Below are 113054 nucleotides of genomic sequence, written 5' to 3'. Positions count from 1 at the left end.
AGCGTCCACCCGTCGACCGCGTCGATCTTTTCCTGTAGCGTGCCCATCTCTTCGAGCAGCGCGTCGAAGTCGGTGTCGTCCTGGGGATCGCCCATCTCGGCCGAAATCGCGTTGAAACGGTCGACCATGTCCGCAACGCCGCGCGCGCCGTCCTTGACGTTCTCCAGCACGGTCTTCGAGGCGTCGAGCTGCGGCTCCTGCTCCAGATAGCCGACCGTGACGTTCTCGCCCGGCCATGCCTCGCCGGTATAATCCTTGTCGATGCCGGCCATGATCTTGATCAGCGTCGACTTGCCTGCACCGTTGGGGCCGACGATGCCGATCTTGGCGCCATGATAGAATTGCAGGTTGATGTTCGACAGCACCGGCTTGGGCGCGCCGGGGAAGGTCTTCGTCATGTCCTTCATGACATAGGCGTATTGGCCGGCCACGGGGGTCTCCGTTCGGGTGTTCGTGAGGGCGGGATTGATCTGCGCATGTAAGGGCAGGCGCGAAGGTTGGCAACGCACGCGCTCGGACCTAACGGTGGGTCGACACCAAGGGGAATAGCCGATGACGCGTATCGCACCATTTCTAGCGGCCTGTGCCGTCATCACCGCCGTTCCCGTCGTGGCGCAGCGCACCGCTGCCCCGGCGACCGCGGTCGACGCGAAGGTCGCAGCACTCCGCGACAAGGCGCTGACCGACGACACCGCGTACAAGATCGTCGAGGGGATCACGACCGAGGTCGGCCCACGGATGACCGGCACCGAAGCGGAAGCGCGCGCACGCGTCTGGTCGGTCGCCAAGCTGAAGGCGCTCGGGTTCAAGAACGTACGGATCGAGACCTACCAGCTGCCGGTCTGGCAGCGCGGCGCCGAGAGCGCCGAGATCGTCTCGCCCTATCCGCAGAAGCTGCGGCTGGTCGGGCTCGGCAATTCGGGCGCGACGCCGCCCGCCGGGCTGACGCTGCCGGTGACGTATTTCGCGAGCTACAACGATCTTGCGCTGGCGCCAGTGGGTAGCCTGAAGGGCCGGATCGCCTTCGTCTCGAATTCGATGCAGCCGACGCAGGACGGGTCGAGCTATGGCAGCCAGGGCACCGCGCGGTTCGTCGGTCCCAATGTCGCCTCGAAGAAGGGCGCGGCGGCGATCGTGATCCGTTCGATCGGCACGGACCAGGGCCGCGGGCCGCATGCCGGCACGACCAATTTCGAGCCCGGCGTCACGCCGATCCCGGCCGCGGCGCTGTCGGTCTCCGACGCAGCGAACCTCGAACGGATGATCAAGCTCGGCAAGCCGGTGACGATGCGGTTGATCCTCGACGATCACCAGGTCGGCATGCGCGAATCCGGCAACGTCGTCGCTGAAGTCCCCGGCACCGATCCCAAGGCCGGGATCGTGCTGGTCGGGGGCCATCTCGACAGCTGGGATCTCGGTACCGGCGCGATCGACGACGGCGCGGGTATCGCGATCACCGCGGCGGCTGCCAAGATCGTGATGGACGGCGGCCAGCGCCCACGCCGCACGATCCGCGTCGTCTGGTTCGGCGACGAGGAAAGCGGCGGCTTCGGCGGGCTGGCCTACGCCAAGGCACACGCGGGCGAGCGCCATGCGACCGCCGCCGAATCGGATTTCGGGGCCGATCGCGTCTGGCGGTTCGAAAGCAGCCTGCCCGCCGCCGCCAAGCCCATCGAGGATCGCCTGGCCGTCGCACTCGCCCCGCTCGGGATCATCCGCGGGGCCGATGCTCCGCATGGCGGCACCGATGTCGGCCCTACGATCGCGACCGGGGTGGCGGGGATCGATCTCAACCAGTCAGGCCAGCGGTACTTCGACTACCACCACACGCCCGAGGATACGCTGGAGCGGATCGACCCTGAGCAGCTTCGCCAGAACGTCGCGGCATGGACCGCGATGATCGCGACGGTAGCCAATGCGCCCGAGGAAATCGGTCCGATCGTGCCCGGAAAGTGACCAGTCGCTGCAACCGAAACGTCATCGTTCTGCCGCAAACCTTGCGGAGAGATGAATTTAGCGGATTGACCCCCCGCCGGGGGCCGCTATTTGACGTGACTTCGCGACGGCAATCGGGTCGGCCGCGAGTGAAACTATGCTTGGGAGCATTCGAATGAAGAAGATCGTTCTGATCGCTGCTGCCGCCGGCCTGATGTCCGTCGCAGCCTGCAGCAAGTCGCCAGAAGCCGCCGCCGTTGAGAACAACGCGGACATGCTGGCTGACAACATGGAAATGCAGGCTGACAACATGGACGCCATGGCGGACAACACCTCGAACGGCGTCGCTACCGACGTTCTCGAGAACGCAGCCGACAACATGAACGCTGCTGCCGACAACGTCCGTGACGCTGCCGACGCAAAGACCGACAACATGAACTAAGACCCTGTCGGGCGTTCGCGCTCGATAGAGTTTTGGTGTCGGAAAGGGCGTTCCTTCGGGAGCGCCCTTTTTCTTTGTGGTCGTTGCTTTGCGCTCTTTTGCGGGCTGGACGCTTGCGCTAACGCAGGCACCGGTGGGGCCTGTAGCTCAACGGTTAGAGCTGGCCGCTCATAACGGCTAGGTTGCGGGTTCGATTCCTGCCGGGCCCACCAATTTTCATTCGCATGCCGTACTCCGCCCGGTCGGGACATCCGGTTCGACGTCCCTCGCGGCGCGCGAGCCATAGGGTTGCAGCCAAGAGCCGCTCCTGCCCGTGCACTACAGCGCCGATGGCGAGTATGCGTAATGATCGCAGGTCTGACGCACGCGATCCGCGCGGCTGACCATCTGCCGTCGTGTCGGCTTCGCTCAGACGCGCTTCTTGGTACCGATCGCCACCCAGTACGGCACCCCGTCACGGAACCGTACATCCTCCAGGCCGGCAGCCTCCATCATCGCCTGGATCTGGGCTTTAGAGAATCGCTGCTCCAATCGTGTTCCGAAGCGATCGAGCGCATCGGTCCGCATGGTATAGAAGCTGTATTTTCGATAGGAACTCAGCGGAATCGCATCGACGTTCCCACCCAGCCGGTCGACGACGGTCGCGACTTTTGCGGCCGGCCAATACACGGTGGCGGCGATGATCGAGGTGATGGCTTTGCGCGGACCGATCGGCAGCTTCGATATGCCGCGCCGGACGGTATCCGACGCTTTCCAGGTCGCGCGAAACCACGCGGGCCGCTGATCGAACGCATAATATAGATAGGTGAGGAAAGGCGCTCCCGGCTTCAGCTTCGTGACCGCGTCCCTGAGGGCCTGTGCCGTATCGGGAATATGGTGCAGGACGCCCAGCGAGTACCCGAAATCCTGGCTGCCGTCGGCGAGCGGTATGGCTGCAGCATCCGCATGATGGAACTGGACGTTCGTGCTGTCTTTCAGGCGGCGGCGGGCGACATCGAGCGCGGCGGCGGCGGGGTCGATGCAGTGCAGCTTCCCGACTTTCGGCACGACTCCGGCCGCCCATCGGCCCGAGCCGCACCCGAGATCGAATCCCTCGGCCTCCGCGGGCAGTCGGCTAAAGTCGAGCAGCGAGAAATAGCCATCGAAATGGTGCTGCCATTCGTCGTTCGACATGGCCGTCTGATCGAACGCCGCCCACTCCTCGCCGAATCCCTCGACCGTCGCCTTGTCAATGTTCTGCACGCCCAGCCTCTCTCGTCCTTGGCACGATGGCCTGTCTGTCCTGTGTCCAGCTGCAACCGGGTCTTTTCGATCGCCGCAAAATATGTTCGAAGCCCGAGCCTGACGGAAGGTTCGCGCCTGTAGACAACGCGTTCCGGCGACAGCCGAAATCATCACCGATCGCACGATAAAACGCGCCGGATTATCTCCTGCCGGACGAACCGGCGAAGCATGCCGAACCGTCGCCTCCAATTTTTATGCCAAGTAGTTCTTCGTTTTTGACTGGTCGGCGCAGTATTCGCCCAAACCTGATAACGCAAGCCATAACAAGCACATACATGTTGTGCTGTGCCGTTATTACCGGTGATACGAATTTCTAGCCGTCGCTATCGATCGGGCGAGAGCACGTCTGCGCCGAGCGCGAGGCGATCGCATTCTACGGCCTCGCCGCATTCGGAAATACCGGTGACGGCTCATAGCCCACCCGTGCCGCGCGATCGTTTCGACCGCGTCATGCAGGACGCGGCGGGCGCGGCGCATGACGGCCATCCGACGCACTCGCCGTCTCATGACTGTCGATCCGCCGGACCAGACCGATCTACGGGCCATGCAAAGCCACATGCGCGACCGACCTTACGATGCGCGGACACCCGGCATCGTAGCGTCGGTCGGTAGGAGCTAGCTTAGAGCGTGACGACCGACAGCGGGCGCGGGGCGGCCTTGGTCAGCGTGTTGCGCAGCGGCAGCGTGAACGGCGCGGCCTCGATCTCGAAGACATCGCCCTCGCGCGTCGTCACGCCGTCCGCGAACGACAGCGTCGCGGTACCGAAGAAATGGACATGGACATCACCGGGCCGGCGGAACAGGTCGTATTTGAAATGATGCGCCTCGAGATTGGCGATGCTGTGCGACATGTTCGCCTCGCCCGACAGGAACGGCTTTTCCCACAGCAATGCGCCGTCGCGGTGGATGCGGCTCGCGCCCTCGATATGCTCGGGCGGCGTACCGACCAGCAGTTCGGGCCCGAGCGATGCCTGGCGCAGCTTCGAATGCGCCAGCCACAGATAATTGTGCCGCTCGGTCACATGGTCGCTGAACTCGTTGGCGAGGCACAGCCCGAGCCGGAACGGCGTACCGTCCGGTCCGATCAGGTAGATCCCGGCAAGCTCGGGCTCCTCGCCGCCATCTTCGGCGAAATCGGGCATCGTGAGCGCAGCCCCCGGCGCGACCAGCCCCGAACCGTCACCCTTGTAGAACCATTCGGGCTGCTGGCCACGCTGGCCGGGCGCGGGCTTGCCGCCCTCGACGCCTTCGAGGAACATCCGCATCGAATCGGTCTGCTTCGCCGTGTCGGCGGCGGCGCGGTGCATCTTGTCGCGCCCCTCGGCCGAGCCGAGATGCGTCAGGCCGGTGCCGGTCATGATCAGATGCGCCGGATCGACATGGTCGATCGGCGACATGATCCGTCCAGCCGCCAGTTCGGCCACGATGTCGACGCTCGCATCGGTCCCGCAAGATGCCACTGCCGCCGCGAGATCGCTGCCGTCGGCGATCGCCTTGGTGGCCAGCGCGCGGACGCTGTCGACGCCCTTCACGAACGCCGCCCCCTCGGCGGTCGCGGCGATCACCGAGCGCGTACCGTCGGCGCCGACATGCTGCAGCAAACGTAACGTCATCATTCTCTCCTAACGGACCCGGCGGTGACGGACTGCACCGACCCAGGGCGCGATTTCGTCGCCAGATACACCAACGCCTCGACCAGCCGGAAGCGCGATCGAGGCGTATATATCGTATAAGTGCATCCAGCAGAATAGTCCGACATGACAGCGACCAAAGGTTACCCCCTGCCCGCGTCGTCATGCGCCCGATTATGCGACGGTCTGATCGGGCAGCGGATCGGTCACCTTCGATCCCCACACCGCGTAGAACAACACATAGAGTTCGCACGCCGCGGTCAGCAGGAACGACGACTGCAGGCCGTAATTGTCCGCCAGCCAGCCCTGCACGATCACCAGCGCCCCACCGGCGATTGCCATGATCAGCAGTCCCGAGCCCTCCTCGGTCAGCGGCCCAAGACCCTTGATGCCGAGCGTGAAGATCGTCGGGAACATGATCGAATGGAACAGGCCGACCGAGATCAGCGCCCACATCGCGACATGGCCGGTGGTGAAGGTGGCGATCAGCATGACGACGCACGCGCCGATGCTGGCGATCGCGAGCACGCGTTCGGCGGGCACGGTACGCATGACATAGCTGCCGACGAGTCGACCCACCATCATCCCGCCCCACAGGATGAACAGGTAATGCGACGCCTGTTCGTGGCTGAGGTTGCCGATCTGCGGCTGGCTGACGAAGTTGATGAACAGGTTGGCGACGCCGATCTCGGCGATCAGGTAGATGAAGATCGCGGGAATGCCGAACACCAGGTTGCGGTGCGACCAGAGCGACAGACCCTTGCGCGCCTCCTTGGCGGAGCGCTGCGTCGACGCTCCCATCGCCGGCAACGGGAACCGCGCGATCACCACCGCGAGCACGACGAGGACGCCGGCGACGATCAGATACGGCAACACCACCGACTGCGCATCCGCGAGTCGCTCGGCGGCGGTCAGCGTCGCGGTCGATCCTGCCGCAGCGGTGCCCGAGGTCGAACGGCCAAGGATAAGATAGCCACCGAACAGCGGCGCGAGCGTCGCACCCGCCGAGTTGAACGCCTGGACCAGGTTCAACCGCGACGACGCGGTCTCGGGCGGACCGACGACCGCGACATACGGGTTCGCGGCGACCTGCAGCAGCGTGATCCCGCTGGCGATGATGAACAACGCCACCAGCGTAACGCCGTAGGACGGGATCCGCGCGGCCGGCACCATCAACAGCGCACCGCCCGCCATCAGCGCAAGGCCGAACACCATCGACTTCTGATACCCGATCCGCTCGATCAGCTTGGCCGACGGGATCGACGCGAAGAAATAGGCGATGAACCAGACGCTCTCGATCAGCGTCGTCTGCGTATAACTCAGGTCGAACACACTGCGCAGGTGCGGCAGCAGCGTGTTGTTGATGACCGTGATGAAGCCCCACATGAAGAACAGGCTGGCGAGCAACGTCAGCGCCGAGCGATAACTCGGCCCCGCGCCCTGCGCCCCCTGACTCAGGGGTCGTGTCGTCTGTGTAGGCTGTATCGGCATCGCCATGATCGTCCATCCTCCGTGCCATGTCGGCGACCGATCGACAGTCTTTTACCGCATGGCTTGCTCAGAAATATATTGTCGGACTATATACCCCGACAAGGCGCGTCAACGGCGTCGGACGATTAAGGATGGGAACCGAAATGCGCGCATTGGGGACGACGGGGATCATCGTGGCGACGTTACTGGCGATTATGCCGACACAGGCCGCGTTCGCCGCGGAGGCGAAGCGTTCGCCCGCGGGCACGCTGCAGGACGGCACCGCGATAGAGGCGATCACGCTCAGCAACGCGCACGGCGTCTCGGCGCGCGTCCTGTCCTACGGCGCGACGCTTCAATCGCTGATGGGCCCGGACCGCAACGGTAAGATCGCCGACGTGATGCTCGGCTATGACGACCTCGCCTCCTATGTCGACCATCCCAATTTCTTCGGCGTGACCGTCGGCCGTTTCGCCAACCGCATCGCCGGCGGCCGCTTCACGCTCGACGGCAAAGCCTATCAATTGCCGCTCAACGACAAGGTCAACTCGCTGCACGGGGGCGGCAAGGGGTTCGACAAGGTCGCATGGAAAGTACTCTCGCTGAAGAGCGGCCCGACCGCGACCCTGGTGCTCGGCTATCGCAGCCCGGATGGCGACTCCGGCTATCCGGGCAACCTCGACGTCACCGTCACCTACACGCTCGACGAAGCCGGCAACCTCGGCATCGCCTATGACGCGAAGACCGACAAGCCGACGATCGTCAACATGACCAACCACGGGATCTTCGATCTCGGCGGCGAAGGCTCGCGGATCGGCACTTACGGCCACCGCCTGACGATCCCCGCCAAGGCAATCACCCCGGTCGACGACAAGCTGATCCCGACCGGCGTCCTGCAACCCGTCGACGGCACGGTGTTCGACTTCCGCGCCGGCCGCATCGTCGGCGACGGTATCCGCGACGGCCGCGACCAGCAGATCCGCTACGGGCATGGCTACGATCACAATTTCGCGCTCGACAAGGGCCTGACCGCCAAGCCGGAACTGGCCGCGCGGCTCGAGGATCCGGCGTCGGGTCGCGTTCTCGAAGTGCTCACCACCGAGCCCGGCGTGCAGTTCTACACCGGCAATTTCCTTGACGGGACGTTCGTCGGCAAGCACGGCCATCTCTACCGGATGGGTGATGGGATCGCGCTCGAACCGCAGAAATTCCCTGATGCCCCGAACAAACCGAACTTCGTCTCCGCGCGCGTCGATCCGGGCAAGCCGTATCACCACGCGATGATCTACCGCCTTTCCGTCGCCCGCTGACACCCGATCTCCAGAAAGCCCCCGATGACCGACATGCCCAACCCTCTCCAGAAGCTCCGGAGCCGTGCGTGGTTCGACAACCCCGAGAACATCGACATGACCGCGCTCTATCTGGAGCGCTATCTGAACTTCGGGCTTAGCCTGGAGGAACTGCGTTCGGGCAAGCCGATCATCGGCATCGCGCAGACCGGCAGTGACCTGTCGCCGTGCAATCGCCACCATCTCGTGCTCGCCGAACGCCTGCGCGAGGGCATCCGTGAAGCCGGCGGGATCGCGCTCGAATTCCCGGTCCACCCGATCCAGGAAACCGGCAAGCGCCCGACCGCCGGTCTCGACCGCAACCTCGCGTACCTAGCGCTGGTCGAAGTGCTCTACGGCTATCCGCTCGACGGCGTCGTGCTGACGATCGGCTGCGACAAGACCACGCCGGCGTGCCTGATGGCCGCGGCGACAGTCAACATCCCGGCGATCGCGCTGTCGGTGGGGCCGATGCTCAACGGCTGGCACAAGGGCGAGCGGACCGGCTCGGGGACGATCGTGTGGAAGGCGCGCGAACTGCTCGCGACCGGCGCGATCGACGATGAGGGCTTCATCAAGCTCGTCGCCTCGTCGGCGCCATCGACCGGCTATTGCAACACGATGGGCACCGCGACGACGATGAATTCGCTCGCCGAGGCGCTCGGCATGCAGCTGCCCGGTTCGGCCGCGATCCCTGCACCGTACCGTGATCGCCAGGAGGTCGCGTATCGCACCGGCAAGCGGATCGTCGACATGGTTTCGGAGGATCTGAAGCCGTCCGACATCCTGACCAAGGAGGCGTTCCACAACGCGATCGTCGTCAATTCCGCGATCGGCGGCTCGACCAACGCACCGATCCATCTGGCCGCGATCGCGCGCCATATCGGCGTCGACCTGCCGATCGACGACTGGCAGACGCACGGCCACAAGGTGCCGCTGATGGTCAACCTCCAGCCCGCCGGCGAATATCTCGGCGAGGATTATTATCATGCCGGCGGCGTGCCCGCAGTGGTGGCCGAGCTGATGAAGCAGGGCCTGATCCACGAAGACGCGATGACCGCCAACGGCAAGACGATGGGCGACAATTGCCGCGACGCGACGATCGAGGACGAGCGCGTCATCCGCCCGTTCGCGACGCCGCTACTCCAGGACGCGGGCTTCATCGTGCTGCGCGGCAATCTGTTCGACAGCGCGATCATGAAGACCAGCGTGATCTCGCCCGAATTCCGCGCGCGCTACCTTTCGAACTCCGCCGATCCCGAGGCGTTCGAAGGTCCCGCGGTCGTGTTCGACGGGCCGGAGGATTATCACCACCGGATCGACGATCCCTCGCTCGGGATCACCACCGACACGTTGCTGTTCATGCGCGGCGCGGGCCCGATCGGCTATCCGGGTGCCGCCGAAGTCGTCAACATGCGACCGCCCGCGTATCTGATCCGCGAAGGAGTCCATGCGCTGCCGTGCATCGGCGACGGGCGCCAATCGGGCACGTCGGGATCGCCATCGATCCTCAACGCCAGCCCTGAAGCCGCGGCGATGGGCGGGCTCGCGCTGATCCGCACCGGCGACCGCGTCCGCATCGATCTCGGCAAGGGCACCGCCGACGTCCTGATCTCGGCCGACGAACTCGCCGAACGCCGTCGGACGCTGACCGCGGCGGGCGGCTATGCCTATCCCGGCTCGCAGACCCCGTGGCAGGAAATCCAGCGCGCCACCGTCGGCCAGCTGCAGACCGGCGCGATCCTCGAAGGCGCCGAGAAGTACCAGCGCATCGCGCAGACCATGGGCCTCCCCCGCGACAACCACTGATCGCGCTCGATCACTTCCCCCCTCCCTGAAAGGGAGGGGTCGGGGGTGGGTCGGCTTCCGCATTATCGAACGTTTGCGGCACAAGCGGGCCTACCCACCCGCAGCCCCTCCCTTCCAGGGAGGGGAGCCCGTATCTACCGGGGCGAGGCCAGCGGCATCTCCACCCGCTCGAATCCCGGCGAAAACGACAACCTAACCCATTGCCCAACGCAGTCGCCGATGCGAAACAATGCCATGACGCACGGACAGCATTCTCGGTGAAACGGGTCACGATACGCGACGTCGCCACCGCCAGCGGAACCTCGATCAAGACCGTCAGCCGCGTCCTCAACAAGGAACGCTATGTCGGCGCCGAAACCCGCGAGAAAGTCGAGCGTGCGGTCGCGGACCTGAACTTCCGCCCCAGTTTCGCCGCGCGGACGCTCGCCGGCAATCGGTCCTTCCAGGTCGCGCTGGTCTGCGACAACCCCAGCCCTGCCTATGTCTATGCGATGCAGCAGGGTATCCGCGACCGGTGCGAAGTCGATGGCGTCCGCGTCCTCACCCAGCCCTACGACCGGGGCTCGCCGCGTCTGCTCGCCGATCTCGACGCGCTGATCGCCACCAGCGGCCCCGACGGGATCATCCTAACGCCGCCGCTGTCGGATAACGACGACGTGCTGGCGCTGCTCGCCGCGCGCGCGATCCCCTTCGTCCGCGTGTCGCCCGGAACGCGGGCGGGCCTCGCGCCGGCGACGTTCATCGACAACGTAACCGCCGCGAAAGAACTGACCGCGCATCTGCTCGAGCGTGGTCACCGCCGGATCGCGCATATCGCCGGCCCCCGCGACTATGCGACGAGTGCGCAACGGCGTGCCGGCTACGAAGCCGCGCTGCTGGCGGTCGGCATCGTGCCCGAAACCGAACTGATCGTCGAGGGGCGCTACGACTTCGCCAGCGGCGCGGAGGCCGCGGAAGTGTTGCTCACACTCCCCTCCCCGCCGACCGCGATTTTCGCGGGCTCGGACGAGATGGCAGCGGGTGCGCTGATGGTCGCGCATCGCCGTGGCCTGCGCATTCCCACCGACATCGCGATCGCGGGGTTCGGCGACGATGCGCTGGCGAGCTATGTCTGGCCTCCGCTGACGACGGTCCGCCAACCGGTGCGCGACCTCGCCTGGCAGGCAGCGGACCTGCTGCTGAGCCGTGCCGCACCCGACGAACTCCGCGAGGTCGCGCACGCGCTCGTAGTCCGCGCCTCGACCTGACCGATCAGCCGCGGGGGCGCTTCGCATGCCGGGCGACGTTGCGGACTGACGCCGGGGGCGGCATGAGGGCGCATGCGACAAGGGTCGAGCGCGATCGAACGAGCTGTGACACCGCTATCGGACCGTTGAAACCAGGAGAGCCTATGTCCACCGATCGCCGGCGCTGGATCATCGTCGCGCTCGTCTTCGTGGCGATCATGCTGAACTATGTCGACCGCCAGATCCTCTCGCTGTTGAAGCCGACGCTGGAGGCCGAATTCCACTGGTCGGACCAGGATTACGCCAACATGCTGTCGGCGTTCCAGGTCGCGGCGGCGGTCGCGTTTCTCGGCACCGGCTGGTTCATCGACCGCGTCGGGCTGAAGCTCGGGTTCGCGCTCGGCGTCGCGGTGTGGAGCCTTGCGGGGATGGCACACGCGGTGGTCAGCAGCGTTGGCGGCTTCATCGCCGCGCGCGTCGTGCTCGGCGGCGCAGAGTCGATCGGCACGCCCGCCGCGGTCAAGTCGGCCGCGACCTATTTCACGCAACGCGAACGCTCGATCGCGCTCGGCATCGGCAACACCGCGCCCAATATCGGCGCGGTGATCACCCCGCTGGTCGTCCCAGCGCTGGCCGTCGCCTATGGTTGGCGCGCAGCGTTCCTCGCGGCCGGTGCACTTGGGCTCGTCTGGGTCGTGGTGTGGTTCGCGGTGCGGATTCCCGCGGTCGCCGAGAGCAGCGTGCGCCCCGCGCCGATCCGCTGGTCCGATCTGTTCAAGCGCCGCGAAACCGCCGCGATCGCGATCGCCAAAGTGCTGTCGGACCAGGTCTGGTTCTTCATGCTCGCCTGGCTGCCCGACCTGTTCCACCGGATGTTCGGGCTGCCGCAAGGGACCGTCGGGCTCCCCGTCGCGCTGGCCTACGCAATGGCGGCGGCGGGGGCGCTGACCGGTGGCTGGCTACCGACGCGGCTGATGGCGCGCGGCTGGAGCGTCGATCGCGCGCGCAAGGGCACGATGCTGCTCTACGCGCTGCTCGTCCTGCCGGTGACATTGGTGCTGGTGGTCGACGATGCCTGGTCGGCGGCGCTGCTGCTCGGCCTTGGGCTGTTCGCGCATCAGGGGTTTTCGACCAACGTCTTCGCGCTCGCCACCGATATCGTCCCCGCGCGCGCGGTCGGTTCGACGATCGGGATCGCGGCGTTCTGCGGCAACATGTGGTCGATCGTGCTGATCCAACTGGCCGCGGTGTCGCTCGCAGCGGGCTATGGCTATGGCCCGCTGCTTGGAGTCTGCTCGGTGTCCTACCTGTTGGCGCTGGGACTGGTACAGCTCATCATCCCGACCATCGTTGCGGTACCGGATGACGGGTCGGACGTCGTGGCGATGGCCCACTGACGTCCAACCATATGGTCAGAAGTTGATCCGGCCGGTCACCCCGTAATAGCGATCCGCCTCGCGCGGGATGATGTAGCGATAGGCGCCGCCTGGCCCGCCGCTCGTGATCGCCGAGGCGAAGCTCGTGTCGAACACGTTCTTGACCGCGAACGTGAGGCGGAACAGGTCATCGCGCTGGACGATCCCCGCCGACAGGTCGACCAGGCCGTAGCCCTTGATCGTCGTCGCGTCGCGGATCGCGGCGCTCGCGTCGAGCTGCGAGATCTGCTTTGACTGGTAGCTGCTCTGCGCCCCCAGCGCGAAGTCGATCGGCCCGCCGGTGCGATAGCGATAGTCCGCGCCGAGCGACCCCTTCCATTTCGGCGCATAGCCGAGCGGCGTGCCCGACGGCACCACGCCCGTCGTCACGCCGTTGGTCGGCACCTTGAATTGGTCGATATGCGCGTCGGTGTACGCGAGCCCACCCGAGAAGCTGAGGTCGCGGACCGGCTGAAACACCAGGTCGAGTTCGCCGCCGCGCGTCGAGATCTCGCCTGCATTGGTGAACCGCGTTACCAGCACGCCCGCGACGATGTCGGGATTGTTCGCCTGGAAATTATGATATTTCGCATAGAACGCCGCGAGGTTGACGACTAGCTTGCCGCCGAACAGCGTGTTCTTCAGGCCAAGCTCGTAGCTGTCGGCGGTCTCCGGCGCGATCACGTTGGTGCCGGTCGCGGTCAGGTTGTAGAAGATGTTGAACGCCGGGCCCTTATAGCCGCGCGAATAGGTGGCGTAGGCGGTCGACTGCCGGACGATGTCGAACTGCACGCCGCCCTTGCCCGACCAATTGTCGTTGGTGGTCTTGGCGGTGAACGGCACGCCGTTCGAGGACGCGACGGCCTGCGTCGCGGCGAGGTCCGGCCGGATGCCCTGCCCGACCAGCCGGACATAGGCGTCGTTGACGCCCTGATCGAAATTGGGGTTGATGCCGGGGCCGGTCAGCGTCGTGCGACGGATATGCGACACGTCGAGCTGATCGGTGGTGTAGCGGATCCCGCCGATCAGCCGCAGGCGATCGGTGAGCCGCAGAGTCCCCTGCCCGAACAGCGCGAAGTTCTTGAACACCGAACCGAAGTCCGCGGTACCGGTCGGCCGCGTCGTCACGGTCCCGGTCGTCCCACACGGGATCAGCACGGTGGTCGAGGTCGCCCCGGCGCAGGCGATGTCGTTGCGCGTGAAATTCCGCTCGGTCTCGGCACGCGAATAATAGGCCCCCAGGACATAACTGAAGACCTGGTTCGACGGCGATGTCAGCCGCAGTTCCTGCGTCAGCGTGTTGCTCACCTGCGGCCCGAAATCATGCAACTGGTTCAGCCCGACATAGGCCCGCGGCAGCCAGTCGCCATCGCGGATCTCCTCGTTGTCGTACTCGCGGTACGAACCGATATAGGTCAGCGTCTGGTTGCCGAGCGTCCAGTCGACCTGGCCCGAAGCACCCCAGCTCTTCTCGTTCGAGCGCGTGACCAGATCCTGGTTAATGACCCGCGACTTGTCGCCTCGCGGCGTCGGCAGGACGGTGGCGGACAGGTTGTTGGGCACGGTGCCGATCACCTCGGCGCAGCAATTGTCCTTGCTCCGGCGATAGTCCGCGATCAGCGTGATCGTCAGATCGGGTGTCGGATCGGCGACTACGATCCCGCGCACGCCGTAATGCTTGTAGCCGTTGACGCGATCATTGCCCTGCGCGAGGTTGCGGATGTTGCCGTCGTAATGCCCGTAAAAGCCCGTGATCCGGCTCTTGATGGTCCCCGAGATCGGCAGGTCGACCGCGCCGCGCACGCGATACTCGCTGCCGTTGCTGTAATACCCGCCCTCGACATAACCGCCAAAGTCGTTGCCGGGCCGCTTGGTGACGATGTTGATCACGCCCGCGCTGGTGTTCTTGCCGAACAGCGTGCCCTGCGGTCCGCGCAGCACCTCGATCCGGTCGACGTCGATCAGGTCGCTGAACGCTTCGCCGGCGCGGCTGTAGACCACGCCGTCGACCACCGTGGAGATCGACGGCTCGCCTGCGATCGAGAAGGTCGAGGTGCCGACCCCGCGCAGGAACAGCGACTGGTTGATCGCGGTGCCCGATTTCCGGAAATTGAGCGTCGGCACGAGATATTGCGCGCTTTCGAGGTTGGTGCCGCCTTTTGCGCTGATCGCATCGCCCGAGATCACCGACACCGCGACCGGCACGTCCTGGAGACGCTCGGATCGCTTCTGCGCGGTGACGACGATGTCGCCCGGCTGATTCTGCGCGCCAGCAGTCGGCGCCTCGGCAGCTGCAACCGGCGCAGGCTGAGATGCATCGGTCGGCGATGCCGCCGGCGCCTGTTGCGCGAATGCGGGGGCGGCAATCGCCAGCGCGGCCAGGGCGACGCCCGTCAACAATCCCGTGTTCAAATCGGCTCTCCCTTTTCCTACCTGACCGGTAGGTTATATTTCTAACGCCGCCTTGTCGTCGGCGGTTCGTCTTTGGTCCGGGCAAGGCCTGCTATCGTCGAACCCGGTATCAAACCGGGCGTCGAACCCGCCGTCAGAAACCCAGTTCGCGCATCTCCACGACGCGGTGCTCGCGTGCGCTGATCTCGGCCGCGGTGCCGATCGCGACCGCCATCAACCCGTCGCGCGCCGTCACTTCGACAGTCCCCTCGCCGCGCACCGCCGCAATGAATTTCTGGTGTTCGTAGAAGGTCGACCCGTGATGGCTGCCCGCGTCGAGGGCGACCGGATCGACCGCGACGACGCGGCGCGTTGCCCGCTTGGGGTTGCGAAAGCCGACACGCGGCGAGTGGATCAGCGCACCCTCGGGGATCAGCACCTCAAGCCGCGCTGTGTCACCGACCGCGGCGATCTCCTCCTGGTTCTCCGCGCCGTCGGCGAACATCGACAGGTCGAGCATTGCACGCACGCCATTGGCGAAATCGATCGTCGTGTAGCTGTTGTCGATGATGTCGGGCCGCGCGCCGTCGTACCGCTCGTCGAGGTGGTTCACGTCCATCGCCCCCGAGCAATAGACGCGCACCGCCTCCGACTGCGTGATCAATCGCATCAGATCGAAGAAATGGCAGCATTTCTCGACCATCGTGCCGCCGGTGTTGCGCGCGAACCGGTTCCAGTCGCCGACCTTGGGCAGGAAGGGAAAGCGGTGCTCGCGGATCGACAGCATCTTCAACGCACCGATCGCGCCACCGTGGATCTCGTCGATGAACGCGGCGGCGGGCGGCATGTAGCGATATTCCATCGCGGTCCAGAACGGCGCTTCGCTCGCCTCTGCCTGTTCGACGATCCAGCGCGCATCGTCGATCGTCGTCGCGAGCGGCTTCTCACACAGGATCGCGATGCCCTCGCCGAACAGCGGCGTCAGCACGTCGCGGTGCGTGTTGTTGGGGCTCGCGACGATCACCGCATCGACCAAGCCGCTTTTGGCCAGCGCGCTGGAGTCGGCAAAAGCAGTCACGCCATCCGCCCGTGCGCCCAGCGCATCGCGGGCCCAGCCAAGCGACGCCTCGGTCGGATCGGCGATCGCGGTAACGACCGCGCCGGGCGTGACGGCGAGGTTGGCGAGATGCTCCACGCCCATCATCCCGGTGCCAACCAACCCGTAACGGACTTGCTCAACCGGCATTCGCACCCCTATCATGACAACGATGTCTGACCTTCATGTTACACCTGATTCGCGTCCCCTCGGCAAGAGCGGAATCCTCGTCTCACCGGTCGCCTGGGGCATGTGGCGGTTCGCCGGCAACTCGGAGCACGAGGGCCGTGCGCTGATCGACGCGGCGTTCGAGGCCGGCGTGACGCTGTTCGACACCGCCGATATCTACGGGTTCGACGGCAGCGGCGGGTTCGGCGATGCCGAGGCGCTGCTCGGTCGCATCTTTGCCGCATCGCCGGGTTTGCGCGACCGCATGGTGCTGACGACCAAGGGCGGCATCACCCCGCCCGTGCCGTATGACTCGAGCCGCGACTATTTGATGGCGGCGCTCGATGCGTCGCTCGCGCGGATGCAGATCGAGCAGGTCGATCTCTACCAGATCCACCGCCCCGATATCCTGACGCATCCGCACGAAGTGGCGCGCACGCTCGAGGACATGGTGACGTCGGGCAAGGTGCGCAGCATCGGCGTGTCGAACTACACGCCTGCGCAGACCGCGACGCTCGCGTCGTTCCTGACGAACGTGCCGATCGCGACGCAGCAACCCGAATTCTCGCCGCTGTTCCTCGATCCGATGACCAACGGGCTGTTCGATCAGGCGATCGAGCACGACATCGCCATCCTTGCCTGGTCCCCGCTCGGCGGTGGTCGCATCGCCAAGCCAACGACGCCGCACGAAACCGCGGTCGCCAATGCGCTCGACACGGTCGCGGCGAAGTTCGGCGTCAGCCGATCGATCGCCACCTACAGCTGGATCATGGCGCACCCGGCGCGCGTGATCCCGATCGTCGGCACGCAGAACGCCGGCCGGATCGCCGAACTGCGCGACGTCTTCAAGGTCAGCTGGTCGCGCGACGACTGGTACGCGGTTCTGACCGCCGCGCGCGCGGAGCCGCTGCCATGACGACTGGGCCCTGCGAGATTTCGTGGTTCTCGGCGCTCTGCGATGACGATTACGAATTTCTCGGCCAGCCCGACCCCGCGCTGGCGTCCAGCTGGGAGCATTGCCGCGACATAGTGATGCAGGCCGAAACCGGCGGGTTCGACAATATCCTGCTGCCGTCGGGTTATGCGCTCGGGATCGACACGACCGCGTTCGCTGCGGGCATCGCCGCGCTGACCAAGCGAATCAAGCTGCTGATGGCGGTGCGAGTCGGCGAATCCTGGCCGCCGCAGCTCGCGCGCCAGATCGCGACGCTCGACCAGATGACCGGCGGTCGCCTGACGATCAACATCATCTCCTCGGACATGCCCGGCGAAACGCTCGCCTCGGCGCCGCGCTACGCCCGCACGGTCGAGGCGATGCATATCCTGAAGACGCTGCTCAACGGCGAGGCGCTCGATCACCAGGGCGAGTTCTGGCAGCTCAAGGTCGATCCGCCACGCATCCGCACGGTCTCGGGCAAGGCCCCCCTGCTGTATTTCGGCGGCCTGTCGCCCGACGCGCGCGAGGCGGCGGCCAAGGGCTGCGACGTCTTCCTGATGTGGCCCGACAAGAAGGAGACGGTCGCGGCGATCATCGCCGACATGACCGCCCGCGCCGCCGCACACGGCCGCACGCTCCGCTTCGGCTACCGCGCACACGTCATCGTCCGCGATACCGAGGCCGAGGCGCGCACCTATGCCGACCGCCTGCTGTCGAAACTCGACGCGCAACAGGGAGCCGAAATCCGCGCGAAGTCGCTCGACTCCAACTCGGCGGGTGTCGCCGCACAGGCCGCCTTGCGCGAGACTGCCGCCGACGACGGTTATGCCGAGGAGAATCTGTGGACCGGCGTCGGTCGCGCACGCTCGGGCTGCGGCGCGGCGATCGTCGGCGATCCCGATCAGGTGCTCGCCAAGCTGCGGATGTATCAGGACATGGGGATCGAGGCCTTTATCCTGTCCGGCTACCCGCATGCCGCGGAGGCCGACCTGTTCGCGCGTCACGTCCTGCCCCGGCTCGATCACGCCCCTCTGACGCGATAATCATACCGGGATCGCACCGGCGTTGGCGTATCCGCGCCGACATTTATACCCGTCACACTGGTAGTTTCGGATCGTTCGCCGCGTCGAAAATGGCCGTAGGCATGCGCCACGCAAACACAGGTGTTGGCCATGACGGATCTGTACGACGGCGGCGCAACGACTGCGCCCGACGACTTCATCGACGACGACGCGACGTATTTTCGCACGCGCGCAGCATGGCATCGTGCCCGCGCCTCGGTCGCGACGGACTCCCCGACGCGCAACCTCCATCAGAAATTCGCGACGCTGTATGAAGCGCGTTCGCTCTCCTGACGTGGTACATCCCGCTTAGTATTTGTGAGAAAAGTACCAGGAACCAATCGGTTAGGCTCGGGTTTATCCGCCTGATCCGATGGCACATTGCCCTCGGACGATCGCTGGAGCGTTGCCGATGAAGCGCCTGTTCGAAATCGCCAAGGTGTCGACCTCGCGCGGACCGTCGCCTGCTGCACAGCCCCCCGATCGCGACGCGGCAGCCGGATAACGGCCGCATCCGCCCCCTCCCCGCTTCGACATCTCCGCGCCTCTCTGCGCCGTGATCGGTCGAGCCGCTCGCGACATCTACAATCAAAGGACATCAGCATGAACAAGGACGAATTCCAGGGCGGTGCACGCTATGTCGGCGGCAAGGTCGAAAAGGCCATCGGCGACACCGTGGACAGCCGCGACTGGCAGGTCGACGGCGTCGTCGACCAGGTCGCCGGTGGCGCGCAGAACCTGTACGGCCGCGCGAAATCGGCGGTCGAGGACATTGTCGACGGCGCGCCCGAACTCGCCGACAAGCTTGGCAGCGAGGCCCGTCACGCCGCTGATCGCACCGCCGAGGTTGCCCGCCAGGGCGCACGGACCGCGCAGGATTCCGCCAAGGACGCGCCACTGTTGTGGGCGCTGGGTGCAGCGACGATTGGCTATGGCCTCGCCTGGCTCGTTCACGGCCAGCGCGACTAAGCCTGTGACCTTGGTCCCGGTCCTCAAATCGCTTCGTGACTCCGCCGATCTGCGCCATTTGCGCCAGATCATCGCGGGGCTCGACGAAGGCGTGATCCTGATCGATCCCGATCAGTCGATCCTGTGGGCGAACGCTGCGGCGCTCGCAATGCACGGGGTCGACTCGGTCGAGGATATCGGGGCCGATGTCGACGATTATCGCGGACGGTTTCAACTGCGATATCGCAACAACCACCGACTGAGCGGTGCCGACTACCCGATCGAACGCGTCGTGTCGGGCGAGGCGTTCTCGCAGGTCGTGGTCGAGGTCGCGGTTGCGGGCGAGGACGACCCGCGCTGGGTCCATCAGGTCCGCAGCCTCGTCCTGACCGACGACGACGATGCGCCGGAATGCCTCGTCCTGATCATCCAGGACGTGTCGGCGCAGTTCGAGGCGGAAGACCGCTTCGAACAGTCGTTCAACGCGAACCCCGCGCCCGCGGTGATCTGTCGCCTGAGCGATCTCAGGTTCGTGAAGGTCAACCAGGGGTTCGTCGAGATGACGGGCCACGACAAGGCCAATGTGCTGTCGCGCACGGTCTACGATATCGACGTGCTCGAACGCGCCGAGAAGCGCGATCTCGCCAAACAGCGGCTGTCCGAAGGCCGCACCATTCCGCAGATGGAGGCCGAACTCGACCTGCCGGACGGCACGACCAAGCTCGTCATCGTCGCGGGCCAGCCGATCGACATGGGCGATCAGCCCTGCATGCTGTTCACCTTCGCCGACCTCGAACCGCGTCGCAAGGCCGAGACCGCGCTGCGCCAGAGCGAAGAGCGGTTCATGCGGACGTTCTCGCTCGCCCCCGTGGCGCTGGCGATAGGTTCGCTCGACGGCCACCGCCTGTGCGACGTCAACGAGGCGTTCACCGCGCTCACCGGCTATGCCTCGCAGGAGATCATCGGCCGCCCGCTCGGCGAGGTTGGATTGTGGGAGACGCCTGCGCTCCGGACCGCGATCGAGGCGGATATCGATGCCGGCATAGCCATTCGCGATCGGGAAAGCCGCATCCGCGAAAAGGACGGCGACGTCCTCGACTGCATGATCTCGGCCGAACCGATCCATCTGGGCGACGAACCCTACGTGTTGTGGGCGATGCGCGACATCAGCACGCGCAAGGCGTCCGAGCGCGAACTCGTCAACGCGATCGAGGCGGTGATGAAGGATACGAGCTGGCTCAGTCGCTCGATCATGGAAAAGCTCGCCCGGATCAGGACCCCCGACGCGACACCGCCCGGCGTCGGGCTCGACGAACTGACGCCGCGCGAACGCGAGGTGCTGGCGCTGATCTGTCGCGGTCTCGACGACAAGTCGATCGCGCGCACGCTCGACGTCTCGGGCAACACGGTGCGCAATCACGTCGCCCGGATCTATTCCAAGATCGGCGTCAACCGTCGCAACGCGGCTGCCGCCTGGGCGCGCGCACGCGGGTTCGACGGCGACTCGATGCCGGCGCCGCAGCGCCCCGTCGCGCCCGCCAAGGAGATGGCAGCATGACCAGCAAGAAAAACGAAGCCGTGGTCCGCCAGACCAAGGGCTCCGTCCAGGAAGCCATCGGCAAGATCATCGGCGACGTCGCTGTCGAGAAGCAAGGCTCACGCGAAAGCAAGGCCGGCGCGAAGCAGGCGGACGCCGAGACCCCCATCGACCCGAACGACAAGACATAAGCGTTCGTCGAAACTTTAGAATCAACAGGAGTGACTATGGCTATCAATACGACAACCGGCGTTTTGCCGGAGCATGACGCACGCTTTGTGAAAACGCCCGCCCGCATCTCGTGGGGCGCGATCTTTGCCGGTGTGGTGATCGCGATCGCGGTCCAGCTGGTGCTCGGAATTCTCGGCACGGGGATCGGGCTCACCATGGTCGATCCGGTCGAGGGTACGACGCCCGGCGCAGCCGGCTTCGGGATCGGCGCAGGGATCTACTGGATCATCACGACGATCATCGCGCTCGGCGCCGGCGGCTATTCCGCCGCTCGTCTCGCCGGTGTCCATGACCGCTTCGACGGCTTGGTCCACGGCTTGGTCGTGTGGGGCGTCACGCTGATCCTGACGCTGTACCTCCTGACCTCGGCAGTCGGTGGCATCATCGGCGGCGCCTTCCGCACCGTCGGTTCGGTCGCGACCGCCGCCGGTAGCGGCATCGGTGCCGCAGCCCCCAAGGTTGCCGACGTCGCTGGCGTCGACACCGGCGATGTCCGCGACGAGGCGTCCGCCTATCTGTCGACCGCACCGTCGGATCCCGCCCAGATGACTCCCGAGCAGGCGCAGAAGGAAATCGCCAAGGAACTGCCCGCCCTTGCCCGCGGTGGTCAGGACGGCGCGCAGGCTGAAAGCCGCATCGTCGACATCGTCGCCGCGCAGCGCAAGATCAGCCGTCCCGAGGCACAGGCTCAGGTGACGCGTGCCAAAGCGCAGTTCGTGAAGACCAAGGAAACCGCGATCCAGACCGCCAAGTCCGCCACCGACAAGGCCGCCGGTGCCGCCGCCGGGACCTCGTTCATGGTCGTCATCGCGCTGCTGATCGGTGCCGCCGCAGCCGGCTTCGGGGCGACCGCCGCCACGCGCCGCCGCGTCTGATTTCGACACGTGATTTCGAAGGGGACGGTATCGGCCAGACCGATACCGTCCTCGCTCGACCGCCGATCCGATGACGATAACCTGCGCCGCTGCCGATGACCTCGTGCAGTGGCGTAGTCGTATGAGGACGCCGCCAAAGCAGCGACGCATGCTGAACTCTATTTGCCAGCGGCCAGTTCTAATAATAATCGAGGCCCTACAACCACGATTGCATGCTGACACCTCGCTATTCTTAAGCGTTCATGACAATCATTGCCGTTTATGCATTTTTACACAGCAGTATTAATAAAGTTAAACCGAAACTGAACGGGCACATTCAGCTTTGCGTGCTATCACTCCGGTATGCCGAACTCTACCGGGCCATTCAGCTCGGTACGGTTTGATGAAAAGATGTTCACGCTGGAAATTACCGTCGTCAAATCGTCTTTCCGACCCCGACTGAAGCGATGCGAGGACGTGCACCCATGGCAAGCAAGGCGCTAACGCCGTCCGGCGAACGGCAAAGCGATGCCCGTCGCGCGAAGACGGCGCTCCAATCGCTCAATTTCTTCATGGCGGACATGCAGGCGGGGATCGGGCCATTCCTCGGCGTGTTCCTCCAGCAGCGCGGCTGGTCGACCGGTCCGATCGGCACGGTGATGACCGCGGGCGGCGTCGCCGGGATGATCATGACGGTCCCGGCGGGCGCCTTCATCGATCACACCGAGAAGAAGCGAATGGTGGTCATCGTCACCGGCATTTGCACGGTGATGGCGTCGTTCCTGATCCTGCTGTCGCAATCCGCCTGGGTCGTCACCATCAGCCAGGTCGCGACCGCGATCGCCGGCGCCGCGATCGGCCCCGCGGTGGCGGGCATGACGCTCGGCGTCGTCCGCCAGCGCGGCTTCAACGCGCAGAACGGCCGCAACCAGGCCTGGAACCACGCCGGCAACATGATCGGCGCGGGACTGTCCGGCTATCTCGGCTGGAAATTCGGCATGCCTGCAATCTTCTATCTCGCCGCGGTCTTCGGCATGCTTGCGATTACCAGCGTGCTGATGATCCCCGAAAGGGCGATCGACCACCGCGCCGCGCGGGGTCTCGAAGCTGCCGACGACGATACCGGTAGCGAGAGAGAAGGCGGCAAGGCGGAAGGCTTCAAGGCCCTGCTCCGCAACAAGCCGATGCTGATCCTGGCGGCGGCGCTTGCCTGCTTCCATCTCGGCAACGGTGCGATGCTGCCGCTGTACGGACTGGCGGTGGTCGGTGCGGGCGAGGGCAACGCCGCGCTCTTCACTGCCGAGACCGTCGTTGTCGCGCAGGCGGTGATGATCGTCGCGTCGTTGCTGGCGATGCGGATGTCAGCGGGCAAGGGCTATTGGCTGGTGCTGCTGATCTCGTTCGCCGCGCTGCCATTGCGCGGGTTCCTCGCCGGGACTTTCATCGAACATTGGGGCGTCTGGCCAGTCCAGGCGCTCGACGGGATCGGCGCGGGATTGCAGAGCGTCGCGGTGCCGGGACTCGTGGCGTGCCTGCTCGACGGCACCGGCCGCGTGAACGTCGGTCAGGGTGCGGTGATGACCGTGCAGGGTGTCGGCGCCTCGCTCAGCCCGGCGATCGGCGGCTGGCTTGCGCAGGAACTCGGCTACAACATCGCCTTCTATATCCTCGGCAGCTTCGCGATCGTCAGCGTCGCCCTCTGGGTCGGGTTCGCCGGAACCTTACGCCCCGCCTGTTCGGGATCGAGGTCGCAGCATAAGGAACAAACCGCATGACGCCCTCGCTCACCTGGGTCCATATCGGCGATCTCCACATGGACGAGGCGAACGGCTGGCAGAGCCGTGACCGGCTCGCCGCGATCGTCGCCGAGATCAACGCGCATATCGGCGACGCCGCCGATTTCGTCTATCTGCCCGGCGACAACGCGAACCACGCGACCGCCGAGCAATACCGCGTCATCACCGACACGCTCGCGCCGCTGTCGCTCCCCTACCGCGTCATCCCCGGCGATCATGATTTCGAGCTCGGCGATCTCGCCAATTACGAGGCCGCGTTCCCCGAGGCCAACCGACCCGAGGCGGAGGTCATCGCCGGCCATCGCTGCATCTTTCTCGACATCATTTCGGCCGGTGCGGGCGGTCCCGACTTCAGGCTGACGATGCACCACCGCAACCGCCTGCTCGAAGAACTCGCGCGAGCCGAAGCCGAGGGCCAGACCCCGGTCGTCTTCATGCACGCCTATCCCGGCGATCTCGCCGCCGATGGCGAGGACATCGCCCGCACGCTGGCCGACGCGCGGGTCGCGTTCGTCGACACCGGCCACACGCATTACAACGAACTGCTCAACGACGGCCGCGTCATCTACGGCGCGACCCGCTCGACCGGCGAAATCGAGGAAGGCGATGGCAAGCCCGGCTTCTCGATCACGACGATCCACGGCCGCGTGCCGAGCTGGCGGTTCAAGGAAACCGGCGGCGATTGGCCGTTCGTCCAGATCGTCGCGCCTGCCGACCTCCGACTGGTCACGCGCCCCGCCGATCCGACGCAGGTCCCGCGCCCCGGCGAGGTCGAGATCGTCGCCAAGCTGTTCGGCGCCACCGCCGACCCCGTCACGATCTCGGTCGATGGCGCCGCAGCACAACCGATGATCCCGACTCCCGGCACTGCATTCTGGACGACCCGAGTCCCGCTCGACGCCGGACTGCACCGAGTGGAAGTTTCCGTCGGCACGGATCGCGACGTGATCGACATTCTCGTCCGCGGCGAAAAGGACATTCCCCACCGCGGCATGCCGATCGCACCGGGCCGCGATATCCACAGTATCGGACCCTGGCCCGAACACGGTATCGAAGCGTCCAGGCTCGGCCCCAACAAGAATGGAAAGCATTGGTGATACTGGCGACGGGCGCGACTTGGGGAATTTGCGCCGCCTCGACCGCCGCGGTGATCGCGCGGCCGTTCCGCTGGCCCGAGGCGATCTGGGCGGTCGCCGGTGCGGCGCTGTTGCTGCTGTTCGGCCTGATGCCCTTCCCCGCGGCGCTGCATGCGGTCGAAAAGGGCATGGACGTCTATCTGTTCCTGATCGGCATGATGCTGCTGAGCGAGACCGCGCGCGCCGAAGGGCTGTTCGACTGGGTCGCAGCCACCGCAGCGATCCACGCCAAGGGATCGCGCGCGCGCCTGTTCGCGCTCGTCTACGTCACGGGAATCGTCACCACGACGTTCCTGTCCAACGATGCGACCGCGGTGGTGCTGACCCCGGCGGTGTATGCGGCGGCGAAGAAGGCGAAGGCGGACCCGCTGCCGCTGTTGTTCGCCTGCGCGCTGATCGCCAACGCGGCGAGCTTCGTGCTGCCGATATCCAACCCCGCCAACCTCGTGCTCTACGGGGGTAAGATGCCGCCGCTCGGCCAGTGGTTCGCCTCGTTCGCGCTGCCGTCGCTCGCCTCGATCCTCGTCACCTTCCTTGTCCTGCGCTGGCTCGAGCGCAAGCGACTGACGGGCGAGTGCGTCAGCGATGTCGAGCGCACGCCGTTGACCGCCGGCGGCAAGGCCGCGTTCGTCGGGATCGTCGCGACCGCAGTCATCCTGCTGGTCGTCTCCGCGCTCGACATGGAGCTGGGCCTGCCGACCGCGATCGCCGGGATCGTCACGACGCTAGCGGTATCGGCGATCGCAAAGTCGTCGCCGATGAAACTCGCGCGCGAGATTTCGTGGAGCGTACTGCCGCTCGTCGCCGGCCTGTTCGTGCTGGTCGAGGCGCTCGACCTGACCGGCGTGATCGCGCAGGTCGCGCAGTACCTGCGAACGCTGTCGGTAGATCCCGCGCACGGTGCGGCGGTGTCGGGGACGATCCTCGCCTTCGGGTCCAACCTGATGAACAACCTCCCCGCCGGCCTCGTCGCGAGCACCGCGGTCGCACAGGCGCATCCACCGCGGCTGATTGTCGACGGTCTGCTGATCGGCGTCGACCTCGGCCCGAACCTGTCGATCACCGGCAGCCTCGCGACGATCCTGTGGTTGCAGGCGATTCGTCGCGAGGGCGAGGATGTCGGCTTCTGGCGGTTCCTGAAGGTCGGCGCGGTCGCGATGCCGCTTGCGTTGCTCGCCGCGCTCGGCACGCGTATCGCGCTCGGATGACCCGCACCCGCCCCTGGCGCAAAGCCCTGATCGCGCTGTTCGTCGCCGTCGTGGCGTTTACCGGCTATCACGCGGTCCGCACCGTCAGCGACGCGATCTACTGGAACGCGCACCGTGACGAGCCGATCGAACGTTGGATGACGATCGGCTATGTCGCGCATTCCTATCACGTGCCGCCGCATATCCTGCACCAGGCGCTAAACCTGCAACCCGCCCCCGACCACCGCACGCTCGGTCGGATCGCGCGGCAGAGCGGCCGGACGATGACGCAGGTCGAGGCAAAGCTCACCTACGCTATCGTCCACGCGCGCCCGCCCTACCCGCCGCCCGGCCCGCCGCCGCGGCCTTTCCAGCCTGCGCCGTCGCCCAAACCGTGACGGAACAGCTCCTCGAACTTCTGACCACCTACGGCCTGCCGGCGCTGTTCGGCGCGATGGTGCTCGCCGCCGCGGGCATGCCGTTCCCGAGTTCGCTCACACTGGTCGCGATGGGGTCGTTCGTCGCGCAGGGCGAGCTGTCATTCTGGCCCGTGGTGTTTGCTGGCGCTACCGGCGCGATCGTCGGCGACCAGATCGGCTATGCGTTCGGTCGCTACGGCGGGCGCCCGCTGCTCGCGGCGGTGACACGGCGGATCGGCGGCGCCGACAAGGTCGAGCAGGCGGAGGCCTATTCGCGCAAATGGGCGGGCTGGGGCATTTTCTTCAGCCGCTGGCTGATCGGGCCGCTCGGACCGTGGATCAACGTGACCAGCGGCCTCACCGAATATCCCTGGATGCGCTTCATCGCGCTCGACGTCGCGGGCGAATTCCTGTGGCTGCTGATCTACGTATCGCTTGGCCGCGCGTTCAGCGACCAGGTCCAGACGATCGCGAGCCTGCTCGGCAACCTCACCTGGGTCATCGTCGGAGTGCTCGTCGCCGGACTACTCGGCTGGAAGCTGTTCGCGAAATCGTCGAACGGCGAGACCGCTCCGGAATCCGACGAACGGACCGCAACGAAGCAGTGATGCTGTGGAGCGGGTGAAGGGAATCGAACCCTCGTCACTTGCTTGGGAAGCAAAAGCTCTACCATTGAGCTACACCCGCATAGCCTTGAGATTACCGCGTAATGTCAGGCACCGGCGGTTGCTGTGAAGCGCGCCGATGCCCCGCCTCTATCCGCTGCCCGTGACCGGCGCAAGAGTCCCTTTTGCGCATGCGGCGGAGCGCTTTTCTGTTACGGTGAGGGTATGGACGAACTGACGCTCAGCGTGGTCGGCATCGACTTTCCCAATGCGGACCGGAGCAAGAGCAACCGGCGCATGGAACTGCTGCTCTGCGCGCCCGGCGAACCGGTCGACCTGCGGCGCGAACCCAAGAACCCGCACGACGCCAACGCCGTAGCCGTCTTCAGCCTGCGCGGCGTGCAGATGGGATATCTGTCGGCCGAACGCGCGCCGCTGATCGGGCGGCGCATGCAGCAGGAGGAGCATGTCGCGGTCTTCCAGGCGCTGACCGGCAGCATGGGCTACGTCCGCATCCGCTTCGGCGGCGGCGCCCCAAGCTTGCCGGATCCAGAAGCGCCCACGCCTGCAAGATCTCGCGTGGCTATGTTCGACCCCGACGCCTTCTACCCCGATCCCGAAGGACCCGAATGGGGCGCATGACCGCCGACCTCTGATCCTCCCCCGCGAGGGGGAGGTGGCCGGCACTTGCCGGACGGAGGGGGCGGACACGCACCAGAGGTCGTCGCCCCCTCCCCCTCCGTCGCTACGCGCCACCTCCCCCTAGCGGGGGAGGATACTCGAATAGCCTTAGATCGCCTGCGCGCTGACCGTCCGCCCGGTCGCTTCGAGATCGCGCGTCAGGTCGGCGAGGCAGCGATCGACCAGCGCCTCGTCCGAACTCCGCACCACGAAGTTCGCACCCGTCTTGCCGTCGCGGAAGAACGGGTAGCTGCCGATCGCGACGCCCTCATGCGTTTTCTCGGCCTCGCGCAGGATATCCGCGACTTCGCTCTCGGCCACCCAACAGCCGATCGTCTTCGACACCACCGGGCGTCCGCCCTCCAGCGTGCCCGTCAACGCATCGAGCATCCCCGCGGTAATGTGCGGCACGCCCGCCATGATGAAGATGTTACCGATCCGGATCCCCGGCGCGCCCGACACCTTGTTGTCGATCAGGTCCGCGCCGACCGGCACCCGCGCCATCCTTGCGCGCGCCTCGGTCAGCCCGCCACGTGTTGAATAATAGGCCTCCAGCACCGCCATCGCCCGCGGATGATGCTCGACCGCGACGCCCAGCGCCTCGGCGATCGCATCCACCGTGATGTCGTCGTGAGTCGGCCCGATCCCGCCCGTCGTGAACAGGTAATCGTTGCGCGCGCGCAGTATGTTGACCGCCTCGACGATCGCCTCGGTCCTGTCGGCGACCACGCGCACTTCGGCCAAGCGGATGCCCTGCACGTTGAGCCAGGCCGCGATCTGCGCGACGTTCTTGTCCTGCGTGCGGCCCGACAGGATCTCGTCGCCGATGATCGTCAGCGCGGCCGTCCAGATGCGTTCCTCTACCATGCCCCTCGCATAGCCTCGCAAAACCGCGCCCGCCACGCTATATCGCGCGTCATGACCGAATATGTAACCGTCACCTCGGACCAGCCCGACGCACGCACCGGCGCCATCAAGCTGCACGGCCCCGCCGCGTTCGCCGGCATGATGAAGGCGGGGCAACTCGCTGCCGAGACGCTTGACATGATCGTGCCGCACATGGTGCCGGGCGTCACCACGGCCGAGATCGACCGGCTGATCTACGATTTCATCGTCGCTGGCGGCGGCGTCCCCGCGACGCTCGGCTATCGCGGCTACACGCACAGCGTCTGCATCTCGATCAACCATGTCGTCTGCCACGGCATCCCGAGCGAGAAGACGCTGAAATCGGGCGATATCGTCAACGTCGACGTCACGCCCTTGCTGGACGGCTGGCACGGCGACACGAGCCGGATGTACCTGATCGGCGACGTCCCGATCAAGGCACGCCGCCTCGTCGAAGTCACCTACGAATGCCTGATGATCGGCATCGAGCACGCCAAGCCCGGCAACCGCATGGGCGACGTCGCCAACGCGATCCAGCGCCATGCCGAAAAGCACCGCTACGGCGTGGTCCGCGATTTCTGCGGCCACGGCGTCGGCCGACTGTTCCACGACGCCCCCGAAGTCGTCCATGTCGGCAAGCCCGGCACCGGCCCCGAACTCCGCCCCGGCATGATCTTCACGATCGAGCCGATGATCAACATCGGCCGCCCCGACGTGAAGCTGCTCGACGATGGCTGGACGGCGGTGACGCGCGATCGCTCGCTGTCCGCGCAGTTCGAGCATTCGATCGGGATTACGGAAACGGGATGTGACATCTTCACGCTCAGCCCCAAGGGCTACACGCAACCGCCTTACTCGTGAGATATCGGCCGTTGCTCCGACCGTTGTAACGGATACAGTCCCTCCATGTTCGGTAAGCAACGTTTCGATCGCATAATTGCTCTATTTTCGGATCAGTTCGAGCCTTGCGGGTCGGACTACACATACCGAAGGAGTAGCAAGGGCGTAGCCATTCGGGTTAGCTCTTTGGAACGAGATGGCTTCATAGCGACCTTCCATAAGCGGATACGATACTCTAGTTGGTTCATTATCGTAGCGACCATTTTGGCGATTGCACTGATGGTCGCATTCGTTCCCGATGTGCATAGCACCCTGGGCGACACCGTGACCTATATCAGCGTTGCATTTATAATCGGCGTCTGCTTCGCGTTTTTTTACTGGGCTTGGGGCGCTCCCATGCGAGCTCTTGCACGACGGCCTATAATCGGTCAGCCGCTTACTCGAATTGAAGCGCGTCAACTCGCATTGTCCAAGATTAGCTACGGCCAACTAGCATTAGCGGCTTTCGGTGGAGTCTGGATCGGATGGACCCAAGCCGAAAAATACGACGCACTTAACGGATCGGGAGTTGCCTGGCTCGGTTTCGGCGCGCTCCTCGTGACGCTGGCGGGTGTTCAAGCCGGATGCAAATGGATCGTGGAACGTAAGGCCTAAACTTCCAACGACAGGTGACGGACGCCCCCCACCCCGCTAAAGCCCGCCCCATGACCGAGATCACACCGCAGATCGTCGCCGACCACGGCCTGTCCCCCGAAGAATATGAGCGCGTCCTGCGCGCCATCGGCCGCGAGCCGAACATGGTGGAGCTCGGCATCTTCTCGGTCATGTGGTCCGAGCATTGCAGCTACAAATCCAGCAAGATCCACCTGATGAAGCTGCCCACCAAGGGCCCCCGCGTCATCTGCGGCCCCGGCGAGAATGCCGGCGTCGTCGATATCGGCGACAATCAGGCGGCGATCTTCAAGATGGAGAGCCATAACCACCCGTCCTACATCGAGCCGTACCAGGGCGCCGCGACCGGCGTCGGCGGCATCCTGCGCGACGTCTTCACGATGGGCGCGCGGCCGATCGCCAACCTCAACGCGCTGCGCTTCGGCCGGCCCGATCATCCCAAGATGCGCCACCTGATCTCAGGCGTGGTCCACGGCATCGGCGGCTACGGCAATTGCGTCGGCGTCCCGACCGTCGGCGGCGAGGTGAACTTCCACAGCGCGTATGACGGCAACATCCTCGTCAACGCGATGACCGTCGGGATCGCCGACCAGGACAAGATCTTCTATTCCGCGGCCAGCGGCATCGGCAATCCGATCGTCTATGTCGGCAGCAAGACCGGCCGCGACGGCATCCACGGCGCGACGATGGCCTCGGCCGATTTCGGCGAGGATTCGGACGCCAAGCGTCCGACCGTCCAGGTCGGCGATCCCTTCACCGAGAAGCTGCTGATCGAAGCCTGCCTCGAACTGATGGCCACCGACGTGATCGTCGCGATCCAGGACATGGGCGCCGCCGGCCTCACCTCGTCCGCGGTCGAGATGGCCTCGAAGGGTGGCGTCGGCATCGAGCTGACGATGGACGACGTGCCACAGCGCGAGACCGGCATGACGCCGTACGAGATGATGCTCTCGGAATCGCAGGAGCGCATGCTGATGGTCCTCAAGCCCGGCCGCGAAGCCGAGGCCGAGGCCATCTTCAAGAAGTGGGAGCTCGATTTCGCGGTCATCGGCCGCGTTACCGACACCGGCCGGATGGTGCTGACGTTCAAGGGCGAGACCGTCTGCGACATCCCGCTCGGACCGCTCGCCGACGAAGCACCGCTCTACGACCGCCCGCACGTCCCGACGCCCAAGCCCGCGCCACTCGAAAACGCGCCGCACAGCAACGACATCGCCGCCGATCTTCTGACCCTGATGGGCTCGCCGGACGTCGCCTCGCGCCGCTGGATCTGGGAGCAGTACGATCACATGGTCGGTGCCGACACGGTGCAGCGCCCCGGTGGCGACGCCGCGGTCGTCCGCGTCCACGGCACGCAGAAGGCGCTGGCGATGACCACCGACTGCACGCCGCGCTACTGTTTCGCCGACCCGGTCGAGGGCGGCAAGCAGGCGGTTGCCGAAGCGTGGCGCAACCTGACCGCGGTCGGCGCGCTGCCCTTGGCGGTGACCAACTGCCTCAACTTCGCCAATCCGCAGCGCCCCGAAATCATGGGCCAGATCGTCGGCTGCCTCGAAGGCATGAGCGACGCGTGCATCGCGCTCGACTTCCCGATCGTGTCGGGCAACGTCTCGCTTTACAATGAGTCGAAGGCAACCGGCGGTGGCTCGGCGATCCTGCCGACGCCGGCGATCGGCGCGATCGGTTTGCTGGCGGATTGGCAGAAGAATGCGACGATCGCGTTCAAGGGCTCGGGCGACATCATTCTTGCGGTCGGCACGCGCGGTGGCCATCTCGGCCAGTCGCTGTGGCTGCGCGAATGCCACGGCCGCGAACAGCTCGACGCCGGCCCGCCCCCGCCGGTCGATCTCGCCGCCGAGCGCCGCGTCGGCGATCTGATCCGCGAAGCGATCGCGCTCGGCCAGCTGACCGCGGTCCACGACGTCTCCGACGGCGGGATCGCGGTGACGCTCGCCGAGATGGCGCTCGCCGGCGGGATCGGCGCGATGATCGACCGGAAGCAGCCATTCGACTGCGCGCGCTCGTTCTTCGCCGAGGACCAAGGCGTCTACATCGTCACCGTCGACGACCATTCGCTGCTCGACTTCCTCGGTGCTGCGCATGCGGCGGACGTCGAGGCCGAACCCCTGGGTCGCACCGGCGGCAAGCGCCTGATCTTCGAACGCCCCGACCGCGACGACGTCATCGCACTCGATACGCTGCGGACCGCGCACGAGGGCTTTTTCCCGAAGCTGATGGGGGTCGACGCGGCACTGGCTTGATGGGTTCGACCGCGGTGGCCTGCCGTTGCTAGATCGCCCCCGCTCCGCCCCGCCCCAACGCAAAGCAAATCAAAGCAAAGCAACCACCCCGGCGGAGGCCGGGGCCCAATTGGGATGGCCGCAGTAACGAAGCGATGCCCGCAGCCATGATCGCCCCCCAATTGGGCCCCGGCCTTCGCCGGGGTGGTCGCCCTTCTGGATGAGGCAAGAATACGAACCACAGAATGTTTCCCCGCGAAGGCGGGGACCCAGTCTGGGCTCCCGCCTTCGCGGGAGGACAAGGAGCGGAGAGATGTCGTGCGATCAAGCTCAAGTAGGACGCGGCGACCTGCCCCTCTACGTCATCCCAGCGAAAGCTGGGATCTCCCTGGTCAGACCACAGCGCTAGCAAACGGGGATGCCCCAGCGTTCGCTGGGGTGGCCGGGGGCGCATTGGCTTCGGGGGCGACAGCCGAGGAGGGCAACAGGCAAAGTACGGCGGGGTATCGCGCAGGGACGACAGGTCAAGCAGATGACCTACCGGGTCGCCCACACACCAAGCCGCGAGGCATCTGACGCCGAGATGCCCCTCAAAGCGGCCTGTCCTACACCACCCCGATATGCCAGCGTCGAACCATGACCGAAGCATTCCAAGCCTACAGCGCTACCAAGACGCGTCGACCGGATCCGAGCATCGATCGAGCACCACCTGTGTCGGCCAGCCTCCGCCGAGTCCGCCACTACCGCAGCGGCGCCGAGCGCGATCATGCCGTCTTCAAGCGTGTACTACGGCCTCACGGAAATGCTGCGCGAGCGTCTACACTTCCTATACTTCACTTTTCCCGCGGGCTCGCCACCTCCGCCAAAATCACGACGTTCGACCTCATCGACGACGTCGCGGTCACCAGCATGTTCGCCGTTGAAATTACCTCATCTCAGGCGATGTCCCGCTCCCACGAAACGCTGCGCGAGCGTCTACACTTCCTATACTTCACTCTGCCCGCATGACCCCCGCCCCCACCAGAATCGCGACGCTAGACCTCATCCGAGGCGTCGCCGTCATGGGCATCCTTGCCTCAAACATCGCCGCGTTCGGCTTCCCCGAATTCGCCTACATGACCCCCGCCTCGATGGGCGCGCCGAGCACGCCAGACCTGATCGCCTGGACCACCACCTTCATCGTCATCGACGGCAAGATGCGCGGGTTGTTCTCGTTCCTGTTCGGCGCGTCGATGCTGCTGGTACTCGACCGCGCGGAGGCGAATGGCGAAGATCCGGCAACGGTCCACTTGCGCCGCATGGCGTGGCTGTTCGTGTTCGGCATCGCGCATCTTTACCTGCTCTGGTGGGGCGACATCCTCGCTCACTACGCACTGGTCGGCGCGATCGCGTACATGTTCGCGCGGCTGCCGGTGCGCTGGCTGATCGGCGTCGGGCTCGCCTGCATCGCGCTCCAGACGGTCGAGCTGACGACCCTCGTCGCCTACACGTTCGACCTCCACGGCGCCGCGCTCCGGCCGGGCGCAACGGCGCGAGTCATCACGAACTGGCAGCTGTTGGCGGATCAATTCGGCCAGCCCTCCCCCGCCTCCGTCAGCCGCGAACTCTCCATCGGTCGTGGCGGATGGCGCGATCTGGTCGCGTGGCGTTGGACGCACGCCGCTGGGCCGATCACGTCCCTCACCGCCACTGGTCCGGAGACGCTAGGCTTCATGCTGTTCGGCATGGCGGGGCTGCGATCGGGGTTCCTGACGGGGGAATGGTCGCGGCGACGCTACACCGTGATTGCAATCGCAGGGATCGGACTCGGCTGGATCGGCTATGCGGCCATCGCGGCGTTCGACATCGCCCACGGGTTCGACGCGCGCTATGTCGCGCTGTCGTGGCTCGCGCTCGCAACCCCGCTTCGGCCACTGACGATCATGGGGTACGCCGCGGCAATCATCCTGCTCGCACGGCCCGGCGGCTGGATGTCGACGCGAGTCGCGGCGGCAGGTCGAATGGCCTTCTCCAACTATCTCGGTACGACGATCCTCTGCACCACCCTGTTCTATGGATATGGGTTCGGGCTGTACGGCACATTGTCGCGAGCCCAGCTCTACCTAGTCGTCGTACCGGTTTGCCTGCTGATGCTCCTATGGTCGAAACCGTGGCTCGATGGCTTCCGCTATGGTCCGCTCGAATGGCTGTGGCGCAGCCTGTCGCGATTCGCGTGGCAGCCGATGCGCGGTTCGGCGTTCACGACGAACCGATCGGACTAGTTGCGAATAAGACGCAAAACAGCTTGCGAGTGGTTCGCATTATCCGTATCCCGTGCTTACAGCTAGGGAGTTCCCATGGTCGTCTGCGTTTGCAATGCCATACGAGAATCCGACGTTCGCAACTGCGCACGCGGCGGTTGCACTACACCGTGCCAAGCCTTCCGTTCGATGGGCCGCAAACCCAAATGCGGGCAGTGCACATCGATAGCGCGAGCGATTATCGACGAGGAACGCGCCGCTGCATAAGCGTCGCAACAGCTAAGAAAGCCCGGAAAACCGCCATTTTTGGGGGTTGTGCTAATCTGTGTCAGCCCGCTACATGCTCCTCAGAGGTGACGGAGATATGGCCATGCGCGGCGACCCCCAAGTAATCGAATATCTGAACGAGGCGCTCAAGAACGAGCTGACCGCGGTCAATCAATACTGGCTCCACTACCGGATGCTCGAGCATTGGGGCGTCTACAAGCTCGCCCAGTACGAGCGGATGGAATCGATCGACGAGATGAAGCACGCCGACTGGCTGTCGGAGCGCATCCTGTTCCTAGACGGCCTGCCGAACTTCCAGCTGCTCGGCCGCCTCCGCATCGGCGAGACCGTCGAGGAGGTCCTGAAGTCGGATCTGGCGCTCGAAGTCGAGGCCACCGTCCAGCTCAAGGGCGCGATCGCGTATTGCGAAGAGGTCAAGGACTACATCAGCCGCGACCTGTTCGCCCGCATCCTCGCCAGCGAAGAAGAGCATGTCGACACGCTCGAGCGCCAGTTCGAGATGATCGCGCGGATGGGTATCCACAACTACATCCAGCTCAACTCGATCTCGGAGCATGATTCGCCCAAGGCTGGCGCGGCTCCGTATCTGAAGGGTTGATCTATCCCCCGTCGTCCTGACGGAAGTCAGGGTCCAGAGCCGAGGGTGCGAGTCCTTGCGGCTCTGGATCGCAGCTTTCGCTGGGAGGACGGATTTGCTTTATTATCTTCTTGTCGAAGGCTTCGATGAGCCCCGCATCGACGGCGTTAATCTTCGCCGAAGCCGGTCGGGACGGCGCGGCGACCGAAGCCGACAGCGGTGGGCTTGCGCGCGACGATCGGGTTGGCTTCGCGCTCCAGCAACGTCAACGTCTCCCTGAACAACGGCCGCAACCGAACGATATGCTCCAGCGCCTCGTCCGGCGTATCCTGCATCTCGACACACTCGCGCGCGATGACCTCGATCGCTTCGGCCAGATCGGCCAGCGGCTCGGCCCCGAACTGCAACGCTTCGCCCTTGAGCGTGTGCGCCGGAATCACCATTGCCGCCGCATTGAGCGACCGCATAGCCGCTTCGATCGCCGCGACCGACTTCACGCCGTCCTCGCGAAAATAACCGAGAATACGGCCAAATCCCGCACCCAGTTCACTGCGCGCCTGCGAAAACGCCGGCCAGTTGATCACGGTGCTTCCTTCGAACGACACTGTCGCCTTCTCCCGTTGAGCAATAGCGCCATGAAGGTCAGGGCCGCATCTTACCCCGTTCAGGTAAATACAATGTTGTCATACTACCGACAAGTTACGACATACGTCCGGTAAGTTTCATCCAAAATGATCTCGATCGTCGCATCGTTCGATTCGGCAATCGCCGCAAGTTCGGTCGACGCCTGCGGATCGTCGGCAAGGATCTCTATTATCCGCGCGCCGTCACGCAGCACACGGGCGAGCCGCACCGCCGGCCAGGGGCAGCGCATACCCCGGGCGTCGATGCGGACCATGCCGAACACCACCGCCTTAGCTGCCGCCGCCGCCCCTGCCGTTGTCGTCATACGGATTCTTCGGCGCACGGAACATCAGACGCACCGGTACCGCACCGAACCCCAGATCCTTGCGCATCGAATTGACGAGATAGCGCTCGTAGCTCGCTGGCAGCTGATCGACACGCGTGCCGAAGATAACGAAGCTGGGCGGACGCGTCTTGACCTGCGTGACGTAGCGCATCTTGATACGCTTGCCGCCGGGTGCTGGCGGCGGGGTCGCTTCGATCGCGCGCTCGAACCAGCGGTTGAGTTCGCCGGTACCGACTCGCTTCGACCATGCGTCGCGCGTGTCGAAACAGGCTTGCAGCAACTGGTCGATGCCCTTGCCGGTCGCGCCGGACACGGTCATCACCGTGACGCCCTTGACCTGGCTCAGGCCGTCTTCGAGCGCCCGCTTGACGCCGTTGAACAGCGACGAGGCGCTCTCGGCGATGTCCCATTTGTTCAGCGCGATGACGAGCGCACGGCCCTCCTGGAGCACCTTGTCGGCGATGCGGAGATCCTGCGCTTCGAGACCGAGCGTGGCATCGAGCAGCAGCACGACGACTTCGGCGAAGTCGACCGCGTGGAGCGCGTCCTCGACCGACATCTTTTCGAGCTTGTCCTGCACCTTGGCGCGTTTGCGCATCCCCGCGGTGTCGATCAGGCGTACTTTGCGCGCTTCGCCGCCGGTCGGGTGCCAGTCGTAATCGACGCTGATCGAATCGCGCGTGATGCCGGCTTCGGGGCCAGTGATCATGCGATCCTCGCCGAGGATGCGGTTGACGAGCGTCGACTTGCCGGCGTTCGGGCGACCGACGATCGCGAGCTTCAACGGGCCTTCATATTCGTTGTCGGGCTGTTCCTCGGGAACCTCCTCCTTGCCTTCGAGCAGTGGGAGCAGGCCTTCGAACAGGTCGCCCATGCCTTCGCCATGCTCGGCCGAGAGCTGGACCGGGTCGCCGAACCCGAGCGCCAGCGATTCGAGGATGCCGTCTTCGCCCGCGCGGCCCTCGGCCTTGTTGGCGACGAGGATGACGGGAACGTCGGCGGTGCGGAGCCAGCGCGCGATCTCTTCGTCGAGCGGTACGATGCCGGCGCGCGCGTCGAACAGGAACAGCGCAACATCGGCCTGCTCGACGGCGGCTTCGGTCTGCTGGCGCATCCGGCCGGGCAGCGTCTGCGCGTCGTGGTCTTCGTAGCCGGCGGTGTCGATGATGCGGAATTCGAGGCCGATCAGCGACGCGTCGCCTTCGCGGCGATCACGCGTGACGCCGGGCCGGTCGTCGACCAGCGCGAGCTTCTTGCCGACGAGGCGGTTGAACAGGGTCGACTTGCCGACATTGGGGCGGCCGACGATTGCGACCACGGGGAGCTTGGACATAGCGTGCCCTTAGCGCGGGAACGCGCTGGCGTCACTAAGTCCCTCGCCCCTCCGGGGAGAGGGAGGGAGGAGCGAAGCGACGGAAGGGTGAGGGGAGTTTAGGCCGGCTCCCGAGCCTCACTCACCTCACCCTTCCCACCGCAAGCGCGGCGGGCCCCTTCGACGTCACCGGTATGCGGTGACCTTGCCCTTCTGGTCGAGCGTGTAGAGCGTCGAGTTGGCGACGATAGGCGACAACGAAAACGGCGTCTTGGTCTCGATCGTCGAACTCACCGAACCATCGGTCGGCGAGACGAAATTGATCTCGCCGCGCGAGTTGGTGAGCACGAGATGATTGCCGGCGAGGACCGGGCCGAACCACGTGATCGCATTGCTGCGCTTCTTCTCGTTCTGGAACCGCGGCAGCTGGGAAATCCAGCGTGCCTTGCCGTTCGAGCGCGAGAGGCAGACGAGCTTGGCGTCGTCGGTCACCACGAACAGCCACTCGCCCGCGATCCACGGAGTCGAGATACCTGCGAAGTTCTGCTCCCACAGCCGCTGGCCGGTCGCCAGTTCGAGCGCGACCATCCGGCCACCCTGTCCCACCGCATAGACGCGACCGCCGTCGATCACCGGCGCCGCGTCGATATCCGACAGGCTCGACACCGAGGTCGTGATCGACGTGCGCGACAGCGCGTCCTGCCAAAGGATACGGCCGTTCTCGTAGCGATAGGCGCTGAGTTCGCCGCTGGAGAAGCCGGCGACGACGGTGCCCTGGCTGACCGCTGGCGCCGCAACGCCGAACACGCCCTGCGTTTCGAGCGTGCCGGACTGGACCCACTGGACCTTGCCGTCGGTCTGGTTGAGCGAGAACACCTGGTTGTCCTGCGTCAGGACATAGACCGCGCCGTTGGCGACGGTCGGCGACCCGCGCAGCGGCGCGCCGGGTTTGGCCCGCCACAGGATCTTGCCATCCGCCGCGCTCATCGCGACGACATCGCCGACGCCGTCGGTGGCGTAGAGCTTGCCGTCGTCATAGCTGACACCGCCGCCGAAGCGCGCTGCACGGTTGATCTTGCCTTCGGTGATCGCCGCACTCCACAGCGCCGCGCCGGTATCCGCCTTGAAGGCATGGATCGTCGCGGTCACGTCGCTCACGAACAGCATGCCGTCGGCGACGACCGGTGGTGCACCGAGGCGCTCGCGGTTCGAGCCACCGTCGATCGACGCCTGCCAGGCGCGCTTGGGTTGGTCGCCGAGCGCGAGCTGGCCCATCGACTTGGCGGGGTTACCGCCGGGCTGCGCCCATGCGTCGTTGACCGCTGGCGCGGGCAGCAAGACCTGGACGTCGGCGATCGCCTTGTCGGTCTCGACCTGGTTTTCGGAGACCAGGATCGATACGCGGTCTCCCACCGTCGGGGTCTTTTTGCCGCCGCCCTTGAAGATACCACACCCGCTCAAGGCTACCAGCGCGGCGACGGCGACCGTCACCCGATATGTCTTCATCATTGCGCCTTGGTATCCTCGTTTGATGCAGCCGTTTTGGTCGTTCCGGCCCGCGCCTCGGTGCTCGCAACAGCGTCGACCCCCAGTACGCCGGCCATCTGAACCGCGCGTTGACGGATCGTGTCGGGCACGGTCGCGTCACGCGCGATCTGCCCGAACATCGTGCCGGCCTGCTGACGCTGGTTCATGCGAAGATAGGCGATCGCGACCATCTCGCCAGCGCTGCCCAGCCATGCGCCACCCGGTACCGCCAGCGGCCGCAGCCGTTCGACCACGACCTGGGGCTTCAACGTGTCGAACTCGGCCGACGTCTGGCGGACCAGCGCGAGATCGCGGAAGGGCTTGGCCAGCGACGTATCCGCGGCGATCGCACCGAGCTTGGCAGCGGCGCCCTTCAGATCGTCCTTCTGCAGCAGCACGTCGGCCTGCGTGAACTGGGCGAGCGCGCGGTAGCCGTCGCGGTTGGACTTGGCGAGTTCGGCCAGCGGCTTCGCAGCGGCCGCGGCGTTGTTCGCGCCGAGCGCGTCATACGCCACCTGAAGCTGTTCGCCCTCGACCCCGGCCGCTTCACCATTATGGTGCTGCCAGTACAGGAAGCCAGCGAGCGCGGCGAGCGCGGCGACGACGCCGATCGCGACCCAGACGCCCCAGTTCGTCCAGAACCCGGCGAGTTGGTCGCGTCGGAGTTCTTCGTCGACCTCGCGCAAAAATGCTTCATCGGTTTTCGGCGGGAGGGCCAAGGACAGCTCCGGAATATTGGGGATGGACGGCGCGGACCTTAGCCGCGCGGGAACCGAAACGGAAGCGGATCAATCCTTGGGCGCGTAGACCTGCTCCGGCCCCGGAAATGCGCGGCTCCGAACGTCATCGGCATAGGTCTGCGCCGCCGACGAGATCGTGTCGGCGATGTCGGCGAACCGCTTTACGAACTTGGCGGTGCGGTCGAACATCCCGAGCATGTCCTCGGCGACCAGGACCTGTCCGTCGCACTGCGCCGACGCGCCGATGCCGATCGTCGGGCACGCGATACTGTTGGTGATCTCGATCGCGATCGGCTCGACCACGCCCTCGATCACCAGCGCGAACGCCCCCGCCTCGGCGATGTCCTGCGCGTCGGCGACGATCTTGGCAGCCTCCTCCGGCGTGCGGCCGCGAGCGCCATAGCCACCGAGCACGTTCACCGCCTGCGGGGTCAGCCCGACATGCCCCATCACCGGAATGCCCCGCTCGGTCAGGAACTTGACCGTAGGCGCCATCGCCGTCCCGCCCTCGAGCTTCACCGCCGCCGCGCCGGTCTGTTTCAGCAGATACGCCGCGCTCTCGAACGCCTTCTCGGGCGACGCCTCATAGCTGCCGAACGGCATGTCGATCACCACGACCGCATGATAGCTGCCACGCACGACTGCCGCGCCGTGGGCGGCCATCATCTCGAGCGTTACCGGCACGGTCGATGGCAACCCGTAGATCACCTGCCCCAGGCTGTCGCCGACCAGCAGCATGTCGCAATGCGGATCGAGCAGCTGCGCGGTCCGCACCGTGTAGGCGGTGAGCATGACGAGCGGCGTTGCACCCTTCTGGCGACGAATCGCGGGCACGGTGAGGCGCTTCAGCGGCGCAGGCGTTGGATTGGCGCGACTCGTCGCGGTGTCGAGCGTGTAGGTCGTGGACATGCGGGCGTTCTAGCGACAGTCGGCGGGCTAGCCCAGCCGCCGAAATTTCAGACGCTGCCACGGTCGCCACTCGGACCGGGAAGAGCGGGAGCTTCCGACTGCAACTCTTCCCGGCGTCGCATTAGGAACGTGCGATGCGGCGTATGAACCTGCGCTGAGTGGGCTCGGCACCTACTCAGGCGGATGCATCCTCTGGGTACGCCTCCACTACCGCGAAGGCGTACCGACAAATCAGACCAAGCGGCTTTGCTTGACGGCGGCTTCGATGAAGCTGGCGAACAAAGGGTGCGGGTCGAAGGGTTTCGACTTCAGTTCGGGGTGGAACTGCACGCCGACGAACCAAGGGTGATCGGGGCGTTCGACGATCTCTGGCAGCGTGCCGTCGGGGGACATGCCCGAGAAGACGAGGCCGCCCTGTTCGAGCGCTTCCTTGTACCCGGTGTTGACCTCGTAGCGGTGACGATGACGCTCCGAGATCTCGGTGCCGCCGTAGATCGACGCCACCACGCTGTTGCCGTCGAGCTTGGCGTCATACGCGCCGAGCCGCATCGTGCCGCCCATGTCGCCTTCGGCCGCACGGGTTTCGAGACCTTCGCGGCCCATCCATTCGGTGATCATGCCGACCACCGGCTCGTCGGTCGGGCCGAACTCGGTCGACGACGCATTGGGGATTCCGGCGAGATCGCGCGCGCCCTCGACGCAGGCCATCTGCATCCCGAAGCAGATCCCGAAATACGGGATTTTTCGTTCGCGGGCGAACTTGACGGAGGCGATCTTGCCCTCCGCGCCACGCTCGCCGAACGCACCGGGGACCAGGATCGCGTCGCACGGCTCGAGCTGGCCGGCGATGTCGCTCTCGGCGTTCTCGAACAGTTCGGCGTCGATCCAGCGGACGTTGACCTTCACGCGATTCGCGATGCCGCCATGGACCAGCGCCTCGTTGAGCGACTTGTACGCATCCTGAAGCCCGACATATTTGCCGACCACGCCGATCGTGACTTCGCCTTGCGGGTTGGTCAGGCGGTCCATGATCTCGGTCCAGCGCGACAGATCGGGCGCCTCGGCAGGTTCGATCCCGAACGCGCGGAGCACTTCGATGTCGAGGCCTTCGCCGTGATACTGGAGCGGCACCGCGTAGATGCTCTTCGCGTCGAGCGCCGGAATGACCGCGCTGGCGGGGACGTTGCAGAACAGCGCGATCTTGGCGCGCTCCGACGGCGGCAGCGGATGTTCGCAGCGGCACACAAGCACGTCGGGCTGCACGCCGAGCGCGGCGAGTTCGCGGACCGAATGCTGCGTCGGCTTGGTCTTCAGCTCGCCGGCGGCGGCGATGTACGGCACCAGCGTCACGTGGATGCTGATCGCGTTGCCGCGGCCTTCCTCGTTCTTGAGCTGGCGAATCGCTTCGATGAACGGGAGCGATTCGATATCGCCGACGGTGCCGCCGATCTCGCAGAGGATGAAATCGATGCCGTCGGTCTCGGCCCGCGCGAACGCCTTGATCGCGTCGGTGACGTGGGGGATGACCTGCACGGTCGCACCGAGATAATCGCCGCGACGCTCGCGGGTGATGATCTGCTGATAGATACGCCCTGAGGTGACGTTGTCCGACTGGCGCGAGGGAACGCCGGTGAAGCGTTCGTAATGGCCGAGGTCGAGATCGGTCTCGGCGCCGTCGTCGGTTACGTAGACCTCGCCGTGCTGATACGGCGACATCGTGCCGGGATCGACGTTCAGATACGGATCGAACTTCCGAATCCTGACGGTATACCCGCGTGCCTGGAGGAGAGCGGCAAGCGATGCCGCCATGAGACCTTTACCGAGCGACGAAACCACGCCCCCGGTGATGAAAATGTACCGAGCCATGGGAAGAGTCTCGTAGCGTGTGTTGGGGACGAACGACAAGAGCCCCGCGGATCACGCGGGGGCCTTTTATCGGCGAATGGAGTGTTTAGCGGGCGAGTGGGACCGCGCCGTTGTCGGCCGGAGCCGTAGTGCCGGCTGGAACGCCAGCATTTTCTGCGCCACCGGCAAACGGAGCCGCATCACCCTTGGGCTGCGCGGTCGGGACGGCCGTTGCCGCCGCCGGAGTGCGGGCAAGCGACGTGTCGATCGTGGTGGTGCGGTGATTCGCCGCGAGGACCGCGAGCAGGATCGAGAACAGCACAAACATCGTCGCAAGAACGCCGGTCGCGCGGGTCAGGAAATCGGCCGCGCCGCGCGCCGACATCAGGCCCGACGGACTGCCGCCCATGCCCAGACCGCCGCCTTCCGAGCGCTGCATGAGGATCACCGTGACGAGGGCGGCCGCGATGATCGCGTGGATGACGAGCAGAAAGGCGAACATTGCGCGGAAAACCCCGGAACTTTTGCGAAGGCGCGCACATAGGCGACGTCGCGGTTTCGATCAACCGCAACACGGGCTCCGCATATCGCAAGCCAATCGCAAAACTACGGAAACATGACGTCCGGGCGGCGTTGTGAACCCGTAACGACGCTCATGACTGGGCATCGTGTTTATAAATTCAGATGGCGGATCAACGCTGTGGCATCAATGGCAGCCAATACCTTATCGACCTGGATGACCGCTCTGGTGGACTACGTCCGTTCGGGCGAACCCGATCTGACCAATCGGCAGATGGCGCTTCTTCTGCTCGTATATCTCAAACCGGGGCCACATACGGTGCGCGGCCTGGCCCGCGCGCTGAACGTATCGAAGCCGGTCGTCACGCGCGCCTTGAACAGATTGGGTGCCCTCGGCTATCTGCGCCGACAACGCGACGATAGCGACAAGCGCAACATCTTCGTCGCGCGCACCACCGAAGGGGCAGATTTTCTTGAAGAGTTCGGGCAATTCATCGGCGACGGCCCCGCCCCTGCTGGTTCCAACGGGCGCGCAGCCGCTCACGCTTGAGCCATTCGACGACCAGGCCCGTACGAGCTTTTCGCTGACGGGCCGCTCGGTCGAACTCGACCCGCGTACGCACGCGGTTCGCCGCGATATCGCCGACATTCGCCTCGCCGAATACGTATTCGCTCCACACTACGCCGTGCCGATGATACGGCCCGTCGCGCGCACAGCTTTGTTGCGCAGCGGACGAGACGAAGCGAGCGATACGATGGTCGACCTCAACCCTGGCGACAGTTTCGAAGTGCTGGAGATTGCCGGCGTGTCCGCGTGGGGCGTTGCGCGTCCGAGCGGGCTGGTCGGCTATGTCGAGGCCGCTGCGCTCGACCTTTCGACGACGGACGCGGCATGACGACGGTCTTCATTGATGGGGCGGTCGGCACCACCGGACTCGAGATCCGCGAACGGCTCGCCGGACGGACCGACATCACGCTGACGTTGCTGGCGGAGAACCGGCGCAAGGATCCGGCGGCGCGGCGCGAGGCGCTGAACGATGCCGATTTCGTCATCCTCTGCCTGCCGGACGACGCATCGCGCGAAGCCGTCACGCTGATCGACAATGCGCGCACCCGCGTCATCGACGCATCGAGCGCACACCGCGTCGCTGCCGGCTGGACCTACGGCTTCCCCGAGTTGCCAGACCAGGCGGATAAGGTTGCGACCGCGACGCGCGTGTCGAACCCCGGCTGCTATCCCACTGGGTTCCTCGCGCTCGTCGCGCCCCTGGTCGCGGCCGGTCTCATCCCCGCCGACCTCCCGCTGAGCGTCAACGCGACCTCTGGTTACTCGGGCGGCGGCAAGGCAATGATCGCGGCGTTCGAGAATGACGAGCCGGCGACGGCGTTCCGCGCCTACGCGCTAGGCCTTGCGCACAAGCATATCGCCGAGATGACGCAGCATGCGGGCCTAACGCACGCACCGATCTTCGCGCCTGCGGTGGCGAACACCTACCGCGGCATGGTCGTCGAAGTGCCGTTGCACCTCCACGCCCTGCCCGGCCGGCCTACGCTCGCGGCGATCGAAGACGTACTGTGCGCCGCATTCGATGGCTCGAAGCTCGTCTCGGTTGCCACCGGCGATATCGGATCGGTCGATATCGAGGAGAACGCAGGGACCGATCGTCTGACGCTGCGGGTCTGCGGCAACGACGCGGTCGGGCATGCGCGGCTGATCGCGACGCTCGACAATCTGGGCAAGGGCGCCGGCGGTGCTGCGGTCCAGAACCTCAACATCATGGCCGGGGTCGATCCCGTAGCCGGCCTCGTTTTCTAGGACCGGCGTTCTTCGCCCGGCCCATCGGCAAATCCAGGAGCTTTCATGCACCGTAATCCCGTAGCCAAGCTGCTCCTGTTCGGCGCGACCGGCGATCTCGCACAGCGCATGCTGCTGCCGTCGCTCTATGGCCTGCACGCCGACGGGTTGCTGCCCGAGGAACTGACGATCACCGGTGCCGCGCGTCACGAGCATGACGACGAGGATTACCGGAAGTTCGCCAAGAAGGCGCTCGACGAGTTCCTGCCCGAGGATCGCAAGGACGAAAGCGCGATCGGGACGTTCCTCGACCGGATCTTCTACCAGCCGACCGATCTGTCGGACCCGGCGAGCTTCCAGCCGCTGGCGGACAAGATCGGCGATATCTCGGGCGGTCTCGCGATCTATCTGTCGACCGCACCTTCGTTATTCGAGGCTGCGATTGAGGGTCTGCACAAGGTCGGACTCGCCGGCGAGACGGTCCGCGTCGGCCTCGAGAAGCCACTCGGCTACGACCTGGAGACGAGCCGCGAGATCAACGATGCAGTGGCGAAGGCTTTCCCCGAAGAGCGGACCTACCGGATCGATCATTATCTCGGCAAGGAAACCGTCCAGAACATCCTCGCGCTGCGCTTCGGCAACTCGTTCTTCGAGCCGGTGTGGAATGCTCAAGGGATCGACAACGTCCAGATCACGATCTCCGAGACCGTCGGGCTCGAAGAGCGCGCGGGCTATTACGAAACCGCGGGTGCGCTGCGCGACATGGTCGCCAACCACATGCTGCAGCTTCTTGCGCTGATCGCGATGGAGCCGCCTGCACGGTTCGAGGGCACCGACGTCCGCGACGAGAAGTCGAAGGTGTTCCGTTCGCTGCGGATGATCAAGCCCGAGGAAGTGCCGAACGTCACCGTGACGGGACAGTATGGCGAAGGCGCGGTGAAGGGGAAGTTCGTCAAGAGCTACTCCGACGAACTCGGCCAGGCTTCGACCACCGAGACGTTCGTCGCGATCAAGGCGCATGTCGATAACTGGCGCTGGCAGGGCGTGCCGTTCTACCTGCGCACCGGCAAGCGCATGGCGACGCGTCGCAGCGAGATTGCGATCCAGTTCAAGGCGGTGCCGCACTCGATGTTCGCCGGACGTGGCGGGTTGCTCCAACCCAACATGTTGATCATCCGCCTCCAGCCGGAGGAATATATCCAGCTGCTCGTGATGGCGAAGGAGCCGGGTCTCGACCGCGAGGGCGTCCGCCTGCGCGAAGTGCCGCTGAACCTCAGCATGGATGCCGAGTTTGCAGGGTCGCGTCGGCGGATCGCGTATGAGCGGCTGCTGCTCGACCTGATCGAGGGCGACCAGACTTTGTTCGTGCGGCGTGACGAGGTCGAGGCGCAGTGGACCTGGATCGACGCGATCCGCGAGGGCTGGAAGGCCAACGCGATGAAGCCCAAGAGCTATGCGTCGGGCAGCTGGGGTCCGTCGGCCGCGATCGCGCTGACCGAGCGCGACGGCGTGACCTGGCAGGACGACTGAGTTTCAGAGGGGGAATACTATCCCCTGCCCGTTCGCCCTGAGCGAAGTCGAAGGGTAGCCCGCTTGTGGCATTGTCCTTCGACTTCGCTCAGGACGAACGGAAAAGTTTTCAAGGAAAGATCGAATGACCGAAATCGAATGGTGGGAATATGACGACGCGGGCGAACTCGCCAATGCGGTCGCGGGTGATATCCAGTTCGTCATCGAGAGCGCGCTCGACGCGCGCGGCTCGGCGGTGATCGCGCTGGCGGGCGGCAAGACGCCGATGACCGCGTATGAGAAGCTCGCCCAGGCGAAGCTCGACTGGAAGAAGGTCACGATCATCCCCGGCGACGAGCGCATCGTGAAGCTCGGCGATCCATTGTCCAACGTGACCGCGCTGGCGAAGATCTTCCTTCCCAAGGGCGCGCGCGTGAAGCCGATCGTTCCCGAGGCGATGTCGGACTACAAGGCGGCAGGTCGTTCGGCGGATGCGCTGATGCAGGACCTGCACTGGCCGCTCGACTTCTGTCTGCTCGGCATGGGCAGCGACGGACACACCGCGTCGATCTTCCCCGGCCCCGATTACGACGAGGCGCTGAGCGGTCCCAAGGAACGTCGCGCGCTCGGCGTGATGCCCGATCCGCTGCCGCCTGAGGCTCCGCTCGCGCGCGTGACGTTGTCGGCGGCGGCGATCGCTTCGTCGAAGGCGCTGATGATCATGATCACCGGCGACGCGAAGAAGAAGGTGCTTGAGCAGGCGATCGAACAGGGGCCGTCGTCGTCCTACCCGATCGGCCGCGTGCTCGCCGAAGTCGAGCTGCCGGTCGACGTGCACTGGGCGCCGTGACGATGCTCAACGCCGTCGTCTCCGCGGTGACCAACCGGATCATCGAGCGCTCACGCGACAGCCGCGCCGCCTATCTCACGCTGATCGAGCGCGAGGCGGCGGCGCAGGTCCGGCGTCCCGGCCTCGGCTGCGCAAACCTCGCGCATGCCTATGCCGGGACCGAGGAGGACCGCGACGCGATGAAGGCCGATGCCGGCATGAACATCGGCATCGTCACCGCGTATAACGACATGCTGTCGGCGCACGCGGTCTATTATCGCTACCCGGAGCTGATGAAGATCTGGGCGCGCGAAGCGGGCGCAACCGCGCAGGTCGCGGGCGGCGTACCGGCGATGTGCGACGGCGTGACGCAAGGCTATCCGGGGATGGAGCTGTCGCTGTTCAGCCGCGACACGATCGCACTGAGCACCGCGATTGCGTTGTCGCACGGGACGTTCGAAGGCGCGGCGCTGCTCGGCATCTGCGACAAGATCGTGCCGGGCCTGCTGATGGGTGCGCTGCGCTTCGGGCATCTGCCGATGGTGCTGATCCCGGGCGGCCCGATGCCAACGGGCTTGCCGAACAAGGCGAAGGCCGCGGTTCGCGAGAAGTTCGCGGAAGGGTTGGTCGGTCGCGACGAACTGCTCGAAGCCGAGATCGGCGCGTATCATTCGAAGGGCACGTGCACCTTCTACGGCACCGCCAACACCAACCAGATGATGATGGAGGTGATGGGCCTCCACATGCCGGGCGCGGCGTTCGTCAATCCGGGCACCAAGCTGCGGCAGGAATTGACGCGGGCGGCAGTGCACCGGTTGGCGAAGATCGGCGCGCGCGGCGATTCGTATCGGCCGCTCGGGCATTGCGTCGACGAGAAGGCGATCGTGAACGCCGCGGTCGGCCTGCTCGCGACCGGCGGCTCGACCAATCATCTGCTTCACGTGCCGGCGATCGCTCGCGCGGCGGGGATCATCATCGACTGGGAGGATTTCGACCGCCTGTCCTGCGCGGTCCCGCTGATCGCGCGCGTGTATCCCAACGGCTCGGCGGACGTGAACGCGTTCGAGGCTGCCGGGGGCATGCCCTACGTGATCCGCGAACTGCTCGGCGAAGGGCTGCTGCACGGCGACATCATGACGATCGGCGGCGAGGACCTGTCGGCGTATGCGAAGACCGCGGTGGTTGAGGGCGACACACTCGCTTGGCGCGATACGCCGGATAGCGGCGACGAGACGATCCTTCGTCCTGCGACCGCGCCGTTCTCGCCGGATGGCGGGATGCGGATTCTCGCGGGCAATATCGGCCGCGCGTGCATCAAGGTGTCGGCGGTCGAGCGCGAGCGCTGGATCGTCGAGGCGCCGGCGATGGTGTTCGACGATCAGCTCGACGTGATCGAGGCGTTCAAGCGCGGCGAGCTGGAGAAGGACGTCGTCGTCGTCGTGCGGTTCCAGGGGCCGCGCGCGAACGGCATGCCGGAACTCCACAAGCTGACGCCGCCGCTGGGGGTGTTGCAGAATCGCGGATTCAAGGTGGCGCTGGTCACCGATGGCCGGATGTCGGGTGCGAGCGGGAAAGTGCCTTGCGCGATCCATTGCTCGCCCGAGGCGCTGCTCGATGGTGCGATCGGGTTGATTCGCGATGGCGACATGATCCGGGTGGACGCGGTCAACGGTACTCTGGAGGCGCTGGTCGACGCGGACGTATGGGCGACGCGCGAGATGGTCGCGATACCGCCACCGGTGAGCGGCATGGGCCGTGAGCTGTTCGGCATGTTCCGTGGGCTCGCCGACGAGGCTGAAAAGGGCGCGTCGGCGATGCTGGCTGGGGCTGGGCTTTAACCCCCCGTCACCCCGGACTTGTTCCGGGGTCCACCGTTCCGCATAGGCATCGGCGGTAGAATTTGCGGCACCGTGGATGCCGGAACAAGCCCGGCATGACGGGTGTGAGAGGAAGCGTGACATGGAAATCGTAGCGGCAGATATTGGCGGGACGCACGCCCGCTTCGCGATCGCCGAGGTCGAGAACGGCCGCGTCGTTTCGCTCGGTGAGCCGGCGACGCTGAAGACCGCGGATCACGCGTCGCTCCAGACCGCGTATCAGGCGTTCGAGGCGGGCCTCGGCCGCCCCCTCCCCCGCGCGTTGGCGATCGCGGTCGCGTCGCCCGTCGCGAACGACGTCATCCGGCTGACCAACAACCCGTGGATCATCCGCAAGTCGCTGATCACCGAGCGGTTGAAGGCGGACCAGTGGGTGGTAGTCAATGATTTCGGCGCGGTCGGTCATGCCGTCGCGCAGGTGCCGAGCAGCGACTTCATCCATCTCTGCGGGCCCGATACGCCGCCGCCATCCGAGGGCGTCACGACGATCTGCGGCCCCGGTACCGGGCTCGGCGTCGCGCAGTTGCTGCGACGCAAAGACGGCTATCAGGTCCTGGAGACCGAGGGCGGCCACATGGACTTCGCCCCGCTCGACGGGATCGAGGATGCTTTGCTCAAGCGGCTGCGGAAGACGTTCACGCGCGTTTCGGCGGAGCGCGTCGTTGCTGGACCTGGCATCGTCGCGATCTACGAGACGCTTGCCGCGCTGGAGGGCCGCGCGGTGCCGAGCCATGACGACAAGACGATCTGGACCGAGGCGATCGACGGCACCGATTCGATCGCGCTTGCGGCACTCGACCGGTTCTGTCTCGCGCTCGGCGCGGTCGCAGGTGATCTGGCGCTGGCGCAAGGCGCGAAGGCGGTCGTCATCGCCGGCGGGCTCGGCTTCCGGATCAAGGATCGCCTGATTCGCTCGGGCTTCGACCAGCGCTTCGTCGCCAAGGGTCGCTTCCAAGGCATGATGGCGGCGATGCCCGTCAAGCTCATCACCCATCCCCAGCCCGGCCTGTTCGGCGCCGCGGCCGCCTTCGCACAGGAACATACGCAATGACCGTAACTATCGCAGACATCATGCAGACCAGCGCCGTCATCCCGGTGCTGGTGATCGAGGACGCGGCGCTCGCCCGACCGCTCGCCGAAGCGCTGGTCGCGGGCGGCTTGCGCGTGCTCGAAGTGACGTTGCGCACCGGCGCGGCGCTTGAAGCCATCGCCGAGATGAAGAAGGTGCCGGGCGCGATCGTCGGCGCAGGCACCGTGGTGAACACGCAGCAGTTCGCACAGGTCCGCGATGCGGGGGCGGAGTTCATTGTCTCGCCCGGCCTGACCGAGCGCCTCGCCACGCCGATCATCGAGAGCGGCATTCCGTTCCTGCCGGGGATCGCCAATGCGGCGGACATCATGACCGGGCTCGATCTGGGGCTGACGCACTTCAAGTTCTTCCCAGCCGAGGCGAATGGCGGGTTGAAGGCGCTCAAGGCTCTCGCCGCGCCGTTCTATCAGTGCAGCTTCTGCCCGACCGGCGGGATTACCGAGGCCAGCGCGCCGGAGTGGCTGGCGTTCAAGCCGGTGCTCTGCGTCGGCGGGAGCTGGGTGACCGGCGGGACGATGGCGGAGATCGAGATCAAGGCGCGCGCGGCTAACGCTTTGCGGGGGTAATTCCCCCCCGGCACGGGGAGGGGGACCGCGATGCGAAGCGGCGGGGTGGAGGGGGAGTGCCACGAGCGTACCGCCCCGCGGGATCCCGCCCCACTGCTGGTGCGCTCGCGGCGAGCCCCCTCCACCATCCTGCGGATGGTCCCCCTCCCCGTTCCGGGGAGGATTACATCTCGCCGCGGGCTTTGCGGATGGCGTACCATTTTTTCACGTTGGCATTGTGCTCTGCCAGCGTGTTCGCGAATACGTGGCCGCCGGTGCCGTCTGCTACGAAATAGAGCGCGTTCGTTTGGGCCGGGTCAAGCACCGCGTCGATCGAGGCACGGCCGGGGTTGGCGATCGGGCCGATCGGCAGGCCGGCTTCGGCATAGGTGTTGTAGCCGTTCTTCGCGTGCAGTTCCGACCGCAGGATGCGGCGGCCTAGCGGACGGCCCTTGGTGATCGGGTAGATCACGGTGGGGTCCGCCTGAAGCGGCATGCCGCCCCGCAGGCGATTGCCGTAGACCGCGGCGACGGTGCGGCGTTCGGAGGGCTTGCCGGTTTCCTTCTCAACGATCGAGGCGAGGATGATCGCCTGTTCGGGGGTCGTCACCGCGATGCCAGGCTTGCGCGCGGCCCAGGCGGTGGCGAGGTAGGTCTTCATCGCCGCCTGCATCCTCGTGACGACCGATGCGCGGGTGTCACCGGCCTGGAAGGCGTAGCTGTCGGGGAGAATCGAGCCTTCCGCGGGGACGGGCACGGTGCCGGTCAGGCCGTCGGCCTTCATCAGCGCGTCGTGGACGAGGACGGAAGGATAGCCTTCGGGGACGACGACGAGGCGCTGGACGACCTTGCCGCCCTGCATCAGCTTGAGGATGTCGGACTGGCTGGCGTGCGGCGCGATGCGGTATTCACCGGCCTTGATCGGGTCGCCCGAGCCGAACACGCGCGCGTACAGGCGGAAGCGGCGGGCCGAGGGGATCGCGCCGGCCTTTTCGAGTTCGGTGGCAGCGCCGGCCAAAGTGCTGCCTTCGCCGATCTGGACGGTCAGCGTGCGCGGTGCTGGGCCAGCGCCGCCCCAGCCTTGGACGACCAGGAACAGCGCGACGACTGCCGCCAGGCCGATGATCAATCCGAAACAGCCGACCTTGCGCATTGGTACTCCTTGGACCCCCGCGAAGGCGGGAACCCAGTCTGGGCCCCCGCCTTGGGCCCCACCAAAGTATTACTTTGGTGGGTGACCCTTCGCGGGGGAACAAGGTTTTTAGCGGACCTTCGTCATCACCAGCGACGCGTTGGTGCCGCCGAAGCCGAACGAGTTGTTCAGCACCGCGCGGACTTCACGCTTCTTGGCGACGTGGGGCACGAGGTCGACGCCCACGCAGCTGTCGCTCGGATTGTCGAGGTTCAGCGTCGGCGGGACGATCTGGTCACGCAGCGCGAGGATGCAGAAGATGCTTTCGACCGCGCCAGCGCCGCCGAGCAGATGGCCGATCGCGGACTTGGTCGACGACATCGACAGGCCCGAAATCGCATCGCCGAACAGGCGGCGGACCGCACCGAGTTCGAGCTCGTCACCCAAAGGCGTCGAGGTGCCGTGCGCGTTGATATAGTCGATGTCCTCGAGCGCGAGGCCCGACTTCTTGATCGCCATCTGCATCGACCGGAACGCGCCATCGCCTTCCGGATGCGGCGCGGTCACGTGGTATGCGTCGCCCGACAGGCCGTAACCGATCACCTCGGCATACATCTTCGCACCGCGTGCCTTGGCGTGTTCGTACTCCTCGAGCACCAGCACGCCCGCACCCTCGCCCATCACGAAGCCGTCGCGATCCTTGTCGTAAGGACGCGAGGCCTTTTCGGGCGAATCGTTGAAGTTGGTCGACAGCGCGCGTGCCTGTGCGAAGCCAGCGATCCCGAGCGGGCAGACGGTGCCCTCCGCGCCGCCCGCGAGCATCACGTCGGCGTCGTCCATCGCGATCATCCGCGCTGCATCGCCAATGGCGTGCGCGCCGGTCGAGCAGGCGGTGACGACCGCGTGATTCGGACCGCGCAGGCCGTATTTGATCGAGACCTGACCCGAGATCAGGTTGATCAGACGGCCGTGGACGAAGTGTGGCGAAACGCGACGCGGGCCCTTGGTGTGGAGGACGATCGATTCGCTCTCGATGCCCGGCAGACCGCCGATGCCCGAGCCGATCGACACGCCGGCACGCCAGCTCTCTTCGAGCGTCATCTCGGTCAGCCCGGCGTCTTCCAGAGCCTGGCCGGCGGCGTCGATGCCGTAGATGATGAACGGATCGACCTGCCGCTGGACCTTGTGATCGACCCGCTTGCCGGGGTCGAAGCCATATTCGTGGTCGGCCGGTTTCACCTCGCAGGCGATGCGGCACACCTGATCCGACGCGTCGAAGCGCGTGATCGGGCCCGCGCCCGACTTGCCGGCGAGGATATTCGCCCAGGCCGTTTCAACATCCGCCCCCAGAGGGGTGACCAGGCCTAGCCCGGTTACGACGACACGCCGCATGGCTTCAAACTCCGTCTGCTCTCAAAACGAAACGGCTCCCCGCCCTCTTTGCCCAAGGACGGGGAGCCGCTCAAATCACACCCTTCAGGGCAGGTCCAAAGGTTTGAACCCTAGACCCTGATCAGGCCTTGTGCTCGTCGATGTAGGTGATCGCATCCTTGACGGTCGCAATCTTCTCGGCGGCATCATCGGGGATCTCGACACCGAATTCTTCCTCGAACGCCATGACGAGTTCGACGATGTCGAGGCTGTCTGCGCCCAGGTCGTCGATGAAGCTCGCGTCCTCGGTCACCTTGTCGGCTTCGACGCCGAGATGCTCGACGACGATCTTCTTCACGCGGTCAGCTGTCTCGCTCATGGTAGTTCCCTCTTCAAATCTGGGGGTTTTCGGTATTTCCTGAACGCACCTAGAACGCGGTAGTTCAGCGCGCAAGTTCAGATCATCGCCATCCCGCCGTTCACGTGCACGGTTTGTCCCGTGACGTACCCGGCTTCACGGCTAGCGAGGTACACGATCGCCGCGCCGATGTCTGCGCCTTCGCCAAGCCGACCGGCGGGAATCTTCGCGGTGAGCGCGGTCTTCTGCGCGTCGGGCAGCGCGTCGGTCATCGGCGAGGTGATGAAACCGGGTGCGACGCAGTTGACGGTGATGCCGCGGCTGGCGAGTTCCTGCGCCATCGATTTCGACATGCCGATCAGGCCGGCCTTCGATGCCGCGTAGTTCGCCTGGCCGGGATTGCCGGTGACGCCGACGATCGAGGTGACCGAGATCATCCGGCCGAAGCGCGCCTTCATCATCGGCTTGGCAGCGGCGCGCATGAGGCGGAACGCGGCTTCGAGATTGACGCGGATGACGCTGTCCCACTCGTCGTCCTTCATCCGCATCGCGAGATTGTCGCGCGTGACGCCGGCGTTGTTGACGAGGATGTCGAGCTTGCCACCGAGCGCTTCGACGGCTTGGGGGACGAGCGCGTCGACTGCGGCTGCGTCTGAGAGGTTGCAGGGGAGTGCGACGTGGTCGCCGCCGAGGCTGGCGCGGAAGGCTTCGAGCTTGTCGGCGTTGGAGCCGGATACGGCGAGGCGCGCGCCCTGGGCGACTAGGGCCTTGGCGATCTCGGACCCGATCCCGCCGGATGCCCCGGTGACGAGGGCGGTCATGCCTGTGAGGTCGAACATTTTAGTCTCCATCAGATTTTGTTCACGCGAAGGCGCGATGGCGCGAAGGGGGTGTAGCCGTTGACGATCCGACGGAGCCCCTCCTTCAGCGTCTCGCCTCCGAAGTTGATCAGCAGCCCCAAGGGCTGTTTGGTTAGTCGCAGATAGGTCAGCAGTTGCTTTGCATGAACGGCATTCAGTCGCTCGACCGATTTGATTTCAACCAGTAGCTGGTTGCCAACGATGAGGTCGATCCGGAACGCCGCTTCGAAATGCAGCCCTTCGAAATCGATCGAGACAGAGCGTTGCCGCTCGACCTCATATCCCAGACTGGCGAGCTGGCTCGCCAACACAGTCTCGTAGACGCTTTCGAGCAATCCAGGCCCAAGCTCCCGGTGAAGGCGAAGCGAAACATCAATGACGTCGGAAGCGGCAGCCTCGAGATCCATCGTCTTTGCGCCTTTGCGCCTTCGCGTGAATCACATCTTCTTCACGAATCCCTCGATGTCGTCCATCGTGATGACGCTCGTCGTTTCGGCGTCGGGGGTGATGCGCTTGACCATCGGGCTGAGGACCTTGCCGCCGAATTCGACGAAGTGGTCAACGCCCGCCGCGTGCATCGCTAAAACCGATTCGCGCCAGCGGACCATGCCGGTGACCTGCTGGACCAACAGGTGACGGATCGCCCCCGGGTCGGCGACGGCGGTGGCGTCTACGTTGGCGAAGACGGGGACCAGGGGCGCGCGGAGGTCGGCGTCTAGAAGCGCGGCTTCCATGGCTTCGGCGGCGGGCTGCATTAGGGGGCAGTGGAAGGGGGCGGAGACGGGCAACAATACCGCACGCTTGGCGCCTAGGTCCTTGGCCAGTGCGATCGCCTTTTCGATGGCGAGGCGGTGGCCGGAGATGACGACCTGCGAGGGGTCGTTGTCGTTGGCGACGGTACAGATCAGTTCGGGACCGCCCTCTGCGAGGATCGCGTCGACCGCGGCGCCAGCGACCACCTGCGCCTTTTCGAGGTCGGTGCCGAGCAACGCGGCCATCGCGCCCTCACCTACCGGGACGGCGGCCTGCATCGCGCGGCCGCGGAGTTTCAGGAGACGCGCGGTGGTCGACAGATCGAGCGCACCGGCGGCGCACAAGGCGGTATATTCGCCGAGGCTATGGCCGGCGACGTAGTCCGCCTTGTCGGCGAGGCGGATGCCGCCTTCCTTCTCGGCGACGCGCAAGGTGGCGATCGCGTTCGCCATGATCGCGGGCTGCGCGTTCTCGGTGAGGAGCAGGTCGTCCGCGGGACCTTCGCTCATCAGGCGGAACAGGTGCTGGCCGAGCGCCTCGTCGACTTCGGCGAAGACCTCGCGGGCGGTGGCACTGGCGTCGGCGAGCGCCTTGCCCATGCCGACAGACTGGCTCCCCTGGCCGGGGAAGATGAACGCGCGCATGATCTCTCCTGTGTGTTCGGTCTTCGTTTGAGCGCGGGGCCTATAAAGGTGCGCGGCGAGTTGCAACCTGAACGAACCCGGCGACCTTGCGACAATATGCGACCATTTCGCCGACCTTGCGACAATCGCCTGCGACAATCGGCTCGCAGATTATGGAGGACGCCGCAGCAACGGCGCCGTGTTTCAAACGGGAGATTATCATGAAGACGTTCATCCTCAGTGCGCTTGCCGCCACCCTAGTTGCCAGCCCCCTGCTCGCCGCAGCGCCTGCCGAAGCGCAGCAGCGTCGCGAAGTCACCACCGTGCGCCACAACGACAACGGCCGCACCGTCGTTACCAAGCGCACCGTTGTCCGCACGCCGCAGTATCGCAACTGGCGCGCCGGCCAGCGCTTCGATCGTCGCCAGGCGCAGAACTACCGGGTCATCACCACGTACCGCAACTATCGCCTTGCACCCCCGCCCCGCGCGCATCAGTGGGTTCGCTCGGGTCGTGACGCGATCCTGATCGACGGTCGCGGCAACGTGGTCCAGGTTCGTGGCGGCGCGTTCCGGTAACACCTACCATTACCTTGCCTTTGCCGGATAATCGGCTAAGGCCCTCTGCAACCGGGGTGAGAGATTCGCGTCTCTCGCCCCTGTTTGCATTCTAGACGACAGCCGGAGGGGTGCACGCATGGGGCGTGTATCAGCGATCGGCCAAGACGAAGGACAAGACATGGCTCTTTACGAGCACGTGTTCCTTGCGCGCCAGGATCTGGCACAAGCGCAGGTGGACGCACTGGCGGAAATCGCCACCAAGATCGTGAACGACAACGAAGGTCGGGTCGTAAAGACCGAGAACTGGGGCCTGCGTTCGCTCGCGTACAAGATCGCCAAGAACCGCAAGGCGCACTATGTCATGCTCGAGATCGATGCCCCGGGCAGCGTGATCGCAGAGCTGGAGCGCCAGACCCAGATCAACGAAGACATCATCCGTTACATGACGGTCAAGGTCGACACCCTCGAAGAGGGCCCGACCGTGATGATGCGCAAGCAGGATCGTGACCGCGAGCGTCGTGGCGACCGTGAAGGTGGCCGTGAGGGCCGTCCCGATCGTGGCGATCGTCCGGACCGTGGTCCCCGTCGTGACCGCGAAGAGGGAGCTGAATAAACATGGCACGTCCATTCTTCCGCCGCCGCAAGAGCTGCCCGTTCTCCGCCAAAGACGCTCCCCGGATCGACTATAAGGACGTCCGGTTGCTGCAGGGCTTCGTGTCCGAGCGTGGCAAGATCGTCCCGTCGCGTATCACTTCGGTGGCCGCAAAGAAGCAGCGCGAACTGGCCCAGGCCATCAAGCGCGCGCGTCATCTGGGCTTGCTGCCCTACATCGTTAAGTAAGGAGCGCCCACATGGACGTCATTCTGCTTGAGCGCGTCGAAAAGCTTGGTGCTATCGGCGACGTGGTGAAGGTCAAGGACGGTTACGCACGTAACTTCCTGCTTCCCAACAAGAAGGCGCTTCGTTCGAACGAAGCCAACCGCAAGGTGTTCGAGTCGAACCGTGCGAAGATCGAATCGGACAACGCATCGCGTCGCAGCGATGCCGAGACCGAAGCGAAGACCTTCAACGACGCGACCGTGACCCTGATCCGTCAGGCGTCGAACACCGGTCAGCTCTACGGTTCGGTCGCGGTTCGCGATCTGGTCGATGCGCTGGTGGCCGATGGTCACAAGGTCGGCAAGTCGGCGATCGTGCTCGACAAGCCGATCAAGGCGATCGGTGTCTACACCGTCAAGGTGTCGCTGCACCCCGAGGTGTCGGTGGCCGTCAAGGTCAACGTTGCCCGCTCGCCTGAAGAGGCCGAGATGCAGGCTTCGGGCGTCGACGTGATGTCGTCGATGTTCGAGCGCGACGAGGCTGGCTTCGTCGAGGATTACGATCCGAACGCAGAGCCCGGCGCGACCGCCGAAGCTCCTCGCGACCAGGAGGAAGAAGCGCAGGGTTGATCCCTTCGCTTCCCTTCTAGCCGATACAGAAAGGCCCGCCCGGAGTGATCCGGGCGGGCCTTTTCTTTCGTGCTTTTGCGGCGGGTGTCAGGGGCAGGTTACGCAGGCGCCGATCATTGCTGCGAAGGGGATGAGGGCGCAGAGGATGGGGACTAGGTGTTTCATGACCGGATGACTCTTGGGGGTGTTATCCGGTTAATGCGCGGGATGTGGAAAGGTTGCCGAGAGGTGAACGATTTTTGTACCGATCGGTTTCTGGTGCGGAAGAAGCCACCCTCCACCACCACCCCGGCGAAGGCCGGGGCCCAGTTGAGAAAGCTAAAGTAACGGATCGCAGCGTCCATCATCCGCGTCCGCCAACTGGGCCCCGGCCTTCGCCGGGGTGGTGGTAGTGGAAGGTCAGCTTTCGACGTTCTCCGGCTTCTCGATCAGCGCGGGCCCCTCGCCTAGCGCCAGCGCGTCTACCGATGACACGTCCTCCAGATCCCGCGCACCCGTTTCGATGTTCAGGTCGCGGAACTTGCGCCCCGTCACCATCAGGCGGCCGTTGAACGAGTTGGTGAAGCCGTTGAAGTTCTTCACCGCGCTGTTGAGGCCGACACCGACTTTGCGCAGGTCGTCCGCGACCTTGGCGAGGCGATCGTGCATTTCCTTGCCGAGCTCGCCGATCTTGCGCGCTTCGTTGGCGAGTTTTTCCTGGCGCCAGACCGCCGCCACGGTGCGGGCGATCGCGATCAGGTTCGTTGGGGTTGCCAGCAGCACGCGCTTTTCGAAGGCAAAGTCCCAGAGCGTCGGGTCGTGTTCGAGCGCGGCGGAGAGGAAATGTTCGCCGGGGACGAACATGATGACGTAGTCGGGCGTGTCGGCGAACTGGCTCCAATAGGCCTTGTTGCCGAGGCCGTTGACGTGTGCGCGCATCGAGGCCGCATGGGCGGCTAGGCCGATCAGGCGCTCGGCGTCGTCGACCGCGCCGAACGCGTCCTGGTACGCGTTGAGCGAGACCTTTGCGTCGATCACCAGCGCGCGACCGCCGGGGACGCGGATGATTGCGTCGGGGCGTAACCTTGCCCCGTCGTCGCCGACCGCGACCGAGACCTCGGTCTGGAAGTCGGTGTGTTCGCTGAGGCCACAGGTTTCGAGGACGTTCTTCAGCTGCTGTTCGCCCCAGCGGCCGCGGGACTTGGGGGCGTTGCGGAGGGAGTTGACAAGCTTGGCGGCTTCGGTGGAGACCTTTTCCTGGCCGAGGCGCATCTGTTCGATCTGGCCCTTGAGGTCACCGAACGCGTCGCGGCGCTCGGCCTCGACCTTGGCGACGCCCTCTTCGTAGCGTTGCAGGCGGTCGCTGACGGGTTGCAGCATCGACTTGAGGTTGAGGCCGGCGGATTCCTCGGACTGGCGGAAGCGAGCGTCGGCGCGTTCGAGGAAGGTCTTCTGCGCGTCGCTCAGCAGCTTGTTGGCGACGTCGCCGAACTGCGCGGCCATGACGTCCTTCGCCTCGCGGAGCTCGAGCAGGCGGGCTTCGAACGCCTCGCCTTGTGCTTTCAGTGTGGCGATTTCGGTGCGGGCGGCATCGCGGTCGGTGCGGATCGCTGCGAGGTCGAGGCGCAGGCGGTCGGTGTCGGTGGCGCGCTCGGCGTTCTGCGCGCGGAGGGTAGCGAGGTCCTGCATCGCGGCGTTGCGTTCGCGCTCGACGGCGTCGCGCGCGGTGCGGATGAGGTCGGCGTCGGCGACCTTGGTTTGGGCGACGGCGAGTTCGCTGGCTAGGGTGGCGGCTCGGCGGGAGGCTAGCAGCCAGCCGAGGAGGATGCCGGCGGCTAGCGCGAGGACGGCGATGATGGCGAACTCAGCCATTTTGCACCCGCGAATTTAGCTGGAAGTGCACAAAGTGCAGACGCTGGCGCAGCATTTTCTTAGGGGAGAATGTGCGCATCGGCGAGCGGGTTTGGAAGCGAGATGGAGACGTCATGCGTGGAACATACGTCGAACGGTTGATGTAGGACAATCGGAATATGTTGTTCTTCCGCGGAGGCGGGAGTCCTGGGTTATGAGCAGTGGCGCTTGTGGTCCTGGGCCCCCGCCTTCGCGGGGGAACTAGGGGGGGAGACACCTTCTCCACCAGCACCACCCCGGCGGAGGCCGGGGCCCAGTTGGGGGACGTCGCTAACTGAGCGCGGAGCGTAGTTACTGCGGCCTTTCCAACTGGGCCCCGGCCTTCGCCGGGGTGGTCGCGTGTTGGGTGATTGGGGGCGTGCTCTCAGATACGCTCTAAGAGCCCCCCGCCCCTCACCCCAGCTTGCGCTGCTTCGCCAGCTTCTTCAGCACCATGTCGCGCTTGAGGCGGCTGATGTGGTCGATGAACAAGACGCCGTCGAGATGGTCGATCTCGTGCTGCATGCAGGTCGAGAGCAACCCGTCGAAATCCTCTTCGTGCGCAGCACCGGTCTCGTCGAGCCACTTCACGCGGCACCGCGCCGGGCGCGCCACCTCGGCATATTGCTCCGGAATCGAGAGGCAGCCCTCGTTGTACGTGGAGACCTCGTCGCTGACCGACAGGATCTCGGCGTTGATATACGCCTTGGGGTTCTTGATCGGCTTATCGTCCTCATCCTTCTCCTCCTGGAGATCGATGACGAGGACGCGCAGCTGTACGCCGACCTGGGTCGCCGCAAGGCCGATGCCGTTGAAGTCGTACATCGTCTCGATCATGTCGGCGACGAGCGTGCGGGTGGAGTCGTCGACCGTCTCCACCGGCTCGGCGACGAGGCGCAGGCGGGGATCGGGGACTTCGAGAACGGTCATGACGGTCATCCTGCGCAGCTAGGTTCCGCGCGGGGGTGCGTCAAGCCATTGGCCGCCTTGCCCTTAACGCCTGCGCCAGCGTGCCCTCGTCGAGATAGTCGAGTTCGCCGCCGACCGGCAGGCCGTGCGCGAGCTGGGTGACGCGAACGGGGAAGCGTTCGATGCGCTCGGCGATGTAGTGTGCGGTGGTCTGGCCTTCGAGCGTGGCGTTCATCGCGAGGACGACCTCGTCGATGCCGCCGGCTTCGATGCGGCGGACGAGGCTGTCGATGCTCAGGTCCTCGGGGCGGATGCCTTCGAGTGCCGACAGGCGCCCACCGAGGACGTGGAAGCGGCCGGGGAACAGGCGGGAACGGTCGAGTGCCCAGAGATCTGCAACCTCCTCGACCACGCACAGCGAACGTTGGTCGCGGCGCGGGTCGGCGCAGATCGCGCAGGGGTTGGTGGTGTCGACGTTGCCGCAGGTCGAGCAGTTCTCCAGCCGCTCGTCTACCGCGGTCAGTGCCTCGCGCAAGGGACCCAACGCCGCGTCGCGCTTCTTGAGCAGATGCAGCACGGCGCGACGTGCGGACCGGGGGCCGAGGCCGGGGAGCCGGGCCAGCGCCTGCGTCAGCGCCTCGATCTCGGGGGATGCCATAGGGAACAGATAGGGGGTTGCGCGGCTCCCCGCCAGCGTGTTCGAGAGGGCCATGCGGATCATCTTCATGGGAACGCCGGACTTCGCAGTGCCGGTGCTGGAGGCCCTCGTCGCGGCGGGGCATGAACTGGTGGCGGCGTATTGCCAGCCGGCTAGGCCAGGGGGGCGGCGTGGGCGCGAGTTGGTGCCGTCGCCGGTGCAAGTTCGGGCGGAAGCGCTGGGCATCGAGGTGCGGACGCCGGTGTCGTTCAAGGCGTCTTTGCCGGAGGGGCTGGAGGCTCGCGAGGCGTTTTCCGCCTTGGACGCGGATGTGGCGGTGGTTGCGGCCTATGGTCTTATTCTGCCTCGCGCGGTGCTGGAGGCGCCGCGGTTCGGGTGCCTCAATGTGCACGGGTCGCTATTGCCGCGGTGGCGCGGCGCGGCGCCGGTGCAGCGGGCTATTCTCGCGGGCGATGCCGAGACGGGCGTGGGGATCATGCAGATGGAGGCGGGTCTGGATACCGGCCCGGTTCGGCTCGAGGGACGCACGCCGATCGTCGGCAAGACCGCGGGGGATCTGACGTCCGAACTCTCGGCGATGGGGGCTCGGTTGATGGTCGAGGTGCTGAGCGATCTCGACGCCTACCCTGCCCGGCCGCAACCCGCGGAGGGCGTTACCTATGCGGCGAAGATCGACAAGGCGGAGGCGCGGATCGATTTCGAGCGGTCGGCGGTCGAGGTCGAGCGGCTGGTACGGGCGATGAACCCGGCGCCGGGGGCGTGGTTCGAGCATGCCGGCGAGCGGGTGAAGGTGCTGGCCGCGGACGTGCTGCCGTTCTCGTTTCTTGGGTGCGAGGGTCTGACGGTCAACGGCGAGCTGACGATCGGGTGTGGCGACGGGGCGATCCGGCCGACCCTAGTGCAGCGCGCTGGGCGTGGCGTGACCTCGGCGGAGGAAATGCTGCGCGGGTTTGCGATCCCGTCGGGGACGCAGCTTTGACGCGGTTCGCGTTGACGGTGGAATTCGACGGGCGGCCGTTCATGGGCTGGCAGCGGCAGAAGCATGGGCCGAGCGTTCAGGCGGCGCTGGAGGCGGCGGTGTTGAAGATGACCGGCGAGACCGCGTCGGTACAGGCGGCGGGGCGGACCGATGCGGGTGTGCACGGGATCGCGATGCGTGCGCATGTCGACATTGCGAAGCCGCTCGCGGCGTTTCGGTTGATGGAGGGGCTGAATGCGCTGGTGAAGCCGGCGCCGGTGTCGGTGCTGGCGTGCGAGGTGGTCGACGACGATTGGCATGCGCGGTTTTCGTGCGTCGGGCGGTCGTACGAGTACCGGATCGTCAACCGGCGATCGCCGCTGACGTTCGAGGCGGGGCTGGCCTGGCAGGTGCCGCAATTGCTGGATGCAGACGCGATGGCGGAGGCTGCCGGGGCGCTGGTCGGGCGGCATGACTTCACGACGTTTCGGTCGGCGCATTGCCAGGCGGATAGCCCGGTGCGGACTCTGGACCGGCTTGAGGTGGTGCGGGAGGGGGAGCGGCTGTTCGTCTATGCGGCGGCGCGATCGTTCCTGCATCATCAGGTGCGGTCTATGGTCGGATGTCTGGCGCTGGTGGGTATGGGGCGTTGGGCGGTTGGCGATGTTGCGGCCGCGCTGGAGGCGAAGGATCGGGCGATGCTGGGGCTCAATGCGCCGCCTGACGGGTTGTTCTTCGTGAGTGCGGTTTATCCGGAGATTTAGCCAGCGGCTTTGATCGCCACGCTTATCCTCCCCTGGAAGGGGAGGTGTCGCGTAGCGACGGAGGGGTATCGCCCTCTCGATAGCGGGTCACCCCTCCGTCAGCGCAATGCGCTGCCACCTCCCCTTACAGGGTAGGATAGTTAGCGGACGAACTTCGCGGCTAGCTCGACATGCGTCGACCAGCGGAACTGGCCGACGGGCTGGACCCAGTCGATCCGCCAGCCGGCGTCGCACAACTCCTTGGCATCGCGCGCGAAGCTGGCCGGGTTGCACGAGACGTAGGCGATCACGGGCGTCTTGCATTCGGCGAGCGCGGTAGCCTGTTCGCGCGCGCCGGACCGGGGCGGATCGATCACCACCGCGTCGAAGCGGTCGAGCTCGGCCACCGTCAGCGGTCGGCGGTAGAGATCACGGTGCTCCGGGTAGACCGGGCGCTGCGTGCGATGCGCGGCGGCCTTCAGCGAGCCGAGTGCGTCGCGCGCGCCTTCGGCCGCATAGACCTTCGCGGGGATCGCCAGCGTGAACGTGCCTAGGCCGGCGAAGAGGTCCGCGACCGTCGCGGGCTTGCCGATCGCTTCTAGGACGGCGGCGGTAAGCGCAGCTTCGCCGTCCGGCGTGGCCTGAAGGAACGACGCGGGCGGGAGCGGTACGGGGACGCCGCCGAGCGTGATCGTGACCGCGTCCGGCTCCCAGCGCGTCTCGGGTCCGAGACCGTCGTCGAACGCCACGCGGGCGATCTTGTAGTCTTCGCAGAATTTGGTGAGCGCTTCGGCGGCGGGGAGGCCTTCGGGGGCGAACCCGGTGATCAGGATGTCGGCGCCCTGGTCGGCGAGCGTCAGGTGGATGTCCGCGCGGCGGCGGAAGTTGAGGCGCTTGAGCAGCAAACGCAACGGGTGGACGAGCGCGAACAGGCGCGGATCGAGGATCCAGCATTCCTTGATGTCGACGATCGTGTGCGCTTTCTCCGCGGTGAAGCCGAGCGTGATCTTGCCGCCCTTGGCCTCGGCGTGGAGCGTCGCGCGGCGGCGGCTGCGCTCGGGGGAAATGTGCGGCGTGCGGATCGGGGCGGACAGGTCCTGGCCGTCGAGCGCGGAGGCGATGCGGTCGGTGACGAACTCGGCATAGGCCTGGTCGTCGAGATGCTGGAGCTGGCAGCCGCCGCAGGTCGGGAAATGCACGCAGGGGGGAGTTTGGTGGTGCGGGCCGGGGATCACGGTGCCGTCCGCTGCGAGCGTGTCGCCGGGGGCCGAGAAGGCGGCGTGGCGGCCGTCGGCGGTCATGCCGTCGCCGCGCGCTGCGACGCGGACGATCGTGTCGATGTTCGTTTCAGAGGTCGAGTCAGTGGTCATGGGGCCGCTCTGGCCGACCGGAGCGCTTCCGCCAAGTCGTCGGCGATGAAAGCCGCGCCCAATCGGCGGGCAGCGTCACTGTGGAGCCACACTCCGGCACAGGCGTCGAGCGGATCGAGCCGGGCGGCAAGCATCGCGCCGATCGCGCCGGCTAGCACGTCGCCGGTGCCGGCGGTGGAGAGCCAGTCGCTGGCCCCTTGCGCGATGCGGACGCGGCCGTCTGGGGCGGCGATGACGGTGTCGGCGCCTTTGAAGACAACGATGGCATTGGCGCGGGTGGCGGCGGCTCGGGCTCGGGTGATCTTGTCGGCGTCGGATTTGCCGAAAAGTGCGTCGAACTCGCCGGAGTGCGGGGTGAGGATGACGGGGACCTTCAGCGCCTTGATCCGCTCGGGGTCGAGCAGGCGGAGCGCGTCGCCGTCTATGATCAGCGGGTGGCCCGAGGTCAGCGCGGCGTCGAGGCGGGCCTTGGCCGTATCGTCGCGGCCGAGGCCGGGACCGATCACCAGTGCGCCGATCCGATCGTTGGCGAGCGCGTGGTCCGAGAATGGCGTGCGGACGAGTGCGTGCGGGGGGCCTTGGCTATCGCCGAGCAGGGTTACGTAGCCGGCACCGGCGCGCATCGCGGCGAGCGCTGCGAGATCGGAAGCGCCTGACATGCTGCCGGCGACGATCGCGACCATACCTCGCGTGTATTTGTGCGAGTCTGGGCCGGGGGTCGGGAGGCTTGGGGCCTTGAGGACTTCAGCTTGGCTGTGCGTAGGGACGCCGATGTCGAGGAGGCGGATCTGGCCGCAATAGCGCGCGGCGGGTTGGAGGAGGTGCGCTGGTTTTACCGCGCCGAGCGCGAGGGTGAGGTTGAAGACGGGGGGTGTGCTGAGCGCCTCGCCTGTATCGGTAGCAAGGCCACTGGGCAGGTCGACAGCGATGCTGAGTTGAGCGGCGTTCGCGAGGGAATGGAGACACTCGACCACAGACCGTTCCCTCGCGGACGCGGGGGCCCAGGATAGGCCGCTAGGTAAGCCCTTGGGATTTAGCTGGGCCCCCGCGTCCGCGGGGGAACGGTTGGGGGTCGGTGTTGTACTGGCGTCGAGCGGGCGCGTGAGGCCCGTGCCGAACAGCGCGTCTACGAGGATCGGGGCGGGCTTTGCCTCCGCAAGCGTTTCGACCGGGCCTGGCCACCCTGCCCTCGCCGACTTCGCCGCATCCGTCTTGGGCTCCGACAACGCCGCAACCCGAACCGCCACGCCCATCCCTGCCAACACGCGCGCCGCGACATACCCGTCGCCACCGTTGTTGCCGGGGCCACAGAGGATCAGAACTTCGTTTGTGCCCGCGAGCCGGCGGACTGCGTGTGCAATCGCGGTGCCAGCGCGGTCCATCAGCGTTTCCACCGAGACGCCGGTGGCGATCACCGCGTCTTCCGCTGCACGCATTTCGGCGGCCGTCAGGATGGGGCGGCCTTCGATCCCGATCATCACTGCGGCGTGACGCCCCGGACCGTGGCGGGCAACCGGTAGCGATCGCCGCCGAGCGCTACTTCGATGCCATCACTCCCGACAACGGTAACCGTTGCGACCTCGGCCCCGTCCGCCGCGATCACGCCGCGGCCGTCCCGCGTGACGAGCAGGCGGCGAAACGCGCCATCGGCATGCCGCACCGTGAGGATCAGGCCATCCTTGCCCAGCGCCTGCTCGACGGTGCAGGTCGGGGCCAACGCAGCCGTACCGCGCGCGCATGGGATCTGGCGGTCGCCGGCGGTTTCGGCCTTCTGCTTGGCCTCGACGTCCGCGCTGGACGGCCCCCGCCCGCACGCTGCTAACGGGAGCGAGAGGAGCGCGGCAACCGTCAGTATTTGCTTAGATATCCGCGTAGACATGGGTTTCGGCTGCCGCTCCAGGGTGCGTGACGGCACCCTTGTACGCGGGGCCGACGGTCTTCGCATAGCGCCAGAGTGCGCCCGACCCGTAATCGCTGGTGCGCGGCACCCACGCGGCACGGCGCTCCGCCATCACGTCCTCCGCCACGTCGAGGTCGATCGTGCCGGCTTCGGCGTCGATGTGGATGATGTCGCCATTCTCGACGAGCGCGATCGGGCCGCCATCGGCCGCCTCGGGGCCGACATGGCCGATGCAGAAGCCGCGCGTGCCGCCCGAGAAGCGCCCATCGGTGATCAGCGCGACGCTCTCGCCCATGCCGAGCCCGTAGAGCGCGGCGGTGGTCGACAGCATCTCGCGCATGCCGGGGCCGCCCTTGGGGCCTTCGTAGCGGATGACGATGACTTCGCCCTCGTTGATCTCGCGGTTCTCGACGGCGGCGAAGGTGTCCTCCTCGCAGTCGAACACGCGCGCAGGTCCCGAGAACTGGAGGCGGTGCATGCCGGCGACCTTCACGATCGCGCCGTCGGGGGCGAGACTACCGCGCAGGCCGACGACGCCGCCAGTCGGTGTGAGCGGAGTCTTGATGTCGTAAATGACCTTCTGGTCGGGGTTCCACGTCACCTGGTCGATGTTCTCGCCCAGCGACTTGCCCGTCACCGTCAGGCAATCGCCGTTGAGGAAACCGCCGGCGAGCATCGTCTTCATCAGCATGTAGACGCCGCCGGCCTCGTACATATCCTTGGCGACGTACTTACCACCGGGTTTGAGGTCCGCGATGTACGGCGTTGTCTTGAAGATCTCGGCGACGTCGAACAGGTCGAATTCGATCCCGGCTTCGGACGCCATCGCGGGCAGATGCAGCGCGGCGTTGGTCGAGCCGCCGGTCGCGGCGACGACGCGCGCAGCGTTGATGAACGCCTCGCGCGTGCAGATGTCGCGGGGGCGGATGTTGTCGGCGAGACACTCCATGACCTGCGCACCGGCGGCGACCGCAATCTGTTCGCGCGTGGTGTAAGGAGCCGGCACCATGTTGCTGTTCGGGATCGACAAACCGATCGCTTCCGCGACGCAGGCCATCGTGTTGGCGGTGTACTGGCCGCCGCACGCGCCGTGGCCGGGGCACGCGACCTTCTCGATCGCGTGGACTTCGGAAAGCGGGCACGCGCCGGCCGCGTATTTGCCGACGATCTCGAACACGTCGACGACGGTGACGTCGCGGTCCTGATAGCGGCCGGGCAGGATCGAGCCGCCATAGACGAAGACGGAGGGGATATTGAGGCGTAGCATCGCCATCATCATGCCCGGAAGCGACTTGTCGCAACCGGCGAACCCGACCAGCGCGTCGTAGCAATGGCCGCGTACCGAGAGCTCGACCGAGTCGGCAATGACTTCGCGGCTCACCAGCGAGGCCTTCATGCCCTGATGGCCCATCGCGATGCCGTCGGTGACGGTGATCGTGTTGAAGCGGCGTGGCATGCCGCCGCCCTGGATGACGCCGGCCTGCGCGGCATCGGCCTGTGCGTCGAGCGTGGTGTTGCAGGGCGCGGAGTTGTTGCCGGCGGACGCGAGCGCGACGAACGGGCGTGCGATCTGCTCCTCGTCGAGGCCCATCGCGTAGTAATAGCTGCGGTGCGGGGCGCGCTCGGGACCGACGGAGACATGCCGGCTCGGCAGGCGCGATTTATCGAATGTGCGGGTCATGGCGAACGCCTATGTCGCGGGAGGGGGTATTTGCGCAAGAGAGTTGCGAGGCCGAACGGGCAATTTAGTGGACGAGCGCCAGCAGGGCGATGAGCAGGACCATGACACCGATGGTGACGACGAAAAGCGTTGCGAGGATCAGAAACGTGCCGCTGTCGTTGTCGAACGCCCAAGCGACCGGGGAGAGCGAGTATCGCGACGCTATCGAAACGCTGATGCCGCCGGAACCATACCCTGTGACCAGTGCCACCAGCGTGCACGACAGCGTGACCGTCCGGGCTCGCGAAAGTCGCATCAGGTCTGATGTAGCAAATACATAGGAACGCAGCGTGAGGCTGGGACAGTGTTTGTGCAATACGGTGGCATCGATTCGCCAACGGGAGTCATTCCGACGAGGTCAGAACCCCAAGTTACTGACGATGCGCTACTTGGCTCTGGGTCCTGACTTTCGTCAGGATGACCGTCTAGATGAGGTTACTCTCACCAAGCGCCCCCGGCCTCCCCTTTTCAAGGAGGAGAAGGAGTCAGAGGCCTTCGAGAGCCTTGGCTACGCCGTCCATCGTGAAGGGCTTCTGCAAGCGGGGGCGGTCGCGGAATTCGGGGGCTACGCCGTCATCGCCGCCGCCGGTGGCGAAGACGAACGGGACGCCGCGCGCGGCCAAGGCCTCGGCGACCGCGGTGCTCTTTTCGCCGCCGCGGAGGTTGACGTCGAGGATGGCGCCATCGACGCCGCCCTGCTCGATCCGCTTGAGCGCGTCAGCGACGGTATCGACCGAGCCTGCGACTCCCTTGTCCAGCACCTCGAGGAAATCCTCGAGCATCATGGCGATCAACGGTTCGTCCTCGACGATCAGAATCTGCTGCGGGAGGATCTGCTGGGAAGCGGTCATGCAATGCGCATAGTCGGGATTGTTACGACTTGCCAACATCTTGTTCAATTCATTCCGGTTTCGTTTCACCGCGCGGCGAGCACGTCCCGCGCCGCTTCGGCAAGTTCCTGCACCGAGAAGGGTTTCGGCAGGAACGAGACGTTATCCAGATCGATCGATTTGCGCAGCTGCTCCTCCGCATAGCCCGACATGAACAGGATCGGCAGGTCGGGATATTTTTCGCGCACGTGGCGCACCATCGTCGGGCCATCCATCTGCGGCATGACGACGTCGCTGATCAGCAGATCGGGGCGGCCATGCTTCTCAAGCACTTCGAGCGCGACCTCGCCGTTCTCCGCGGTCAGCACCGTATAGCCCTGCCGCGAGAGCGCGCGCTCTGCGACCGCGCGGACCATGTCTTCGTCCTCGACGAGCAGGATCGTGCCGGTGCCCCAGAGATCGACGGGCTTCGGCGCGGGCTTCACGATCGCAGGCCGCGTCGCGGCGGGGGCAGAATGGACCGGCAGATACATCGTGAAGGTGGCGCCCTGCCCCAGCTTGCTGTCGGCAAAGATATAGCCGCCCGATTGCTTGACGATCCCGTAGACGGTGGAAAGGCCGAGGCCGGTGCCCTTCCCGAATTCCTTGGTCGTGAAGAACGGTTCGAAGATCTTGGGCAACACGTCGGGGGGGATGCCGGTCCCGGTGTCCTGAACGATCAGCGCGGTGTAGTCGGCGACGGGCAGGATGTCGGAAGCCATCGCTCGGACCTCTGACGCATACACCGCGCGGGTGGTGATGGTCAGCACGCCCCCGCCGCGCGCGTTCGCCGAGACGATCGCGTCACGCGCGTTGACGGCCAAGTTGACGACGACCTGCTCTAGCTGGCCCGGATCCGCGCGCACCGGGCCGAGATTGCGGCCATGCGTCATGTCGAGGCGGACGTTCTCGCCCATCAGGCGCTTGAGCAGGTTCGAGACTTCGGAGACGACATCGGGGAGCTGCAGAATCTGTGGGCGCAGCGTCTGCTGGCGCGAAAAGGCGAGCAGCTGGCGCGTCAGGCTGGCGGCGCGGTTCGAATTGGTGCGGACCTGCTGGATGTCGTCGTAATCGCTGTCGCCGGGCGAATGGCGCATCAGCATCAGGTCGCAGTGGCCGATGATCGCGGTCAGGATGTTGTTGAAATCATGCGCGACGCCGCCCGCGAGCTGGCCGACCGCCTGCATCTTCGTGGCCTGCGCGACCTCGCGCTTGAGGCGGCTCTCCTCGCTATTGTCCTTGAGGCTTAGCAGCACGGCGGCATCGCCCAATCCGCGCGCGCCGGCGATGGTCAGCGCGACCGGCTCGTCGGGGTGATCCTTGAGGCGGACGGCCATGTCGGCGGAGTGCGTCGCGCCGTTCGCGAACTTGCGGATCGCGTCGGCGACCGCGGCCTTGTCCTCACGGACGACCAGATCGCCCGGATAGAGCGGCGGGGCGACCGGATTGACGCCGGCCGCGCGCAGGAACGACGTGTTCATCTGAAGAAACCGGCCGTCACGGTCGACCAACGCCATCCCGAACGGCATCAGGCTGACCAAGCTTCGGACATGCGCCGACGCACTCGCGCCGACCGGCGGAGCGGCCTCCTCGTCGTCCAGCAGCGCGACGAGAACCGGCGCATCGTCGCCCTCGAGAAACGGCACCTGGAGGACGCGAAGCGGCGTGCCTTCGAGACCCTCGCGTTCGAAGCGGACGAAGCCGCGGCTGTCGGTGATGAGAAAGCTCGCGAAATCGCGTCCGTCGATCGATTCGTGATCGTTGCCACTGGCGCGCGCGCGCAGCACGCGGTTGGCGGTCCGCACGCGGCCGTCGGTGGAGAGCAGCGCCGCCATGATGCCGCTGCCGCCGAGCCGGTCGCCGGTCGGGCCGGGCAGCAACGCCGCCAGCGTCTCGGCGAGATCGTGATCCTGCGCGGTTACGAATCGCCAGACGAGCATGTCCGCTTCATCGCCGGCGCGTGCGATGTGCGCGGACAGGCAGACTCCGCGGGCGTTGAGGCGCTCGACCCTCGCAATCCCGTCGCGCCAGGCGGTTCGGCCGGCATCGGCGAGCGCCGCTGTGCCGACATCGTCGAGCGGCAATCCCGGGGGTGTCGGAAAGCCTGCGAACAGCGCATCGTATGCGTCGTTGGCGCAGACCAGACGGCCGGCGCGGTCGGTGATCGCGATCGCGTCGGTGCCGGCTTCGGCGACGGTGCGGGTGAGGTCCCAGTCGACCGGGCGCGGCGCGTCCTTCGCGACGGGGTTCAGTAGATGCCAGGCGATCAGCGCGCCTATGACGATGACGGCCGCGGCGAAGAACCCGGCGGCGGCGATCCAGCTGCCGACGAGCAGGAGCACGATCGCCGCGGCGGCGATGCCGGACGCGATGGCGACGAGCGCGGCGTTGCGGGCGGGGGTGGGTAAAACGAGCGATGCCATCGGGTGGGTCATCCGCTCAAGCGGGGTTGGGCGTCAAGCGGGTTGCGGGGGTATTGCCGTGGTTACTCGTATCGCAGGCGACGTTCCCCACAAGAAATCGCCACCCCGGCGGAGGCCGGGGGCCAGTTGGAGAGGTAGTAATAACGATGCGCGGACCGACGTCAGCAACGTCCCCCAACTGAACCCCGGCCTTCGCCGGGGTGGTTGTTGTGCCTAGGGTAAGGTTGATCCTGCTCCCCTCCCTGGAAGGGAGGGGTTGGGGGTGGGTCGGCCCGTTGGTGGACGGCGTGCTCTCCAAGCGGCCTACCCACCCCCTGCCCCTCCCTTTCAGGGAGGGGAGACCGTTGGGGGTTAGGCTGACTTGGGCGCTTTCCTTAGCAGGGAGCGTCTGCGCTCCTGCTCCCCCGCAGTCGCAAGGGGAGTCGCCTATTACCAGATCCGAACGCGCTGTTCCGGCGTCAGGTACAGCTTCTGGCCCGGCGTCGGCTTGTATGCCGCGTACCAGGGGTCGAGGTTGCGCACGACCCATGCGCGCTGCTGCGACGGCGAGTGAGGATCGGTCAGCAAGCGGTTGCGAAGGTTCGCCTCACGGTAGTTGCGACGCCAGACCTGCGCCCAGCCGAGATAGAAGCGCTGATCGCCAGTAAACCCGTCGAGCACCGGCGCCGTCTTGCCGCCGAGCGCGGTGTGGTACGCATCATATGCCACCGTCAGGCCGGCAAGATCGGCGATATTCTCGCCCATCGTGAGTTGACCCTTCACGTGCATGCCGGGGAGCGGTTCGTACGCGTCGTACTGCGCGCCGAGCTTGCCCGTCAGCGCCTTGAAGCGCGAGACGTCCTGCGGCGTCCACCAGTCGGTGAGTTGGCCCTTGGCGTCATACTTCGAGCCCTGATCGTCGAAATGATGGCTCAGCTCGTGGCCGATCACCGCGCCGATGCCGCCGTAATTGACCGCGTCGTCAGCCTTCGGATCGAAGAACGGCGGTTGCAGGATCGCCGCGGGGAAGACGATCTCGACCATGCCGAAATTGGCATAGGCGTTCACCTCCATCGGCGTCATGCCCCATTCCCAGCGCTGCAAGGGCTTGCCGAGCTTGGCGATGTTGTCCTGGTGCTGCCATTCGTTCGACCGCCATTCGTTACCGAACGCGTCGCCGCTCGTGATCGTCAGCCCGGAGAAGTCCTTCCACTGGCTCGGATAGCCGATCTTCGGCGTGAAGGCGGCGAGCTTGGCGTGTGCCTTGACCTTCGTTTCAGGCGCCATCCATTCGAGCTTGTCGATCCGGCGGCCCATCGCGGCGAGCACGTTCTTGACGAGCTTGTCGGCTGCGGCCTTGGTTTCGGGCGGGAAATACTGCGCGACGTAGAGCTTGCTGACCTCGTCATCGAGCGCGCCGGAGGTGAACTGGACGCCACGCTTCCAGCGGGCCTCCTGCTCGGGCGTGCCGCCGAGGACGGTGCCGAAGAACGCGAACTGCTCGGCGTCGAACGCCTTGGGCAGGACTTCCGCGTACCCGTCGAGCGAGCGGAGGATCAGTTGGTCCTTGAGCACGCCGATCGGCGCGGTCGCGACCAGCTTGGCGATGCCGGTGATAGCGGAGGGCTGCGCGACGATGACGGTCGGGACGGGCGTGCCAATGCCCTTGAAGTACGCGGCGAAATCGAAGCCGGGCGCACGCTTGGCGAGATCGGCGACGGTCATCTTGTTGTACGTCTTGGTGGCGTCGCGGCTGTCGACGCGGGTCCAGCTGACCTTGGCGATCTCGGTCTCGAACGCGAGTAGCGCGGTAGCGCGCGCCTCGGCATTGGGTTCGCCGGCGAGGCCCAGCATCTTGACGATGTGCGCGCGGTAGGCGTTGCGTGCCTCGACCAGTTTCGCGTCGGTGCTGAGGTAATAATCGCGGTCGGGGAGGCCGAGGCCGGACTGGCCGAGCGAGAGCGCATACTGCTCGGGCTGCTTGTCGTCCTGGCCGACGCCGCCGCCGAACGGGCCGCCGATCCCGGCGCGGTCGGCCTCGGCGAGGAGGGCCGGATAGCCCGCGCGATCGTTCAGCGCGGCGATCTTCTTCAGCCACGGACGGATCGGCGCGAGGCCCTTGGCTTCGATCGTGCCGGTGTCGAGGTAGGTCGCGTAGGCGCGACCGATCTTCGACTTCGGGTCCTTCGCGGCGGTGTCGAGGATGCCGCGGGTGCGACTCTCGGACAGGTCGGAGAGGAAGTTGAACGCGCCGTATGCCGCCTTGTCGGCGGGGATCGGCGTGTTCTTCGCCCAGGTGCCGTTGGCGTAGCTGTAGAAATCGTCGCCGGGCTGAACGGTCTTGTCCATCCCCTTCTCGTCGAAACCGAACGTACCGTATTGCGCGCCGGTCGAGGCGGGTGCGGGCGGGGTCGGCTCAGCCGTTTGCGAAATGGCGGCGGTGACGCCGGTGATGGCGGTTGCGGCGAGCAGGCCGGCGACGATGAAGGACTTCATGTTTCTCTCCAGACTTCGTCATCCTGACGAAAGTCAGGATCCAGAGCCAACAGCGTAACGTGCGTGGCTCTGGATCCTGGGGCGAGCCCAGGATGACGGGGCTCTATGGAACGGGTCAGTTACCAGATACGGACGCGGTTGGCGGGGGCGAGGTAGCTCTTTTCGCCCGGCTTGGCGCCGAACGCTGCATACCAAGGATCGAGGTTGCGGACCGTCAGGACGCGCTGGTGGCCCGGCGAATGCGGGTCGGACAACAGCGTCTGCTGGAGCGCCGCGTCGCGGAACTTGGTGCGCCAGACGCCCGCCCAGCCATAGTAGAAGCGCTGGTCGCCGGTCGTGCCGTCGATGATCGGCGCGGGCTTGCCGCCGAGCGACTTGTGGTACGCGTCGTAGGCGACCGTGAGGCCCGCCAAGTCGGCGATGTTCTCGCCGAGCGTCAGGCCGCCCTGGATGTGCTGGCCGGGGAGCGGTTCGTACGCGTCGTACTGCTTCACGAGCGCATCGGTGAACACCTTGAAGCGCGCGACGTCCTGCGGCGTCCACCAGTCGGTGAGCTTGCCGTTGAGATCGTATTTGCGACCCTGGTCGTCGAAGTGGTGGCTGATCTCATGACCGATCACCGCGCCGATGCCACCGTAATTGACCGCCGGGTCGGCCTTCGGATCGAAGAACGGCGGCTGGAGGATCGCGGCCGGGAAGACGACCTCGTTCATCGTCGGGTTGGCGTAGGCGTTGATCGTCATCGGCGTCATGAACCACTCGCCGCGATCGATCGGCTGGCCCAGCTTCTTCAGGTCGCGGTCGTATTCGAACGCGTTGGCGCGCGCGACGTTACCGACGAGATCGCCGCGCTGGATCTGGAGCGCCGAATAATCCCGCCACTTGTCTGGATACCCGATCTTCGGGGTGAAGGCGGCGAGCTTGGCGAGCGCCTTGGTCTTGGTTTCCGGCGCCATCCATTCGAGGTTCCGGAGACGCTCGCCCATCGCCGCGATGACGTTCTTGACGAGATCGTCGGCTGCCGCCTTCGATGCGGGCGGGAAATACTTCGCCACGTACTGCTGGCCGATCGCCTCGCCCATCGCGCCCGACACGGTCGTGACACCGCGCTTCCAGCGGACCTGCTGCTCGGGCGTGCCGGACAGCGTGGTGCCGTAGAAGGCGAAGTTGGTCTTGTCGAAATCGCTCGACAGATACGGCGCGTAGGCGCGCAGCACCTTGAGCATCGCATAGTCCTGGAGGACGTTGACCGGCGTGTCGGCGAAGACCTTCGCCTCGCCGGTCACCGTGCTCGGCTGCGCGACGAGGTAGAACGGACGGCCGGTGACGCCCATCGCGGTCATGTACTGCGCCCACGGGAAGCCCGGTGCCTTCGCGGCGAAGTCGGCGGCGGTCCATTTGTTGTAGGTCTTGTCGGCGTCGCGGCTCTCGATCCGCGTCCAGTGCGCGGTGGCGAGCCCCTTCTCCATGTTGAACACGGCGGCGGCGCGAGCGGCGGCATTGGGCTCGCCGGCAAGCGTCAGCATCCGCGCGAGATACGCCTGGTACGCGGTGCGGACGGTCGCAAGCTTGGCGTCGTCCTTCAGATAATAGTCGCGGTCGGGGAGGCCGAGGCCGCTCTGCCCGAACTGGACGACATAGGTGGTCGGGTCCTTGTCGTCCTGCGACACGCCGACCCCGACCAGGCCGCCGACGCCCTGGCGCTGGAGCTTGGCGATCTCGGTGACGAGCGCGGTCTTGTCCTTGGTCGCCTTGAGCGCGGCGAGCATTGGCTTGACCGGCGTCACGCCTTTCGCGTTGACCGCAGCCTCGTCCATGAAGCTCGAGTAGAAATCGCCGACCTTGTTGCCGGGCTTGGTCGCCGCGGCATCGAGGATCGTACGGGTACGCGCGAGCGACAGGTCCTGGAGGACGTGGAACATGCCGTAGGACGAGCGATCGGCGGGGATCGGCGTCGTCTTCACCCAGCCGCCGTTCGCATAATCGAAGAAGTCGGTGCCCGGCGTCACGCTGGTATCGCGGCCTGCCATGTCGAAGCCAAAATCGCCGATCTGCGGCTTGTTCGCGTCCCTAGCCGCGACCGGGCCTTTCGCGGCCTTCGCCAGCACAGGCGATGGGCGGTTGGTGCTGGGTTTCGTCTGGGCGAAAGCCGACGCGGTGGACGCGAGCAGGATCACGGTAACAATCGACTTGCGCATCAAGAACCTCGGAGAAAGATCGTCAGGATGCAGCGTGTTCTACGCCGATAGGACGGTCCGTCAATTCCAACCGGTGTCAAATGTTACGAAACATGACCGTGACGATTATCATGCCGATGCCGCCACTTGCGCGCGATCCACAACCGCCAGCCGAGCGCGCTGAGCGCATAGCCGCCGATCGAACACACTACCGTGATGACCAGCAGGCCGAGCGCGGTGGCGGGCCCCGCCTGCATCAGCCACGGGATCCATTCCGTGCGTGCCGCGGCGTCGGCGACGGGCTGGCCGGGGACATGCGCGTCGAGCCGAAGCATCGATGATCCGATCCAATAGGCCGCGATCCAGAGCGGCGGCGTGGTCAGCGGGTTGGTGATGAAGGTGGTCAGCGCCGCAGTCGGCACGTTGGCACGGAACGGCAGCGCGAAGATCGCGGCGACGGGCGTCTGCGCGACCGGGATCAGGATGCCCGCGACCATCCCCAGCGCAACGCCGCGCGGGACCGAGCGGCGGGTGAAGCGCCAAAGTTCCGGCGCGAGGACGCGATGCGCGACGGGGCGGAGGAGACGGTTCCGCTCCATCGATTCGCGGGTCGGCAAACTGCGATGCGACCACGCCGCGAGACGCCCGAATATGCTCAAGACGATAGGGTCATCGACACCGGCGCCACGTCGGTTATCCGCGATCCCGCATGATCCGGCCCTGCTCGCGCTTCCAGTCCTGTTCTTTCACCGAATCGCGCTTGTCGTGGTTCTGCTTGCCCTTGGCGAGCGCGAGTTCGATCTTCGCGCGACCCTTCGAATTGAAGTAGATCATCAGCGGCACGAGCGTCATGCCCTGGCGCGCGACCGCACCGAACATCTTGTTGATCTCGCGCTCGTGGAGCAGCAATTTGCGCGGGCGCTTGGGCTCGTGGTTGAAGCGGTTGCCGTGGCTGAATTCGGGGATGTTCGAATTGACCAGGACGACGTTCTTCCCCTTCACCTCGGCATAGGCCTCGGCGATCGAGCCCTCGCCGCCGCGCAGCGCCTTCACCTCGGTGCCGGTGAGCGCGATGCCCGCCTCGAACACCTGCTCGATATAATAATCATACCGCGCGCGCCGGTTCTCGGCGACGATCTTGGTCTTCTCGAAGGTCGGGGGTTTGGGACGTGCCATGGGACGCGCGATGTAGGAGGTCGCGAGGCTTAGGGGAAGCGGTGGTGGTGTAGTTCTTGTTGGTCCTGCTCTCTCCTCTTCTTCGCCCCTCCCGGGAAGGGAGGGGTTGGGGGTGGGTCGGGCTCCGCATATCCGAACCGTGGCGGCTCAAGCTGGCCTACCCACCCCCTGCCCCTCCCTTCCAGGGAGGGGAGACCGTTGTGGTTGGTTCAAACGAGGTTCGCGTTCGCCGGGACGGCGTCGACTGCGGCGCAGGTTGTCCTGCAACCAAAAGCACATGATTGCCGCCCCCCAACCATTGGGTTAGCTCATGCCATGAACGTCACCGAACGCTACGACCAAGACGGCTATGCCGCCGTTCCGCGCCTGATCGCGCCATCGGTCGCCAATGCCTTCCTCCGCCAACTCATCACCGACATGGAGGCTCGGGGCACGCCCCTAACCGCGCAGAAGAACGGCTCGGCGTTGCTGCGGCGCGACGCGATCGAGGTCTACGGGTTTCACTATCCGCCGATGCTGGGGCTGCTGTGGGGCCTGACGCCGTTCGTCGCGAATGCGATCGGGCGCGACCTCCTGCCCGCGTACAGCTATTTCCGGATCTACCAGGAAGGCGACATCTGCCGCGTGCACAGCGATCGGCCGTCGTGCGAGCACAGCCTGTCGCTGACGCTGGATTACAGCGACGGCGTGGCGTGGGATCTGGAGATCGGTACCGACCACGTCGCCGTGCCCAAACCCGTGGTCGAGGACGACTTCGGTTCCGCCGGGTTCGCCTCGGTCAGCATGGAGCCCGGCGATGGCGTCCTCTATCAGGGCGTCCACCGCCGACATGGTCGGATCACGCCCAACCCGAATGCGTGGTCCGCGCACCTGTTTCTGCACTGGGTCGAGCGCGGCGGACCCAACGCCGCGTTCGCCTTCGACGGCAACCATGCTGCGACGCGGCCCGTCGATCTCGCCCTGTAGCAGTAGGCTTCAGACCAGCCGGGCGTGTGCGAGCGCGGCGTCCACCGCAGCCTGCGCCGCTTCACCGGCCGGAGTCATCGGCAGCCGCAGGGTTTCGGGGAACCCTGCCCGCACTTTGGTCATCGCGTACTTCACCGGCCCCGGCGAGGCGTCGGTGAACAGCGCCTCGTGCAACGGGTAGAGCTGATCCTGATACGCGAGCGCCTTGACGAAATCGCCAGCCTGGCACGCCGCCTGGAACTCCGCGCACAGCTTCGGCGCGACGTTGGCCGTCACCGAGATGCAGCCGGTGCCGCCCATCACGTTGAACGCCAGCGCCATATCGTCATTCCCCGACAGTTGGCAGAACGCCGGCCCGCACGACGCGCGATGCTGAGAGACGCGGGCGAGGACGCCGCTGGCATCCTTGACGCCGACGAACACGTCGGGGAACGCGGTGACGATCCGCGCCAGCGTCGCCGGCTGGATATCGGTCACCGTCCGCGCAGGGACGTTGTAGAGGATTATCGGCAGCGGCGTCGTCTGCGCCAGCGCTTCGAAGTGGCGGAAGATGCCCTCCTGTCCCGGCCGGTTGTAATAGGGCGGGACCATCAGCGCGGCATCTGCACCGGCCTCTTTCGCGGCACGCAAATTGGCCGAGGCGACGCGCGTATCGTTCGAGCCGGCGCCGGCGATGACGGGGACGCGGCCCTTGGCCTGGTCGACGCAGACGCGAACGACGTGGAAATGCTCGTCGTACGACAAGGTCGCGGCTTCGCCGGTGGTCCCACACGCGACCAGCGCCGAAGAACCCTCGACGATCTGCCATTCGATGAAGTCGCGATAGGCGGGTTCGTCGAAGCTGCCATCGGCGGCGAACGGCGTGACGAGCGCGGGAATCGATCCTGAAAACATGCGGTGGCCTGCGGTCCTAATTCGCCAGATCCTGGGACGTATCTGGATTTCGTTCAGGACAGATACGGGTTCGATGCGTATGCTGTCCACATGGTAGCATCGATGTTCAAGACGAGCCTTCTTCTAGCCGTGGTCGCGGGGACGGCTGTTTCGTCCGGCGTGCTGGGCCAGGGCGGCGAGCAGACGCTGGATCGCTACAGCACGCAGCTCGCCAATATGGGGCCACAAGCTCAGCCGGTCGCGAACCCGACGATGAGCGACGGCGCGATCGCCTCGACCATCGCGCAGTGGCGCGCGTTGCAGCAGACCGATGCGCTGCCGTTCGATAGCTATGCCGGCTTCCTGATGGCGCATCCGGGCTGGCCTAACGAGGCGGCGAACCGGCGTGCGGCGGAGCGCAAGGCTTCGACCGGATCGCCAACGAGCGTCGTCGCGTTCTTCCGTCGCTTTCCGCCGCAGTCGGCATCGGGCGGAGTCGGCTATGCGCGGGCGCTGATGGCGACGGGCGCGCGCGATCAGGCGTATGCGGCGGTGCGGACGGCGTGGCGGAGCAGTGGCTTGACGCCGACCGACGAGGCGATGGTGCTGTCGGGCTTTCCGGGTGCGCTGACGCCGGACGATCAGGATGCGCGGATGGATGCGCTGCTGTGGGCGGGCCAGACAGGCACGGCGCAACGGCAACTGGCATGGACGAGCCCGGCGCGGCGGCCGATCTTCGAGGCGCGGCTCGCGTTTCGGACGAATGCGCCGAACGCGTCGGATATCTCGGCTTCGACGCAGACGCTGTATGCGAACGATGCGGGCTATGTCGCGGACCGGGCGCAGTGGTTGCGCAATTCGGGGGCGAGCCCGTCGGCGCGGTCGTGGCTGGCGCGGCCTCGGTCGCTCGTGACGCGGCCGGGGAATGCCGCCGAGTGGTACGAGGTGCTCGTCACCAACGCGAACGGCGCGGCGAACGACGGGCAGTACCAGACCGCCTACGACATCGCGCGGCAGATCGACGACGCGTATCCTTACGGGGCGGACATCGCGGCGAAATCCTATGCCGAGCGCGACGAATATACCAATCTCGCCTGGCTCGGCGGACGCGTGGCGATGAAGCAGCTCGGGCGGCCGGCGGATGCGATGACGCTGTTCGACCGGTACGCACGCGGATCGCGCTCTCCGCAGGTGCGGTCGAAGGGCTATTACTGGGCGGGTCGTGCGGCGGAGGCGGCCGGGTTGGCGCCTCAGGCTGCGGCGTTCTACGGCCAGGCGGCCGGGTATCGCGATCAATATTACGGGCAGCTCGCCAACGAGCGGACCGGCCGCGCACTGGTCGCGCCGCCTTCGGTAGCGTCGATCGTCGTCGATCCGTCGGTCCGCGCCGCGTTCGACCGGCGCGAGGTGGTGCGTGCGGTGAAGTTCCTCGGGCAGATCGGCGACTGGCAGGACCAGACCGCCTTCGTCCGCCAGATCGCCGCGGACGCGACGAGCGATACCGATCACCTGCTTGCCGCCGAACTGTCCAAGACGATCAACCGCCCCGATCTCGGCGTAATGGTCGGGCGGAGTGCGCTGGCGAATGGCCTGAGCGATTATTCCGCGGTGGGCTTTCCGATGGTGGCGGTGCCGGCGGGGTATGAGGACAACTGGACGATCATCCACGCGATCTCGCGGCAGGAGAGCCAGTTCGATCGTGCCGCGGTGTCGCATGCGGGCGCTCGCGGCTTGATGCAGCTGATGCCGGCGACCGCGCGCGAGCAGTCTGGGAAGATCGGCCTCGCGTACAACCAGGCGGCGCTGACCACGGATCCGAACATGTCGATCATGCTGGGCTCGAGCTATTTCCAGCGCGTGTACGCCAATTACGGCAGTTATCCGCTCGCGGTTGCGGCGTATAATGCGGGCGGCGGCAACGTGAACAAATGGCTCCGCGCGAACGGCGATCCGCGGACGGGCGCTGTCGACATGGTCGATTGGGTCGAGGCGATCCCGTACCAGGAGACGCGCAACTACGTGCAGCGCGTGCTGGAAAATGCGGTGGTTTACGATCTCATGAACCCCGCGCGGGCGAAGAGCCGGGGGGCGGCGCGGTTGTCGTGGTATCTGGGGAAGAACCGGCCGGGTTGAGCTGTTCTCCCGCGAAGGCGGGAGCCCAGACTGTTCTCCCGCCTTCGCGGGAGAACATGGTAGGCAAGCGCATGGATCGCCCCAACTACATAACCCCCGCCGGCTACACGATTCTTCGCGAGGAATATGAGCACCTGCTCGCTGGCGAACGGCCGAAGCTGGTCGAAGTCATCTCGTGGGCGGCAGGCAATGGCGACCGGTCCGAGAATGGCGATTACATCTACGGCCGCAAGCGCCTGCGCGAGATCGACCGGCGGCTCGGCTGGCTGTCGAAGCGGATGAAGGCGGCCAAGGTCGTCGACCCCGCGGCGCAGGAAGACCGCTCGCGCGTCTGGTTCGGCGCGTGCGTGACGGTCGCGGACGAGGATGACGTCGAGCGGATCCTGACCTTGGTCGGCGACGACGAGACCGACGCAAGCAACGGGAGGATCGGCTGGAACTCGCCGTTCGCACGCGCCTTGCGCGGCGCCGCGATCGGAGATGTGCGGCGCGTCGACCTGCCCGCCGGCGAGCGTGAATACGAGGTTGTCGCGATCGCGTATCCAGCCCTAAAACGCTGAACGGTCCGTTTCGATTTACCTAAATTGACGGGGCCACGAAGCCGTGGGACATTTCGCGTACGCAACGACCCGAGGATCCTCCCCATGCCGATACCCGCCACTTGGTCCGCCCGCCTGCTCAGCGTCATGCGCATCGTTGTCGCGCTGGTGTTCTTCAGCCACGGCATCTCGAAATTCTTTGGCCTGCCCCCCTTCCCGATGCCGATGAACCCGCTGCTGACGGTCGCCGGGGTGCTCGAAGTCGTTGGCGGCGGGCTGCTGATCGTCGGCCTGTTCACCCGGCCGGTCGCGTTCGTGCTGTCGGGCATGTCCGCGGTCGCGTATTTCATGGCGCACATGCCGAAGGGCCCCTTCCCGATCGCCAATGGCGGCGAGGCGGCGGTGCTCTACTGCTTCGTCTTCCTGTATCTCGCCGCGGCCGGGGGCGGTGTCTGGAGCGTGGACGCAGGCCGCTCGCGCGCGTAACCTTGCGCGCATGATCGATACGACAACACGCAACATCGCCCTTCTCATCGACGCGGACAATGCGTCCGCGGCGACCCTCGACCCGGTGCTGACCGTCCTTGCCGAGCTTGGCACGGTCAACGTCCGGCGGGTCTATGGCAACTGGTCGAAGCCCGCGCTGAAGGCGTGGAGCGACATGTCGATCAAGCACGGCATCGAGCCGCAGCAGCAGTTCGACCTGACCAAGGGCAAGAACGCGACCGACATGAAGATGACGATCGACGCGATGGACCTGCTGTTCCGTGGGCGGATCGACGGATTCGGCATCATGTCGTCGGACAGCGATTTCATGCCGCTCGCGACGCGCATCCGCCAGGACGGCATTCCGGTCTATGGCTTCGGCACTTCGCGGACACCGGAAGGGTTTCGCCAGGCGTGCACGCGGTTCATCGACGTCGGCGCGCTGAACGAGACGTCTCAGCCGATGCAGGTGCCCGCGCCTGCTCCGGTGGCTGGCGAGAAGCCCGCTACGCCCGCGCCGGTCGCTCGGCCAAAGACCGCGCAACCAATCGACGAGCAGGTGATCAAGCTGTTGATCGATGCGTACAACGCGGTGAAGCGCGACGAGAAGGGCTATGCCAGCGTTGCCGAACTGGGGCAGCTTGCGGGCAACCGGTCGAGCTTCGACGCGCGGAATTACGGGTTCAACCGGCTGTCGGACCTGATCGAGACGATCCCCAACTTCCAGCACGAGCGCCGCGAAGGTGGCCGTTCGTTCGTTAAGCGGCTGCGGTAACTCACGTCATCCTGACGAAAGTCAGGATCCAGGGTATTCGAGCGCGGCCCTTCGTGGCTCTGGATCCTGACTTTCGTCAGGATGACGGGGACGGGGCTTACCCCGTAGGCTGCAACCGCCCGCCCGGCTCGCTCATACCGTGCGCCTGTTCCTCGCTGTCGTCGGGCACGACGAGCGCACCCTTTCGCCAGTTCCCATAGCGATAATACCACGCCGCGATCGCCAGTGTTGCGAGCGACCCTAGCGGAAAGCTCCACCACAACGCGTCCGCGCCGAGCCACGGTTTCGCGAGCAGCGCGAAGCCGATCCGCACCGGATACAGCGCGACGATCAGCGCGATCAGCGGCGCGATCACTGCGCCGTTCGCACGCACCGTCGAGAACAGCACCATCGTCGCGCCGAACAGGATGAAGTTCCAGCTCGCGATCAACTGGATATGCCGCGCGATCGGCAGCGCAGGGCTGGCCGCTCCGATGAACAACGTCATCACCGGGCGATCGAACAGGATGACCACTGCGACCATCGCCCCGGTCAGCGCGACGTTAAAGAGCAGGCCGTACTTCGTGATGTCGCCGACCCGGTCCCAGCGGCCCGCACCGATATTCTGCGCCGCCATCGAACTGACCGCTGCGCCGATCGCCAGCGCGGGCATCTGGATATAGGTCCACAACTGCTGCGACACGGCATAGGCCGCCGCGGTATCGACGCCGAGCCGATTGACCAGCCCGACCATCGCGAGGCCGGCGGTCGACATGACGAGCATCTGGGCGCCCATCGGCAAGCCTTTGCGCACGATCGTCCCGGTCAGCGCGCGCTCGGGAATCAGGTAGCGGAGCTCGTTGCCGCGGAGCCGCAGCGGCAGGTCGCGCTTGTAGATATAGACGATCAGCCCGAGCAGCGAGACGTGGCTGGCAACCAACGTCGCCATTGCCGAACCGGCGATCCCCATCTGCGGGAACGGTCCGATACCGGCGATCAGCAGCGGGTTGAGCCCGCTGTCGAGGATCGCGCTGAGCAGCATGAACCAGAGCGGCGTCATCGAATCGCCGGTGCCGCGCAGGCCCATCATGAGGAGGACCATCATCATCGACGCAGGCAGCCCGAGGAAGATCACGCGCAGATACGCGAGTGCGAGCGGCATCGCGTCGCCGGGGGTGGCGAGCAGATGCAGGATTTCGGGCGCGAACACCCAGCCAAGCGCGGCAATGACGATCGCACCGCCGAGGACCAGACCGACTGCGGAGCCGAACGCCCGGCGTGCGCCCTCCAGATCGTGACGGCCGAAGCTCTGGCCAACCAGGATCGTCGCCGCCATGCCGAACCCGAACACCGCGCCGAAGGTGAGGAACATGATGATGTTGGCGTTCGAGGTCGCGGCGAGCGCGCCCTCGCCGAGGTAGCGGCCGACCCAGATCGCGTTGATCGAGCCGTTGAGAGACTGGAGGATGTTCGAGCCGAGCGTGGGGAGGGCGAAGGCGAGGAGCGTGCGGCCGATGTGTCCGGCGGTGAGATCGCGCTGGCCGGGCTTGCTGCGGGAGCGGACGGGACCGGGGCTGGATGGATCTTGGGAAACGGTGGTGGTTTCGACGTCGGGTGGAAGGTCGCTCACACAGTCTCTCCGTTATGCCGAACTCTGCCCGGCAATCACCGGCGAACGGTCAGGCGTCCTGTCATGTCGACTGCCTAGCCGCGGAGTGAACTCCGGAACAAGCCGGTAGGTCCCTGCCCCGAATAACTATGCCGCCCCGGCGAAAGCCGGGGTCCAATCGGGAAGGTCGTAGTAATGGAGCGCTGTCGCAGTCAGCCACGTCACCCAATTGGACCCCGGCCTTCGCCGGGGGGGAGCGGGGGAAACGGCGTTGCTGATTTGAGGGTCGAAGGCTCCCTCGCCTATGCTTGCTGATTCGCCATCCCGGCGGAACCTGGGGGCGGACCTTGGTAGGAGCGACGAGGTCTTCAACCACGCATTCCCCTCCCGCTTGCGGGAGGGGTCAGGGGAGGGCGCGACGTACGTACTGGCGTCCGGCCGCTTGAGGCACGCCCCTCCCCCGACCCCTCCCGCGAGCGGGAGGGGAGCAGGTTAGCCCAAGCGGCCGAGTGCCGCCTGCAACCGGGCAGCTTCGGCGGCCTTGTCGGCGTGGTCGGCCTTGGCTTTTTCCACCGCTTCGGGCTTGGCGCGTTCGACGAAGCTGGCGTTGCCCAGGCGGCCCGACAGCGCGTCGCGCTCCTTCTCCGCCGCCGCGATCGCCTTGGTCAGGCGGGCGCGCTCAGAATCGAGGTCGATGACGCCTTCGAGGGGAAGGACGAACGTCGCTTCGTCCACCACGACCTGCGCCGCGCCGCCGGTAGCTTCGCCGTCGGCATGCGTGACGCGGGCGAGACGCGCGAGCGCCGGGGCCTGGCGCTCCAGTCGCGCCAAGGTCGTCGCGTTCGCATCGCGGACGTGGAGCGGGAGGCGTGCACCCGGCGGCACGTTCAGTTCGTTGCGCGCGGTGCGGATCTCCTGAACCAGGCGGATCAGCCAGTCGACTTCCTTGCTCGCCTCGGGATCGAGCGAGCGCGCGTCCGCCATCGGCCACTGCGCGACGATCAGGTCGTGCTCGCGCGGGTGGGCGGGATCGGCCATTGCATGCCACAGTTCCTCGGTGATGAACGGCATGAACGGGTGGAGCAGGACCAGGATCTGGTCGAGCACCCAGCCCGCGACTTTTCGAGTTTCGTCGGCGTGCACGAGTTCGTGCGTGTAGACGACTTCACCGCGTGCGAGGCGCTGATCGACTTCACTGACTAATGGCTTGATCAGTTCGAGATACCAGTCGCAGAAGCGGCTCCACGCGAACTGGTAGATCGCGTTGGCGGCGCCGTCGAAGCGGTAGTCGGCGAGCGCGAGGTCGACCGTCTGGACGGTCGCGATCGTCTCGGCGATGATCCATTTGTTGACGGCCAGTTGCGCGCGCGGTGCCTCCAGGTTGGTGCTGGCGACGATGCCGTTGGCTTGTGCGAACCGGGCTGCGTTCCACAGCTTGGTGGCGAAGTTGCGATAGCCCTCGACGCGCTTCTCATCCATCTTGATGTCGCGGCCCTGGCTCTCCATCGCGGCCATGAAGAAGCGCAGCGCGTCGGCGCCGTAGGTGTCGATCAGCCCGAGCGGGTTGACGACGTTGCCTTTCGACTTCGACATCTTCGCGCCGTCCGCCGCGCGGACGAGGCCGTGGAGGTAGAGCGTGCGGAACGGCACGTCCTTCATGAAGTGCAGCCCCTGCATCATCATCCGCGCGTTCCAGAAGAACAGGATGTCGAAGCCGGAAATGAGGACGTCGTTCGGGTAGCGCCCGCCTAACTGCTTCTGCTCCCTCTCCCCTGCGGGGAGAGGGTCGGGGTGAGGGGTCGTACCGGGCGCTGCGCTGCTTGGCTGCCCCTCACCCTGGCCCTCTCCCCGCAGGGGAGAGGGAACGGCACCCTCCTCGGGCCAGCCGAGTGTGGCGAAGGGCCAGAGTGCGGAGGAGAACCAGGTGTCGAGGACGTCGCTATCCTGCCAAATTGCAATAGTATCAGTCGTGTCCCGTGAAGCCATCTCCCAGCGAACGACTTCTTCAAAGCTTTCGAACGTTCGAACCTTCTTATTTGGGAATTCGGCATAAGCCGCCTCCGCAAGGACCAGCGCGCCAGCTTTATCGATCGCGACAAACTGTTGAGTATCGCGTTGCTCGTACGAAAACTCATAACTTGAACGACCGCGCTCTATCTTCGGCCCGAACCAAGCGGGGATCCGATGCCCCCACCAGAGCTGGCGCGACACGCACCAGGGCTGGATGTTGTCCATCCAGTTGAAGAACGTCTTCTCCCAGGTCTTGGGCACGATATCGATCGCGCCGGTGCGCACCGCCTCGATCGCCGGCTGGGCGAGCGTCTTCGCGTCGACATACCATTGGTCGGTCAGCCACGGCTCGATCACCACGCCCGAGCGGTCGCCATACGGGGTCTGGATCGTGCGCGGCTCGGCGTCGTGCTCTTCGCCGTCCTTGTCGACATGCGCGATAAGGAAGCCTTCGTCCTTGAGACGCGCGACCACGGCCTTCCGCGCCTCAGCGGTCGTCAGCCCGAGCAGCTCGGCCGGGATCAGCCCGTCGGACACCTGCACGACGCGCGCCTTGGCATCGAGCATGTTGAGCATCGACCCCGCGGCCATCCCTGCCCGCTTGCCGACCTCGAAATCGTTGAAGTCGTGGCCCGGCGTGATCTTCACCGCGCCCGAGCCCAACTCCGGATCGGCATGGTCGTCGGCGATGATCGGGATCAGGCGTCCGGTGATCGGCAGCTTCACCTGCTTGCCGATCAGCGCGGTGTAGCGCGCGTCGGAGGCGTTCACCGCCACCGCCATGTCGGCGAGCATCGTCTCTGGCCGCGTGGTCGCGACCTTGATGAAGCCTGATCCGTCTTCTAGCGGATAGCGAAGGTGCCAGAAGCTGCCCTTGATCTCGCGCGTCTCGACTTCGAGGTCGCTGATCGCGGTGCCGAGGCCCGGATCCCAGTTCACCAGGCGCTTGTCGCGGTAGAGCAGCCCCTGCTTGTGGAGGTCGACGAACACCTTCAGGACGGCCTTCGAGAAGCCCTCGTCCATCGTGAAGCGCTCGTTCGCCCAGTCCATCGAGCAGCCGAGCCGGCGGAGCTGCTGCGTGATCTCGCCGCCGCTCTCTTCCTTCCACGCCCAGACCTTCGCGACGAATTCCTCGCGCGTCATGTCCGTGCGCTTCTGCGGCGGGGTCAGCGCGCCCATCTGGCGCTCGACCACCATCTGCGTCGCGATGCCCGCGTGATCGGTGCCGACCACCCACAATGCATCCTTGCCCTTCAGGCGCGCGTGGCGCGTGAGGATGTCCTGCAGCGTGTTGTCGAGCGCGTGGCCGATGTGCAGCGAGCCCGTGACGTTGGGCGGCGGGTTGACGATCGTCCACGGCTCGGCGTTCGGACGGTCGGGGCGGAACTGGCCGCTCGCCTCCCAATGCGCATACCAGCGCGATTCGATGGAGGCCGGGTCGAAGGTTTTGGGAAGCTCGCTCATGCGCCGAGCCTTAGCGAGCGTGCCCGCGCTAGGCCAGCCTCAGGTACGCCAACCTCAGGTACGGGCCCCCGGCTTGTCCAGCACCTGCCGTATCCGCTCGTTCAGTTCGTTGCGGCGGTACGGCTTGCGGATCAGCTCGAACGACCGGCTGCCCTCGTCGATCGCCTCGTCGGCGAACCCGGTGGTCAACAGCACCGCGGTATGCGGGTAATCGCGCCTGACCGACTGCGCGAGTGCGACGCCGTTCATCCCGCCGGGCATGAGGATATCCGTGAACAGGAGCTTGAAGTCGGAATCGCCAGCCAACGTGTCGAGCGCGCTGCGCGCGCTGTTCACCAGCACGACCTCATAGCCGAGATCCTCGAGAATCGTCCGGCCGAGTTCGCCGACTTCGATCTGATCCTCGACCATCAGCACGCGCTCCGCGCCACCGGTGCGCGGCGCGAGCGGGGCGGCAGGCTTGCGCTCGACCGCACCACTGGCGCGCGGGAAATACAGCGAGAATTCCGCGCCGCCGCCAGCGCCGTTGCGGACGGTCGCCAGGCCGCCGGACTGGCGCATGAAGCCGTACACCATCGCGAGGCCGAGCCCGGCACCCTTGCCCATTTCCTTGGTGGTGTAGAACGGTTCGAACAGCTTGTCGGCGGTCGTCAGGTCGACGCCGGGACCGTCGTCGCAGATGCTGACGACGACATATTCGCCGGGTTCGAGCTTGGCGAGGCTCGCATCCTCGGGCAGCACCGCGTTGCGCGTCGCGATCGTGACCTTGCCCGCGCCGCCGGTGGCATCGCGCGCGTTGGCGATGATGTTGAGCAACGCCATCTCGGCCTGGACCGGATCGACCCGGCAGTTCCACAGATCCTCCGCCAAATCGCGCTTGAGCGTGATGCCGCTACCGACGCTACGTTCGAGGATCACGCGGAAGTCGCCGATCAGCTGGTTGAGGTTCATCAACCGGTCGCGCAATTCCTGTTTCCGCGCGAACGCGAGCAACTGCTGCGTCAGGGTCGCGGCGCGCGTGGCGGAGGTCGAAATCGCGTCGACCGCGCGGCGTGCCGACTTGTCGTCGGGATCGATCCGCGCGTCGAGGATGTCGGCATAGCCCTGGATGACTTGCAACAGGTTGTTGAAATCGTGCGCGATCCCACCGGTCAGCTTGCCGACCGCCTCCATCCGCTGCGCCTCGTGGAGCGCCTCCTCGGCCTCGCGCCGACGTGAGATGTCGAGCTGGCTGGCGAAGAAATATTTGAGTGTGCCGTCCTCGCCGAACACCGGCGAGACGAACAGCGCGTTCCAGAAGGTCGAGCCGTTCTTGCGGTAGTTGAGGATCTCGACCGCCACTTCCTCGCGGTTCGTGATCGCCGCGCGGACTTCGGCGACGGCGGTGCGGTCGGTCTCGGGACCTTGCAGGAAGCGGCAGTTGCGGCCGAGGATCTCGTCCTGCGAATAGCCGCTCATGAACGAGAACGCTTCGTTGCAGAAGATGATCGGGTTGTCGTCGCGGTGCGGGTCGGTGACGACCATCGGCATCCGCGTGGTCTTCACCGCGGCGAAGAAGATATCGCTGTTGGTGTCCGCGGACGAAAAGTCGTTCTGCCCGCCGTGCGACGCAGGAATTGCCGGTTTTTCGGCGGGGCTAACGGTCTCGGTATCAGACATGGATAGTCAAACACCGCATCGCACGGCGTTGTTCCGCATCGATAAAACCAGATCGACCACGTCGCCAACCGCCGCCCGAGGCACCCCGCGGTACGAAGCGCAGACGCGAGCGTCCAGCGGTACGAAAGGCAGACGCGCGCGTCCGCCGCTCGGATCAGGGCTGCTGGTTCATGATCTTGGCGATCTCGCGCGCGACCATGTCTTCGACGAGACCGGGCAGGTTCGCGTCCATCCATTCGCGCAGCATCGGCCGCAGCATTTCGCGGACGAGGCCTTCGAGCGTGCCGTCGCTGTTGGCATCGGGTTTCACCATCATCCGCGTCAACGCTTCGAGCGGCGCACGCGTTGCAGCGGCGGTTTCGCGCGAGACGATCGGGCGATCGGTCGGTGCGGATGCCGCCGCGGGCGCATCGGCCGGCTGCGGCTTCGGCGCGGACTGACGCGACTCGGGGATCGCATCGACGGAAGACAGCACCGGGGACTTCGGGGTGCGGGGCGTACGGTCGACCATCGGCATGGGATCGCTCAGTTCGAGGATTTCGTCGTCGTCAGCATCGGCGCCGCCGTCCAGATAGGCGTCGCGCTCGACCGGCGATGGCATCGGCCGCGACGGACGGCGGTTACGACCGGGCATCGTATCGCCCTCTTCGGCAATGATCCGTTTGATCGACGAGAGAATTTCCTCCATCGACGGCTCCGCACTGATATCCCCCATCCGGACCATCCCAAACCCCGTGGCCGCGCGACGCCCCTATCGGCGGCTCGGCGCGTCCATACCTGTCGTCAATGCCGGGTTCCTGTCAACTGGCGTTGCGAGCAACGGATCGCTTTGCGGCTGGACATGCGCGTCCTGCGCGGGCGATTGCGCGGTGCTGGTCGCGACCGCGGCAGGTTCGCCGTCGCCGCCGAAGTCCCAGATCTTGTGGCTGACCCGCTTGTAATTCGCGACCGGATCGTAGAGCGCGCCGCCGTCGAGACCCAGGTCGCGCGCCTCCGCCTGCCCCATCGCGGCGAGCAACGCGAAGCCCGCGACATACGCATCGCGCCGCGCCGTCACGAGCGTAACCTGGCTGTTGAGCAATTCCTGCTCGGCGTTGAGGATGTCGAGGATCGTCCGCGTCCCGACGCTGTTCTCGGCGCGCACACCTTCGAGGCTCAGCTTGTTCGCGTTGACCGCGGTCTCCGACGACTGGATAACCTGTTCCGACGACCGCCAGACCGCATAGGCCGATCGCGCCTGCGAGATGACGTTGCGCTCGGTCGCGGTCACGTTCTCGATCGCGCGCGAGCTGAGCGCCTCGGCCTGCCGAACCTGTGCCGCGGGACGCCCGCCCTGGAACAGCGGCAGGGTCAGCGACAGCCCGCCCTGCACCGTCTTGTTCGCGTTGGGAAACGCGGCGACGCCGTTGGTCTTGCTGATCGATCCCAGATAGTTGGTGTAGCCGGCACCACCCGTCGCGCTGATCTGCGGCAGGCGAGTCGCGCGCGCCACGCCGATGTCGTAGCGAGTCGCATCGCGCTCCTTGGCGGCGGCGAGCAGCGTCGGATTATTGTCGATCGCGACCGTCACCGCCGATGCCGGGCTGTCGGGCAGATGCGGCAATACCGGCGGCGGCTCGAGCGTGCCGGGCGGCGTGCCGACCAGCTGGATGTAATTTTCCCGGCTGGAGATCAGCTGCGCCTGGGCGGACTGGAGCTGCGCGCGGGCTAGCGCGAGACGGGCCTCGGACTGCGCGACGTCGGTACGCGTCAGGTCGCCGACCTGGAACCGATCCCGGCTGGCCTGCAGATTGACGTCGAGCACGCGGACGTTCTGCGTGTTGAGCCCGACGATCGATTCGTCGCGGATCACGTTCATGTACGCGCTGACGACGTTGGTGAAGAGATCCGCCTCGGTCCCGCGCAGCGTCGCGCGACCACCCTCGACGCGCGTCTTGGCGGCCGCGACCGAATTGCGGACTTGACCGCCGAGATACAGCGGGATCGACACGTTCGCGCGCACCACCGCCTGCCGAGGGGGCGCGATGAAGCTGTTCTGCGCGGTGACCACGAACTCGGTATAGTCGCCGGTCGCATTCACCGACGGCAGTCCGGTCGCGCGCGCGATCGGCACGTTCTCGTCGCTCGCGCGCAGGGCGGCGCGCTGACCGGTGATCGTCGGGTTGGTGTTGTACGCCTTGACCAGTGCCTCGCGCAGCGTTTCGGCGCCAGCCGGTGCAGCGCCGTAAACCAGCGCAACACCCAGAAACAAACGACGAATATGAGCGGTGCGCGGCATGGTCTGCCTCAGAACTTGAAGGATTTGGGCGTATCGAAGCCGGGTAGCGTGACGCATTCGACATCGACGAAGGCCACCAAAGCGAACCCGCCGTCGGTCTTTCGCCCCGCCGCCAACCGGGTCAGCCCGCGCTCGGCGATCCCGGCGACGACACGGCCGTCGGCACGGACCTGCGCGATCAGCGCCTCGGGGACTGATTCGATGGCGCCGTCGACGATCAGCACGTCATAGGGTGCCCCGGCAGCGCTGCCGTCGGTCATCGCCCCCTCGACGAGCTCGACGTTGCCGACCCCGGCCAGCGCCGTGCGTGCGGTCGCGACCAACGCCGGATCGCTCTCCACCGCGACCACCGAGGCGACGATCTCGGACAACACCGCGGCGGTGTAGCCGCTCGCCGCACCGATCAGCAGCACGCGGTCGCTGGCCGTCAGATACGCTTCGGTCAGCAGCCGGCCGGTCGCCATCGGCAGATTGGCATAGCGACCGCCGCCGAGCGGGATCGCGGTGTCGCGGTAGGCTATCGACCGGACGGCGTCGGGCATGAACGTCTCGCGCGGCACCCGCGCCATAGCCGCGACCACGCGCTGGTCGTTGACCGCGTTGGTGCGCAACTGGCTGGCGACCATCGCGTGGCGCATGCCGTCGTATGCCGATGCGGTGGGGCCGGTGTCTGCGCCGCCGATCGGGCGCGTGGCGGGCTGGGCGGTGTCGATGCTCATCGTCGTCATGGCTTATCCTGTCGCACAGCTGTTTTACATGTGCAATACACTAGTTGTCGTGATGACCTGATATCGCGCGCGCCGTGCTACGCCAAGCGCGCGTTTGGTTCAAAACAGGCGGAAGCCCCCGCCCGACGCGACGAAGTGCGGAACAGGACGATGCCGGGAGGGTGACGCCCCGCCCGCCCGTGTGACACCGAGATGCCGCGGGCGGGACGTCGAGGGCGCATGCGGAAGTCCACGGCAACACCTCTGCGGCTCCTCTAGCAAGCAAACCGACCGTCGTCCCGCGCAAATCGCCCTCGCGCCCTGCGGCTCACCGCATCCACTGCCCCGCGACCGTCGTGACCAGACCGCGCATTGAGGAACAGCCGGTCGGTCTGCACGCCCCCGCCACGCCGATCCCGACAATTCGACGCGATCCGCAAACTCCCGGTTGACCCGCCGCGCAAAACGAAGCATTTGCGCCGCCTTCACGCATCGGGGCCCGATGGCGGAGTGGTGACGTAGAGGACTGCAAATCCTCGCACCCGGGTTCGATTCCCGGTCGGGCCTCCAAATTGTATGCCGCTATTTACGGCGACTTAGCGTTGCCTCACCACGCCTCATCACGAATTGCTGACCAATTGTTTGGCTGGAATGTTCGCGATGGGAGGAAAGCGAAAGTGGCGCTTTCGAACACGTCTGCGGCGATAGCGGCCACTGTGCGGCGGGGCCGCCTTTCTCGCAGTGCTGATCGATCACCCTTACTTACTGCCACAGCGGTGGACGTTCGGCTCATGCAGGATTGGCGAGGCCGGTCGAAACGGTCGAGCTTCGCGATAAAGTACCGGTTCGGCCAGATGCGGCCGGGGTGATTGCCCTGTAGAAGCGTGCTCCGTGCTCTGCTCGCCGCCGGAGCAATCTTCTCCCGCGGCGACCCAATGAGGTGCTCCCGACATGACCAGCATTCTCAAGATATTCGAGACTCACGAGCGTCGGGAGATCGAGCCAGCCCGGGCCGCGGTGGCAGTACCCCGATGAATATCAAGGACCGCGTCGACCGCATTCCGGGTGGCATGATGATAGTGCCACTGTTCATTGGCGCATTATGCCGAACGCTTGCCCCTGGCGCGCCGACGTATTTCAGCGGCTTTACCCAAGGGCTCATGACCGGGATCATCCCCATCCTTGCGGTCTGGTTCTTTTGCATCGGCGCATCCGTCCATCTCAGCACGACCACGACAGTGCTCCGCAAATCCGGTTCCCTGTTGCTGACCAAGCTTTTAACGGCTTGGGTAATCGTTGCCATCGCGTCCCGGTACATTCCACCGGACGGTGTTCAGACGGGCTTTTTTGCGGGCATGTCGCTCCTCGCCCTCGTGTGCGCAGTCGATATGACCAATGGCGGACTGTACGCATCGCTGATGCAAAGTTTCGGGAGCAGCGAGGAATCCGGGGCTTTCGTCCTGCTCTCGATCGAGTCCGGTCCGCTGATGAGCATGCTCATACTCGGCGCAACGGGGGTGGCGCATTTCAAAGTGGCGGTATTTGTCGGCGCCATATTGCCATTTGTGGCGGGCTTTGCTCTCGGGAACCTCGATCCGAAGTTACGCGATTTCTTCTCGCCGGGATGCAAGATCTTGATCCCCTTCTTCGCGTTCGCGCTAGGCAATACCATCGATCTGCATACGCTGATGTCACCATTGGCTGCGCTTGGGATCGTTTTCGCGCTTTTCGTAATCGTCGCGACTGGCGTGCCGCTGATCATCGCGGACATTCTGGTTGGCGGAGGCACCGGTACTGCTGGCATCGCAGCATCGTCGACGGCCGGCGCCGCAGTGGCCAATCCTCTGGCAATCGCCGCCGTCGCACCGGAATTCATGCCGGTCGCTAAAGATGCCACGACATTGGTCGCTATCTGCGTGATCATGACATCGATCATAGTGCCGATCATTACCGGGCTTTGGCACAAGCGGTTCGGCCAGGGCAGCAACGCCGCAAAGGGCGTCCAACATTCTCTAGGTCTTCTTCCCTAGACGTCCCCCGGGTCGGTCGGACGCCATACGACGGCAGTGACGTTTGCCCGGCGGTTGCAGCCCGTTCGCCGATGCGGCTGACCGTACCGGACCGCCGAGTCAGATCAGCGCGTCGAGCAGGCCGATCAGCGGACGGTCCGCGGGGGGCATCGCCAGCGCGTGCATCTCGACCGGCCTGACCCAGCGCAACGCGGTCGCCTCGAGCGCACGCGGGACACCGCTCCATTTGCGGGTGACGTACAGCAGCAACAGCAGGTGGCGATCGCCCAGCGGCGCACTGGCGAACGTCGCCGGGGCCAGGCAGGCGTGCGGGACCGCGATCCCGAGTTCCTCCTCGAGTTCGCGAATCAAGGCGGCTTCGGGCGTCTCCCCCGGTTCGACCTTGCCGCCGGGGAATTCCCAGAGGCCGGCGAGCGACTTTCCCTCGGGCCGTTGCTGGAGCAGCACCCGCCCCTCAAAATCGACCAGCGCCGCGGCCACCACGGGTAACAATCGCACGGGAACACTGTCGTCGTTGGTCATTCTTTAATCTCCTACGCCTACACGTGCGAGCATGCGTTTCCTGACGTCCAGATCGAACCGGGTGCCCCGCACCGTCGTTAGCATCGTTCGCGATTCACGCGGCGCGACGGCGATCGAATATGGCCTGATCCTCGGTCTCGTCGTGATCGCGATGATCGTCGGGCTGTCCGCCATGGCGAACTCGACGATCGGCATGTGGAATACCGTCGACACCAAGGTTTCGCAGGCGCGCTGACCCGCGGGGCGCCATCGCGCGCACCCAGTATCGGCACCGCCAAAACTATCGATCGCGGCCTTAAACCTTTCTCAACCAGACACTTGTATCTGTCGATGCGCTGTTCCGGTCCATCCGGCCAGCCGGGTGACACTGAAGCAATCCAACAATGGAGACCGGAATGAAGACGATCCGCAAGTTTTTCAAGAACTCCAAGGGCGCAACCGCAATCGAGTACGGCCTGATCGCCGCGCTGATCGCCGTCGCCGCCATCGCCGCGATGCAGGGCCTGGGCAACAGCCTGAACAAGACGTTCAACAACGTCTCGACCAAGCTGAACACCTCGACCACGTAATCCAGTTACCAGTAGCGTACGAAAAAGGGCGGCGAAACTTCGGTTTCGCCGCCCTTTTTCGTTGCGCTGTTCGGCGCAGTGTCGCCGGCCGAGCGACCGCGTCAGAGGCGGCCCATCTTGAGGAATTTCGCCTGGCGATCCGTGCGGAGATCGGCGGGCGAGAGCGGCGCCAACTCGGCAAGCGCGGACGACACCGCATTGCCGAGCGATTCGATCGCAACCACCGAGTCGCGGTGCGCGCCGCCGAGCGGTTCTGCGACGATCTCGTCGATCACGCCGAACGCCTTGAGGTCCTGCGCGGTGATCCGCATCGCTTCGGCGGCTTCGGGGGCCTTGTCGGAGGTGCGCCACAGGATCGACGCGCAGCCTTCGGGGCTGATCACCGAATAGACCGCATGCTCGAACATCAGCACGCGGTTGCCCGCGGCGAGTGCGACCGCGCCACCCGAACCGCCCTCGCCGACGATCACCGCGACGATCGGCACGCCGGCGTTGAGACACGCTTCGGTCGAGCGAGCGATCGCCTCGGCCTGACCGCGTTCTTCGGCCTGGATGCCGGGGAACGCGCCCGAGGTGTCGACCAGCGTGACGATCGGCAGGCCGAATCGGTTGGCGAGCTCGACCAGGCGGATCGCCTTGCGATAGCCCTCGGGCTTGCCCATGCCGAAATTGTGGCGGAGGCGGCTCGCGGTGTCGTCGCCCTTCTCATGGCCGAGCACCATGATCTTGCGGCCCCGGAACGTCGCGAAGCCGCCGATGATCGCCTGGTCGTCGCCGAATGCGCGGTCGCCCGCGAGCGGCACGAACTCGTCGAACAATGCGGCGACATAATCCTTGAAGTGCGGGCGCTCGGGATGACGCGCGACCTGCGTCTTCTGCCACGGCGTCAGCCGCGCGAAGGTGTCCTTCAGCAGCTTGTCGGACTTGGCTTGCAGACGGGCGATATCGACCGACAGGTCGACGCTGCCTTCGGCGGCGGTGTCGCGGAGTTCGTCGATCCGGCCCTGGAGTTCGGCGATCGGTTTCTCGAAGTCGAGGAAGCTAGGCATGTGCGGCGGTTACGGCGCGGCGCCGTCCGCGTCAACGCGCCGCCCTGTCCGCGTCACCGCGGGGGCAGGTCCGCGAGGGGGTGGCGCGTGTTGACCAGCTCGACCAGCCGACTCGCATCGACATGCGTATAGATTTCCGTTGTCGCGATATCGGCATGGCCGAGCATCGATTGCAGCGCGCGCAGGTCGGCACCGCCGGCGAGCAGGTGCGTCGCGAACGCGTGGCGCAGGACGTGGGGGCTGACACGGTCGGGGGGGATGCCGGCTTCGGCGGCGAGCGCCTTGACGATCTGGTACAGCCGGATGCGCGAGAGGTGCCCCTTGCCCGACGGAAACAACCAGGCGCGATCGGTCGCGACATATGTCCGCCACAGCGCCACGGCGGCGCGCGCACGGTCGGAGATCGGCACCAACCGCTCGCGTCCGCCCTTGCCGCGGAGGATCAGGAACGGGCGATCGGGATGGACGGCGTTGCGCGGCAGGCTGACAAGTTCGGTCGCGCGCAGTCCGGAGCCGTAGAGCAGTTCGAACAGCGCGGACAGGCGCAGGTCGTTGGGGTCGAGCGGATCGCGCGCTATCCGTTCGGCAATCGCCGCGAACAGCTGGTCGACATCGGCATGGCTCAATATCCTGGGCAACGCGCGGACGGTGCCGGGCCGAGGGAGCGCGTTGCCGGGATCGTCGGGACGGTGGCCCTCGTCGGCAAGGAACGCGAAGAAACGCCTGAGCGACGCCGATTTTCGTCCGACGGTCGCGTTCGACAGCGCGGACCATTCGCCCGCGAGCGTCGCCAGCGCATCCGCATCGGCATCGACCAAGCCGCCTTCAAGCTTTTGCGACGCAAGCGACAGGTCGCTGCGATAGGCCGCGACGGTGTTCGCCGCCGCTCCGGCCTCCGCCGTCATCATTTCCAGGAAGCGATCGATCAGCGCGCGATCCCGGCCGTGCGTCACGCCCGCGCGATCGCCTCGGCCGCGATCATCCGCGCTTCGCCATCGAGCCCCACCGCGCGTAGCGCACCGACGATGCGGTAGAGCGCCTCGGGCGGGATGCCCTTCCAGTTCGGCGCCTGCATGCCGATCGCCGAGAGCAGGACGACCGTCCCCGCCTGACCGTCGCGCGCGGCACGATCCAGCGCGCGCGTCCAGGCATTGGCGGCCCCGATCCGCACGCCGAGCGTCTGCGCGGCGCGCTCGATGTCGCTCTGCGAAAGCCGGCCCATCCCGGCAAGCCCCGCGAACAGCATCCGTTGCTTCAGCGCCGAATCACCCGCGCCGCCCGAATAGGAGGCAAGGTCGGCGTAACTCAGCCGGCGATACGCATCGGGATCGCTCAGCACGATCATCGCCCAGGCATCGCTACCGCTCGGCACCGTACCGAGCCAGCGCGCCGCGGTCCGGTCGAGCCCGGCGGTCAGCATCGACGCGACCAGATGATCGGCGTCCGCCTTGCCCGAGGTCGGGTCGATCCGCGCCGCCGCCCGCGCGGTCAGCACCAGCCGCGCATAGGCAGGTTCCGCGTCCTTGCCACCCCACAACTGGCGCAGCGCGGTCAGCCGCGTCTCGGCATTGCGATCGGCGTAGGCGGTCTGGAGATCGTTCGCCGTCGCGCTCGCGCCGCTCTGCGCATCGTCGTCGGTCGCGGTCGCCGCATACAGGTCGACCAGCGCGGAACTGGACAGAACGCCCTGCCCCGCCGCCGCCTCGGCAGGCGCAAGCCGGTCACTCAGCGCGACCGACGGGGAGAGTGCCTGCCAGTATCGCACCTGCGGCCCGGCGCTCGCATAGAGCTCGTCGGGCACCGCGACCCCGGTCGCCATCGCCAGGCCAAACCGCCAGGCGGTCAGCTGATCGACGCCGTCCCATTCGATCGTCACTGCCTGACGCCCTTGCGCGCCGGCACCGACGACCTTCTGCGCCAGCAGCATGTCGACGCCGCTTGCGACATTGCGGCGCTTGGCGGTCGCGATCAGCGGGGTCGCCTGCGCCGGATTGCCCGACAGCCCGGCGCATATCGCCTGCGCCATCGTCCAGCCGCGCGACGGGGCATAGCGCATCGCGCCGGGAACCAGCGGGCAGAACCCGGCAGGATCGCCGGTCGCCAGCGACGCGTTCATCGCGACCTGATACAGCTTCGGCGTGTAGTTGAAGGTATCGACGCTCTGCGTGACCGCGCGTGCGGCGACCGATTCGCCCATCCGCAACAACAGCCAAGCCCGCTCGGCCGCGAAGTCCGCGCCGTTGGTACGGCTCGGCGTATCGACATGCGACACCAGCGCGCGCCGCAGCAGGATCGACATCCACCGCGACGGCAGCGGCGCGGTCAGCCGGCGCATCAGCGTCTCGACATACTGACCATCGGCATCGCCGAACGCATCCGTCTCCAGCCCGCCCTCGCTCGCCGTGACCGGGCCTACCGTCTCGAGCGAACGCCGCGCGGATTCGGGCATCTCGTAGCGCGCGAGCACGCTCGGATCGACCGGCGCGGGCGTGGCGACGGGCGGTGGAACCGGCAGCCCGTCCGGCGTCGTCGATGGCAGCGGCTGGATCATCGCGCTGGAGGGCGAAGGGGGTGTCGATGAGGGGGGTGATGATTGCGTGGGCGTGGTCGGGCGCGTCGGCTGCGGTGCGTTTGCGGGCGCGTTCGGTCGCGACGCGGGGGCCGGCGACGGGGTCGTATCGCCGAAGCCCGGCGGCAGGATCGATTCGGGGCGATCCTGGCCGATCGCAGGTGCCAGCGCGACGAGCGCCCCGACGGCGACGGCCGCCGACAGCGTGGCCTTAAGAGAGGTTCGCAAGCGTCACGGCCTTCTCGACGTGGCTCTGCGGACGCTCGGTCGCGCGCCCTGCCAACAGGAACAGGCCGCCGACCACGACCACAAGAACGACGACGACCGAGACGATGAAACGGGACATGCGACGTAACCTTGTAGTGGACGGGGGTAGTGAACGGGGCAGAAAATCGCGCGCCAAGAGCTTTTGCCCTCGCGCGGAGCCGCTGTATAGCGCGGGCTACGATGTTGCAAAGCCACAACCCTTCAGGCGGGCCCTCGGGCAGTCGCCGCCCTGCCCCGATCGATCGCCCGATCGTGCTCGTCGGGCTGATGGGCGTCGGCAAGACCACCGTCGGCCGCCGCCTAGCGCTGCGCATGAACCTGCCGTTCGTCGATGCCGACCACGAGATCGAGGCCGCGTCGGGGATGACCGTTGCCGAGATCTTCGCGAAATACGGCGAAGAGTATTTCCGTGACGGCGAGCGCCGCGTGATCGCACGGCTGATCGACGGCACGCCGAAGGTCATCGCGACCGGCGGCGGCGCGTTCATCAACGACGACACGCGCGCGCTGATCCTGCGCGATACGGTGTCGGTGTGGCTCAGCGCGCATCCCGACATCTTGGTCGAGCGCGTCGGCCGCCGCGATAGCCGCCCGCTGCTCCGCAACCGCGATGCGGGGAAGGTGCTCACCGAACTGGCGCGCGTGCGTAACCCGATCTACGCGCAGGCGCACATCCATATTGTCAGCAACAAGACGCCGCACGAAGCGACCGTCGCCGCTATCCTGAGAGCGCTTGGCCGATGAAGACCGTTATTGTCGAACTGGGTGCGCGGACATACCCGATCCACATCGAAGCCGGATTGCTTGCGCGGGCAGGCGAGTTCCTTGCACCGCTTGCGAAGGGTCGGCGCGTGGCGATCGTCACCGACGAGAATTTGTCGGTCCACCTCTCGACGTTGCAGGCGTCGCTGACTGCGGCGGGGATCGCGTCGGAAGCGATCGTGCTGGCCCCCGGCGAGGGCAGCAAGAGCTGGGCGACGCTGGAGATGCTGTGCGACCGGCTGCTCGAACTCGGTGTCGAACGCGGCGATCACGTCGTCGCGCTGGGCGGCGGCGTGATGGGGGATCTAGTCGGGTTCGCCTGCTCGATCCTGAAGCGCGGGTGTAAGTTCGTGCAGATCCCGACGTCGCTGCTGGCGCAGGTCGACAGCTCGGTCGGCGGCAAGACCGCGATCAACACGAAAGCCGGGAAGAACCTGATCGGCGCGTTCCACCAGCCGGTGATGGTGCTGATCGATCCTCAGGTGCTCGACACGCTGCCGATCCGGGAACTGCGCGCGGGCTATGCCGAGGTCGTGAAATACGGCCTGATCGACGACTTCGCGTTCTTCGAATGGTGTGAGGCGAATGGCGCCGCGTTGCTGAGCGGCGACATCGGCCTACGTGAGTACGCGATCGCCCACAGCGTTTCGGCGAAGGCGCGGATTGTCGCGGCCGACGAGCATGAGACGAACGGCATCCGGGCGTTGCTCAATCTCGGGCACACGTTCGGGCATGCGCTGGAGGCCGAGACCGGGTTCTCGCAGGCGTTGATCCACGGCGAGGGTGTCGCGGCGGGCTGCTCGCTGGCGTTCGGGTTCTCGGCATCGCAAGGGATTTGCTCGGGTCAGGACGCCGAGCGAGTAGCGGCGCACTGGCGCGACGTCGGGCTGCCGAACGGTCTGGCGGCTGCGAAGATCGCCGCGAGCGGTGCGCGGCTGGTCGATCACATGCGGCACGACAAAAAAATGGCGGCGGGCACTCTCCCTTTCCTGCTCGCGCGCGGGATCGGTCAGACGTATCTCGACAAGACGGTCGACCTCCGGGACGTCGAAGCGTTCCTCGACGCGCAGCCCCGCTGATGCCCAACGGTGTTGCGAAGCAGAATCTGCCGACCAAGGTCTGCCCGGCATGCGAGCGGCCGTTCACGTGGCGGAAGAAGTGGGCGCGCGACTGGGACAGCGTAATCTATTGCTCCGATGCCTGTCGGAAGAAGCGGTAGCACCCGAGAACCAGAAAGAAGTTTGTTCACCCGCGAAGGCGGGTGTCCAGACTGGGCACCCGCCTTCGCGGGTGAACAAGGAGGTCAGGTGCGGGCCGCACTCCAGGCCAGCCACAACCAGCCGCCGATCAGCAACGCTCCGCCAATCGGTGTAATCGCACCAAACCAGCGCGGCGCGCCCAGTGCCATCGCGTACAACGTCAGCGCGAAGATCGCCGCGCCGATCACGAACAGCCACGCCGGCCCGCGCGCCTCCATCCGAATCGCCACCAGCGCCGCGACGACGTGGACGAGCTGGTACTGCGCTCCGGTCTTGAGCCACTCCGCCGCCGAGCCACTCGCGCCGTGCGCCCCGAATGCCCCGGCCGCGACCGCGATCGCGCCCGACAAGGCGGCCAGTATGACGAGTATCATGTCGCGTCGTTCCCCCACGGAAAGCGTTCGGCGGTTTCGGCACGCGCCGCGCGCATGTCGCCCGAATCGATCTGGAGCTGCAACCGCTCCTTGTCACGCGCGCGGTACATGTCCTCCGCACGGTCGATATCCGCGCTCGCGACGCCGAGCCCGTCCATCGCCAGCCGCGCCATCTTGACCGCCGATTCGAGCACCTCGCGGATGACATACTGCGCCGACGTGTTCTTCAGCTTGACCAGCGCGCGGCGGTCGAATGCGCGGACATAGATCGCGGCGTTCGGGAACGCCTCGTGAACGCCCTCGATCGTGTCGGGTTCGAGCTGATCGCCGTCCATGCAGAAGCAGATCAGTTCGGCCTCCGCCGCCCCCGCCTGCCGCAACAGGTCGAGCCGCGTGCCGTCGCCGTAATAGACCTTCGCGCCGAACTCGCCGGCGATGTCGATCATCTCGATATCGGTATCGATCAGCGTCACCGGGATATCCTGAGTCAGCAGCATCTGGCCGACCGTCTGCCCGAACCGGCCATAGCCGACGATGATCGCATTCGAGCCATCGGTCTTGGGCCCGTCGCGCTCCTGATTCTTCGCCAACGGTTCGGTCCGGAAACGCCGGGTGATCCCCATCAGGAACGGCGTGGTCGCCATCGACAGCGTGATGATCGCGCCGAACAGGCTGGCCGCCTGCGGTTCGATCAGCAGCCCCGCCTGTGCCTGCGCGAACAGCACGAAGCCGAACTCGCCACCCTGGCTCAACAACAACCCGAGCGCGAACGCCTGCCGCCACGTCATCTTGAACGCCATGCCGATCAGCATGATGACGCTGGTCTTGGTGGCGATCAGCGCGGCGGCCATCGCCATGACGAACACCGGCCGCTCGGCGATCGCGTTGAGATCGAGTACCATGCCGACTGCGAGGAAGAACAACCCGAGCAGGATCGAGCGGAACGGCTCGACATCGGCTTCCAGTTCATGACGGTAGGGGCTGTCCGCGAGCATCACGCCGGCGATAAACGCGCCGAGCGCGGTCGACAGCCCGAGCCATTCCATGATCGCGGCGCTGGCGATGACGGTGAAGAGGCCGGCGAACACGAACATCTCGCGCTCGCCGAGATTGCCGATCAGGCGGAAGAACGGGCGCAACAGGAAGCGTCCCGCCACAACGAGGCCGACCACCGCGAGCACGGTGTAGATCGCCAGCAGCCACCCGGGAGGCGCATTCGCATCGGCGGGGTTGCGGCTCATCGCGGCGACGATCGTGATCAGCGGGACGATCGAGAGGTCCTGAAACAGCAGGATCGAGAACGCGCGCTCGCCGAACGGGGTGCGCATCCGCCCGGAAGACCGCAGCATCGGCAACACCTGCGCGGTGGACGACAGCGCCAGCGGGAGGCCGAGCGCGAGCGCGGCAGGGAGCGAGAACCTCGCGCCAACCCAGACGATCGCGGTGATCGCGAGCCCGCAGATCGCGACCTGAAGGAGCCCCAATCCGAAGATCTCCTCCTTCATCTTCCACAGCCGCGACGGATTCAGTTCGAGCCCGACGATGAACAGCAGCAGCGTGATGCCGAGTTCGGCGAACCCGAGCTTCGACTCCGCATCGCCGACCAGACCGAGGACGTGCGGCCCGACGACCGCGCCCGCGACCAGATACCCCAGCGTCGCACCGAGCCCGAGCCGCCGGAACAGCAGCACGAACATGAGACCGAACCCGAGCAGCACGACGCCGTCCCGCAGCAGCGACGGCGAAGCCTCCGCCATCAGACCTTCGCCTTTGCAGCGGTATCGGCAGCCTCGGCGGCGGCTTCGAACGCCAGCCGGATCGACGGGTGCCGCGCGGTGTAGTCGAGTGCGGGAGTGAAGATGTCCATCCCCGGCCAATCGGGCGCATCGCCCTCGCGCGCAAGCCATGCGGTCAGCGCATCGCGCGTCGCGGCGAGTTCGGCGGGGGTGCGACCGAGGATGTTCGACGCCAGCAGCGACGAGGAAGCCTGGCCGAGCGCGCAGGCGCGGACCAGCAGGCCGACCTCGCTGACTTTACCCTCATCATCGATCGCGACGTCGATCGTCACGCGGCTACCGCAGATCGGCGAGCGTTTCTCCGCGGTCGCCATCGGCTCCGTCAGGCGTTCGTGGTGCGGGATCGTGGCGGCAAGGCGCAGGATCTCGGCGTTGTAGAGGGGCGCGCTCATGATTTCGGGTCGCTTGCGTTGTCGGATCGGGAAGGCGGCGTGTGGGCGCCGAACACGGGCTGACCGCGGCGACGGCGGTCGACGAAATCGGCGATTCCCGCGCTCGTCGCGTTGAGCAGCGGATAGGTACGCGACCGGGTCATCCATTCGGGGCGGCGCGACGGTCCGCCGCTCATCGTATCGATCACGAGCGTCGCGAGCAGGAAGACGAGGCTGGCGAGGATCAGCCCCTTCAACGCGCCGAACCCGAAGCCGAGCGCACGGTCGACCGGGCCGAGGATCGAGGTCCGCGTCCGCGCGCCGATCGCGTTGGCGACCAGCCGCCCGCCGATATACGTCACGCCGGTGATGATTGCGAAGGCCAGCACGGCTGCCCCTCCGACCGTGCCGATCATCGGCGACAGGGCGGCGGCGAGCGGGATGTGGAACAGCTTCAACATCGCCACCATCGCCACCCAGGCGAACATCGACAGCACTTCGGTCACGAACCCGCGGATCAGCCCGAGCACGGCCGACCCGGCAACGGCGATCAGGACGACGATGTCTAGGGCGGTCAGGTTCATGCAGTCTGGAATAGGGACGCAGGCGGCGAACCGCTAGTGCACGCGGAAACCGAGTCTCAGCGGTTCGCTCCGAAAACAGCGTAGCGATCGCGCCACGCGGCGACTTCGTCCTGCAAATGCGCGGGTGCGGCCTCCCCTGAGAGCACAAAGCGGGCAATTTCGTTGTCGGGATGCATCAGCATTTTCCTCGACCCATCGCTGAACCAGACCGGAACCAGCTGGTCGCACACGCTGTCGAGCACGGTGGCCGCCATGCCGTTCGCGATCGCGTCGCTGCCGGCGAGCACGCGAACGTTGATCGAGACGCCTTCGAGGCAGTTCTGCGGTTCTTTGACAAAATTGAGCGACACGAGGAGCCCGGACCGGTCGGGCCGCGCCGCGTCAGGCAGGCTCGCAACACGTCGCCAGGCGCAGAACCATGTCCGACAGATGCGCGGGCGAACGGCGTGGATGCCGCACCCCTGGCCTGAAAGGTGGATGCACGGCGTTCCCGCGGGTTTGGCGAACTCGGGCGTGTTCACCGTCAGCTCGGTGCAGCACGCGGTGCAATCGCCGCACTCTCGATCGGGCAGGATCGGACCCAGCAACGCGGTTTCCACGTCGGCTTGGGGCTGCATCCGCGTGCGCGCGTCCGTCGGGGTCGGGGTGTCACGCCGATCCACGGTTCAGTTCCCTTCGGCATCCACCGTGAAGACCATCGGCTTGCCGCGCGACATCGGCTCCCATCCCGCGGCCAACGCCGCCCGCACGCCGCGCGCGATCGTCGCGTCGTCGATCTGAAGCCGCCCACGCGGCAGCCCCTTCAACAGGCGTTTCGGCGCGGGGAATTCGAGCAGGGCTTCGCGCTGCGCATCGTCCTGCAACAGCGAGATCGTCATGCCCTTCCAGCCCTCGGCATCCGTGTGTTGCGGCTCGCGCTCCAGGTTCCAGTCGTATCGGATGCCGTCGACCTCGACGGTGCCGGTGTTGCTTTTGGTGTTCGCCATGGCGGCGGCCATAGCATGGCTGTCGCGAGAGGCCATGCGTTCGCCGCTTGTCCGAACCTGCCCGCCACGATGCCGTTGCGTGGTTCGATCGATCAGTGCCTGATGATCGCAGTCAGTGCACCACCCCGGCGGAGGCCGGGGCCCAATTGGGTAAGGCTGCTGGCGACCGCTGCGCTTCGTTACCACGACCTCTCCAATTGGGCCCCGGCCTCCGCCGGGGTGGTGCCTCTCTGGCATGGGTAACGAACACGTTAGGAAAGCGCGGTAAATGGCTCTAAAACGGCGCCTATCGCGAACGGATATAGCGGGCGGACACTAACGCGCGCTCTCACGCAGTAACGACCCACGAGCTTGTTCTCCCGCGAAGGCGGGAGCCCAGTCTGGGTCCTCGCCTTCGCGGGGAAACAAGGTTTTGGGCGCCTACCCCCGCCCCATCATGTGATCCACGAACGACGCCAGCGTCTTGAAGCCCGACAGCTTCATGCCACTCTTCTCCCCGGTCATCGACGCCGGCACCAATGCGCGTTCGAAGCCAAGCTTGCTCGCCTCCTTCAGCCGCAACGGCCCGTGCGCGACCGGGCGGATCTCGCCCGACAGTGCGACTTCGCCGAACGCCACCGCATCGACCGGCACCGGGCGTTCCGACATCGCCGAGATCAGCGCCGCCGCCACTGCTAGGTCCGCGGCGGGATCCTGCACGCGGTAGCCCCCGGCGATATTCAAATACACTTCGGCGTTCGAGAAACTCAGCCCGCACCGCGCTTCCAGCACCGCGAGGATCATCGCGAGACGCCCCGAATCCCAGCCGACCACTGCACGCCGAGGCGTCGCGCCCGACGCGAGCCTTACCGTCAACGCCTGGATCTCCACCAGCACCGGCCTTGTCCCCTCCAGCGCCGGAAACACCGTCGCCCCCGTCATCGCGTCGTCACGGTGCGTCAGGAACAGCGACGACGGATTGCCGACCTCCGCCAGCCCCTCGGTCTGCATCGAGAACACGCCGATCTCGTCGGTCCCGCCGAACCGGTTCTTGATCGCGCGAAGGATACGATACTGGTGGCTGCGCTCGCCTTCGAACGATAGCACCGTGTCGACCATATGCTCCAGCACGCGCGGACCGGCGATCGAGCCGTCCTTCGTCACGTGCCCGACCAGCACCACGGCAGTGCCGCGCTCCTTGGCGAAGCGGATCAACTCCTGCGCCGACGCACGGACCTGGCTGACGGTGCCGGGCGCGCCTTCGATCAGGTCGGAGTGCATGGTCTGGATCGAATCGATCACCAGCATCGCCGGCGGCTTGGTCTGCAACGTCGTCAGGATATCGCGCGTCGAGGTCGCCGCCGCCAGTTGCACCGGCGCGTTGCCGAGACCCAGCCGGCGCGCGCGCAGACGTACCTGATCCGCCGCCTCCTCGCCCGAAACATACGCGACCGACTGCCCCGCCAGCGCCATCTTCGCCGCCGCCTGAAGCAGGAGCGTCGACTTGCCGATCCCCGGATCGCCACCGATCAGCGTCGCCGAGCCCTCGACGAAGCCGCCGCCCAGCGCACGATCGAGTTCGGCGATCCCGGTCGCCATCCGATCGGGCAGCTTGATCTCGGCATCGAGCCCGACGAGCTGGATCGCCCGCCCGCCGGTCTGCAGATTGTGCTTAGAATGAAACGGCGTCGCGGCGGTGTTCGCCTCCTCGACCAGCGTGTTCCACTCGTTGCAATCGGCGCACTGCCCCGCCCATCGGTGCGACACCGATCCGCAAGCCTGACATACATAACGCTTCTGGGGTTTCGCCATACGCGGCATGTACGAGAACGATACGGGAACATCAATGGGCGCCGACTTGAACCGTGGCGACGCTACCGTGCGGATTTAGTGGCGCTTCACCGCACCCGGCGTTATCCGCGCGGCGATGGACGCCACCGACCTGCGTATTGCCCTGTTCAGCGGCAATTATAATTATGTTCGCGACGGCGCCAACCAGGCGCTGAACCTGCTCGTCGGCCATTTGCTGTCGCAGGGCGCAAAAGTCCGCATTTACTCGCCGACCAACGCCAAGCCTGCCTTCCCGCCGACCGGCGATCTGGTCGCGGTCCCGTCGCTGCCACTGCCGGCCGGGCGCGGCGAGTACAAGATGGCGCGCGGGCTACCCGCCGCGATCCGCCGCGATCTGGACGCGTTCGCGCCGAACCTGATCCACGTCTCCGCGCCCGATTTCCTCGGCCACCGCGCGATCGCCTATGGCCATCGCCACGGTCTCGCCACGGTCGCGTCGTTTCACACCCGGTTCGAGACGTATTTCCGCTATTACAAGATGGCGTTCTTCGAACCCGTCATGATCAGGATCCTGACGCGGTTCTACAACCGCGTCGACGAAGTGCTGGTGCCGGGGCGCGGCATGGCCGAGATCGTCCGCGAGTGGGGCGTGACGACGCCGACCGCGATCTGGTCGCGCGGGGTCAACCACGATCGCTTCACGCCGACCCGCCGCGATCTCACCTGGCGGCGCGCGCTCGGGATCGCCGACGGGGAGGTCGCGGTCGGGTTTCTCGGCCGGCTCGTGAAGGAAAAGGGCCTCGACGTTTTCGCCGACGTGATCCGCACGCTCGAGACGCGCGGCATAGCGCACAAGGTGCTGGTGATCGGTGAAGGTCCGGCGCGCAACTGGTTCGCCGAGCGCGTTCCCGGCGCGGTGTTCGCAGGATTCCAGTCGGGCGACGATCTCGGCCGCGCGGTCGCGTCGATGGACGTGTTCTTCAACCCGAGCGTCACCGAGACGTTCGGCAACGTAACGCTGGAGGCGATGGCTTCGGGCGTACCCGTCGTGGCAGCCCGGGCCTCGGGCGCGGTCGGCCTGGTCGACGACGGCGTGACCGGCTTCCTCGTGCCGCCGAGCGACATCGCGGGCTACGCCGACGCGATCGGCCGGATCGTCACCGAACCGGGCCTGCGCGAGACGATGGGTTGGGCCGGCCACGACAAGGCCGCGGGCTATCTGTGGGATACGATCAACCAGGCCGTGCTGGATACGTACCTTCAGGTGATGGCCCGGCGGGGGGCGTAGGTCGCTCAGACCCGGACGCTCAGGATTGCGATCCGGACTCCCGAGAACGGTGGTTCGTTCAGCACGATCAGCGAAATGAATGTCCCGCTATGTGGTCCAGATCGAGATCGGGCATGGTTTAGCCGGCACCTCCAGCCACAGGTCAGATAGCGACAGCAATCTGGTTGGTATCATGTGGTCGCAGGTAGTTTGGCTCACTCAGCCAAGGGGCGAAAAGGTTGCAGCTTGTCCATGCGTTGACCCATCGTGGTCGGTTAACTGCCAAATACAACCGTCATCAATCGAGAACCGGCAACCGGATTTCGTTATTCTTACGCCGCAATATCCCGAGTAATGTCCGTCTTTTTTGACCTTATCCAGCAGGATCTGTCGATCCGCACGATTGGTCGGCTCTGCGGATAGGCGTGATGGTAGCGATGTAAACTCGCTCCATCCGTAACCGAAACAGCGCTGAGCTGCGATATTGGCGTAAATGAAAACGGGATCGGGATCGGCGTTGTGAGCGACAACAGCGAACGGTGCTTGATGATAAAGCCAATGTTCATCGCAGTTTTCAGGAAATAAGGCATCGCCCACGATGCGGCGGTAACTACCGACCAATAGCTCGAAGAACGGCTTATCGAGGTAGATTGGGCCGGTCGATCGAGCGGGGGGCGAACCTGATGCCCCTGCTGCTTCGATTTGCTGATCCTTGTGAGCCTCGGTGTTCGGGAGGACGCCGGTCATTTCGGAAGCACCTCTTTCGATCGCTGCGGGAGAAGATGGGCTGGCTGGAGGTCGGAGCACGAAGCACGCTTTTACAGGGCAATCACGCCGCCAGCATCTGGCCGAATCGGTACTTTATCGTAGGGTTCGACCGGTTCGACTGGGCGCGCCAGCCCTGAATGAGCCGAACATCGACAGAGCTAGCGGCTTGCAATGATAGGCGAATGCCACAACCGGCACTGCGCGACTGAAAGCCGCCCGTCTGCCAACCTCCCATCCGTCATTCGCCCCCCGCGCCGCAGCCGCGATTTTTCACCGGGTTCTGGCGCGGGCCATGCGCGCGTAGTGCGTGCCGAGGCGGTCGAACTTCACGATAAAGTACCGATTCGGCCGGATGTAGCTGGTTCAATTACGCTGTAGAAGCGCTGCGTCCGTATGGCTTGCGGCCGCTCAAATGCCTGCCTCTGAGATCACAATGAGGATGTCCGCGTATGAACTTCTTGACCGATGACGTAGAGCTTGATGGCCATGACCAGATGGCAGCCTTGATGGCAGCCGATGTTCAACCGCCGATCGGCGAGACACTGGAGTACATTCTGGTCGAACTCGAGCGTGGCCGTGTGGTGTTCGAGGGTTCGCCGTCGCGTAAGGTCTACAACCCGATCGGATCGGTGCATGGCGGCTATACTGCGACCTTGCTCGACAGCGCCTGCAGTGCCGCGGTGCATTCCAGTCTGCCGGCAGGTCAGGGCGCTATGACACTCGAATTGAAGGTGTCGTATCATCGCGCGTTGACCGAGGCGAGCGGACCAGTGCGCGCCGAGGGCAAGATTGTATCGTTGGGGCGCCGCGCCGGTTTTTCCGAAGCTCGGCTGCTGGATGCACAGGGCCGACTATGCGCGTCGGCGACATCGACCATGATGATCTTCCCGACAGCAGCGTCCGCTGCGTGAACCAATCGCGGATAGGCAGGCTATGCTCGCATGCGACTATGGCCTGCCAACCTGATAAATTGGTATCGGGAAGCAGACCGTAACCGCGGTTGACCGTCGTTTTCGAGAAAGGCGGCAGCTTCGCGCTATGGTGGCTATCGCGATACCCCCGCCCGGAAGCGGCCATTCCGCTTTCCTCTACAGACCGGCCAATCCGCTCAGGCTTTAGATTCCCATGGTTGGACTAGACGCCTCCTACCCTAGGGTAGGAGGATCGGTTCATACCGCGTCCGTCCAGTCAAACGTCAGCGGTGCCTCGCGGAAGGCGAAGCGGTCTAAGTGGCTCGACACCACGTCGCGCATCCGGTCGACGTCCTCGCCCGCCGGGACCGTCAGCGCGATGTCGAGCGTGTCGGTGTCGGCGCGCATGTCGAGCACCGCGCCGTTCGGGAAGGCGATGCGGCCTTCTTCGGCCGAGAAGGTCACCTCCATCTTGTGGCTCCAGTGCTTGGCGAGCTGCTGGAGATACTTGCTGGCGGACTGCGTTGGCACGCGCGCGATCAAGATGATGGGCGAGACGCTCACTTGAGCCGCTCGATCTTCTGCGCCGCCTCGTCGAGCAACCCGGCGACCGCGTGCAGCGTGTCCTCGTTCACGTCCGCGCGCATCAGCCGAGTCTGGAGCACCTGTCGCAGATTGCCCATCGCGCGGCGGATCGGTGCGCCGTCGGTCCGTTCGGACTCGGCGCCGACGGCTGCCAACCGGGCGAACAGCGCCTCGACGATCTCGGCATTGTCCTTCAGCAACTGACGCCCTTCGTCGGTTACCGCGAAGCGCTTCTTGGCGCCTTCCGACTTCTGCTCGTCGATCAGCCCCATGTCGTCGAGCGTGCTCAGCGTGGGATAGATCACGCCAGGGCTCGGCGCATAGCTGCCACCTGCCAGTCCTTCGATCTCGCGGATCAGGTCGTAGCCGTGCCGCGGCGCATCCGCGATCAGCTTCAACAGCACGAGCTTCATCTCGCCGCCGTCGAAGACCCGGCGGCCTCGACCGCGTGACCCCCCGCCCGACCTCCAATGGGCATGGTCCTCACCATGCTCGCGACGGCCGTGGCCACCATGCCGGGGGCCGCCGCTCCACGGTCCAAATCCCATTTCGTTACGCATTTGAGTGTTCTCCGATATTTCCAAGATGGTCTGAGATATATCGCAGAATATTCCACATTCAAGGGAGGCGCTGCATTTTGTTCGATCTGCCTCGCAGCAGCCCCAAGTCCGCACCGCGCCGCCAAGGGTTCAATGTCGGCGCCACACCCCTTATGTTCTCTCAGGCACACGCACTGCCGCAGCGATGTCGGCGATTGCCGTGCGCCGCGGTATCGCCCGCTGCGCCCCCCTCGATCCGTGGAACCCGAGACCCGATGTCCGACACGCTCTTCAGCGCCAACGCACCGCGGCCGCTCGCGGAAATCCTGCGCCCGCGCCGGTTTTCGGACATCATCGGCCAGGAGCACCTCGTCGGACCCGAGGGCGCGCTCGCGCGGATGATCGCGGCCAAGCGGCTGTCGTCGTTCATCCTCTGGGGCCCGCCCGGGGTCGGCAAGACGACGATCGCGCGGCTGATGGCGGACGAGGTTGGCTACAACTTCATCCAGCTGTCGGCGGTGTCGACCGGCATCGCCGACCTGCGCAAGGCGCTCGCCGAGGCGACCCGGCTGCGCGAATCGGCGTCGAAACCGACCGTCGCGTTCGTCGACGAGCTTCACCGGTTCTCGCGACCGGTGCAGGACGCGCTGCTCCCCGCGGTCGAGGACGGGACGATCGTGCTGATCGGCGCGACCACCGAGAATCCGAGCTTCAGCCTCGTGTCAGCGCTGTTGTCGCGCGCGAAGGTCTATACGCTCAATCGCCTCGCCGCCGCCGACCTGCACCGCGTGATCGCGCGGGCGGAAGCGCATTTCGAACGCCCCCTGCCGCTCACCGACGATGCGCGCGACGCGCTGGTGGCGATGGCGGACGGCGACGCGCGCTATCTGCTCGGGCTGTGCGAGGACATCGTCGCGACCGATCACCCGTCCGATCTTGATACGATCGCGCTCGCAACCCTGGTGCAGCAACGCGCGCCGCTCTACGACAAGGGGCAGGAAGAGCATTTCAACCTGCTCAGCTGCTTCCACAAGAGCCTGCGCGGCAGCGATCCCGATGCGGCGCTGTACTGGGCGGCGCGGATGATTGCCGGCGGCGAGGACCCGTCGGTCGTGTTCCGCCGGCTGTGCTGCGCGGCGTCGGAGGATGTCGGCATGGCCGATCCGCAGGCGCTGGTCCAGGTGATGACCGCGTGGCAGGCGTTCGAGCGGGTCGGCCTACCCGAGGCGCGGTTGTTCCTCGCGCAGGCGATCAACTATGTCGCGACCGCGCCGAAATCGAACGCCTCGTACCGCGCGTTCGACAAGGCCAGCGCGCTGGCGAAATCGACCGGGTCGATCGCGCCGCCCAAACGCATCCTCAACGCGCCGACCAAGCTGATGAAGGAGCTCGGCTACCACGACGGGTATCAATATGACCACGATCACCCCGATGCGTTCGCGGGACAGAG

Annotated in this window: 111 protein-coding genes and 3 tRNA genes (2 of these 114 cut by a window edge); 56 read left to right on the top strand and 58 right to left on the bottom strand. The window is 65.9% G+C overall.

The genetic code is table 11. The features are described from left to right. Window positions 1–431, bottom strand: partial view of an energy-dependent translational throttle protein EttA gene (gene ettA, locus ASF09_RS15210; RefSeq protein WP_060526979.1) — the start only. 1249 nt of this gene lie to the left of the window's left edge; only the first 431 of its 1680 coding nucleotides appear in the window; its start codon is at window positions 429–431; its stop codon lies off the left edge, out of view. 121 nt (window positions 432–552) lie between these two features. On the opposite strand from ettA, the gene ASF09_RS15205 reads away from it, so the two are divergent. From ASF09_RS15205 to ASF09_RS15195, 3 genes are all read left to right on the top strand, one after another. After that, complete coding sequence (locus ASF09_RS15205) at window positions 553–1956, top strand: M20/M25/M40 family metallo-hydrolase (RefSeq protein WP_060526978.1); 1404 nt, start codon at window positions 553–555, stop codon at window positions 1954–1956. Between the two features lie 154 nt (window positions 1957–2110). Next, window positions 2111–2377, top strand: coding sequence for a hypothetical protein (locus ASF09_RS15200; RefSeq protein ID WP_056050797.1), 267 nt, complete (start codon window positions 2111–2113; stop codon window positions 2375–2377). Between the two features lie 136 nt (window positions 2378–2513). After that, a tRNA-Ile gene (locus ASF09_RS15195) sits at window positions 2514–2589 on the top strand. Window positions 2590–2785: 196 nt separating this feature from the next. Here the strand turns inward: ASF09_RS15195 and ASF09_RS15190 are convergent. From ASF09_RS15190 to ASF09_RS15180, 3 genes are all read right to left on the bottom strand, one after another. Continuing rightward, window positions 2786–3772, bottom strand: coding sequence for a class I SAM-dependent methyltransferase (locus tag ASF09_RS15190; protein ID WP_082444321.1), 987 nt, complete (start codon window positions 3770–3772; stop codon window positions 2786–2788). Window positions 3773–4281: 509 nt separating this feature from the next. Next, window positions 4282–5274: an AraD1 family protein gene (araD1, locus tag ASF09_RS15185; protein WP_060526976.1), complete on the bottom strand. Its 993-nt coding sequence runs from the start codon at window positions 5272–5274 to the stop codon at window positions 4282–4284. 192 nt (window positions 5275–5466) lie between these two features. Continuing rightward, window positions 5467–6789: a sugar MFS transporter gene (locus tag ASF09_RS15180; RefSeq protein WP_200912575.1), complete on the bottom strand. Its 1323-nt coding sequence runs from the start codon at window positions 6787–6789 to the stop codon at window positions 5467–5469. A 188-nt stretch (window positions 6790–6977) separates the two neighbouring features. Here ASF09_RS15180 and ASF09_RS15175 point away from each other — a divergent pair, with 188 nt between their 5' ends. From ASF09_RS15175 to ASF09_RS15160, 4 genes are all read left to right on the top strand, one after another. Further along, window positions 6978–8072, top strand: a complete 1095-nt coding sequence (locus tag ASF09_RS15175) for an aldose epimerase family protein (RefSeq protein ID WP_404969205.1) — start codon at window positions 6978–6980, stop codon at window positions 8070–8072. Window positions 8073–8096: 24 nt separating this feature from the next. After that, window positions 8097–9899: an IlvD/Edd family dehydratase gene (locus tag ASF09_RS15170; RefSeq protein WP_060526975.1), complete on the top strand. Its 1803-nt coding sequence runs from the start codon at window positions 8097–8099 to the stop codon at window positions 9897–9899. A gap of 257 nt (window positions 9900–10156) precedes the next feature. Beyond that, the gene (locus ASF09_RS15165) at window positions 10157–11146 is read left to right on the top strand and encodes a LacI family DNA-binding transcriptional regulator (protein WP_060526974.1); all 990 of its coding nucleotides are present in this window, start codon (window positions 10157–10159) and stop codon (window positions 11144–11146) included. Between the two features lie 143 nt (window positions 11147–11289). Then, on the top strand, window positions 11290–12522 hold the full coding sequence (locus ASF09_RS15160) for an MFS transporter (RefSeq protein ID WP_060526973.1): 1233 nt from the start codon (window positions 11290–11292) through the stop codon (window positions 12520–12522). A 15-nt stretch (window positions 12523–12537) separates the two neighbouring features. Here ASF09_RS15160 and ASF09_RS15155 read toward each other — a convergent pair whose 3' ends face one another. Next, window positions 12538–14937 (bottom strand): TonB-dependent receptor, encoded by a 2400-nt coding sequence (locus ASF09_RS15155; RefSeq protein WP_235529843.1) that lies wholly within the window; start codon window positions 14935–14937, stop codon window positions 12538–12540. Between the two features lie 148 nt (window positions 14938–15085). After that, window positions 15086–16177 carry a Gfo/Idh/MocA family protein gene (locus tag ASF09_RS15150; RefSeq protein WP_060526971.1) on the bottom strand — a complete coding sequence of 364 codons (1092 nt, stop codon included), beginning with the start codon at window positions 16175–16177 and terminating at the stop codon, window positions 15086–15088. 22 nt (window positions 16178–16199) lie between these two features. Between ASF09_RS15150 and ASF09_RS15145 the strand changes: the two genes are divergently transcribed. The 12 genes from ASF09_RS15145 (at window position 16200) to ASF09_RS15095 (ending at window position 26909) form a co-directional block, all read left to right on the top strand. After that, window positions 16200–17111, top strand: a complete 912-nt coding sequence (locus ASF09_RS15145) for an aldo/keto reductase (RefSeq protein ID WP_082444340.1) — start codon at window positions 16200–16202, stop codon at window positions 17109–17111. Further along, window positions 17108–18175, top strand: a complete 1068-nt coding sequence (locus ASF09_RS15140) for an LLM class flavin-dependent oxidoreductase (protein ID WP_060526969.1) — start codon at window positions 17108–17110, stop codon at window positions 18173–18175. Before ASF09_RS15145 ends, ASF09_RS15140 begins: the two co-directional genes overlap by 4 nt. Before the next feature lie 129 nt (window positions 18176–18304). Continuing rightward, entirely contained in the window at window positions 18305–18487 is a 183-nt protein-coding gene (locus tag ASF09_RS15135) for a hypothetical protein (RefSeq protein ID WP_060526968.1), read from the top strand. Between the two features lie 309 nt (window positions 18488–18796). Next, window positions 18797–19162 carry a CsbD family protein gene (locus tag ASF09_RS15130; RefSeq protein ID WP_060526967.1) on the top strand — a complete coding sequence of 122 codons (366 nt, stop codon included), beginning with the start codon at window positions 18797–18799 and terminating at the stop codon, window positions 19160–19162. A gap of 58 nt (window positions 19163–19220) precedes the next feature. Further along, window positions 19221–20699: a PAS domain S-box protein gene (locus ASF09_RS15125; RefSeq protein ID WP_327196590.1), complete on the top strand. Its 1479-nt coding sequence runs from the start codon at window positions 19221–19223 to the stop codon at window positions 20697–20699. Next, the gene (locus ASF09_RS20750; protein WP_200912574.1) at window positions 20696–20869 is read left to right on the top strand and encodes a hypothetical protein; all 174 of its coding nucleotides are present in this window, start codon (window positions 20696–20698) and stop codon (window positions 20867–20869) included. Before ASF09_RS15125 ends, ASF09_RS20750 begins: the two co-directional genes overlap by 4 nt. A 36-nt stretch (window positions 20870–20905) precedes the next feature. After that, window positions 20906–21784, top strand: a complete 879-nt coding sequence (locus ASF09_RS15120; protein ID WP_060526965.1) for a hypothetical protein — start codon at window positions 20906–20908, stop codon at window positions 21782–21784. A 464-nt stretch (window positions 21785–22248) separates the two neighbouring features. Next, entirely contained in the window at window positions 22249–23538 is a 1290-nt protein-coding gene (locus ASF09_RS15115; protein ID WP_060526964.1) for an MFS transporter, read from the top strand. Then, on the top strand, window positions 23535–24656 hold the full coding sequence (locus ASF09_RS15110) for a metallophosphoesterase (RefSeq protein WP_060526963.1): 1122 nt from the start codon (window positions 23535–23537) through the stop codon (window positions 24654–24656). The genes ASF09_RS15115 and ASF09_RS15110 overlap by 4 nt, the downstream gene beginning before the upstream one ends. Then, window positions 24653–25903: an arsenic transporter gene (locus tag ASF09_RS15105; RefSeq protein ID WP_060526962.1), complete on the top strand. Its 1251-nt coding sequence runs from the start codon at window positions 24653–24655 to the stop codon at window positions 25901–25903. Before ASF09_RS15110 ends, ASF09_RS15105 begins: the two co-directional genes overlap by 4 nt. Then, window positions 25900–26280 (top strand): hypothetical protein, encoded by a 381-nt coding sequence (locus ASF09_RS15100; RefSeq protein WP_060526961.1) that lies wholly within the window; start codon window positions 25900–25902, stop codon window positions 26278–26280. The genes ASF09_RS15105 and ASF09_RS15100 overlap by 4 nt, the downstream gene beginning before the upstream one ends. After that, window positions 26277–26909, top strand: a complete 633-nt coding sequence (locus ASF09_RS15095; RefSeq protein ID WP_060526960.1) for a DedA family protein — start codon at window positions 26277–26279, stop codon at window positions 26907–26909. Before ASF09_RS15100 ends, ASF09_RS15095 begins: the two co-directional genes overlap by 4 nt. A gap of 5 nt (window positions 26910–26914) precedes the next feature. On the opposite strand, the gene ASF09_RS15090 is transcribed toward ASF09_RS15095, so the two are convergent. After that, window positions 26915–26988: transfer RNA gene (locus ASF09_RS15090), tRNA-Gly, on the bottom strand. 143 nt (window positions 26989–27131) lie between these two features. Here ASF09_RS15090 and ASF09_RS15085 point away from each other — a divergent pair. Continuing rightward, window positions 27132–27548, top strand: coding sequence for an HIRAN domain-containing protein (locus tag ASF09_RS15085; protein ID WP_060526959.1), 417 nt, complete (start codon window positions 27132–27134; stop codon window positions 27546–27548). Window positions 27549–27695: 147 nt separating this feature from the next. On the opposite strand, the gene ASF09_RS15080 is transcribed toward ASF09_RS15085, so the two are convergent. After that, complete coding sequence (locus ASF09_RS15080) at window positions 27696–28454, bottom strand: competence/damage-inducible protein A (RefSeq protein ID WP_060526958.1); 759 nt, start codon at window positions 28452–28454, stop codon at window positions 27696–27698. Between the two features lie 51 nt (window positions 28455–28505). Here ASF09_RS15080 and map point away from each other — a divergent pair, with 51 nt between their 5' ends. The 7 genes from map to bfr all read left to right on the top strand — a co-directional run bounded on the left by map (window position 28506) and on the right by bfr (window position 35350). Next, the gene (gene map / locus ASF09_RS15075) at window positions 28506–29333 is read left to right on the top strand and encodes a type I methionyl aminopeptidase (RefSeq protein WP_060526957.1); all 828 of its coding nucleotides are present in this window, start codon (window positions 28506–28508) and stop codon (window positions 29331–29333) included. Between the two features lie 258 nt (window positions 29334–29591). Further along, window positions 29592–29966: a hypothetical protein gene (locus ASF09_RS20435; RefSeq protein ID WP_156359391.1), complete on the top strand. Its 375-nt coding sequence runs from the start codon at window positions 29592–29594 to the stop codon at window positions 29964–29966. Between the two features lie 50 nt (window positions 29967–30016). After that, entirely contained in the window at window positions 30017–32245 is a 2229-nt protein-coding gene (purL, locus tag ASF09_RS15065; protein WP_060526955.1) for a phosphoribosylformylglycinamidine synthase subunit PurL, read from the top strand. A gap of 615 nt (window positions 32246–32860) precedes the next feature. Further along, the gene (locus tag ASF09_RS15060; RefSeq protein ID WP_156359390.1) at window positions 32861–33232 is read left to right on the top strand and encodes a hypothetical protein; all 372 of its coding nucleotides are present in this window, start codon (window positions 32861–32863) and stop codon (window positions 33230–33232) included. Between the two features lie 53 nt (window positions 33233–33285). Continuing rightward, window positions 33286–34485, top strand: a complete 1200-nt coding sequence (locus ASF09_RS15055; protein ID WP_235529842.1) for a DUF418 domain-containing protein — start codon at window positions 33286–33288, stop codon at window positions 34483–34485. A 75-nt stretch (window positions 34486–34560) separates the two neighbouring features. After that, window positions 34561–34731, top strand: a complete 171-nt coding sequence (locus ASF09_RS20980; protein WP_082441433.1) for a (2Fe-2S)-binding protein — start codon at window positions 34561–34563, stop codon at window positions 34729–34731. A gap of 103 nt (window positions 34732–34834) precedes the next feature. Continuing rightward, window positions 34835–35350, top strand: coding sequence for a bacterioferritin (gene bfr, locus ASF09_RS15050; RefSeq protein WP_060526952.1), 516 nt, complete (start codon window positions 34835–34837; stop codon window positions 35348–35350). A 146-nt stretch (window positions 35351–35496) separates the two neighbouring features. Here the strand turns inward: bfr and ASF09_RS15045 are convergent, their stop codons facing one another. The 8 genes from ASF09_RS15045 to secG form a co-directional block, all read right to left on the bottom strand. Next, window positions 35497–35934, bottom strand: coding sequence for an Hpt domain-containing protein (locus ASF09_RS15045; protein ID WP_056050845.1), 438 nt, complete (start codon window positions 35932–35934; stop codon window positions 35497–35499). An 83-nt stretch (window positions 35935–36017) separates the two neighbouring features. Beyond that, window positions 36018–36227: a sulfurtransferase TusA family protein gene (locus tag ASF09_RS15040; protein ID WP_060527094.1), complete on the bottom strand. Its 210-nt coding sequence runs from the start codon at window positions 36225–36227 to the stop codon at window positions 36018–36020. A gap of 16 nt (window positions 36228–36243) precedes the next feature. Beyond that, window positions 36244–37632, bottom strand: coding sequence for a ribosome biogenesis GTPase Der (der, locus tag ASF09_RS15035; protein WP_060526951.1), 1389 nt, complete (start codon window positions 37630–37632; stop codon window positions 36244–36246). 165 nt (window positions 37633–37797) lie between these two features. Beyond that, on the bottom strand, window positions 37798–39120 hold the full coding sequence (locus ASF09_RS15030) for an outer membrane protein assembly factor BamB family protein (protein WP_056050849.1): 1323 nt from the start codon (window positions 39118–39120) through the stop codon (window positions 37798–37800). Then, a complete protein-coding gene (locus ASF09_RS15025) occupies window positions 39117–39857 on the bottom strand; it encodes a tetratricopeptide repeat protein (RefSeq protein WP_056050851.1) in 741 nt (246 codons plus the stop codon). The genes ASF09_RS15030 and ASF09_RS15025 overlap by 4 nt, the downstream gene beginning before the upstream one ends. A gap of 69 nt (window positions 39858–39926) precedes the next feature. Beyond that, window positions 39927–40787, bottom strand: a complete 861-nt coding sequence (gene panB, locus ASF09_RS15020; protein ID WP_056050853.1) for a 3-methyl-2-oxobutanoate hydroxymethyltransferase — start codon at window positions 40785–40787, stop codon at window positions 39927–39929. Between the two features lie 231 nt (window positions 40788–41018). Continuing rightward, a complete protein-coding gene (locus ASF09_RS15015; protein ID WP_060526950.1) occupies window positions 41019–42653 on the bottom strand; it encodes a CTP synthase in 1635 nt (544 codons plus the stop codon). An 85-nt stretch (window positions 42654–42738) separates the two neighbouring features. After that, a complete protein-coding gene (gene secG / locus ASF09_RS15010) occupies window positions 42739–43134 on the bottom strand; it encodes a preprotein translocase subunit SecG (protein WP_060526949.1) in 396 nt (131 codons plus the stop codon). A 234-nt stretch (window positions 43135–43368) separates the two neighbouring features. Between secG and ASF09_RS15005 the strand changes: the two genes are divergently transcribed. The 8 genes from ASF09_RS15005 to eda all read left to right on the top strand — a co-directional run bounded on the left by ASF09_RS15005 (window position 43369) and on the right by eda (window position 50817). Beyond that, window positions 43369–43701, top strand: a complete 333-nt coding sequence (locus ASF09_RS15005) for a MarR family transcriptional regulator (RefSeq protein ID WP_056050858.1) — start codon at window positions 43369–43371, stop codon at window positions 43699–43701. A 142-nt stretch (window positions 43702–43843) separates the two neighbouring features. After that, window positions 43844–44047, top strand: coding sequence for a hypothetical protein (locus tag ASF09_RS15000; RefSeq protein ID WP_121884630.1), 204 nt, complete (start codon window positions 43844–43846; stop codon window positions 44045–44047). Then, the gene (gene argC, locus ASF09_RS14995) at window positions 44044–44967 is read left to right on the top strand and encodes an N-acetyl-gamma-glutamyl-phosphate reductase (RefSeq protein WP_060526948.1); all 924 of its coding nucleotides are present in this window, start codon (window positions 44044–44046) and stop codon (window positions 44965–44967) included. Before ASF09_RS15000 ends, argC begins: the two co-directional genes overlap by 4 nt. 45 nt (window positions 44968–45012) lie before the next feature. Further along, on the top strand, window positions 45013–46476 hold the full coding sequence (gene zwf / locus ASF09_RS14990) for a glucose-6-phosphate dehydrogenase (protein ID WP_060526947.1): 1464 nt from the start codon (window positions 45013–45015) through the stop codon (window positions 46474–46476). 124 nt (window positions 46477–46600) lie between these two features. Then, the gene (gene pgl / locus ASF09_RS14985) at window positions 46601–47305 is read left to right on the top strand and encodes a 6-phosphogluconolactonase (protein WP_060526946.1); all 705 of its coding nucleotides are present in this window, start codon (window positions 46601–46603) and stop codon (window positions 47303–47305) included. A 2-nt stretch (window positions 47306–47307) separates the two neighbouring features. Further along, a complete protein-coding gene (gene edd / locus ASF09_RS14980) occupies window positions 47308–49122 on the top strand; it encodes a phosphogluconate dehydratase (RefSeq protein WP_060527092.1) in 1815 nt (604 codons plus the stop codon). Window positions 49123–49243: 121 nt separating this feature from the next. Then, window positions 49244–50212, top strand: a complete 969-nt coding sequence (gene glk, locus ASF09_RS14975) for a glucokinase (protein ID WP_060526945.1) — start codon at window positions 49244–49246, stop codon at window positions 50210–50212. After that, window positions 50209–50817 carry a bifunctional 4-hydroxy-2-oxoglutarate aldolase/2-dehydro-3-deoxy-phosphogluconate aldolase gene (gene eda / locus ASF09_RS14970; RefSeq protein ID WP_060526944.1) on the top strand — a complete coding sequence of 203 codons (609 nt, stop codon included), beginning with the start codon at window positions 50209–50211 and terminating at the stop codon, window positions 50815–50817. Before glk ends, eda begins: the two co-directional genes overlap by 4 nt. Window positions 50818–50980: 163 nt before the next feature. On the opposite strand, the gene mltG is transcribed toward eda, so the two are convergent. The 6 genes from mltG to fabD all read right to left on the bottom strand — a co-directional run bounded on the left by mltG (window position 50981) and on the right by fabD (window position 55914). Further along, on the bottom strand, window positions 50981–51949 hold the full coding sequence (gene mltG / locus ASF09_RS14965) for an endolytic transglycosylase MltG (protein WP_060526943.1): 969 nt from the start codon (window positions 51947–51949) through the stop codon (window positions 50981–50983). A gap of 108 nt (window positions 51950–52057) precedes the next feature. Then, complete coding sequence (gene fabF / locus ASF09_RS14960; RefSeq protein ID WP_060526942.1) at window positions 52058–53320, bottom strand: beta-ketoacyl-ACP synthase II; 1263 nt, start codon at window positions 53318–53320, stop codon at window positions 52058–52060. A gap of 121 nt (window positions 53321–53441) precedes the next feature. Continuing rightward, complete coding sequence (locus tag ASF09_RS14955; RefSeq protein ID WP_031393971.1) at window positions 53442–53678, bottom strand: acyl carrier protein; 237 nt, start codon at window positions 53676–53678, stop codon at window positions 53442–53444. A 77-nt stretch (window positions 53679–53755) separates the two neighbouring features. Then, window positions 53756–54496, bottom strand: coding sequence for a 3-oxoacyl-[acyl-carrier-protein] reductase (gene fabG, locus ASF09_RS14950; protein WP_060526941.1), 741 nt, complete (start codon window positions 54494–54496; stop codon window positions 53756–53758). Between the two features lie 11 nt (window positions 54497–54507). Beyond that, window positions 54508–54924 carry a GxxExxY protein gene (locus ASF09_RS14945; protein ID WP_060526940.1) on the bottom strand — a complete coding sequence of 139 codons (417 nt, stop codon included), beginning with the start codon at window positions 54922–54924 and terminating at the stop codon, window positions 54508–54510. 30 nt (window positions 54925–54954) lie between these two features. Next, window positions 54955–55914 carry an ACP S-malonyltransferase gene (gene fabD / locus ASF09_RS14940; RefSeq protein ID WP_060526939.1) on the bottom strand — a complete coding sequence of 320 codons (960 nt, stop codon included), beginning with the start codon at window positions 55912–55914 and terminating at the stop codon, window positions 54955–54957. Window positions 55915–56114: 200 nt separating this feature from the next. Here fabD and ASF09_RS14935 point away from each other — a divergent pair, with 200 nt between their 5' ends. From ASF09_RS14935 to rplI, 4 genes are all read left to right on the top strand, one after another. Beyond that, window positions 56115–56471 (top strand): RcnB family protein, encoded by a 357-nt coding sequence (locus tag ASF09_RS14935; protein ID WP_060526938.1) that lies wholly within the window; start codon window positions 56115–56117, stop codon window positions 56469–56471. Between the two features lie 160 nt (window positions 56472–56631). Beyond that, window positions 56632–57066 carry a 30S ribosomal protein S6 gene (gene rpsF / locus ASF09_RS14930; protein ID WP_056050884.1) on the top strand — a complete coding sequence of 145 codons (435 nt, stop codon included), beginning with the start codon at window positions 56632–56634 and terminating at the stop codon, window positions 57064–57066. Window positions 57067–57068: 2 nt separating this feature from the next. Next, the gene (rpsR, locus tag ASF09_RS14925) at window positions 57069–57293 is read left to right on the top strand and encodes a 30S ribosomal protein S18 (protein WP_031393978.1); all 225 of its coding nucleotides are present in this window, start codon (window positions 57069–57071) and stop codon (window positions 57291–57293) included. 11 nt (window positions 57294–57304) lie between these two features. Beyond that, window positions 57305–57901: a 50S ribosomal protein L9 gene (rplI, locus tag ASF09_RS14920; RefSeq protein WP_056050886.1), complete on the top strand. Its 597-nt coding sequence runs from the start codon at window positions 57305–57307 to the stop codon at window positions 57899–57901. Window positions 57902–58300: 399 nt separating this feature from the next. Here rplI and rmuC read toward each other — a convergent pair whose 3' ends face one another. The 3 genes from rmuC to recR all read right to left on the bottom strand — a co-directional run bounded on the left by rmuC (window position 58301) and on the right by recR (window position 61337). Further along, the gene (gene rmuC / locus ASF09_RS14915; protein ID WP_060526937.1) at window positions 58301–59752 is read right to left on the bottom strand and encodes a DNA recombination protein RmuC; all 1452 of its coding nucleotides are present in this window, start codon (window positions 59750–59752) and stop codon (window positions 58301–58303) included. A gap of 432 nt (window positions 59753–60184) precedes the next feature. Then, window positions 60185–60709 (bottom strand): peptide deformylase, encoded by a 525-nt coding sequence (gene def, locus ASF09_RS14910; RefSeq protein WP_060526936.1) that lies wholly within the window; start codon window positions 60707–60709, stop codon window positions 60185–60187. A gap of 31 nt (window positions 60710–60740) precedes the next feature. Further along, on the bottom strand, window positions 60741–61337 hold the full coding sequence (gene recR / locus ASF09_RS14905; protein WP_056052820.1) for a recombination mediator RecR: 597 nt from the start codon (window positions 61335–61337) through the stop codon (window positions 60741–60743). 52 nt (window positions 61338–61389) lie between these two features. Here recR and fmt point away from each other — a divergent pair, with 52 nt between their 5' ends. Both fmt and truA read left to right on the top strand, forming a co-directional pair. Further along, entirely contained in the window at window positions 61390–62316 is a 927-nt protein-coding gene (gene fmt, locus ASF09_RS14900; RefSeq protein ID WP_060526935.1) for a methionyl-tRNA formyltransferase, read from the top strand. Then, complete coding sequence (gene truA, locus ASF09_RS14895) at window positions 62313–63059, top strand: tRNA pseudouridine(38-40) synthase TruA (protein WP_060526934.1); 747 nt, start codon at window positions 62313–62315, stop codon at window positions 63057–63059. Before fmt ends, truA begins: the two co-directional genes overlap by 4 nt. 140 nt (window positions 63060–63199) lie before the next feature. On the opposite strand, the gene ASF09_RS14890 is transcribed toward truA, so the two are convergent. From ASF09_RS14890 to smpB, 11 genes are all read right to left on the bottom strand, one after another. Beyond that, entirely contained in the window at window positions 63200–64408 is a 1209-nt protein-coding gene (locus ASF09_RS14890) for a class I SAM-dependent RNA methyltransferase (RefSeq protein WP_060526933.1), read from the bottom strand. Further along, entirely contained in the window at window positions 64405–65886 is a 1482-nt protein-coding gene (locus tag ASF09_RS14885) for an NAD(P)H-hydrate dehydratase (RefSeq protein WP_060526932.1), read from the bottom strand. The genes ASF09_RS14890 and ASF09_RS14885 overlap by 4 nt, the downstream gene beginning before the upstream one ends. Continuing rightward, window positions 65886–66287: a hypothetical protein gene (locus ASF09_RS14880; RefSeq protein WP_060526931.1), complete on the bottom strand. Its 402-nt coding sequence runs from the start codon at window positions 66285–66287 to the stop codon at window positions 65886–65888. The genes ASF09_RS14885 and ASF09_RS14880 overlap by 1 nt, the downstream gene beginning before the upstream one ends. Then, window positions 66268–67989: a dihydroxy-acid dehydratase gene (gene ilvD, locus ASF09_RS14875; protein ID WP_060526930.1), complete on the bottom strand. Its 1722-nt coding sequence runs from the start codon at window positions 67987–67989 to the stop codon at window positions 66268–66270. Before ilvD ends, ASF09_RS14880 begins: the two co-directional genes overlap by 20 nt. A 64-nt stretch (window positions 67990–68053) precedes the next feature. Next, window positions 68054–68284 (bottom strand): hypothetical protein, encoded by a 231-nt coding sequence (locus tag ASF09_RS14870; protein WP_060526929.1) that lies wholly within the window; start codon window positions 68282–68284, stop codon window positions 68054–68056. A gap of 229 nt (window positions 68285–68513) precedes the next feature. Beyond that, on the bottom strand, window positions 68514–68879 hold the full coding sequence (locus ASF09_RS14865) for a response regulator (protein ID WP_060527091.1): 366 nt from the start codon (window positions 68877–68879) through the stop codon (window positions 68514–68516). A 65-nt stretch (window positions 68880–68944) separates the two neighbouring features. Next, window positions 68945–71320 (bottom strand): hybrid sensor histidine kinase/response regulator, encoded by a 2376-nt coding sequence (locus ASF09_RS14860; protein WP_060526928.1) that lies wholly within the window; start codon window positions 71318–71320, stop codon window positions 68945–68947. Between the two features lie 429 nt (window positions 71321–71749). Continuing rightward, a complete protein-coding gene (locus tag ASF09_RS14855) occupies window positions 71750–73795 on the bottom strand; it encodes a M13 family metallopeptidase (protein WP_060526927.1) in 2046 nt (681 codons plus the stop codon). Window positions 73796–73914: 119 nt separating this feature from the next. After that, window positions 73915–75993, bottom strand: coding sequence for a M13 family metallopeptidase (locus ASF09_RS14850; protein ID WP_082444320.1), 2079 nt, complete (start codon window positions 75991–75993; stop codon window positions 73915–73917). Between the two features lie 83 nt (window positions 75994–76076). Then, window positions 76077–76571 (bottom strand): DUF2062 domain-containing protein, encoded by a 495-nt coding sequence (locus tag ASF09_RS14845; protein WP_060527089.1) that lies wholly within the window; start codon window positions 76569–76571, stop codon window positions 76077–76079. Between the two features lie 94 nt (window positions 76572–76665). After that, window positions 76666–77148, bottom strand: coding sequence for an SsrA-binding protein SmpB (gene smpB / locus ASF09_RS14840; RefSeq protein ID WP_055879372.1), 483 nt, complete (start codon window positions 77146–77148; stop codon window positions 76666–76668). Window positions 77149–77463: 315 nt separating this feature from the next. Between smpB and ASF09_RS14835 the strand changes: the two genes are divergently transcribed. Next, window positions 77464–78114, top strand: coding sequence for a hypothetical protein (locus ASF09_RS14835; protein ID WP_060526926.1), 651 nt, complete (start codon window positions 77464–77466; stop codon window positions 78112–78114). 9 nt (window positions 78115–78123) lie between these two features. Here ASF09_RS14835 and dapA read toward each other — a convergent pair whose 3' ends face one another. Then, complete coding sequence (gene dapA, locus ASF09_RS14830) at window positions 78124–79008, bottom strand: 4-hydroxy-tetrahydrodipicolinate synthase (RefSeq protein ID WP_060526925.1); 885 nt, start codon at window positions 79006–79008, stop codon at window positions 78124–78126. Between the two features lie 90 nt (window positions 79009–79098). On the opposite strand from dapA, the gene ASF09_RS14825 reads away from it, so the two are divergent. The 4 genes from ASF09_RS14825 (at window position 79099) to ASF09_RS14810 (ending at window position 82920) form a co-directional block, all read left to right on the top strand. Beyond that, window positions 79099–81120 (top strand): lytic transglycosylase domain-containing protein, encoded by a 2022-nt coding sequence (locus tag ASF09_RS14825; RefSeq protein WP_060526924.1) that lies wholly within the window; start codon window positions 79099–79101, stop codon window positions 81118–81120. Window positions 81121–81191: 71 nt separating this feature from the next. Further along, window positions 81192–81680 carry a transcription elongation factor GreB gene (gene greB / locus ASF09_RS14820; RefSeq protein WP_060526923.1) on the top strand — a complete coding sequence of 163 codons (489 nt, stop codon included), beginning with the start codon at window positions 81192–81194 and terminating at the stop codon, window positions 81678–81680. An 84-nt stretch (window positions 81681–81764) separates the two neighbouring features. Beyond that, window positions 81765–82145, top strand: coding sequence for a DoxX family protein (locus ASF09_RS14815; protein WP_060526922.1), 381 nt, complete (start codon window positions 81765–81767; stop codon window positions 82143–82145). Window positions 82146–82155: 10 nt separating this feature from the next. After that, window positions 82156–82920 carry an NYN domain-containing protein gene (locus ASF09_RS14810; RefSeq protein ID WP_060526921.1) on the top strand — a complete coding sequence of 255 codons (765 nt, stop codon included), beginning with the start codon at window positions 82156–82158 and terminating at the stop codon, window positions 82918–82920. 97 nt (window positions 82921–83017) lie between these two features. Here ASF09_RS14810 and ASF09_RS14805 read toward each other — a convergent pair whose 3' ends face one another. The 6 genes from ASF09_RS14805 to ASF09_RS14780 form a co-directional block, all read right to left on the bottom strand. Beyond that, window positions 83018–84529, bottom strand: a complete 1512-nt coding sequence (locus ASF09_RS14805; protein WP_082444319.1) for an MATE family efflux transporter — start codon at window positions 84527–84529, stop codon at window positions 83018–83020. A gap of 471 nt (window positions 84530–85000) precedes the next feature. Continuing rightward, the gene (locus tag ASF09_RS14800) at window positions 85001–87982 is read right to left on the bottom strand and encodes a valine--tRNA ligase (protein WP_060526920.1); all 2982 of its coding nucleotides are present in this window, start codon (window positions 87980–87982) and stop codon (window positions 85001–85003) included. Between the two features lie 54 nt (window positions 87983–88036). Then, entirely contained in the window at window positions 88037–89641 is a 1605-nt protein-coding gene (locus ASF09_RS14795) for a histidine kinase famiy protein (RefSeq protein WP_060526919.1), read from the bottom strand. Between the two features lie 154 nt (window positions 89642–89795). Continuing rightward, window positions 89796–90356, bottom strand: coding sequence for a DUF2497 domain-containing protein (locus ASF09_RS14790; protein ID WP_060527087.1), 561 nt, complete (start codon window positions 90354–90356; stop codon window positions 89796–89798). Between the two features lie 36 nt (window positions 90357–90392). Further along, window positions 90393–91919 carry a TolC family outer membrane protein gene (locus tag ASF09_RS14785; protein ID WP_060526918.1) on the bottom strand — a complete coding sequence of 509 codons (1527 nt, stop codon included), beginning with the start codon at window positions 91917–91919 and terminating at the stop codon, window positions 90393–90395. 8 nt (window positions 91920–91927) lie between these two features. Next, the gene (locus tag ASF09_RS14780; protein ID WP_060527086.1) at window positions 91928–92557 is read right to left on the bottom strand and encodes a protein-L-isoaspartate O-methyltransferase family protein; all 630 of its coding nucleotides are present in this window, start codon (window positions 92555–92557) and stop codon (window positions 91928–91930) included. Between the two features lie 565 nt (window positions 92558–93122). On the opposite strand from ASF09_RS14780, the gene ASF09_RS14775 reads away from it, so the two are divergent. Next, a tRNA-Cys gene (locus ASF09_RS14775) sits at window positions 93123–93196 on the top strand. A 461-nt stretch (window positions 93197–93657) separates the two neighbouring features. Then, the gene (locus tag ASF09_RS14770; protein WP_060526917.1) at window positions 93658–94656 is read left to right on the top strand and encodes a 2-keto-3-deoxygluconate permease; all 999 of its coding nucleotides are present in this window, start codon (window positions 93658–93660) and stop codon (window positions 94654–94656) included. 99 nt (window positions 94657–94755) lie between these two features. Here ASF09_RS14770 and ASF09_RS14765 read toward each other — a convergent pair whose 3' ends face one another. Next, window positions 94756–95178, bottom strand: coding sequence for a (deoxy)nucleoside triphosphate pyrophosphohydrolase (locus ASF09_RS14765; RefSeq protein WP_060526916.1), 423 nt, complete (start codon window positions 95176–95178; stop codon window positions 94756–94758). Between the two features lie 31 nt (window positions 95179–95209). Between ASF09_RS14765 and ASF09_RS14760 the strand changes: the two genes are divergently transcribed. Next, complete coding sequence (locus ASF09_RS14760) at window positions 95210–95413, top strand: Flp family type IVb pilin (protein WP_060526915.1); 204 nt, start codon at window positions 95210–95212, stop codon at window positions 95411–95413. A 160-nt stretch (window positions 95414–95573) separates the two neighbouring features. Further along, window positions 95574–95747 carry a Flp family type IVb pilin gene (locus ASF09_RS14755; RefSeq protein ID WP_055879343.1) on the top strand — a complete coding sequence of 58 codons (174 nt, stop codon included), beginning with the start codon at window positions 95574–95576 and terminating at the stop codon, window positions 95745–95747. A 101-nt stretch (window positions 95748–95848) separates the two neighbouring features. On the opposite strand, the gene ASF09_RS14750 is transcribed toward ASF09_RS14755, so the two are convergent. From ASF09_RS14750 to ASF09_RS21085, 4 genes are read right to left on the bottom strand one after another with little or no spacing between them, the layout of a single operon-like run. Beyond that, entirely contained in the window at window positions 95849–96796 is a 948-nt protein-coding gene (locus tag ASF09_RS14750) for an acetyl-CoA carboxylase carboxyltransferase subunit alpha (protein WP_060526914.1), read from the bottom strand. Window positions 96797–96849: 53 nt separating this feature from the next. Further along, window positions 96850–97749, bottom strand: coding sequence for a tyrosine-type recombinase/integrase (locus ASF09_RS14745; RefSeq protein ID WP_268795633.1), 900 nt, complete (start codon window positions 97747–97749; stop codon window positions 96850–96852). Continuing rightward, window positions 97746–99593 carry a hypothetical protein gene (locus ASF09_RS14740; RefSeq protein ID WP_235529841.1) on the bottom strand — a complete coding sequence of 616 codons (1848 nt, stop codon included), beginning with the start codon at window positions 99591–99593 and terminating at the stop codon, window positions 97746–97748. Before ASF09_RS14740 ends, ASF09_RS14745 begins: the two co-directional genes overlap by 4 nt. Continuing rightward, window positions 99577–99711, bottom strand: a complete 135-nt coding sequence (locus ASF09_RS21085) for a hypothetical protein (RefSeq protein WP_258191373.1) — start codon at window positions 99709–99711, stop codon at window positions 99577–99579. The genes ASF09_RS14740 and ASF09_RS21085 overlap by 17 nt, the downstream gene beginning before the upstream one ends. Window positions 99712–99812: 101 nt before the next feature. On the opposite strand from ASF09_RS21085, the gene ASF09_RS14735 reads away from it, so the two are divergent. Genes ASF09_RS14735 through ASF09_RS19845 form a run of 3 tightly spaced genes read left to right on the top strand, consistent with a single transcriptional unit; the run spans window position 99813 to window position 101613 of the window. After that, on the top strand, window positions 99813–100376 hold the full coding sequence (locus ASF09_RS14735; RefSeq protein ID WP_060526913.1) for a shikimate kinase: 564 nt from the start codon (window positions 99813–99815) through the stop codon (window positions 100374–100376). Then, window positions 100373–101473: a 3-dehydroquinate synthase gene (gene aroB / locus ASF09_RS14730; protein ID WP_060526912.1), complete on the top strand. Its 1101-nt coding sequence runs from the start codon at window positions 100373–100375 to the stop codon at window positions 101471–101473. The genes ASF09_RS14735 and aroB overlap by 4 nt, the downstream gene beginning before the upstream one ends. Beyond that, window positions 101473–101613 carry a DUF2256 domain-containing protein gene (locus ASF09_RS19845; RefSeq protein ID WP_082444318.1) on the top strand — a complete coding sequence of 47 codons (141 nt, stop codon included), beginning with the start codon at window positions 101473–101475 and terminating at the stop codon, window positions 101611–101613. The genes aroB and ASF09_RS19845 overlap by 1 nt, the downstream gene beginning before the upstream one ends. Window positions 101614–101697: 84 nt before the next feature. Here the strand turns inward: ASF09_RS19845 and ASF09_RS14725 are convergent, their stop codons facing one another. The 7 genes from ASF09_RS14725 to radA all read right to left on the bottom strand — a co-directional run bounded on the left by ASF09_RS14725 (window position 101698) and on the right by radA (window position 107555). Further along, on the bottom strand, window positions 101698–102027 hold the full coding sequence (locus ASF09_RS14725) for a DUF423 domain-containing protein (protein WP_060526911.1): 330 nt from the start codon (window positions 102025–102027) through the stop codon (window positions 101698–101700). Further along, a complete protein-coding gene (locus ASF09_RS14720) occupies window positions 102024–103784 on the bottom strand; it encodes a cation:proton antiporter domain-containing protein (RefSeq protein ID WP_060526910.1) in 1761 nt (586 codons plus the stop codon). Before ASF09_RS14720 ends, ASF09_RS14725 begins: the two co-directional genes overlap by 4 nt. After that, a complete protein-coding gene (locus tag ASF09_RS14715) occupies window positions 103784–104215 on the bottom strand; it encodes an iron-sulfur cluster assembly scaffold protein (RefSeq protein WP_060526909.1) in 432 nt (143 codons plus the stop codon). Before ASF09_RS14715 ends, ASF09_RS14720 begins: the two co-directional genes overlap by 1 nt. After that, window positions 104212–104778, bottom strand: coding sequence for a CvpA family protein (locus ASF09_RS14710; RefSeq protein WP_060526908.1), 567 nt, complete (start codon window positions 104776–104778; stop codon window positions 104212–104214). Before ASF09_RS14710 ends, ASF09_RS14715 begins: the two co-directional genes overlap by 4 nt. Before the next feature lie 56 nt (window positions 104779–104834). Next, window positions 104835–105395, bottom strand: a complete 561-nt coding sequence (locus ASF09_RS14705; RefSeq protein ID WP_060527083.1) for a YkgJ family cysteine cluster protein — start codon at window positions 105393–105395, stop codon at window positions 104835–104837. 48 nt (window positions 105396–105443) lie between these two features. Next, window positions 105444–105776, bottom strand: coding sequence for a hypothetical protein (locus ASF09_RS14700; RefSeq protein WP_060526907.1), 333 nt, complete (start codon window positions 105774–105776; stop codon window positions 105444–105446). Between the two features lie 408 nt (window positions 105777–106184). Then, window positions 106185–107555 (bottom strand): DNA repair protein RadA, encoded by a 1371-nt coding sequence (radA, locus tag ASF09_RS14695; RefSeq protein WP_056052850.1) that lies wholly within the window; start codon window positions 107553–107555, stop codon window positions 106185–106187. A 115-nt stretch (window positions 107556–107670) separates the two neighbouring features. On the opposite strand from radA, the gene ASF09_RS14690 reads away from it, so the two are divergent. Beyond that, complete coding sequence (locus ASF09_RS14690) at window positions 107671–108822, top strand: glycosyltransferase family 4 protein (protein ID WP_060526906.1); 1152 nt, start codon at window positions 107671–107673, stop codon at window positions 108820–108822. A 198-nt stretch (window positions 108823–109020) separates the two neighbouring features. On the opposite strand, the gene ASF09_RS19840 is transcribed toward ASF09_RS14690, so the two are convergent. Further along, the gene (locus tag ASF09_RS19840; protein WP_082444317.1) at window positions 109021–109548 is read right to left on the bottom strand and encodes an MEKHLA domain-containing protein; all 528 of its coding nucleotides are present in this window, start codon (window positions 109546–109548) and stop codon (window positions 109021–109023) included. A gap of 470 nt (window positions 109549–110018) precedes the next feature. Between ASF09_RS19840 and ASF09_RS14685 the strand changes: the two genes are divergently transcribed. Continuing rightward, window positions 110019–110480: a PaaI family thioesterase gene (locus tag ASF09_RS14685; protein WP_060526905.1), complete on the top strand. Its 462-nt coding sequence runs from the start codon at window positions 110019–110021 to the stop codon at window positions 110478–110480. 258 nt (window positions 110481–110738) lie between these two features. Here the strand turns inward: ASF09_RS14685 and ASF09_RS14680 are convergent, their stop codons facing one another. Continuing rightward, window positions 110739–111044 (bottom strand): DUF2218 domain-containing protein, encoded by a 306-nt coding sequence (locus ASF09_RS14680; RefSeq protein WP_060526904.1) that lies wholly within the window; start codon window positions 111042–111044, stop codon window positions 110739–110741. Beyond that, the gene (locus ASF09_RS14675) at window positions 111041–111478 is read right to left on the bottom strand and encodes a PadR family transcriptional regulator (RefSeq protein WP_443025026.1); all 438 of its coding nucleotides are present in this window, start codon (window positions 111476–111478) and stop codon (window positions 111041–111043) included. Before ASF09_RS14675 ends, ASF09_RS14680 begins: the two co-directional genes overlap by 4 nt. A 401-nt stretch (window positions 111479–111879) precedes the next feature. On the opposite strand from ASF09_RS14675, the gene ASF09_RS14670 reads away from it, so the two are divergent. Further along, window positions 111880–113054, top strand: the 5' portion of a protein-coding gene (locus ASF09_RS14670) for a replication-associated recombination protein A (protein WP_060526902.1). The gene runs 139 nt beyond the window's last position; only the first 1175 of its 1314 coding nucleotides appear in the window; its start codon is at window positions 111880–111882; the stop codon falls past the right edge of the window.

Source organism: Sphingomonas sp. Leaf242 (assembly GCF_001422045.1).
GTDB lineage: Bacteria > Pseudomonadota > Alphaproteobacteria > Sphingomonadales > Sphingomonadaceae > Sphingomonas.
The sequence above is the reverse complement of the archived record's forward strand: the minus strand, read 5'-3'. Positions and strand labels throughout refer to the sequence as shown.

What these genes read in the sequence shown, in the direction of transcription:
- ASF09_RS15205 (WP_060526978.1), top strand. Translation starts at nt 553, where the DNA reads ATGACGCGTATCGCACCATTTCTAGCGGCCTGTGCCGTCATCACCGCC.
- ASF09_RS15200 (WP_056050797.1), top strand. Translation starts at nt 2,111, where the DNA reads ATGAAGAAGATCGTTCTGATCGCTGCTGCCGCCGGCCTGATGTCCGTC.
- ASF09_RS15190 (WP_082444321.1), bottom strand. Translation starts at nt 3,772, where the DNA reads ATGATTTCGGCTGTCGCCGGAACGCGTTGTCTACAGGCGCGAACCTTC.
- araD1 (WP_060526976.1), bottom strand. Translation starts at nt 5,274, where the DNA reads ATGACGTTACGTTTGCTGCAGCATGTCGGCGCCGACGGTACGCGCTCG.
- ASF09_RS15180 (WP_200912575.1), bottom strand. Translation starts at nt 6,789, where the DNA reads ATGGCGATGCCGATACAGCCTACACAGACGACACGACCCCTGAGTCAG.
- ASF09_RS15175 (WP_404969205.1), top strand. Translation starts at nt 6,978, where the DNA reads ATGCCGACACAGGCCGCGTTCGCCGCGGAGGCGAAGCGTTCGCCCGCG.
- ASF09_RS15170 (WP_060526975.1), top strand. Translation starts at nt 8,097, where the DNA reads ATGACCGACATGCCCAACCCTCTCCAGAAGCTCCGGAGCCGTGCGTGG.
- ASF09_RS15160 (WP_060526973.1), top strand. Translation starts at nt 11,290, where the DNA reads ATGTCCACCGATCGCCGGCGCTGGATCATCGTCGCGCTCGTCTTCGTG.
- ASF09_RS15150 (WP_060526971.1), bottom strand. Translation starts at nt 16,177, where the DNA reads ATGCCGGTTGAGCAAGTCCGTTACGGGTTGGTTGGCACCGGGATGATG.
- ASF09_RS15145 (WP_082444340.1), top strand. Translation starts at nt 16,200, where the DNA reads ATGTCTGACCTTCATGTTACACCTGATTCGCGTCCCCTCGGCAAGAGC.
- ASF09_RS15140 (WP_060526969.1), top strand. Translation starts at nt 17,108, where the DNA reads ATGACGACTGGGCCCTGCGAGATTTCGTGGTTCTCGGCGCTCTGCGAT.
- ASF09_RS15135 (WP_060526968.1), top strand. Translation starts at nt 18,305, where the DNA reads ATGACGGATCTGTACGACGGCGGCGCAACGACTGCGCCCGACGACTTC.
- ASF09_RS15130 (WP_060526967.1), top strand. Translation starts at nt 18,797, where the DNA reads ATGAACAAGGACGAATTCCAGGGCGGTGCACGCTATGTCGGCGGCAAG.
- ASF09_RS20750 (WP_200912574.1), top strand. Translation starts at nt 20,696, where the DNA reads ATGACCAGCAAGAAAAACGAAGCCGTGGTCCGCCAGACCAAGGGCTCC.
- ASF09_RS15120 (WP_060526965.1), top strand. Translation starts at nt 20,906, where the DNA reads ATGGCTATCAATACGACAACCGGCGTTTTGCCGGAGCATGACGCACGC.
- ASF09_RS15115 (WP_060526964.1), top strand. Translation starts at nt 22,249, where the DNA reads ATGGCAAGCAAGGCGCTAACGCCGTCCGGCGAACGGCAAAGCGATGCC.
- ASF09_RS15110 (WP_060526963.1), top strand. Translation starts at nt 23,535, where the DNA reads ATGACGCCCTCGCTCACCTGGGTCCATATCGGCGATCTCCACATGGAC.
- ASF09_RS15100 (WP_060526961.1), top strand. Translation starts at nt 25,900, where the DNA reads ATGACCCGCACCCGCCCCTGGCGCAAAGCCCTGATCGCGCTGTTCGTC.
- ASF09_RS15085 (WP_060526959.1), top strand. Translation starts at nt 27,132, where the DNA reads ATGGACGAACTGACGCTCAGCGTGGTCGGCATCGACTTTCCCAATGCG.
- ASF09_RS15080 (WP_060526958.1), bottom strand. Translation starts at nt 28,454, where the DNA reads ATGGTAGAGGAACGCATCTGGACGGCCGCGCTGACGATCATCGGCGAC.
- map (WP_060526957.1), top strand. Translation starts at nt 28,506, where the DNA reads ATGACCGAATATGTAACCGTCACCTCGGACCAGCCCGACGCACGCACC.
- ASF09_RS20435 (WP_156359391.1), top strand. Translation starts at nt 29,592, where the DNA reads ATGGTCGCATTCGTTCCCGATGTGCATAGCACCCTGGGCGACACCGTG.
- purL (WP_060526955.1), top strand. Translation starts at nt 30,017, where the DNA reads ATGACCGAGATCACACCGCAGATCGTCGCCGACCACGGCCTGTCCCCC.
- ASF09_RS15060 (WP_156359390.1), top strand. Translation starts at nt 32,861, where the DNA reads ATGACCGAAGCATTCCAAGCCTACAGCGCTACCAAGACGCGTCGACCG.
- ASF09_RS15055 (WP_235529842.1), top strand. Translation starts at nt 33,286, where the DNA reads ATGGGCATCCTTGCCTCAAACATCGCCGCGTTCGGCTTCCCCGAATTC.
- ASF09_RS20980 (WP_082441433.1), top strand. Translation starts at nt 34,561, where the DNA reads ATGGTCGTCTGCGTTTGCAATGCCATACGAGAATCCGACGTTCGCAAC.
- bfr (WP_060526952.1), top strand. Translation starts at nt 34,835, where the DNA reads ATGCGCGGCGACCCCCAAGTAATCGAATATCTGAACGAGGCGCTCAAG.
- ASF09_RS15040 (WP_060527094.1), bottom strand. Translation starts at nt 36,227, where the DNA reads ATGGTCCGCATCGACGCCCGGGGTATGCGCTGCCCCTGGCCGGCGGTG.
- der (WP_060526951.1), bottom strand. Translation starts at nt 37,632, where the DNA reads ATGTCCAAGCTCCCCGTGGTCGCAATCGTCGGCCGCCCCAATGTCGGC.
- ASF09_RS15030 (WP_056050849.1), bottom strand. Translation starts at nt 39,120, where the DNA reads ATGATGAAGACATATCGGGTGACGGTCGCCGTCGCCGCGCTGGTAGCC.
- panB (WP_056050853.1), bottom strand. Translation starts at nt 40,787, where the DNA reads ATGTCCACGACCTACACGCTCGACACCGCGACGAGTCGCGCCAATCCA.
- ASF09_RS15015 (WP_060526950.1), bottom strand. Translation starts at nt 42,653, where the DNA reads ATGGCTCGGTACATTTTCATCACCGGGGGCGTGGTTTCGTCGCTCGGT.
- secG (WP_060526949.1), bottom strand. Translation starts at nt 43,134, where the DNA reads ATGTTCGCCTTTCTGCTCGTCATCCACGCGATCATCGCGGCCGCCCTC.
- ASF09_RS15005 (WP_056050858.1), top strand. Translation starts at nt 43,369, where the DNA reads ATGACCGCTCTGGTGGACTACGTCCGTTCGGGCGAACCCGATCTGACC.
- ASF09_RS15000 (WP_121884630.1), top strand. Translation starts at nt 43,844, where the DNA reads ATGATACGGCCCGTCGCGCGCACAGCTTTGTTGCGCAGCGGACGAGAC.
- argC (WP_060526948.1), top strand. Translation starts at nt 44,044, where the DNA reads ATGACGACGGTCTTCATTGATGGGGCGGTCGGCACCACCGGACTCGAG.
- zwf (WP_060526947.1), top strand. Translation starts at nt 45,013, where the DNA reads ATGCACCGTAATCCCGTAGCCAAGCTGCTCCTGTTCGGCGCGACCGGC.
- pgl (WP_060526946.1), top strand. Translation starts at nt 46,601, where the DNA reads ATGACCGAAATCGAATGGTGGGAATATGACGACGCGGGCGAACTCGCC.
- edd (WP_060527092.1), top strand. Translation starts at nt 47,308, where the DNA reads ATGCTCAACGCCGTCGTCTCCGCGGTGACCAACCGGATCATCGAGCGC.
- glk (WP_060526945.1), top strand. Translation starts at nt 49,244, where the DNA reads ATGGAAATCGTAGCGGCAGATATTGGCGGGACGCACGCCCGCTTCGCG.
- eda (WP_060526944.1), top strand. Translation starts at nt 50,209, where the DNA reads ATGACCGTAACTATCGCAGACATCATGCAGACCAGCGCCGTCATCCCG.
- mltG (WP_060526943.1), bottom strand. Translation starts at nt 51,949, where the DNA reads ATGCGCAAGGTCGGCTGTTTCGGATTGATCATCGGCCTGGCGGCAGTC.
- fabF (WP_060526942.1), bottom strand. Translation starts at nt 53,320, where the DNA reads ATGCGGCGTGTCGTCGTAACCGGGCTAGGCCTGGTCACCCCTCTGGGG.
- ASF09_RS14955 (WP_031393971.1), bottom strand. Translation starts at nt 53,678, where the DNA reads ATGAGCGAGACAGCTGACCGCGTGAAGAAGATCGTCGTCGAGCATCTC.
- fabG (WP_060526941.1), bottom strand. Translation starts at nt 54,496, where the DNA reads ATGTTCGACCTCACAGGCATGACCGCCCTCGTCACCGGGGCATCCGGC.
- ASF09_RS14945 (WP_060526940.1), bottom strand. Translation starts at nt 54,924, where the DNA reads ATGGATCTCGAGGCTGCCGCTTCCGACGTCATTGATGTTTCGCTTCGC.
- fabD (WP_060526939.1), bottom strand. Translation starts at nt 55,914, where the DNA reads ATGCGCGCGTTCATCTTCCCCGGCCAGGGGAGCCAGTCTGTCGGCATG.
- ASF09_RS14935 (WP_060526938.1), top strand. Translation starts at nt 56,115, where the DNA reads ATGAAGACGTTCATCCTCAGTGCGCTTGCCGCCACCCTAGTTGCCAGC.
- rpsF (WP_056050884.1), top strand. Translation starts at nt 56,632, where the DNA reads ATGGCTCTTTACGAGCACGTGTTCCTTGCGCGCCAGGATCTGGCACAA.
- rpsR (WP_031393978.1), top strand. Translation starts at nt 57,069, where the DNA reads ATGGCACGTCCATTCTTCCGCCGCCGCAAGAGCTGCCCGTTCTCCGCC.
- rplI (WP_056050886.1), top strand. Translation starts at nt 57,305, where the DNA reads ATGGACGTCATTCTGCTTGAGCGCGTCGAAAAGCTTGGTGCTATCGGC.
- rmuC (WP_060526937.1), bottom strand. Translation starts at nt 59,752, where the DNA reads ATGGCTGAGTTCGCCATCATCGCCGTCCTCGCGCTAGCCGCCGGCATC.
- def (WP_060526936.1), bottom strand. Translation starts at nt 60,709, where the DNA reads ATGACCGTCATGACCGTTCTCGAAGTCCCCGATCCCCGCCTGCGCCTC.
- recR (WP_056052820.1), bottom strand. Translation starts at nt 61,337, where the DNA reads ATGGCATCCCCCGAGATCGAGGCGCTGACGCAGGCGCTGGCCCGGCTC.
- fmt (WP_060526935.1), top strand. Translation starts at nt 61,390, where the DNA reads ATGCGGATCATCTTCATGGGAACGCCGGACTTCGCAGTGCCGGTGCTG.
- ASF09_RS14890 (WP_060526933.1), bottom strand. Translation starts at nt 64,408, where the DNA reads ATGACCACTGACTCGACCTCTGAAACGAACATCGACACGATCGTCCGC.
- ASF09_RS14885 (WP_060526932.1), bottom strand. Translation starts at nt 65,886, where the DNA reads ATGATCGGGATCGAAGGCCGCCCCATCCTGACGGCCGCCGAAATGCGT.
- ASF09_RS14880 (WP_060526931.1), bottom strand. Translation starts at nt 66,287, where the DNA reads ATGTCTACGCGGATATCTAAGCAAATACTGACGGTTGCCGCGCTCCTC.
- ilvD (WP_060526930.1), bottom strand. Translation starts at nt 67,989, where the DNA reads ATGACCCGCACATTCGATAAATCGCGCCTGCCGAGCCGGCATGTCTCC.
- ASF09_RS14870 (WP_060526929.1), bottom strand. Translation starts at nt 68,284, where the DNA reads ATGCGACTTTCGCGAGCCCGGACGGTCACGCTGTCGTGCACGCTGGTG.
- ASF09_RS14865 (WP_060527091.1), bottom strand. Translation starts at nt 68,879, where the DNA reads ATGACCGCTTCCCAGCAGATCCTCCCGCAGCAGATTCTGATCGTCGAG.
- ASF09_RS14860 (WP_060526928.1), bottom strand. Translation starts at nt 71,320, where the DNA reads ATGGCATCGCTCGTTTTACCCACCCCCGCCCGCAACGCCGCGCTCGTC.
- ASF09_RS14855 (WP_060526927.1), bottom strand. Translation starts at nt 73,795, where the DNA reads ATGAAGTCCTTCATCGTCGCCGGCCTGCTCGCCGCAACCGCCATCACC.
- ASF09_RS14850 (WP_082444320.1), bottom strand. Translation starts at nt 75,993, where the DNA reads ATGCGCAAGTCGATTGTTACCGTGATCCTGCTCGCGTCCACCGCGTCG.
- ASF09_RS14845 (WP_060527089.1), bottom strand. Translation starts at nt 76,571, where the DNA reads ATGGAGCGGAACCGTCTCCTCCGCCCCGTCGCGCATCGCGTCCTCGCG.
- smpB (WP_055879372.1), bottom strand. Translation starts at nt 77,148, where the DNA reads ATGGCACGTCCCAAACCCCCGACCTTCGAGAAGACCAAGATCGTCGCC.
- ASF09_RS14835 (WP_060526926.1), top strand. Translation starts at nt 77,464, where the DNA reads ATGAACGTCACCGAACGCTACGACCAAGACGGCTATGCCGCCGTTCCG.
- dapA (WP_060526925.1), bottom strand. Translation starts at nt 79,008, where the DNA reads ATGTTTTCAGGATCGATTCCCGCGCTCGTCACGCCGTTCGCCGCCGAT.
- ASF09_RS14825 (WP_060526924.1), top strand. Translation starts at nt 79,099, where the DNA reads ATGGTAGCATCGATGTTCAAGACGAGCCTTCTTCTAGCCGTGGTCGCG.
- greB (WP_060526923.1), top strand. Translation starts at nt 81,192, where the DNA reads ATGGATCGCCCCAACTACATAACCCCCGCCGGCTACACGATTCTTCGC.
- ASF09_RS14815 (WP_060526922.1), top strand. Translation starts at nt 81,765, where the DNA reads ATGCCGATACCCGCCACTTGGTCCGCCCGCCTGCTCAGCGTCATGCGC.
- ASF09_RS14810 (WP_060526921.1), top strand. Translation starts at nt 82,156, where the DNA reads ATGATCGATACGACAACACGCAACATCGCCCTTCTCATCGACGCGGAC.
- ASF09_RS14800 (WP_060526920.1), bottom strand. Translation starts at nt 87,982, where the DNA reads ATGAGCGAGCTTCCCAAAACCTTCGACCCGGCCTCCATCGAATCGCGC.
- ASF09_RS14795 (WP_060526919.1), bottom strand. Translation starts at nt 89,641, where the DNA reads ATGTCTGATACCGAGACCGTTAGCCCCGCCGAAAAACCGGCAATTCCT.
- ASF09_RS14790 (WP_060527087.1), bottom strand. Translation starts at nt 90,356, where the DNA reads ATGGGGGATATCAGTGCGGAGCCGTCGATGGAGGAAATTCTCTCGTCG.
- ASF09_RS14785 (WP_060526918.1), bottom strand. Translation starts at nt 91,919, where the DNA reads ATGCCGCGCACCGCTCATATTCGTCGTTTGTTTCTGGGTGTTGCGCTG.
- ASF09_RS14780 (WP_060527086.1), bottom strand. Translation starts at nt 92,557, where the DNA reads ATGCGCCACGCGATGGTCGCCAGCCAGTTGCGCACCAACGCGGTCAAC.
- ASF09_RS14770 (WP_060526917.1), top strand. Translation starts at nt 93,658, where the DNA reads ATGAATATCAAGGACCGCGTCGACCGCATTCCGGGTGGCATGATGATA.
- ASF09_RS14765 (WP_060526916.1), bottom strand. Translation starts at nt 95,178, where the DNA reads ATGACCAACGACGACAGTGTTCCCGTGCGATTGTTACCCGTGGTGGCC.
- ASF09_RS14760 (WP_060526915.1), top strand. Translation starts at nt 95,210, where the DNA reads ATGCGTTTCCTGACGTCCAGATCGAACCGGGTGCCCCGCACCGTCGTT.
- ASF09_RS14755 (WP_055879343.1), top strand. Translation starts at nt 95,574, where the DNA reads ATGAAGACGATCCGCAAGTTTTTCAAGAACTCCAAGGGCGCAACCGCA.
- ASF09_RS14750 (WP_060526914.1), bottom strand. Translation starts at nt 96,796, where the DNA reads ATGCCTAGCTTCCTCGACTTCGAGAAACCGATCGCCGAACTCCAGGGC.
- ASF09_RS21085 (WP_258191373.1), bottom strand. Translation starts at nt 99,711, where the DNA reads ATGTCCCGTTTCATCGTCTCGGTCGTCGTCGTTCTTGTGGTCGTGGTC.
- ASF09_RS14735 (WP_060526913.1), top strand. Translation starts at nt 99,813, where the DNA reads ATGTTGCAAAGCCACAACCCTTCAGGCGGGCCCTCGGGCAGTCGCCGC.
- aroB (WP_060526912.1), top strand. Translation starts at nt 100,373, where the DNA reads ATGAAGACCGTTATTGTCGAACTGGGTGCGCGGACATACCCGATCCAC.
- ASF09_RS19845 (WP_082444318.1), top strand. Translation starts at nt 101,473, where the DNA reads ATGCCCAACGGTGTTGCGAAGCAGAATCTGCCGACCAAGGTCTGCCCG.
- ASF09_RS14725 (WP_060526911.1), bottom strand. Translation starts at nt 102,027, where the DNA reads ATGATACTCGTCATACTGGCCGCCTTGTCGGGCGCGATCGCGGTCGCG.
- ASF09_RS14720 (WP_060526910.1), bottom strand. Translation starts at nt 103,784, where the DNA reads ATGGCGGAGGCTTCGCCGTCGCTGCTGCGGGACGGCGTCGTGCTGCTC.
- ASF09_RS14715 (WP_060526909.1), bottom strand. Translation starts at nt 104,215, where the DNA reads ATGAGCGCGCCCCTCTACAACGCCGAGATCCTGCGCCTTGCCGCCACG.
- ASF09_RS14710 (WP_060526908.1), bottom strand. Translation starts at nt 104,778, where the DNA reads ATGAACCTGACCGCCCTAGACATCGTCGTCCTGATCGCCGTTGCCGGG.
- ASF09_RS14705 (WP_060527083.1), bottom strand. Translation starts at nt 105,395, where the DNA reads ATGCAGCCCCAAGCCGACGTGGAAACCGCGTTGCTGGGTCCGATCCTG.
- ASF09_RS14700 (WP_060526907.1), bottom strand. Translation starts at nt 105,776, where the DNA reads ATGGCCGCCGCCATGGCGAACACCAAAAGCAACACCGGCACCGTCGAG.
- radA (WP_056052850.1), bottom strand. Translation starts at nt 107,555, where the DNA reads ATGGCGAAACCCCAGAAGCGTTATGTATGTCAGGCTTGCGGATCGGTG.
- ASF09_RS14690 (WP_060526906.1), top strand. Translation starts at nt 107,671, where the DNA reads ATGGACGCCACCGACCTGCGTATTGCCCTGTTCAGCGGCAATTATAAT.
- ASF09_RS19840 (WP_082444317.1), bottom strand. Translation starts at nt 109,548, where the DNA reads ATGACCGGCGTCCTCCCGAACACCGAGGCTCACAAGGATCAGCAAATC.
- ASF09_RS14685 (WP_060526905.1), top strand. Translation starts at nt 110,019, where the DNA reads ATGAACTTCTTGACCGATGACGTAGAGCTTGATGGCCATGACCAGATG.
- ASF09_RS14675 (WP_443025026.1), bottom strand. Translation starts at nt 111,478, where the DNA reads ATGAAGCTCGTGCTGTTGAAGCTGATCGCGGATGCGCCGCGGCACGGC.